Raw genomic sequence first — 111,759 nt, forward strand, 5'->3', positions numbered from 1 at the left:
GTCGTCGGGGAATCGGGTGCCGGCAAGTCGCTGACCGGCACGGCCGTCGTCGGCCTGCTCGACCCGCCCGGCCGGATCAGCGGCGGCGAGATCCGGCTCGATGGCCAGCGCATCGACAACCTGCCGCCGGAACAGATGCGCCGCCTGCGCGGGCGCCGGATCGGGGCGATCTTCCAGGATCCGCTGACCTCGCTGCATCCGCTGCTGACGGTCGGCGAACAATTGGTCGAGACCATCACGACACATTTGCCGGTTTCCGCCGCCGAGGCGCGGGCGCGGGCGCTGGCCCTGCTCAGGCAAGTCGGCATCCCCGCCGCAGAGACGCGGATCGACCAGTATCCGCACCAGTTCTCCGGTGGCATGCGCCAGCGCGTGGTGATCGCGCTCGCGCTCTGCGCCGAGCCGCAGCTGATCATCGCCGACGAGCCGACGACGGCGCTCGACGTCTCGATCCAGGCGCAAATCACGACGCTGCTGAAACGGCTCTGCCGCGAGCACGGCACCGCGATCATGCTGGTCACGCACGATATGGGCGTCATCGCCGAGACCGCCGACCGCGTCGCCGTGATGTATGCCGGGCGTGTCGTCGAGATCGGGCCGGTCGAGGAGGTGGCGCGACGGCCGCGCCATCCTTATACGGCCGGGCTGATGGCCTCGATCCCGAGCGTCCATGTCCGTCATGCCGAGCTGAACCAGATCGACGGCGCAATGCCGCGCCTCAATGCGATCCCGGCAGGCTGCGCCTTCAACCCGCGCTGCGGGCGGGTCCAGCCCTTCTGCCGCGAGCACAAGCCCGGCCTGCCGCAAGGCGCTCACGCCGCAGCCTGCCATTTCCCCCTGATGGAGGCCGCGCATGCGTCCGGATGAGGGCCTCGGCAAGGGTGTGGTCGCGACGGCCGAACCGATCCTGACCGTTTCCGCCGCCTCCTGCCGCTTCGACGTCTCGGCGCCGGCTCTGACCCGCCTGCTGTCGCGCCAGCCGCGCCGCATCCTCCGGGCGGTCGAGGATGTCTCCTTCACGGTCGAGCGTGGCACGACCTTCAGCATCGTCGGCGAGTCCGGCTGCGGGAAATCGACGCTGGCGCGCATGGTCGTCGGGCTGCAGCGACCGACGGAAGGGTCGCTGCGCTTCCACGACATCCGCCGGAGCGACGGCACGATCGGCCCGCCGCGCGTGCAGATGATCTTCCAGGACCCCTATGCCAGCCTCAATCCGCGCTGGCGCGTCGGAGACATCATCGCCGAACCCATCCGCGAGCTGAAGCTTCGCCCCGATGCTGCCTCGACGCAGGCGCGGGTCGGCGACCTGCTGGAAATCGTCGGCCTGTCGCGGGCCGATGCGCAGCGCTATCCGCACGCCTTCTCCGGCGGCCAGCGCCAGCGCATCTCGATCGCGCGCGCGCTCGCCACCGAGGCCGATTTCCTCGTCTGCGACGAGCCGACCTCGGCGCTCGACGTTTCCGTGCAGGCGCAGGTGCTGAACCTGATGGTCAGGCTGCAGAAGGAACTCGGGCTGACCTATCTCTTCATCAGCCACAACCTCTCGGTCGTCCGGCACATGTCGGACCAGCTCGCGATCATGTATCTCGGCCGCTTCGTCGAGACCGGCTCGGCCGAGGAGGTCTTTGCCCGAGCGAGGCACCCCTATACGCGGCTCCTCCTCGATACGATCCCCGATGTCGAGCGGCCGAACCGCGACCGCCAGCCGATGTCGGGCGAGGTGCCGAGCCCGATCGCGCCGCCGCCGGGTTGCGCCTTCCATCCGCGTTGCCCGAATGCGATCGAGACCTGCCGTGCCGAGGCGCCGGCGCTGCGGCCGATCGGCGGCGAGTTCGTCGCCTGCCATCTGGCCTGAGAGTCGTTGGGGACACTCAAGCCCTCATCCTGAGGAGCCGCAAAGCGGCGTCTCGAAGGATGCCTCCTGAAGCATCCTTCGAGACGCGATCTTCGATCGCTCCTCAGGATGAGGGCTCTTAGGGATTCAAAACGCTATCGGAGCGGCCCTCTCCGAAGACGGCTCCTATTCGTCGCATAGGAACTGTCTATTAGGCCGTCGGTCGCCGGCCGACTTATGGTCGAGGCAGACAGCCCGCGTCGTCATCCACGCGATAGCGACAGGCGACCGATCGCGCAGATTTGCAAAGCAGGATGCGCGGCGGGCGGGCTCGACGACCATAAAACAGGGGATCTGATCGATGGCACGTTTCGCAATTGCATCGCTTCTGGGCGGCGTCGCCTTGACGCTCATGGGGATGGCGGCGCAGCCGGCCCTTGCGGGCAAGGCCGACGACACGCTGAACGTCGCCTTCGCGCTCGAGCCCGAGGCGCTCGACACCTACAAGATCGCCGGGCGCGAGGGGCTGATCCTGGCCCGACACATCTATGACGGGCTGCTCTACAAGGATCTCGACACCGGCGAGATCAAGCCGGCGCTGGCCTCGGCCTGGCGGCTCATTGATCCGATGACGATGGAGTTCGACCTTCGCGAGGGCGTGACATTCCATAACGGCGCGAAGTTCAGCGCCGACGACGTCGTCTACACCCTCAACACCGTGCTCGACCCGAACTACGGCACGCGCTTCCGGATCTCGGTGGACTGGATCGAGAAGGTCGAGAAGGTCTCGGACTACAAGGTCCGGATCAAGCTGGCCAAGCCCTTCGCCGGCGCCATCGAGATGCTGGCCGACGCGCTGCCGATCTATCCCGCCGCCTATTTCAAGGAGGGTGGCTCGTCCGGCATGGCGGCGAAGCCCGTCGGCACCGGCCCCTACAAGCTCACCGAGATGACGCCGGGCATCCGCTATGCCTTCGAGCGCTTCGACGGCCATTATGCCGGCAGCCCCAAGGGCAAGCCTGCCATCGGCAAGATCGTAGTCCGCACCATCCCCGAGCTGAACACGCAGTTTGCCGAGCTGATGGCCGACAAGCTCGACTGGACCTGGCGCATTCCGCCCGATCAGGCAGCCCGGCTCGCCAGCCGCGTGCAGATCGTCAACGGGCCGATCATGCGCATTTCCTATGTCGGCATGACCGTGACGGGCAAGGGCAAGGAGCACCCGACCAAGAACGTGCTGGTGCGCCGCGCGATCAACCACGCGGTCAACCGCGAGGCCATCGTCAAGGCCTTCGCCGGCGGCGCCTCGCAGGTGCTGAACGCGGCCTGCAATCCCAAGCAGTTCGGCTGCGCGCAGGACGTCGTGAAATACACCTACGATCCCGCCAAGGCCAAGGCACTGCTCGCCGAGGCCGGTTTCGCGAACGGCATCGACATCGAGATGGTCTTCGCCGCGATGCCGCGCCCGGTTGCGGAAGCGGTGGCGTCGGACCTCGGCAAGGCCGGCATCCGCGTCACGCTGAACGAGCAGCAATACGCCGCCGGCGTGCAGAAATGGCGGGCGGGCGAACTGCCGGCGTTCTTCACCAACTGGGGCAGCTACGGCACCGGCGACGTCGCCTTCATCATCTCGAACTTCTTCGGCGGCGGCGCCGACGACATGGTGCAGGACAAGGAGGTCATCGATCTCGTCACCGCTGCCGACCAGGCGCAGGACCGGGCGCTGCGGCAGGATAACTATGCCAAGGCGCTGAAGAAGATCGCCGATCAGGCCTATTGGCTGCCGATGTACGACTTTAACATCAACTACGGCCTTTCGCAGTCGCTGGTGTTCAAGCCGCATCCGGACGAGTTCGCCCGCTGGTGGCTGTCGAGCTGGAAGTAGGCTTCGCACCTCGTCGAGCATCGTCATTCCGGACAAGCGGCGAAGCCGCGCCGATCCGGAATCCATCGTAGGGTTCACCGCTCTACGATGGATTCCGGGCCTCCGCTTCGCTCCGCCCGGAATGACGGAGCGGTTGGAACGCCACCGCGTTCGCAATCAGCCTCTGGACGAAAGACGCCATGCTGCCCTTCCTCACCCGCCGCCTGATCGTCGCAGCGCTCGTCGCGCTCGCGGTCTCCGGCATCGCCTTCGGCTTGATGTTCGTGGCGGGCGACCCCGCCGTCGTGCTCGCCGGCCAGGCGGGGCGCGCGCACGATGTCGAGCTGATCCGGCAGGCCTATGGGCTCGACCGGCCTTTCATCGTCCAGTTCGTTACCTGGCTGGGGCGGGCGCTGACCGGCGATTTCGGCACGAGCATCTATTTCAACCTGCCTGTCTCCGCGATCATCGGCGAGCGGCTGCCGGTGACGCTGGTGCTGGGCAGCGCGGCCTTCGTGCTGGCGATGCTGATCGCGGTGCCGCTCGGCATCCTCGCTTCGCTGAAGCCAGGCGGCTGGATCGATCGGTTCGCGCTGTTGCTGGCTGTGACCGGGCAGGCGATCCCGAGCTTCTGGCTCGGGCTGATCCTGATCGTCGTCTTCGGCGTCTGGTGGGGCATAGTCCCGATCTCGGGCACGGAAAGCTGGCAGGGCTTCATCCTGCCCGTCATCGTGCTGAGCTACTATGCGATGCCGGCGCTGATGCGGCTGACGCGAGCGGGCATGATCGAGGTGCTCGGCGCAGACTATATCCGCACCGCCCGCGCCAAGGGGGCGGCGCAGACGCGCATCCTGCTGGTCCATGCGCTGCGCAATGCCGTGCTGCCGTTGGTCTCGCTCGCCGCCGTGCAGTTCGGCCTGATGCTCTCGGGTTCGATCGTGATCGAGAGCGTCTTCGCGATCAACGGGCTCGGCCGCCTCGCCTGGGAATCGCTGCTGCGCAGCGACCTACCGGTGGTCCAGGCGATCATCCTGATCCTCTCGCTGGTCTATGTGACGCTGACCACCGCCGCCGACCTGATCAATGCCTGGCTCGACCCACGGCTGAGGAGCGCCTGATGACGGTGCTCGACCGAGATTCACCAGCCTTGCCCCATGTCCTGCAGCGCCGCCGGCTCTGGCGCCGGGTCCGGCGCGAGACCGGCATCCTCGTCGGCGGCGGCCTGCTCGTGCTGCTCTCCCTGGTCGCGCTGCTGGCGCCCTGGCTCGCTCCACACGACCCGATAGCGCAGGACCTGACGAAGCGCCTGCTGCCGCCATTCTGGCAGGCCGGGACCAATCCCGCGCATTGGCTCGGCACCGACCATCTCGGGCGCGACTATCTCTCCCGGCTGATCTACGGTGCCCGTGTCTCGCTCGGCATCGGGCTCGGCGTCACGCTCTGCGCCGGAGCGATCGGCACGATGCTCGGCCTGCTCGCCGGCTATTTCGGCGGCCGCACCGACATGGCGATCAGCTTCATCATCACGACGCGGCTGTCGCTGCCGATCGTGCTGGTCGCACTGGCCGCGGTCGCACTCGGCGGCGCCTCGCTTCAGACGCTCGCCATCGTGCTCAGCCTGCTGCTGTGGGATCGTTTCGCCGTCGTGGTCCGTGCGGCGACACAGGGGCTGGCCACCCGCGAATTCGTGCAGGCGACGCGCTCCTTCGGCGCCTCGCCTCTCTTCCTGATGCTGCGGAGCATCCTGCCGAACCTGCAGAACACGCTGATCGTGGTGGCGACGCTGGAAGTCGCCAATGTGATCCTGCTCGAGGCGGCCCTGTCCTTCCTCGGCCTCGGCGCCCGCCCGCCGACGCCGTCCTGGGGGCTGATGATCGCGGAAGGACGCGAGCAGATCCTGTTCGATGCCTGGCTGATTGCCCTGCCGGGCTCGGCGCTCTGCCTGCTGATCCTGGCGGTCAACCTGCTCGGCGACGGCGTGCGCGATGCGCTCGATGCCACGCGCGCCTGATCCCGATCCATCGGAGGACCAGCGGCACGCGCCCTGCATGCCGGATGCTGCGCCTGCGCGCGCGCCATCGCGGCGCGGCGGAGGCTGGCTTGCGATTCCGTTCCGCGGGGGCGACAAGGGGGCTCCGCGAGAGGAGGCCGGCGCGCAGCCGGGGAGAGGGTCCGTGACGGCGAAGCGCCCGAAACTGCATCACCTGAACTGGAACCTCCTGCACACGTTCCTGGTGATCGTCGAGGAGCGCAGCATCACGCGCGCGGCCGATCGCCTTTTGGTTCGCCAGCCTTCGGTCAGTGCCGCGCTCCAGCGGCTTGAGGAGACGCTCGGCGGCCAACTCGTGCAGCGCGACAGCCGTCGCTTCGTCCTGACCAAGCGCGGCGAGCTGCTCTACAAGGAATGCGTCGACATCTATCGCAGCGTCGCGCGGATCGGCGACAAGCTCTCCGAGGAGCATGACGAACTGACCGGGCTGGTGCGCATCCAGGTCGTCACCCATGTCGTCCTGCCGGCCTTCGACCGGGCGCTCGCCCGGCTGAACCGCAAGCACCCTTCGGTCACCGTCCGCATCGACGTCGCCAACAGCCATGACATCGTGCGCTCGGTGTCGCAGAAACTCAGCCCGTTCGGGATCTGCCTGTTGCCGAACCCGCTCGCCGGTCTCGCCTGCCGGCGCCTGCTGCGCGAGGAATTCGGCATCCTGTGCGGGCGCGACCATCCCCTGCATGGCCGCCGCGACGTGCCGCTGCATGATCTGGCGGAGGAGCCCTTCGTCGCACTGGCCTGCGGACAGGACGGGGCGCTGGAGCCGATGGTGGCGCTGCGCGAGGGGGCGGGCCTCGGCAATCGCACGGTCGGATCGAGCCCAAACCTGGAAGAAGTCGCTCGAATGATCGCGGCCGGCCTCGGCATCGGAATTCTGCCGCTGGCGTCGGTGCAGGACGCGTTGGATGCCGGCACGCTGTGGAACCTGTCCGGCGCCGGGCACGATATCGGCGCCGATCTCTATCTCGTCAGCAGCCCGACCATGGAGATGAGCGCTGCGGAGATCGCCTTCCAGCGCCTGCTCGAAGCCGAGATCGAGCTGGATGAGACGGGCTCCGCGCCCGCCTTCGAGGGTTATCTGTCCGACGCCGCCTATCCGGCCGCCTGACGCGAAACCGGAGCATGCCGGGATTGCCGGCACGCTCCGCTGCTGTGTGCGGCTCGCCGTCAGCCCGGCAGCATCTGCATGGGCGCCGGGAAGTAGCGGAAGCCGTCGCCGGCCTTGGCGAGATTGCCGAAGCCGGGCCAGGCGAAATGGTAGGACATCACCGGCGTCTTCTCCTCGGCCAGGATCGTCAGCAGTTTGACGCGCGACTGCACCGCCTGCTTCGGGTCACTGTCGTAGGCGAATTCGAGGCGGGGATTTTCGGTCAGCAGAACGGCATGGTGCGTGAGGTCGCCGAGGAAGGCGAAGGACTTGGCCCCGGAAGCGACCTTGAAGATGTGGTGGCCGACGGTGTGACCGGGTGCGGCGATCGCCTGCACGCCGGGCAGGAATTCCTGCTGGTCCTTGAAGAAGACGATGCGGTCGCGCACGGGCATCAGGTTCGCCCGCGCATGCTCGACGAAGGCCTTCAGCGGCGAGCCGAGCTTGCCTTCATCCGTCCAGAAGTCGAAATCGAGCTGGCTGATATGGATGCGGGCATTCGGGAAGAGCGCCTTGCCGTCGGCCGTGCAGATGCCGCCGATATGGTCGATATGGGCGTGGCTGCAGACGATGTCGTCGATGTCGCCGGGCTTGATGCCGGCCTCCTCCAGGCTCTTCATCAGGCGGCCGGTGGTCGGGCCAAACATCTTCGAGAAGCCCATGCCGGTGTCGAACATCACCAGCCTGTCGCCGAAATTCACGATCGGGATGTTCTGTTCGAGGACGACGTTGTCCTTGGGCAGGAAGCTGGTCTCGAGCAGGCTGTAGACCTTCTCCTTGGGCACTCCGAGGAAGCTGGAGCCGGGATCGCCCAGCGGCAGCGGCCCGTCCGAGACGACGGTGACCTCGGCCGAACCGAGCATGAAGCGGTAGAAATAGGCCGGTTGGGTCTTCAGCATCGGCGCCTTCGCCAGCGCCGGCGCGCCGAGCGGCAAGGCTGCCCCGGCCACAAGGGCCGCCGCCGAGCCCAGGAACCCGCGGCGGCTGGCGGATGGCAGTCGGAACTGGTCATTCGACATCGCATTTCCTCCTATGTGCTGTGGGATTCCGGCGTTGGCCGCCGGCATGTTGTCGGTTGGCGTGCGGAAGCCCGACCGGGTTGCGATCCGCCCGTTCAGGACGATGCACTGGCGCTAAAGCCCGGACCAATATCGGTTCGCTCTAGCGGCCATAACGCAAAGCTGCCGCTAGGACAGGGTAGGCGCGGCCTAGTCATTGCGGCAGCGCACGGCTATTGAGGCGAGTGACACTCCGCACGGTCATTGCGAGACGAAAACGGCGATGGATCTACGCCAGCTCCGCTATTTTGCGGCCATTGTCGAGCAGGGCTCCTTCTCGAAGGCGGCGACGAAACTGCGCGTGGCGCAGCCGGCCCTGAGCCAGCATCTGCGCCATATGGAGGACGAACTCGGCGTCCCGCTGCTGCATCGCGGCACGCGCGGCGTCTTGCCGACCGAGGCGGGCGAGCGGCTGCTGGCTCGGGCCCGGATCATCCTCGCGGAGTTCGCGGCCTTGCCCGAGCAGGTGCGAGGCGAGGCGGAACTGCCCGGCGGCGAAGTCCGCATTGGCCTGCCCGGCACGGTCAGCGAGCAGTTCAGCGTGCCGCTGATCCAGGCGGCGCGCGAGCGTTACCCGGCGATCCGCATCCGGATCGCCGAGGCGATGAGCGGCTTCGTGCTGGACTGGCTGCGGCGCGGTGAGGTCGACCTCGCCATGATCTACTCGACCTCCGATCCGAAGGGGCTGGGCATCCACCATGTCCTGACCGAGGAGCTCTGCCTGTTCGCGGCGACAGGAGCCGCCGGCCAGCCCGCGGTGCCGGGCGAGACGGTCGCGATGGCCGACGCCGCGGCGCTCGACCTGATCCTGCCCGGGCTAGGGCACGGCCTGCGCGACCAGATCGACGAGGCGGCCGGGCAGGCCGGGGCGACGATCCAGCCGGCGATCGAGATCGAATCCTACAGCCAGATCAAGCGGCTGGTGGAGCAGGGCTTCGGCTACAGCATCCTGCCGCGCATGGCCGTCGCGGCGCAGGAGAAGGCCGGGGTCTTCCAGACCTGGCCGATCGCCCGCCCCTCGCTCTACCGCAAGGTTTATCTGGCCTATTCGACGGAGCGCCCGATGCCGGCTGCAGCGCGTGCGATCGGCCAGCTCTCCTGGGAGATCCTGCGGGGGCTCGTCAGCGACGAGACCTGGACCGCGACGCTCGGCGAGGATGGCGGGCCGCCGCAGCTCTACGGTTAGGGGCTCGGGATGGCATCACTCAGCCCGCCTGCGCCGTTCCTTCCATCCGCAGGCGTCCGTCGACGCCTTCGGTCCAGGTCCGGATCGTGCCGTCATCCCGCCGACGAGCCTTCACACTGAAGGCCGCGCCCGCGATCAGCGGGCTGACGCCGCGATAGTCCAGCTTCAGCGTCGAACGCCTGGCCAGCGTCGCCGCGATGTTGAGCATCAGCGTCGCCTGGATCGGGCCATGGACGATCAGGCCTGGATAGCCTTCCTCCTGCGTCGCATAGGGCAGGTCGTAATGGATGCGGTGGCCATTGAAGGTCAGCGCCGAGTAGCGAAACAGCAGAACCGGCCCGGCCTCGATCTCCCACTCCAGATCCGCCGCCTGCGGCTCGCCCGGCGCAGGCGCGGTGGCTGGAGCGCTCGAAGCCTCGCGATAGACGATGTTGTGGCGCTCGCGAAGGCTGAGCCCGCGCGGGGTCGAGATCTCGTGGTCGACGGCGACGAAGCAGAGCTGGCCGGTGCGGCCGTCCTTTGCCGTGACGTCGCCGATGCGCGAGCGGCGCGTGACGAGATCGCCCTCGCGCAGCGGCGCCAGCGTCTCGATCGACCCGCCCGCCCACATCCGGCGCGGCAGCGGAACCGGCGGCAGGAAGTCCCCCTTGGCCGGATGGCCGTCCGCGCCGAGCGCGCTCATCGGGGCGATCGGCGGTGCGAGGCACCAGTGCAAAGCGAGCGGCGCATCGCCTCCAGGGCAGGGGGCGAGATGGGGGGAGAAGGTCGCGACATAGCTCGCGATCAGGCGTGGCGTGACGAGGTCGGAGGCTTCCTCGGTTCTGCCGATCCAGGCGCGGAGGTGGTCGATGTCCATTCGATATCCTTGCGACAGCTCACCGTCATTCTCGGGCGAAGCGTAGCGCAGACCCGAGAATCTCTTGCAGGAGATGCTCGGGGCAAGTCCGAGCATGACGCTCTTCATTCAATATGATCTCGGCATGCCCAGCACATGCTCGGCCAGATAGGACAGGATCAGGTTGGTCGAGATCGGCGCCACCTGATAGAGCCGCGTCTCGCGGAACTTGCGCTCGACATCGTATTCCTCGGCAAAGCCGAAGCCGCCATGGGTCTGGATACAGGTATTGGCCGCCTCGAAAGAAGCGTCGGCCGCCAGCATCTTGGCCATGTTGGCTTCCGCGCCCGGGTTCTCGCCGGCCTCGTAGAGTCGGATCGCCTCGCGCACCATCAATTCGGCCGCGCGCATATTGGCGTAGGCCTTGGCGATCGGGAACTGGATGCCCTGGTTCTGGCCGATCGGCCGGCCGAAGACATGGCGCTCCTTGGCGTAGGCCGATGCCTTCTCGATGAACCATTTCGCGTCGCCGACACATTCGGCCGCGATCAGGATGCGCTCGGCGTTCATGCCCGAGAGGATGTAGCGGAAGCCCTTGCCCTCCTCGCCAACGAGGTTCTCGGCTGGCACCTTCACATTGTCGAAGAAGACCTCGGTGGTGGCGTGGTTCATCATCGTGCGGATCGGCCGGATGGTCAGCCCGGCCTGCAACGCCTCGCGCATGTCGAGGATGAAGACCGAAAGCCCATCCGTGCGCTTGGCGACCTGGTTGCGCGGGGTGGTGCGAGCGAGCAACAGCATCAGGTCGGACTGCGCGGCGCGGCTCGTCCAGATCTTCTGGCCGTTCACGATGTAATGGTCGCCCTCGCGCCTTGCGGTGGTGCGCAGGCTCGTTGTGTCGGTGCCGCTGGTCGGTTCGGTGACACCGAAGGCCTGCAGGCGCAGTTCGCCCGAGGCGATGCGGGGAAGCCAGGCCTGCTTCTGCGCTTGCGAGCCGTGGCGCAGTACGGTGCCCATGACATACATCTGCGCGTGGCAGGCCGCGCCATTGCAGCCTTGGCGCTGGATTTCCTCCATGATGACGGCGGCTGCGGAGAGCGACAGGCCGGCGCCGCCATAGATTTCAGGGATCAGGGCCGAGAGGAAGCCGCTTTCGGTGAGGGCCGCGACGAACTCCGTCGGATAGGCCATCTCGCGGTCGAGTTTGCGCCAGTACGCGCCGGGGAAGCCGGCGCAGAGGCGTGCGACAGCGTCGCGGATGTCGGCATGGTCTGAAGCTTGCTGCATGGGTCTTGTCTGTCGCTCTATCGTTTCAGCGATCGGCACCGAACTCGGCCCTGATTGTCTCGTCGTGTTGGCCGAGCGCCGGTATGGGCCTCATCCGCACGCGCTCACCGTCGACGATGGCCGGCGGGGCAAGGACCTCGACCAGGCCGGAGGGCGTCTCGACAGCGAGCGCCGTCGCGGCCGGGTGCGTTATGAGATCGCCGACGCTGGAGACCGTGCCATAGGCGATCGCGTAGCGGTCGAGCGCGGCTGCGACCTCGGCGAAGGGCCGCGTCGCGAGCAGGGTCTGCACCTGGGCATCCACAGCCTCGCGCTGGCGCACCCGCAGCACATTGGTCGCGAAGCGCGGATCCTCGGCCAGCGCGGCGCTGCCGAGCACTTCGCGGGCCAGGATCTGCCATTCGCGCTCGCTCTGGATCGAGATCAGGAGACTGCCATCGGCCGTGGCGAAGACTCCGTAAGGCGCGATCGAGGGATGGGCGAGGCCGAGCCGCGGCGGCTCGATGCCGCCATAGCGGCGCGTCAGATAGGGCACGTTCATCAGGTCGCCGAGCGTGTCGAACAGCGAGAGCTGGATGGCCGAACCCAAGCCGGTCTTGGCCCGCCTGAGCAGCGCCTCCAGGATCGCGGCATAGGCGGCCTGGCCGGTCGCGATGTCGGCGATCGAGACGCCGATGCGGGACGGGCCCGAAGCTTCGGTGCCGGTGATCGCCGCAAGTCCCGATTCCGCCTGAACCAGCAGGTCATAGGCCTTGCGGGTGTGGTGAGGCGTGCCCGGGGCATAGCCCGAGACGTCGCAGGTGATCAGCCGGGGATAGCGCCCGCGCAGTTCGGCGGCGCCGAGGCCGAGCCGCGTCGTGGCGCCCGGCGCGAGATTCTGAATGAAGATGTCGGCCTTGCCCAGCATGGCCTCGACCATGGCGCGGTCGTCGGCCTGCTTGAGATCGACGCGGCAGGATTCCTTGCCCCGGTTCAGCCAGACGAAATAGGAGGACAGGCCCTTCGCATAGTCGTCATAGCCGCGCGCGAAATCGCCTTCCGCCCGTTCCAGCTTGATGACCCGCGCGCCGGCATCGGCCAGCTTGCAGGTCGCGGTCGGGACGGCCACGGCCTGCTCGAGCGCAACCACCAGAATTCCCTCGAGGGCGTCGGTCATCGTTCCTGCGTTCCGTCAGCAATCGTGGCAGAACGGGCGTCGAACAAGGAACGAAGTCAAATAGGGTTTTGCGATGAGGCCCATAGCGAAATCCTCGCTGCCCCCGCGATCTCCATAGATAATCGCTATGGCCCTCATCGTTTTATCCTACTTGTCCTGATCTGCCGCCCATGCACCCCTCTGCCGCCAGGCAGCGTGCCGCCCAAGAGCGCGCTCCAGAGGAATTTCAGGGAGAGGCATGATGGCAATGAAGGCATCCGCTGCGGTCGCGTTCGCATTGGGGGCGCTGTTGGCGCTGCCGGCGCAGGCGCAGGACAAGCCGAAGGAACTGGTCGTGGGCATCGCAACCTTCCTGTCCGGGCCGGCCTCCGTCTTTGGCGTGCCCGGCAGGAACGCGGCCGATCTGTTCTTCGAGGAAGTCAACGCCAAGGGTGGCATCCTTGGTGTTCCGGTGAAGCCTGTTTATGTCGACGAGGGCGCCGGCACCAACCAGCTCATCTCGGAATATCGCCGCGTCGTGCAGGACCAGGGTGCACAGGTGATGTTCGGCGCGATCTCGTCGGGCTCGTGCAACGCGCTCGCTCCCGTCGCCGAGGACCTCAAGGTCGTCAACGTGATGTGGGATTGCGGCACGCAGACGATCTTCGAGGAAGGCAAGTGGAAGTATTCGGTCCGCACCCAGGGCCATGCCGGCGCCGAGATGATGGCGACGCTGCTCTACCTCATGAAGACCAAGCCCGATTTCAAGACGATCGCGGTCGTCAACCAGGACTATGCCTGGGGCCGTGAATCCTGGGCGCTGCTGCAGGCTGGCCTCAAGGCGCTCAAGCCCGACGTCAAGATCGTCGCCGAGCTCTTCCCGAAATTCGGCGCGCCCGATTTCTCGACCGAAATCACGCGCCTCTCGGCGCTGCGGCCGGACGTGGTGATCTCGACCTCCTGGGGCGGCGATCTCGACACTTTCGTCCAGCAGGCGGCTGCTCGCGGGCTCCTGAAGCAGTCGACCTTCGTGCTGCCGCTGGCGGAAAGCTCGATGGAGCGGCTGGGCAACGTCATGCCCGAGGGCGTCATCGTCGGCTCGCGCGGCGACCATTATTTTTTGCACCCGAAGTACAAGAACACAGCCGAGATGCAGAGCTTCGTGAAGAAGTACAAGGACAAGACCGGGGTCTATCCGATCTATCCGACCTTCCACATGAACCAGGCCGTGACCGGCCTCGTGAAGGCCTATGAGAAGGCCGGTGCGGCGAATGGGGGCAAATGGCCGACCAAGGAGCAGGTCATCGCCGCCTTCGAGGGGCTGGAGTTCAAGTCGCTGACCGGTACGATCACGATCCGCTCCGATCATCAGGGGCTGGAAGACCAGATGCTCGGCACCACCAAGCGCGTGCCGGAATTCCCCTTCGCGGTCTACGACAAGATGGCGCTATATCCCGGCAAGCTGGTGACGACGCCGGTCGGCGAGAAGTCGCTCGACTGGTTCGCCAAGGTGAAGCCGGAGCTGGTCAACGACAAGTCGATCGAGACCTTCGACTATTCGAAGTAGTTTTGCCCTAACTGCATCCGCGACCGTCATCCCGGACAAGTCGCAGGTCCGGGATCCATCGAAGGGCGTCGAACTCTACGATGGATCCCGGATCTCCGCTTCGCTGCGTCCGGGATGACGCGGAGACGTTGATCGAAGTCTGAAGAACGAGCCGCAATGCCTCCAGAAATGCTCTTCCTCGCCGCGCTCGACGGCATCGCCTATGGCTCGCTGATCTTCCTGGTCGCGGTCGGGCTGTCGCTGATCTTCGGCGTGCTCGGCGTGCTCAACGTCGCGCATGGCTCGTTCTATGCGATCGGCGCCTATGTCGCGGCGAGCGCGGTGCTAGCGGCGGCGGGCATGGGGCTGCCGACCTGGCTCGCCTTCCCGCTGTTCCTGGTCTCCGCCATCCTCGTCGGCGTCGTGGTCGGCGGCGCGGTCGAGGCGCTGCTGCTGCGGCGGATCTACGGCAAGGAAGAGGTGCTCCAGCTCCTCGTCACCTTCGCCGTGTTCATGATCCTGGAGGATGCGCAGAAGGTGATCTTCGGCGTCCGGCCGCTCTTCGCCAATGCGCCGATGAACTGGCTCGGCACCATCGAGGTCTTCGGCATCTACTACACCAACTACCAGCTCATCCTGATCCCGCTGGTGGCGCTGGCGGTGCTCGTCGGCCTTCGGCTCTTCCTGCGGCGGACCTCGTTCGGGCGCGCCATCGTCGCGGTGACGCAGGATCGCGAGGCGGCGATGGCGATGGGCATCAACGCCACGCATGTCTACCTCTTCACCTTCATGATCGGCGCGTCGCTGGCGGCGCTGGGTGGGGCGCTGTCCTCAGCCACCACCTCGCTGACGCCGGGCATCGGCTCGGGGATGATCGTGCTGTCCTTCGCGGTGGCCGCGACGGCCGGGCTCGGACGGATCGAGGGGGCGGCGGTCGCGGCGCTGATGATAGGGCTCGGGCGCTCGGCGGCGGTCTATTTCGCGCCGGAGTTCGATGTCCTGATCCCGTACCTCATCATGGTCGTGGTGTTGCTGATCAAGCCCGAGGGCCTCTTCACCACGCTGCAGACGAGGAAGGTCTGATGTCGCGCCAGGTCGTCATCGGCGCGCTTCTGCTCGTCGCCCTCGTCGTCTTCCCGCTGGTCTCGCCCTGGTCGACGGTCATCCTGACCGTGGCCCTCTGCGAAGGGCTGGCGGCGCTCGGCATCCTCGTCCTGTTGCGCGCTGGGCAGGTCTCCTTCGGCCACGGGTTGTTCTTCGCCTTTTCGGCCTATGTCGTCGCCTTCATGGCGGCGGCGAGCCTCGGCCACGAGGTGCTGCTGCTGGTGCCGATCGCCACCGCCGCCTCGGGGCTGGTTGCGGCGCTGGTCGGGCTCTTCATCGTGCGCTACCGGGCGATCTTCTTCGGCATGCTCAACCTCGCCATCTCGATGGTGTTCTGGTCGCTGCTGGAGAAGCTGTTCTCGCTGACCGGCGGCGCCGACGGTAAGCGCGTGCCGCGCCCGACGCTCGCCGGGATGACGCTCGAGCGCGAGGCCTTCGAGTTCTGGATGTTCTACATCACGCTGGCGCTCGCCGTGGCCGCGGCCGTGGCGGTCGCGCGCTATCTCGTCTCGCCGGGCGGCAAGGCGCTGGAGGCGATCAAGTCGAACGAGACGCGGCTCGAATATCTGGGCGTCTCCAGCCGCAAGGTGCTCTACGGCGCCTATCTGCTCTCGGGGCTGCTGGCCGGCTTAGGCGGGGCGATCATCGCGCTGGTTTCCGGCCACGTCACGCCGGAGTTGGCCTATTGGGTGCGCTCGGGCGAATTTGTCTTCATCGCGATCCTCGGCGGCGTGGGCGGCGTCGCCGGGCCCTTCCTCGGCGCGCTGATGTTCCAGATCATCCGCGGTTATGCGGCGGTCTATGCGCCCGAGACCTGGCATGCCGTGCTCGGCGTGATGCTGCTCGTGATCATCTTCTTTGCTCCCAGCGGGCTCTACGGCCTGATCGCCGGAGACAAGCGGGCGGTCCCTGCGAAGGAGAGCGCGCGATGAGCGATTTCATCCTCGAAGCCCGCGATCTCGAACTGCGCTTTGGCGGCGTGCGGGCCGCCAATGGCGCCAGCCTGAAGGTGCGCGCCAATGAGCGCATCGCCATCATCGGGCCGAACGGCGCCGGCAAGACCACTTTCATCAACCTCTGCACCGGCTATCTGAAGCCGCAATCGGGCCGCGTGATCTTCGCCGGGCAGGATGTCACGGCCTTGTCGCCACGCGCGATCACGCGGCGCGGCATCGGTCGCTCCTTCCAGATCCCGCAGCTCTTCACCGACAATACGGTGATGGAGAACCTGCTGCTGGCGCTCAGCGCGCGCGAGGGGACATGGTCGCCCTTCCAACGGCTCGACCGGCATCCCAAGCGCGAGGAGATGATCGCTTTGCTCGACTCGGTCGGCCTGCGGGAAACGGCGGAGCGTCCGGTCAGGGAACTGCCGGAAGGCATGCGCAAGCTCATCGACATCGCGGTCGCGCTCGCGCTCGATCCGAAGCTGATCTTCATGGACGAGCCGACCTCGGGCGTCTCCAGTCATGAGAAGTTCCAGGTGATGGACACGCTGACGCGCGCGCTCGACGCCCGCGCCACCACCGCGATCTTCGTCGAGCACGACATGGATGTCGTCGCCCGCTATGCCGGGCGCGTCGCCGTCTGGTCGGGCGGACGCATCGCGCTAGAGGGCACGCCCGACGAGATCCTGAACCATCCGGAGGTCCGCGAGACCGTGATCGGGGTGGGGGTGTAGCCATGCTGGAGATCAAGGGACTTTCGGCCGAGATCGAGGGCGTGCAGGTGCTGCGCCGGGTCGATTTCGCGCTGGCCGAAGGCGCGACCGTCGCGCTGATCGGCCGCAACGGCGCCGGCAAGACCAGCCTGCTGCGCGCCATCATGGGCTTCATGAAGGTCACGGCGGGAGAGATCGTCTTCGACGGCCGGCCGATCCTGGCGATGCCGCCGCATGAGCGGCCGCGCCTCGGCATCGGCTATGCGCCCGAGGACCGGCGGCTGTTCTCGAGCTTCTCGATCGAGGAGAACATCCGCCTGCCGGCCGAGGTGATGAAGGTGCCGGCCGCCGAGATCGCCCGGCGGCTCGATGCCATCTACCGGGTGCTTCCCGAACTCGCCGATCTGCGCCACCGGGCGGCGGCGGGGCTGTCGGGCGGGCAGGGCAAGATGGCGGCGCTGGCGCGGGCGCTGATGGTGGGCCAGCGCATCATCCTGCTCGACGAGCCGTTCCAGGGGCTGGCGCCGGTTCTGGCCCAGCGCTACGCCACCGCCCTGCGCGCGCTGCGCGACAGCCATCCCGACATCGCCTTGCTCATCACCGAATCCAATCCCAGTCTGCTGCGCAGTTTCGCCGAGCGCGCCTATGCGATCGAGCGCGGCGAGGTCACGGAAGTGGCCGGCGGCCTGGCGGCGAGTTCGCTCGAAGCGGCAGGGCTGCATTGACGATCAGGCTATCCGCGCCGTCATTCCGGATAAGCGGCGAAGCCGCGCCGCTCCGGAATCCATCATAGAGCCATATCCTCGAAAGGGATCGGCCCTTCGATGGATCCCGGAGCTCCGCTTCGCTGCGTCCGGGATGACGGCGTGTTTCACATGCCAAGAGTGGCAACCGAGTACAGGAGACACACCATGACCCAGCACTTCATCAACGGCCGCCATGTCGCGGGCCGCAGCGGCGAGACCATGGCCGTGCTGGCGCCGGCGACCGGCGAGGAGTTCACCCGCATCGCCTGCGGCACGGCCGAGGACATCGACGATGCGGTGAAGGCGGCGCGCGCGGCTTACGAGGGCGCCTGGGGCAAGCTGACGGCGGCCGAGCGCGGCCGGCTGATCTCCAAGCTCGGCCTCAAGGTGCTCGACCATTTCGACGAGCTCGCCAAGATCGAGGCGCAGGACACCGGCAAGCCGATGGCGCAGGCCCGCGCCGATATCGACGCGACCGCCCGCTATTTCGAGTTCTATGGCGGCGCCGCCGATAAGGTGCACGGCCACATCATCCCGTTCCTGAACGGCTACAACGTCAACGTCATCCATGAGCCGCATGGCGTGACCGGCCATATCCTGCCGTGGAACTATCCGGCGCAGATGTTCGGGAGGTCGCTGACGGCGGCGCTCGCCATGGGCAATGCGGTCGTCCTGAAGCCCGCCGAGGAAGCCTGCCAGACGGCGCTGCGGCTGGCGGTGCTGGCTTCCGAGGTCGGCTTCCCCGACGGCGCGATCAACATCGTCACCGGCCGTGGCCATGAGGCGGGGGCTGCGCTCTCGGCCCATCACGGCGTCGACTTCATGTCCTTCACCGGCTCGCCCGAGGTCGGCAAGATGGTGCAGCATGCCTGCGCCGAACACCTGATCCCCTGCACGCTCGAACTCGGCGGCAAGTCGCCCCAGATCGTCTTCGACGACGCCGATTTCGACGCCGCCGTGCCGATCGTCTGCAAGGCCATCGTCCAGAACACCGGGCAGACCTGCTCGGCCGGCTCGCGCGTGCTGGTGCAGGAGCGCGTCTATGACGACTTCATCGGCGCCGTCGCCAAGGAGTTCACCAAGCTGCGCGCCGGCACGCCGGAGATGGATCTCGATTGCGGCCCGGTGATCAACGCCAAGCAGCGCGGCCGCGTGCAGAGCTTCATCGACAATGCCCGCGAGGCCGGCATTCCGGTGATCGCCGAGGGGCAGATCGCGCAGGGCGTGCCGAATGGCGGCTTCTACGTGACGCCGACGCTGTTCGGAAAGGTGCCGCGCGGCAACCGGCTGGAGCAGGAGGAGGTGTTCGGCCCGGTGCTCGCCGCCTTCCCGTTCACGGACGAGGCCGATGCGATCAAGCTGGCGAACTCGACGGAATACGGCCTCGTCGCGGCCGTCTGGACCAGGGATGGCGGGCGCCAGCAGCGCGTCGCCAAGAAGGTGCGGGCCGGGCAGGTCTTCATCAACGGCTATGGCGCCGGCGGCGGCATCGAACTGCCCTTCGGCGGCACCGGCAAATCCGGCCATGGCCGCGAGAAGGGCTTTTCCGCGCTGGAGGAGTTCGCGGTGACCAAGACGATCGTGCACAAGCACGGTTGATCTGATGACATTGCGGGTCGCGCCTGCGGCGCGCCCCACAATGTCGGACGTCACATCATGATGACATGGCGGATGGTGCGGCCTTCATGCAGGGCGTCGAAGCCCTCGTTGATGCCGTCGAGCCCGCTCTGGCTGGTCATCAGCTTGTCCACCGGCAGCTTGCCGCGCAGGTAGAGGTCGACGAAGCGCGGGATGTCGCGCACGGGGATGCAGGAGCCGACATAGGAGCCCTTTAGCGTCCGCTCCTCGCCGACCAGGCGCACGGGGGCGAGCGAGAGCGTGTGGGTCGGGTTGGCGAGGCCGGCCGTCGTGGTGGTGCCGCCGCGCCGCGTGATCTGGTAGGCGAGGTCGAGCGCCTTGACCGAGCCCGCCATTTCCAGGCCGTGATCGACGCCGCCCTTGGTCGCGGCGCGGATGGCCTCGACGACGTCGGAGGCGCCGGCATTGAAGGTGTCGGTCGCGCCGAGCTCGCGGGCGATGGCGAGCTTTTCATCCGACAGGTCGACGGCGATGACGCGCGAGGCGCCGCAGGCGGCCGCGCCGAGAAGCGCGCTCAGGCCGACGCCGCCGAGACCGACGACGGCGACCGTCTCGCCGGCCCTGACTTTAGCGGTGTTCACGGCGGCGCCGACGCCGGTCAGCACGGCGCAGCCGAAGAGCGCCGCGATCTCATGCGAGATGTCGGCTTCGAGCTTCACCAGCGAATGGCGCGAGATCACCGCATATTCGGCGAAGGCGGAAACGCCGACATGGTGATGGATCGCCTGGCCATTCCGCGCGAGGCGGCGCCCGCCGCCGAGCAGTTCGCCGACGCCGTTGGCGGCATTGCCGGGTTCGCAAAGGGCCGGCCGGCCCTCGCTGCAGGGTGAGCAGTGCCCGCAGGAGGGCACGAAGACCATGATGACGCGGTCTCCACGCTTCAGGTCGTGAACGCCCTCGCCGGGCTCGACCACTTCGCCCGCCGCCTCATGGCCCAGCACCATCGGCATGGGGCGGGGACGGTTGCCGTCGATCACTGACAGGTCGGAATGGCACAGGCCCGCAGCCCGGACCCTGACGAGAACCTCGCCCGGGCCGGGCGGGGCGAGGTCGACCTCCTCGATCGAGAGCGGTCGGCTCCTGGCATAGGGCGCGGAAACGGGGCTGGCGTTCAGGACTGCGGCGCGAATCTTCATGCAGGCATTTCCTCGGCAGGCTTCTTGGCTGGGCTTGTTGAGCGCCATCGGGCCGCAAAAGCCTCGGGCTGTCAAAGACCGAATCGTGATCCGCGCCATAACGCGGGCGCATCCTCGACACCGCCCGCGTTGCCATAGGATTTCCGTCTGTGCGGGATCGCCAAAACGAATTGGCGGCGAGCGCCCGGCCCCTCCAAAGATGGAAGTCTCCAGAAAAGACGAGGAAGCACCATGAGACTGAAGGGCAAGACGGCGCTGATCACCGGCGCGGCGCAGGGGTTCGGGCTCGGCATCGCCGAGACTTTCACGCGCGAGGGCGCGCGCGTCGCGGTGCTCGACATCAACGGGGACAAGGCCAAGGAGGCGGCCGCGTCGATCGGCCATGGCGCCATCGCCGTCGCCTGCGACGTCGCCAAGGCGAGCAGCGTCGACGAGGCGGCCAAAGCGGTGATCGCGACCTTCGGGAAGCTCGACATTGTCGTCAACAATGCCGGCATCAGCCACCGCAACCAGCCGATGCTCGATGTCGGCGAGGAGGAGTTCGACCGGGTCTTCGCCGTCAACGTCAAGTCGATTTACTTGATGGCGAAGGCAACCGTTCCGCATTTCCGCGAGCATGGCGGCGGTGTCATTCTCAATATCGGCTCGACGGCGGGCATCCGGCCGCGCCCCGGCCTGACCTGGTACAATGGCTCGAAGGGCGCGGCCAATCTGATGTCGCAGTCGATGGCGGTCGAGCTCGCGCCGGACCGGATCCGGGTCAACGCGATCGCTCCGGTTGCGGGCGAGACGCCGCTGCTGGCGACCTTCATGGGCGAGGACACGCCCGAGAAGCGCAAGGCCTTCACCGCGACGATTCCGTGGGGGCGGTTCTCGACGCCGCAGGACATCGCCAACGCCGCGCTCTTCCTGTGCTCGGACGAGTCGGAGATGGTGACCGGCAGCGTGCTCGCCGTCGATGGCGGGCGCTGCGTCTGACGGGTTGATCAGGCCGCCTTGTCCTTCATGCCGCCATCGGTCAGCCGGTACCAGGTGATGATGGCGGAGACGTAGAGCTCGTTCAGCGCGTGCAGCGGCAGCGGCTTGATCGGCACGACGGGGAAGGGCAGACGGCTCCTGTCGCCCGTGGCGATATACTCCGCCATCGCCTTGCCCATGGCGCTCTGCAAGCCGACGCCGCGCCCCATGCAGCCGATGTCGACGAGCAGGCCGGGCTCCGGCTCGTGCAGATGCGGCAGGAAATCGCGGGTGAGCGCGACGCGGCCGCACCAGCGAAATTCGAAGGGCACGCCTTTGGCCTGGGGATACATCTTACCGACGACGCGTTCGAGATGGGCCCAGTCGGAGACGTCGTTCGGCTCGCGGAACGGGCCGCGCCCGCCCATCAGCAGCCGGTTCTGATGATCCTTGCGGAAATAGAGCAGCAATTGCCTGGTGTCGGAGGTGACCTGTCCCTCGGGCAGGATCGTGCCGGCGATGTTGTCGGAGAGCGGCTGCGTTGCGACGATGAAGGAGTTCGGCCGGATCACGGTCTGGCGCAGCTTCGGGATCAGGTCGCCGGTATAGCCATTGGTCGCGACGACGACGCGCGGGGCGGTGACGCTCGCGCCCTGCGCGGTGCGGATGGTCCAGTTCGCGCCGTTGCGCTTGAGAGAGACGACCTTGCTCTGGCCGTGGATGCGCGCGCCGGCGGCGATGGCGGCCTTCGCCAGTCCGCGCGCATAGGACAGCGGCTGAACGCCGCCGGCCCGCCGGTCGATCCAGCCCCCGAGATAGCGGTCGGTGCCGAGCAAACTTGCGGCCGCATCCTTGTCGAGGAAGGCGGCATCGACGCCGCGCGCCTGCCATTCGGCCGCGCGTCGCTTCACGGTCTCGACCATGGCCGGGGTATGGGCTCCTTGGATCCAGCCGGCGCGCTTGTGGGGCACGTCCATGCTGTGCCGGGCGATCAGATCGAAGACCAGATCGGCGGTCGAGCCGACGAAGCGGGTGAGCGCCTCGCCCGCATCCGGGCCGAACTTCGCGACGATCTCGCTCGGGTCGTATTTGATGCCGGGGATGACCTGGCCGCCATTGCGGCCCGAGCCGCCCCAGCCGGGCTCGTGCGTTTCGAGCACGACGACGGAGATGCCGGCCTCGGCGAGATGAAGCGCGGTGGAGAGGCCGGCGAAGCCGGCGCCGATCACGCAGACATCGGCCGTGGCATCGGCCGCGAGCGGCGGCGTCGGGGCAGCTTCCGGCGCGGTCGCGTACCACAGCGAAGGGCTGAGCGGGTAGGGTTCGGCCATGGCGGCCTCCTTCAGTCGGATGCCTAGATCGGGCGCAGCACGCGGCGCAGGAAGTCCTGCGTGCGCGGATGGGTCGGCGCGCTCAGCACATCGCGGGCGGGTCCCTGCTCGACGATGACGCCGCCATCGAGGAACAGCACGCGGTCGGCGACCTCGCGGGCAAAGCCCATCTCATGGGTGACGACCAGCATGGTCATGCCGTCATCGGCCAGACTCTTCATCACCTGCAACACCTCGCCGACGAGTTCGGGGTCGAGTGCCGAGGTCGGCTCGTCGAAGAGGATGGCCTTGGGCTGCATGCAGAGCGCACGCGCGATGGCGACGCGCTGCATCTGCCCGCCCGACAGCTGGCCGGGATAGGCATCGATCTTGTTGCCGAGGCCGACACGGGCGAGCAGTTCGCGGCCACGCGCCATGGCCTGCGCCGGGGCCTCCTTCTTCACGAAGATCGGGCCCTCGACGACGTTCTCCAGCGCGGTGCGATGGGGGAACAGGTTGAAGCGCTGGAACACCATCGCCATCGCGGTGCGGATGCCGACGATCGAGGGCTTGTCGCGCTCGACGCGCTCGCCATCGATGGTGATCGAGCCGCCATCATAGGATTCGAGCCCGTTGATGCAGCGCAGGATCGTCGACTTGCCCGAGCCGGACGGGCCGATCAGGCAGACGACCTCGCCCTTCTCGACGCTTGCGGTGATGCCCTTGAGCACCGGGAACGAGCCGAAGCTCTTCGTCACGCCTTCGATCTCGATCATGGGGCGGCTCATCGGCGTGTTCCCGGTCATCGCCTGGTCCCCTTGCCGAACCGCGTTTCGAGCCAGCCGACGAAGCCCATCAGCGGCAGGCACATCGCCAGATAGAGTAGGGCGACGAGCGAATAGACGGTCATGTTCTTGAAGGTTGAGGAGGCGATCAGCGTGCCCTGCAGCGTCAGTTCGGCGACGGTAATGGTCGAGGCCTGCGAGGAATCCTTCAGCATCATCACCATGATGTTGCCGTAAGGCGGCAGGACCAGCCGGATCGCCTGGGGCAGGACGACGCGGCGCATCGTCAGGCCCCAGCCCATGCCGATGGATTGCGCCGCCTCGATCTGGCCGTGGTCGATCGCCTCGATGCCGGCGCGGAAGTTCTCGGACTGATAGGCCGAATAAGCGATGCCGAGGCCGATGATCGCCGCCTGCAGCGCGGTCAGCGCGATGCCGAACTCCGGCAGCACGAAATAGATGTAGAAGAGCTGCACCAGGATCGGGATGCCGCGCAGCGAGTTGACGACGATCTTGGCGATCCAGCCGAGCCAGCCAATGCCGGAGACCCGCATCAGCGCCCAGACGAGGCCGAGCACCGTCGAGAGCGCGAGCGAGCCCAGCGCCACGATCAGCGTGAACTTGATGCCCTGCATAAGCAGCGGCAGGAACTGGGTGGCGTCCCTCAGGAAGGTTTGCATGGGGTTCTGGAAGGTCGGAGGGATATTGGCGCGGCTTGCGAACCTCCGCGTGTCATCCCGGACAAGCCGCGTCAGCGGCGCCGATCCGGGATCCATTCCGGAATCGTTCCGGCATGGATCCCGGGTCTTCGCTTCGCTACGCCCGGGATGACGGCGTGGTTCAGGAGGCCCAAACGGAAAGGTTCAGGCGAGGCCCCACTTCGCCAGGATCTTGTCGACCGTGCCGTCGGCCTTGAGCTTGGCGAGGCCGGCATTGATCTTCTTCAGCAGTTCGCCGTCGCTCTTGCGCACGCCGATGCCGACCGAGCCCGAGATCACCGGCTTGTAGGACTTGACGATGCGGACCTTCGGGAACTGCCCCTGCGACAGGTTGTAGGCGATGATCGGCAGGTCGAAGACCGCTGCCTGGACGCGCGCGGCGTTCACGTCGGCGAGGATGTCCGGCAGGGTTTTGTAGAGCTTCACCTCGGAGAACAGGCCGGAGCTCTGCAGCTTGTCGACATAGGCGGTGCCGATCTGCACGCCGATCGTCTTGCCCTTCAGGTCTTCCAGCGTGACGTAGTCCTTGGTGTCGGTCGCCGGGACGATCAGGCCTTCGCCATAGGTGTAGATCGGGTCCGAGAAGTCGATGACCTCCTTGCGGACAGGGGTGATGTACATCGCGGCGGCAACGATATCGACCTTGTTGCCGGTCAGCGACGGGATCAGCGTCGAGAACTGCATGCCCTCGACCTCGACCTTGAAGTCGGAGACGCTGGCGATCGCCTTGATCAGGTCGACCATCACGCCCTCGATCGTGTTGGTCTTGGTGTCGAGGAAGGTGAACGGGCTGCCCGTCGGTGTCGAGCCGACCTTGAGCACGGACTGCGCCTGGGCGGGAAGAATTCCGGCAGCCACGGCGCTGCCCGCCAGCATGGACAGAAAAGTCCGACGTTCCATCGCATTGATCCCCTGCTTATCGCGCACGACTTGCGCGGCGGTCACGATTTTCATGAGCATGAAGATACGAGCATAGGACGATCTTGTCGGCAAGCAATTTCACGTGCATGAAATGGCGGCGACGAATGGAGCCTTCATGAGCAGCCCTGCCGCCAAGATGCCCTCTGCGGATACGACGTCCCGGCCCGAGGTTGATCAAGAGATCGGAGCGGGCCTGCGCCGCCTGAGGCGGGAGCGCAGCCTGTCGCTCGTCGATCTCGCCGCGCGCACCCAGCTTTCGATCGGCTTCCTCAGCCAGATCGAGCGGGGCAAGTCGTCGCCGACCTTGCGGGCGCTGGTCAGCATGGCGGACGCGCTGGGCGTCGGCCTGAAGGACCTGTTTCCGACGGCTGCGCCGGCCGAGGAGCAGACCGCGACGATCGTGCGCGGTGCGACGCGCAGCGAATTGCAGCTCTGGCGCTCAGGCATCCGCAAGCAATTGCTGACCCCGCATGGCGGCAGCTCGAAGCTGGGCCTCTATATCGTCGAGATGGAGTTTGGCGCGAGCAGCGGCGAGGATCTTTACACCCATGACGGCGAGGAGGCCGGACTGGTGATGATGGGCGCGATAACGCTCGTCGTCGAAAGCGAAAGCTGGCTCCTGAACGAAGGCGACAGCTTCCGTTTCGCGTCGTCGCGCCCGCATCGCTTCGCCAATTCCGGGCCGGGCGAGACCCGGGTGCTTTGGGCCAGTTGCCTGTAGCGAGGTTTCGTCGGCGCGGAGCCCGTTGAACGCATGTGCGATCCGCTTGTGTCGCGGCGCGATTTCACGCCATGTTCCGCACCAAGAGGAAACCGCAGATCATGCTCGTCCCACCTTCCTCTGCCCTACAGGCGAACCGATACTGCGGGTGATCGCCCCGGAAGAGCCAATGTCGCGACGAAGCAGGCCGCCAGCATCAGGCCTGATCCAAGCAGGCACGCATATAGCCCTCCCGCCTGATAGAGCAGGCCCGAGAGCAGCGTGCCGGTGAAGCGGCCGAGCGCGTTGGCGGCGTAGTAGAAGCCGACATCCTCGGCCGATTTCTCCGAACCGGCATAGGCCAGGATCAGGTAGGAGTGGATGGAGGAGTTCACGGCAAAGGCGAACCCGAACAGGCCTAGGCCCGCGACGAGCACGAGGTCGGCCCGCAAGCCCGTCCCGACGGCGAGCAACCCCGCGATGGCGAAGGGCACGAGCGCCAGCGCGAGCGACCAGATTCGCGCGGCCGGGACCTCGCTCGACAGCCCGTCTGCGCTGCGCCGGACGAAGGAGGGCGCAGCCGCCTGAACCAGCCCGTAGCCGACGGTCCAGAGCGCCAGAAACGTGCCAACCATCGTGAAGGTCCAGCCCGAGGCGTAGAGGAAGACGGGGACGCCGACGACGAACCAGACATCCCGCGCTCCAAACAACGCGACGCGCGCGAGCGCCAGCAGGTTCACGCCGCGGTTCTTGGCGAAGAGTTCGCGGGCGCTCTTGCTGGCCCTGGCCTTGCCCATCATCGCCGGCAGTGAGGTGACGACGCCGAGCAGCACCAGACCGAGCATCGCGGCCATCGTCCAGAGCGCGCCCCTGAATCCCAGCGTCTCCAGAAGTAGCCCCCCGAGAAAGAAGCCGATGCCCTTCATCGCGTTCTTCGAACCGGTGAACCAGGCGACCCAGCGGAACAGCCGGCCTTCCGCGTCCTCCGCCCTCGCGGCCGCCTCGGCCACCTTGATCGCGGATTTCGAGGCGGTCTTGGTCAGATCCTTGGCGATGCCGCAGACGCCTTGAGCCATCACGACCCAGGCGACCGAAGCTGCTGCCGTCCAGTCCGGCGACAGGCCCGAGAGCAGCAGGAAGCCGAGGATCTGCGCGGAGAGCCCCACCGCCAGCATCCGCGTGATGCCGTAGCGCGCGACGAGCCAGCCGCCGATCAGGTTGGCGGCGATGCCGGCCGCCTCATAGAGCAGGAACAGGAAGGCGAGCGTGAAAGGCGAATAGCCGAGCCGGAAGAAGTGCAGCAGCACGAGCATGCGCAGCGCGCCGTCGGTCAGGGTGAAGCCCCAATAGGCCGCGGTGACGACGGCGTAGTTGCGCGAGCCTTCGGTCACAGGATCAGATCCCGACCCGCTCGAGATGGCAGGCGAGATCGACCATGCGGCAGGCATAGCCCATCTCGTTGTCGTACCAGGCATAGACCTTCAGCATCGTGCCGTCGGTCACCAGCGTCGACAGCCCGTCAACGATCGCGGAACGCGTGTCTCGCTGGTAGTCGATCGAGACCAGCGGCCTCGGTTCGAAGCCGAGGATGCCGGCGAGCGGCCCCTTGGCCGCTTTCTCGAACAGCGCGTTGACCTCGGCGGCGGTCGTCGGTCGCTCCAGTTCGAAGACGCAATCCGTCAGCGAGGCGTTGAGCACCGGCGCGCGCACGGCATGGCCATCGAGCTTGCCCTTGAGCTCCGGGTAGATCAGCGCGATCGCTGTAGCGCTGCCCGTCGTCGTCGGCTGCAGCGACAACATTGCCGAGCGCGCCCGGCGCAGGTCCTTATGGGGCGCGTCGACCACCACGTTGGTATTGGTCGGATCATGGATCGTGGTGATCTGGCCATGCCGGATCCGCAGGTTCTCATGCACGACCTTCACCACGGGGGCCAGGCAGTTGGTCGTGCAGGAGGCCGCGGTGACGATCGGGTGCCTGGCTGGGTCGTAGAGATGCTCGTTGATGCCGACGACTACGTTCAGGACGGACGCGTCCTTCACCGGTGCCGCCACGATGACGCGTTTGGCGCCGCGCTTCAGATGGCCCTCGATCGTAGCCGGCGTCAGGAACTTGCCGGTGCATTCGATCACGACGTCGACACCGAGATCACCCCATGGAACGTCGCCCGGCGCAGCCTCGGCGGAGAATCCCATCCGCCGATCGTCGATCCGGATGGCGTCCTCGCCTTCAGAGCCGATATCGGCGCGCCAGCGCCCCTGCATGCTGTCGAACGCGACCAGATGGGCGGTCGCGGCAGCCCCGCCCTTGATCTCGTTGAGATGCACGACATCGAGCCGGTTGCCGGCACGCGGATCGTCGCCCTGCCTATCGGCAACGCCGAGCGCCGCCCTCAGCGCCAGGCGCCCGATGCGCCCCATGCCGTTGATTCCGACCCGCATGATCCCTGCTCCTTCCGACGATGCCGGACGGTGCATCACCTGGATGAAGATGATATGTCAATATGTCGGTTGACGACGACATGTTGCTTATGCAGCATTGATGTCACATCGGCCGACATAACGAGATAGGGACATGGAAGCGGCTCCTCTCAAGGTTCTCTTCGTCTGCAAGGGCAACCATGCTCGCTCGATCATGGCGGAATCCATCATGCGCCGTCTCGCCGGCGGCACGTTCACGGTCTTCAGTGCCGGCTCCCAGCCTCGGCCCGAGATCAACCCCTTCGTCGTGCGGTTGCTTCAGTCGCTGAACCACGATCTGACGGGCCTGGAGCCCAAGAGTTGGGATGAATTTGCCCAGGCCGGCGCGCCGGAGTTGGATTTCGTGTTCACCCTGTCGGAGACCGCCGCGAACGCGGCGCCGCCCGACTGGCCCGGCAATCCGATGACGGCGCTCTGGACCTTGCCCGATCCCGCCGCCTTCGAAGGCAATGACGTCCAGAAGGCGCTTGCCTTCGCCGACGCCTACCGCATGCTCAACAACCGCATTTCGATCTTTGCGAGTCTGCCGCTGGCCACCTTGCAGGGCATGGCCCTGCAGCATCGACTCGATGCGATCGGAAAGGATATGGGGCGCGGTGAGCCGCGGCGCAGTGATCTCGGGCCAAGGGAAGACGTGGCGTGACGCAAAGGCCAGATGCTTCGAGGCTCGATTCCTCCGATGCGGTTTCGCTGCTCGGTGCGCTGGCGCAGCCGACGCGGTTGGAAATCTTTCGGCTTCTGATGCGCTACCGGCCTCATGGTCTCGCAGCCGGCGACATCGGCCGACTGCTCGCCGTGGCGCACAACACGCTCTCTTCCCATCTCGGCGCGCTCGAGCAGGTCGGGCTTCTGGCGTCGCGACGCGAGGGTCGCCACATCATCTTCGCTGCTCAGGCTCCTCGGGCCGACGCGCTTCTGGGATTCCTGTCCGATTCCTGCTGCGCGGAGGGGCCGGTCGGCTGCAGCGGCGAGGCTGCGGCGATTCCGGCGCGCCGGGACTACGCTGCCAGCGATCGACCCTTGCGGGTGCTCGTCGTCTGCACCGGCAACTCGGCGCGTTCGATCATGGCCGAGTCCGTTCTCAATCGCGAAGGCCTCGGGCGAATCCAGGCTTTCTCTGCGGGGAGCCGCCCGCAGGAAGCGCCGCATCCGCTCGCGCTCGGTCTTCTCGTCGATCTCGGCTACGATGTCTCGGGCATGCGTTCGAAGTCGTGGGAGGAGTTCCTCGGCTCAGGCGCACCCGAGTTCGATCTCGTCATAACGGTTTGCGACGAAGCCGGTGACCAGCCCTGTCCAGCGTTTCCCGGCGTTCCGATGCGGGTGCATTGGGGGGTGGAGGATCCCGCTGCGGTCTCCGGCCCGCAGGCGGCGAGGCGGGCCGCCTTCCTGCAGAGCTACCGCGAGCTGACGGCGCGCGTCACCGCTTTCGTCAACCTGCCCTTCGAGCAGATGTCCCTGAGCGAGCTCCAGCCCGTACTGGCGGCGATCGGCCGGATGGACGGCGCCACGGAGAAGTCTTTCGGGCAGGCGGCCTGAAGCGCTCGGGGCATTCCTCAACGTCGTGTGAGCGCGGCGCTTCTATCAAACGCCGTGCTGTTCGGCCTGTGATGTCCTGAAAGGGGCACAGACCGTCGGCCTATGGCTGGGGCTTTCGCCCTCCAGGAATGCAGAAGAGCGCGAGCAGTGCGAGGATTCCGAGCCCACTGGTGAGCCAGACGGCGTTGACGCCGTAGCGGTCCAGCGCGAAGCCGAAGATCAGCGGAGCAGCGGCCTGAAGCGCTCGCCCGGGGCCGCCGATGAGGCCCTGCGTCAGGCCGTAGCCCACCGGCCCGAACAATGCGAGCGGCAGCGTGCCTTTCGCGATGGTCAGCACGCCGTTCCCCGCTCCGTGCAGAAAGGCGAAGGCGTAGGCTCCCGGCGCCCCCAGCCAGAGCAGGACGGCCGCCCCGATCGGGTGCGTCAATGTCGCCAGCCGCGTCGATACGAGCGGGTGGAGCCGCCGCAGCAGGGTGAATTCCAGAATGCGCGCGGCGACCTGGGCCGGGCCGATCAAGGCGCCGGCGCCCACCGCGACGGCGGTGGTCGCTCCTGCCGCTTCGAGCAGTCTGGGAAGATGCGCCGCCATCGCCGTGCTGGTGAACCAGGTGACGGCGAAGACGAAGGCGAGGAGCACCATCGTGAGCCGGGCGCGAGAGGGTACCTCGCGCCCGGCATCTGCCTTCGTTGCCGAAGTGACTGGCACGGCCAGGTTTCCGGCCGGAAGCCAGGCGTTGAGCGGCAGGGCCAGAAACAGGTGAAGGCCTGCCCATCCGAAACAGGCGACGCGCCAGCCATAGCGGGCTTCCATCAGCGCCGAGAGCGGCCAGCCGATGGTGCTGGCGAAACCGGCGATCAGCGTGATGCCGGTAATCGGGGATCGTGCCTGGCGCCCATAGATGCAGGCCAGGGTCGCGAAGGCGGCCTCGTAGAGGCCGATGCCCATGCCGAACCCGACGATGAGCCAACCGAGCCAGATCAGGAACGGCCCCTGCGCCAGGCCCATGCAGGCCAGTCCGCTGGCGAAGATCAGGTTGGAGGCGATGAGTATGCCTCGGCCGCCATGGCGGTCGATCATCATACCGGCCCAGGGGCCGACGATCGCCGAGACGACCATGGCCGCCGAGAACGCAGCGAAGATCATCACCGGGCTGATGCCGAGAGCCTCCGCCATCGGCGTCGCCAGCACGGCGGGAAGGTAATAGGTGGAAGCCCAGGACACGGTCTGCGCCGTGCCGAGGGCCATCACGATCGCGGTCGTCGGCCGGCCAGGCAAGCTCATGCGCAGCAGCGCGCCGTTGCTGGTTCGAGCGGCTCGATCTTGGCGTCACAGCCACAGCCCGGCAGGCCGGCTTCCCTGGCCTCGGCATCGTCGGCGCAGCAGGCGCCCGTCGCGGCGGGAGGCGGGCCGCCGCAGCAACTCGATGCCGCTTTCGCTCCGCCGGGAGTCGCGTTGCAGACGCCGGTCTCCGGCAGGACGAGCTCGACGCGTCGAGCGGCTTCGTGATCTCCGGCGATCTCGGCGACGATGGAGCGAACCTGTTCGTGCCCCGTCGCGAGCAGGAAGGTCGGGGCTCGCCCATAGGACTTCATCCCGGCGATGTAGAAGCCGGGTTCGGGATGGGCGAGCTCGGCCGCGCCATGCGGGCGGACGGTGCCACAGGAATGCTCGTTCGGGTCGATCAGCGGGGCCAGAGCCGGGGTGCATTCGAGCGCCGGATCGAGTTGGATGCGCAGCTCGCGCAGAAGGTCGAGCTCGGGCCGAAAGCCGGTGGCGACGACGAGTTCATCCGCCGCTACGGAGCGACCATCGTCCCCGATCAGGCGCAGGCCGCTCTCACGTGTCTCGATCCGATCAAGCCTGAACGCCGTCTCGACGGTGATCCGCCCAGTCTGGACGAGGCGCGCGATCCGCATGCCCAGTTCGCCTCGCGCCGAGAGCTGGTCGGCGGCTCTCCCGCCGAACGCCTTGGCGATATCCGGCCCGCGATAGAGCCATGTGATCGTCGTGCCGGGTACTTCGTCCTGCAGTTCGGTCAAGGCAGTCAGCGTGCCGATAGCAGAGTGCCCGCCACCCAGGACGGCGACGTGGCGGCCGGCATAGCGCATGCGGTCATGGCCAAGCACGTGGGGCATGCCGTAGCTGATCCGTCCGGCCGCCTCCGGCTCGCCGATGGCCGGCAATCCGCCCGCGCCGGCCGGATTAGGGGAGAACCACGTTCCGGAGGTGTCGATGACGGCATCGGCAAAGACCGTCCGGTCGCCGGCGCCGTTGCGGTAGCGCACGGCAAACGGCGCCTGTTCGCGGCCGGCCGACTTCACCTTGTCGAAGCCCAGACGCGAGATGGCCACGACACCGGCGTTGAGGTGCAGGGCGTCGTGCAGGGGCGTCCGCTCTGAAAGCGGGACGAGATACTGATCAAGCAGATCCCCGCCGGTCGGATAGGCATTCGGCGACGGGCGGTTCCAGCCCGTGGCGATGAGCAGCCGTTCCGCCGCGGAATCGACGTTGAAGGCCCAGGGCGAGAACATCGGCACATGCGACCACTGCTTCACGGCATGAGCGACCGTGGGGCCCCGTTCGAAAATGACGGGCTTCATTCCGCGCTCCACGACATGGGCCGCTGCCGCGAGGCCGACGGGGCCTGCCCCGATGATCGCGATCGTCCTTGTCATGCCTACCTCCCGTAGATCCGGAACTATCGAAATATTGGGCAAAATCAGGCGGCGTCCGTGGCTTTGTCCTGGCATCGCTCGTCGGCGCAACACTCGTCGACGAGGAAGCCGACGAGCGCATGCATGACGGCGTAGTTCGCCCGGCAGATCAGCGTGCGGCTTTGCCGCTCCTGCGTGACCAGGCCTGCATGGATCAGTGTCTTCAGGTGAAAGGAAAGGGTCGAGCCGGCGATCTGGAGTCGCTGCTGGCACTCGCCGACCGAAAGGCCGGCATGCCCGGCCTTGACCAGAGCGCGATAGAGCGACAGCCGGGTCGGATTACCCAGCGCCTCGAGCCTTGATGCCGCATCGACCACGTCCATCGGGGCATGGTGGACATGATCGAACGGAGCGTCAATCCATATTTCCAGTTTAATAGAATTATGGATCCTTCCGCAACGAGAGGGCCTTGCAAAACGATCGGCGGCCTTTCGCCGATCATTGCTCGATCTCACAGCGCGACGATCGGGGCGGACCTCTGCCGGTTCGGCGAATCGTCTGCCGCGTGATCGTTGCGTCAGGAAGACGGCGACGGGATCCTGATGGGGCTTCTGGTAGCGGCGCCCGCATGGTGCAAGGCGCCTGCGCGAGGCGCCTCAAACACATCGGTGCTCGCTTTGCTCTCGACGACAGCGGGACTGAAACGTTGTCGCCCCGGCGACCACTTCTTGATCTCCACGCTCTCGCCGAGGCGCAGCATTTCGAAATCCGAGACCAGGATTTCGAGTTCGACGCTCCAGCGTCCCGCGACGGGCAGGCGGAGGTCCGTCACCCGCCAGATGCCATCCTCGCCCCTGATCGCCGGCCGTTCGATCGCCTGGATGCCGGCGGTCGGGTTGGACAGCCCGACGCGCAGTTCCTTTGCGCCGAGCGAACCGAACTCGCCGTTCATCAGCATGATCTCGACCATCACGGGCCCGGTGCGCCCCGGCGTCAGCGTGACGTCGGCCATCGCCTTGAGCGTGTGGATGTGGATGGAGGCGACGTAGCCATACGGGGCGTCGAGGTGGCGCGCGAAGGCGACGAGGTCGATGGCGCGGTGGATCACCGGCAGATTGGCGCCAGTCGCGGGCAATGCACCTGCGCTCGGGAAGCCGGTGCTCGGGACACAGCAGGACATCTGGTCGTGCTGCGCGGTGCCGTGATCGGGGTGGCCGCCCGGCAGCATGTCGCCCGACGCGCAGAGCGTCATCGCCAGCGAGCGGTCGAGGCTCATGGCGGCGGCATGGGCACCGGACACCATTCCCGCAAACACGGCCTGGAGCACGAGCAGATAGGCCGCGACAATCGCGACCCAGCGGCTTGATCGGGCTCTCTGGCGGAATGCGAACAAGACAGGCTCTCCTGCTCCATCGACAGCATCCACGATCGTTCGATCAAACGAAATTCATTGACGTGTCCGCAAGAGAGCGGGACAGCCGGGCGCTGCGGATTCCGGAACCGCTGCTCCAGAGCGCTTCAAGAAAGCACGGCGCGTCTGAGGCCCCTCAGGCTGTTGCCGAGGAACCATTTGTCAGCGTTCAGGAGATCATCGGCGCGCAATGGCCGTTCGATCGCCTCGCCGCTTTCGATCAGGGTTCGGCGCAGGATGCCTGGCAGGACGCCGTCCGTCAGGGGCGGCGTGAGCAAGACGCCGTTCCGCTCGACGAAGATGTTGCTGCGCGTGGCCTCAGTGACGAAGCCGGCCCGATTCTGCAGGATCGCTTCATTCCCCCCTTGCGCCGTGGCCCTGGCGGAAGCGGCGTCGTAGAGACGGCGGCGTGTCGTCTTGTGCCGGAGGAAGGGATCGGCCGCGTCGACCGGCTCTGATGCGAAGACGGCTTTCAGTGGCTGCTCAGGTTCGGCGGTCAGCAGGGGGGCGGCGATATCGAGCACGCCGCCGCGGCTCAGTTCGAGACGGATGCGACGCTCGCCCTGCATATCCAGCGTTGCTGCGAACGCGTCGAGCCTTGCTTCCGCCTCGCATCTGTCGAAGCGGAAGCCGAGCAGGGCGGCCGAATGCGCGAGACGGTCGAGGTGGAGCGGCAGGCGAAGGAAACTCGTCTGCGGCGACCAGCGGAAGGTTTCGATCAGCCCGTAATCCTCTGCGAGATCGGTCAGGACGCGGGCCTTCAGCAGGCATTCCTCGTATTCGGACGCCGCTATGGAATCCGCGACGATGCCGCCGCCGACGCCATAGCGCGCCCTGCCATCGGCGAAGAGCGTCGCGGTGCGGATGGCGACGTTGAAGCGGAGGTCGCCATTCGGCGCGATCGAGCCGATCGAGCCGGTATAGGCATCGCGGGGCTCGTCTTCGAGTTCGCGGACGATCTCCATGGCGCGCAGCTTCGGCGCGCCGGTGATCGAGCCGCAGGGAAAGATCGCCTGAATGAGGTCCGTAAGCGGCAGCCCCGGGTGCAGCCTGGAGGTGACGGTCGATGTCAGCGTGTGCAGCGTGGGATAGGTCTCGACCTCGAACAGCGCGGGCACCTCGACCGAGCCCAGTCTGCTGATCCGGCCGAGATCGTTGCGCAGCAGGTCGACGATCATCAGATTCTCGGCGCGCTGCTTGGGGTCGGCCTGCAGTTCCGCCTTCGCGGCGAGATCGTCCTCGGGCTCCTTGCGCCGCGCGGCCGTTCCTTTCATCGGCCGGGTCGTGGCGCGTCCGGAGGATACGTCCAGGAAGAGCTCCGGCGAGACGGAGAGGATCGTCGCATCATCGAAGGCGACGATGCCACCATGCGAGACCGGCTGGCTCGCACGCAACGCCGCGTAGAGAGCGAGCGGGCCGCCGGCATAGTGGAAGTCGATCGGAAAGGTCAGGTTGATCTGGTAGGTGTCCCCGGCGTGAAGATAGTCCAGCACACGTCCGACCTTGGCTGCGTGCGCCGGAGCGCCCAGTGCCGCGCAGACGTCATCAAGGGGTGGAGGCGGTGCGAGCGAGCCGAACTCCTCATCCAGCAGGCCCGCCGGGATGGCGGTTGGCGCAGGGAACAGCCCGAACCAGAGCAGGGGCAGCGCCCTGCGCTTCGGCAGCAGGGGGGCGAGCCGTTGCTCCAGGACATAGCCCAGCTCGTAGCTCAGAAAGCCGGCGGCATGCAGCCCTCGCCTCAGGCCGTCCTCGATCCGGCGCAACGCCTCGGAAACCTGGTCGGCCTGATCGCAGCGGACGATCTCGACCGGATCGCGATAGAGCCGCGCCGGCACGTCCTCGGCGAGGCGATCCTCCAGCAATACGAATGGTCTTGGGAACATCTGCCTTTACACGCTGACCGCAGTTTCACTGGGCGGGTCGGCAGCCGCACCGTCGGTTCGTGCGTCCTGACCATGACGGCCTTGCTCTACGGCGGCATGCAGGCACAAGGCAAATGTCACGTCTGCGTCTTCGGGGTGTCAGTGCGAGGCCGCGATCGTCGTCGAGCCAGCGCAGGTGAGAACGCGCCCGGCGCTGACGAGCGAAGCGTACCCTCCGAATCCGATCGGAGGCTGACACTTCCCCTCGACGCGGATCGTCAGGGAGCGATGGTAGCGGGAGATGGACTCATGCCGCCCCAAGCCTCAAAGCCGTGGCCGGAGGACGACGCTTACAAACCTGCGGGCCCGTGGCTCTAAACTCGCCCTTAACCTTGATCGGTCATTTCGTCGAACTAGTGGTGGCTTCGCGGGGGCTGTACTTGCCGCGACCCGAGGGTGGTAAACTATGCGGCTGATCGTCGGCACAATCATCGTCTTCGTCTGCGTCTTCGGCAGCTACGCGGCGATGGGTGGCCACCTCGAGGTCCTTTGGCAGCCGTTCGAGTTTGTCATCATCCTCGGTGCAGCGATCGGCGCCTTCATCATCGGCAATCCCGCGCCGGTGCTCAAGGCCGTGCCCGGCATGTTCGGCACGATCTTGAAGGGCCCCAAGTACAAGCAGGACTGCTATGTCGAACTGCTGGGGATGCAGTATTCATTGTATAAGCTCGCGAAGCAGAAGGGCATGCTCGCGCTCGAACCGCACATCGAAAATCCGAGCGAGTCGACGCTGTTCAACGCCTTCCCGACGTTCGCGGCGAACCATCACGCGGTCGAGTTCGTCTGCGACTATATGCGCATGCTGACGCTGGGCGCCAACAACGTCCACGAGATCGACGCTCTCATGGACGAGGAACTGGAGACGCACCACCAGGAGCAGGAGCGTATCGTTTCGGCCATGCAGTCGCTCGCCGACGGAACACCGGCGCTCGGCATCGTCGCCGCCGTGCTCGGCGTGATCAAGACGATGGGGGCGATCAAGGAGCCGCCGGAGGTGCTGGGCCATCTGATCGGCGGCGCTCTCGTTGGCACCTTCTTCGGCGTCTTCGTCGCCTATGGCTTCTTCGCGCCCATGGCGGCGTCGCTCAAGAGCACCTTCGAGGCGGAAGCCAAATACTTCCTGTCCCTCAAGGCGGGTCTCCTCGCCCATATCAGCGGCCAGCCGCCGGTGATGGCGGTCGAATTCGCCCGCAAGGCTCTGATGAGCGACGTCCGCCCGACCTTCAGCGAAGTGGAAGCGGCAACCGCCGCTCTGCCCGCCTAGATCTGACCCGATCTCCAGCAGGAACGCGATGGACAAGTCCACCCAGCCAATCATCATCAAGAAGGTCAAGAAGGCCGCTCATGCGCACCATGGCGGGGCCTGGAAGATCGCCTATGCGGACTTCGTGACCGCCATGATGGCGTTCTTTCTGCTGATGTGGCTGATCAGCATGACGACGCAGGAGCAGAAGAACGGCCTGGCGGAATACTTCGCGCCGGGGGCTACAAATCCTACGAGCAGTGGCTCAGGCGGCATCCTGATGGGCACCGCGCTGGACAAGTCAGGCAACAAGTCGTCGGTGCCCCGCGACGCGGCGACGGGCACCACCGGGCAGGACGATGGGCGCCCGAGTTGGTGGGGCCGCGCCAGCGACCGCGACGTCAACCGCCCGGCCGCCAGCGTGCAGGCCAATCACAGCGCCGCGGCCAGCCTCCGGCAGGCGCTCCAGAACATGCCCGAAATAGCCGAGCTGTCGCGCAACATCGTGATCGAGCCGACGAAGGAGGGGGTGGACGTTTCCCTCGTGGATGATGACGGCCGCTCCATGTTCCCCGAGGGCTCGGTCGACCCCTATCAGCGCACCCGTCTCGCGCTGGAGGCGCTCGCGCCCACCCTGCGCCGGTTGCCCAACCGCCTGCGTGTCACCGGCCACACGGCCGCCGCGCGCCCAGGCTCGGTGGGGGCCGTCGAACCCTGGCGCCTCACCACCGGGCGCTCGCTCGCCGTGCGCGAGATCCTGTCGGCCGCCGGGCTCCCCAGCGACCAGTTCTTCTCCGTGGTGGGACGCGCCGACACCGAGCCGGTCTTCCCCGACAACCCCTACCTGCCGCCGAACCGACGAGTGACGATCACGCTGCTCAATGCGGAGCCGCCGCTGCCCCCGAACCTCTTTCGCTGACGACAAGGCGCCTCTGCCGCCTCGGAGTCCTTTTGAGATTGAGCTCATTGGCTGAGACGACAGAAGGGCCTGACCATTGCGACGTTGATCATGGCCTCGGAGAGGTCGATGTGCTGCCCGAAGTCACGGACCGGGCGCCGCGAGCAGTTGCCGACGCGAGGCTCCGTTCTACGAGTTCTGGCCTCGGACTTGCTGGCCGTCACGCGAGGGCACTGGGAAGGCCAACAGATGGCATGACTGTCAACGGCCGCCAACGAATGCCAATGAACCAGAAACAAAAGAAACCAGCCCTTTTGGAGCCGGTGCGGTCGTCACTGAATGTCGATGAAAGGAAGTTTGGTAGCGGGAGAGGGACTTGAACCCCCGACACGCGGATTATGATTCCGCTGCTCTAACCAGCTGAGCTACCCCGCCCCACAGATCGGTCCGCCGTTGAACGGCGATCCGTCGGAGGCCGCGATATAGGGGGCGGGGCAGGGGCTCGTCAAGCCTTTGCGGCGGCGGGCGCGGCGGAAGAGAGCTTGCGCAGCCGCACCACCTTGAAATAGCCGGAGCCGACATGGACGGTCTCGTAGCGGCCCGTCTTCGCCGCCCACCCGGTCAGGCGGCTGACCTTGAAGTCGGAACTCCAGCCAACAGCGCGCGCAAGCGGGGCCAACGCCGTCCAGACGGCCGCAAACGGGCCGCCATCGTCGACAAGGCGGCTCGAGATGACGATCTCGCCGCCGGGCTTGAGCACCCGGTCCATCTCGGCGAGCGCCAGCTCGGCATCGGGGACGAGCGTGATGACGAACTGCGCGGTGACGGCGTCGAAGCGCTCCTCCGCGAAGCCGAGCCGGCAGGCATCCATTACCATCAGGCCGCGGACATGGGTCAGCTTCTGGCTCGCCACCTTGCGGTTGGCGACCTTGAGCATGTCGAGCGAGAGGTCCGCACCGAGCACGCGCGAATCAGGGCTGAAATAGGCCAGCGTCAGGCCGGTGCCGACGCCGATCTCGAGAATGTCGGGGCCACAGGCACAGGCTGCCTCGACCGCCTCGCGCTGGGGACCGGCCAGCAGGCGCTGATAGATCTTGTCGTAGATGCGCGCCCAGATGGCGTAGACGCGCTTCTGGCTTTCGAGATGGTCGGGCACCGGCATGCAGCGACTCGCGGGGATCGGAGGAGGGAAAGCGCCGGCGGGCCGGCTTCAGGACAAAGCGAGGGCGACGCCCGGCTGCGACGCGGGCAGCGAGAGCTGCGGCCGCAGGATGGTGCCGCCGCCGAGTACGCGCGCGCCCGGGCCAGCATCGGCATAGATGACGCAAGCCTGGCCGGGTGAGACGCCTTCCTCGTCGCTGGCGAGCTCGACCTTGAGACCGGCCTCGTCGCGGATCAGCCTGGCCTCGCGGGGTGCCCGCGTCGAGCGCACGCGCACGGCGACCTCGAGCCCTTCTGGCGGCAGCGCATCCAGCGACGTCTCGCCAAGCCAGTTCAGATCGCGCAGCCTGACCTCGCGGACATGGAGGGCCTCGCGCGGGCCGACGATGACGCGGGCGGCGTCGGCATCGAGCCGCAGCACATAGAGCGGCTCAGGCGTGCTGAGGCCCAGGCCCTTGCGCTGACCGACGGTGTAGCGCAGCACGCCGTCATGGCGGCCGAGCACGCGGCCGTCGAGATGGACGATGTCGCCCGGCCGCGCGGCGCCCGGCTTCAGCCGTTCGATGACGTCGGCATAGCGGCCATTGGGAACGAAGCAGATGTCCTGGCTGTCGGGCTTGTCGGCGATGCCGAGGCCGAGTTCGGCCGCGAGCGCGCGGGTCTGTGCCTTGTCGATGCCGCCGAGCGGGAAGCGCAGCAGATCGAGTTGCTCCTGCGTCGTCGCATAAAGGAAATAGCTCTGGTCGCGGCTCTGGTCGGCGGCGCGGAACAGGCCGCGATGGCCGTTCGGCAATTCGCTACCGACGACGTAGTGGCCGGTTGCCAGCGCATCGGCGCCGAGTTCGCGGGCGAGCCCCAGCAGGTCGTGGAACTTGACCGTACGGTTGCACTCGACGCAGGGGATCGGCGTCTCGCCGGCGAGGTAGCTCTCGGCGAAACGCTCGATCACCGCGTCACGGAAGCGGCTCTCATAGTCCAGAACATAATGCGGGATGCCGATCTGCTCGGCGACGCGGCGGGCGTCGTGGATGTCCTGGCCGGCGCAGCAGGAACCGGCCCGGTGGACGGCCGCGCCATGGTCATAGAGCTGGAGTGTCACGCCGATGACCTCGTAGCCCTCGCGCTGCAGCAGCGCCGCGACCACCGAGGAATCGACGCCGCCCGACATCGCCGCGACGACGCGCGTGGCCGCAGGCGGCTTGGCGATGTCGAGGGAGTTGCGGGGCGTGGTCATGGAAGGGTGCGGATTCCGGCGTGAAGCGGATTGTGGCCGGCTCTATACCGGCTTTGGGGCGCCGCTGCCAGCGGCGATGGGCAAAACCTGCCGCCCGGCTGGGGCAGGGCTGCCGATCTTGCCGCCGTGTCCACACCGGGCTTTGAGCTAAGGCATTGAAATTGCTGATCTGAGCTATGGCTTGGCATTTGCTGGACAGCCGTCTGGGCGCCCTGTGCCCATGGTCCGGATGAACCGATGTCGATTCAGCCTCTGTCGAATTCCTCGCCAGCCGTCGAGCCCGCGAGCCAGCGCCGGCGCGCGCCTGAGCGCGATGCCGGAGGCGAGAGGGAGAGCTTCGTCCTGCCGCGGAAGGAGGCTGCCTCCGAGGCTGCAGCGCCCGTTCGGGAGCGCTCGCGAGAGACGGGCCGGGATACGCGTGACACGCGCCGCGCCGCCGATGAGCCGGCGACGCGGACCGAGAAGTCACCCGATGCGGCCGCCGAGCCCCCGACCGAACAGGCCGCTTCCGACATCGACGCCGAGGCGCAGGCCAGCGAGACGGCCAAGCCTGCCGGCAAGCCTGCGCCAAACACTGCCGGAACGGCTGCCGAGCCCGCGCCGGTCGCGCAGCAGGCAGCCCCCAATCCCGATATCGGTGCGCTGGTGAGCATCGCGGTCGCCGAGCAGGCCGAGAGCCAGCCGGCGAAGAAGGGCGCTGCGCCCACGGGGGAAGCGCTCGAAGAGAAAAAGGCCGAGGGCGATGCCGGCGCCGCCGTTGCTGAGCCGAAAGTCGATGGCGTTGCCCTCGTCGTCACGCCCTTAGTCCAGACCGTCGCTTCCGCTCAGCCGGTTCCGGTTCCGACGCTGCCAGTCGAGCCGGCCGCCCCTGCTGCCGATGCGGCCGGGGAGGGCGGTGCTTCGTCCAGCAAGGCGAAAGCCGCCACCGCGGCGGCGACGCCGTCGTTGATCTCGACACTCGAAGCCATGCCGGGAGCGGCTTCGGACGCGGCCGGGCCTGTCGCTGCGGCGACAGGGGGCATTCCGCCGGCAGCACCGAAGCCCGGCTCGTCCGCCTGGGTGTCCGAGCCACTGTCGCCGTCTGTCGACGGCGGCCAGATGGCCACGCCCGAGGCAACGCAGGCCGGTGCCGAGAAGGCGGAGGCGATCCAGGCCCAGACACAGACCACGGCACCCGCTCAGGCCTCGACTCCGGCAGAATTCAAGCCCGTCGAGGCTCTCCAGCAGGCGTTGAACCCGATCGACCTCTCGGCCATGGGGCAGCAGGGCGGTGCGAGGTTGGAACCGCTGCGTGTCCTGACGACGCCCGAACAGATCGCCGCGCAGGCCTCTGTCAATACGCCGAGTCATCAGGCGTCCGAAGGCCAGCCGACGCCTCTGCACGTACTGCCGATCGAGATTGGTCTGCGTGCGCTTGCGGGCGCGCGCCAGTTCGACATCCGGCTCGACCCGGGCGAACTGGGTCGGGTCGACGTCAACCTGTCGATCTCCGATACGGGCGAAGTCAGCGCCAAGATGGTCGTGGATCGCGTCGAGACGCTGCATCTGCTGCAGCGGGATGCGCGCACGCTTGAACGCGCCTTCGAGCAGGCCGGGTTGAAACCCTCCGATGCCGGTGTCGACATCACCCTGCGCGACCCGTCCGACCAGTCGGGCTTCCGCCAGAACCGGCAGCAGGACGAGGCGCCGCAGCGCGGGCGTGTGTTCCCCAACGGTTCCGAGATCGCCGACGACCAGCCCATTTCCACGCAATCTGCGCCCGTGCGCCGCTTCGTGCGGCTCGGCGGCGTGGATATGAGCGTCTGAACAAAGGAGGAGCGCTATGGCCGTCTCCAACACCAGCAGCAGCACGTCGACGACGAGCAGCACGAGTTCGAGCTCCGTCACGGGCGGAACGTCGATCGCCAATAATTTCGACCAGTTCCTGACGCTGTTGACGACGCAGCTCAAGAACCAGTCGCCACTCGATCCGCTCGACACCAACCAGTTCACGGCCCAGCTCGTCCAGTTCGCCGGCGTCGAGCAGCAGCTCAAGACGAATGAGACGCTGTCCTCGCTGCTCAGCCTGAACGCCGCGGGCACGGCGACGAACGCGGTCGGCTTCATCGGCTCGACCATCACCGCTGATGGCGCGACGACACGGCTGGAGAAAGACAAAGCCGAGTGGCAGGTCAATGTGCCGCGCGGCGGCGAGGCGACGATCACGATCAAGAACGCCAATGGCAGCGTGGTGCAGACGCTGACGAAGTCGCTGGTCGCCGGCGACCAGACCTTCACCTGGGATGGCACGACCTCCACCGCGCAGAAGGCGGCTCCTGGCGAGTACAGCATCACGATCGACGCCAAGGACACGGCGGGGGTGGCGATGACGGCGACAACGAAGATCAGCGGCGTGGTCGACGGCGTCGACTTCACGGGCTCGATCCCGACACTCAAGATCGGCACGATCAGCGTGCCGATCGACCAGGTAAAGAGCGTCGTGCGGAAGAACTGAGCGCGAATCGAAGATGCGGAAAGCCAGCGCCTTCGCCTTAGGCAATTCTTAAAGTGGCAGGCCTATGCTCGGCACAAGTAGCTCTGTTGAGTTGTGTGAGTGTACCATGACCGAGCCTTTGCGACCGCGGGTGAAATACGTGATCGGACCGGACGGAAGTCCGCTGACGATCGCTGACTTGCCACCGATGAACACGCGCCGCTGGGTGATCCGGCGCAAGGCCGAGGTCGTCGCCGCCGTTCGCGGCGGCCTGCTCAGCCTGGAAGAGGCCTGCCAGCGCTATACGCTGACAGTCGATGAATTCCTGAGCTGGCAGATGTCGATCGACCAGCACGGCCTTGCCGGCCTGCGTACGACCCGGATCCAGCACTACCGTCAATAGTCGCGCGTCCCTCGCGCTGCTTTCCAGGCGTCGGACCCGCAAGGGCCGGCGCCTTTGTCGTTTCTGTTGTCTCAGGTGGAAACGCCGAACTCTCCGGACGACGAAAAAGGCCCGCCGAAGCGAGCCCAACCGTACCGGCCGATCCCTCAGGGCCGGCCGTGAACAGGGCGTCAGGTGCCCTTGCCGCGGGCTGGCTTTGGCGGGTGCCTCACCCGGCAGGCGCCACGCCGGGAGGCTCAATCCAGGGCCGGAGCGCGTTCCACCATCTCGAGGAAGATCGCCGCGCAGGCCAGCCATAATATTGCAGCCCAGATCAGCATGCGATCCTCCCCGCCACGTTTTTCGTTGACGCCCTGTCGTTGCGTCAGGCGCAATCCCGCTTCGCGCCCGACGCATTATGACTGAATTGTTGCGCCGAATAAGCCATTGTTTTCAATGTTGCGCTGCGAATTTTGTTTGCAGATGCGAAGGCCGCCCGCGGTCGCCGGGCCGCAGCGGTGATGTCGCGGCAAAGACACTGGCGATGACGCCCGGCGAAAGCCTCGCGTGCAGTTTCTTAACGCCGACCCGGCAAAAATTAACCGGGCGCTAACCATGCACCGGGAAAAACTTGCCTAGTGACCCGTCCCCAGGCGCGGCCATGACGGCTTTTGTGAAACGGATAGCGGCGTGAGCGGCATCGTCCAACAGTTCCAGCGATTCGGCGCGGCCCGCCTGGCGGCTATGCTCGCGGTCACGCTCGCGCTCGTCGGCTTCTTCGGCTTCGTCATGCTGAGGATGTCGCAGCCGGCGATGAGCGTGCTGTTCTCCGACCTCTCGCAGCAGGATGTCAGCGCGATCCTGAAGGAACTCGACACGCGCAACGTCAAATACGAGCTGCGCGGCGATGGCCAGACCGTGCTCGTCGCGAAGGCCGACGTGCCGCGCCTGCGGCTCGACCTTGCCAGCAAGGGCATTCCGGCCGGCGGCGGCGTTGGCTACGAGATCTTCGACAAGGGCGACGCCTTCTCCTCGACCAGCTTCGTGCAGAACATCAACCATTTGCGCGCGCTGGAGGGCGAGCTGTCGCGGACAATTCGATCGATCAGCCGTGTCCAGGCGGCGCGGGTCCACCTCGTCATTCCGGAGAAGCGCCTGTTCGAGCGCGATCGCGAGCCGCCTCGCGCCTCGATCGCACTGAAGCTCGCGGGCGAGCTCGATGCGGCGCAGGTGCGGGCCGTGCGCCACCTCGTCTCCTCGGCGGTGGACGGACTGAAGCCCGAGCGGGTCTCGATCGTCGACGAGCGCGGCCGGCTGCTGGCCGACGGCGCCCAGACCGACAACGGCCTCGCCGGCCTCGGCATCGAGGAGCGGCAGGTCGGGATCGAGAAGCGCCTGAAGCTCCAGATCGAGGACATCGTCGCCAGCATCGTCGGCCATGGTCGGGCGCGCGTGCAGGTCTCGGCCGCGCTGGACAGCAACCGGATCGAGAGCCGCTCGGAAACCTTCGATCCCGAGAGCCGGGTGGTGCGCTCCAGCCAGAACCGCACCGAAGCCTCGACGACGTCGGAGAATGGCGGCCCCGTCACCGTGGGCAACGAACTTCCCGGCGCCCAGGGTGGCCAGGGCGGCACGCCGACCCCCAAGGACGCCTCGCAGAAGAACGAGGAAGTGGTCAATTACGAGATCTCGCGCACAACCCGCACCGAGGTGCTTGAGGGCGGCCGGGTCAAGAAGCTCTCGGTCGCGGTGCTCGTCGACGGCACCTATACCCGTGCGCCCAATGGCGAAGTGTCCTATCAGCCCCGCAGCAATGAGGACCTCGAGCGCATCGGCCAGCTGGTCCGGACGGCGGTCGGCTTCGACGACGGGCGCGGCGACAAGATCGAGGTCGTCAATCTGCGCTTCGCCGAGGCGCCGCCTTCGGTGACCGATCTGGTCGAGCAGAGCCTGATGCAGCAACTGCTCTCCTTCACCAAGGAGGACCTCGTCCGCTTCGCGGAGCTTGCCGTCATCTCGCTGCTGACCCTGATCGTGCTCATGGTCGTCGTGCGGCCGCTGCTCAAGCAGGTACTGGCGCCCGAGGCCGGCGTTGGCAGGGCGCTGCCGGCTTTCATGCGCACTGGCGTTACGGTGACCACGACCGAGACGACCGGTGACCCGGCCGGATCGCGGGCGCTCGCCACGGTGTCGGAGGGCATGCCGCTGGAGGTCGATGCGCCCTCCGAGCGGATGCTTGCCGTCGCCCAGATCAAGGGCCAGCTCAAGGCCCAGTCGGTCGAGAAGATCGGCCAGATGGTCGCGCAGAACCCGGCCGACAGCGTCGCCGTACTGCGCACCTGGATCCACGAGAAGGCTGCGGCATGATGGGTCCCTCGAGCCATGGCTGAAGCACGCTCCATCGCAACCCGGAACTCCGGCGGGCGCGATCCGATCGAGGGTGGCGGCGGCGGCGTCACCGACATCGCCGAGATGACCGGACCGCAGCGGGCAGCCGTCATCCTGCTCGTGCTGGGTGAAGACCATGGCCGGGCGATCTGGTCGGAGTTCGACGACGAAGAGATCCGCATCATCACCCGCGCCATGGCCGAGCTGGGCACGGTCGACTCCGACGATGTCGAGCGGCTGATGCTCGATTTCGTCGGGAAGCTGTCGAGCGCCGGCGCGGTGACGGGCTCTTTCGATCGGACGATCTCGCTGCTCGAGAAGATCCTGCCCGGCGACCAGGTCGCGATGATCATGGAAGAAATCCGTGGTCCCGCCGGCCGCAACATGTGGCAGAAGCTCGGCAACATCGACGCCGTCGTGCTCGCCAACTTCCTCAAGAACGAGTATCCGCAGACGATCGCGGTCATCCTCTCGAAGATCAGACCCGAGCATTCGGCGAACGTGCTCCGCAACCTGCCCAACGACCTTTCGATCGAGGTGGTCGGCCGGATGCTGCGGCTGGAATCGGTCCAGAAGGAAGCGCTCGACCACATCGAAAACACGCTGCGGACCGAATTCGTCGCGACCCTGACCCAGACGCGCCGTCGCGACCCGCACGAGATGATGGCCGAGATATTCAACGGCTTCGACCGCCAGACCGAGATCCGCTTCCTGTCGGCGCTGGACGCCTCGAACCAGGACTCTGCCGCGCGCATCCGCGCGCTGATGTTCACCTTCGAGGATCTGGCCAAGCTCGATCCCGCCGGGCTGCAGACACTGATGCGGCAGGTCGACAAGGACACGCTGGCGCGCGCGCTCAAGGGCGCCAGCGAGACCATGCGGAACTTCTTCTTCAGCGCGATGTCGCAGCGCGCGGTCAAGAACATGCAGGACGACATGCAGGGGCTCGGGCCGCTCCGTCTCAAGGAAGTCGACGAGGCGCAGACCAAGCTGGTTACCTTGACCAAGGACCTGGCCGACAAGGGCGAGATCGTCTTGTCCAAGGGCAATTCCGAAGACGAATTGGTCTATTGACGATGAGCAGCGCCACAAAATTCACGTTCGGCACCGATTTCCGCGAAGGCGGACGGCGTGCCGCGGGCGAGGCGGATATCGCCGCCGCGAGGGCGGAGGGCGTCGTTGCCGGCCGCGAGCAGGGCCGTCGCGAGGCCGAAAGCCAGCTCAACGGCCTCGTAGCGCAGCTCGCGCGCGCGGCCGAGCGCCTCGTCGCGCAGGAGGCTGCCCGTGCCGCCGAGGTCGAAGCCCAGGCGGCTTACGTCGCCATCGTCGCGGCGAAGGCGCTGGCCGGCGCGGCGCTGTCCGAGCGGCCGCTGGCGGCCTTGGAGAATGGATTGCGGGAATGCCTGTCCCATGCACGCCTCGCGCCGCATCTCGTCATGCGGGTGAACGACGGTGCGGTGGAGGTGGCCGAGGCGCTGGTCAAGCGCCTGGCGCAGGAGACGGGCTTCGCCGGTCGCCTCGTCGTGCTGGGCGAGCCCGACATCGCGCCGGGCGACGGGCGCATCGAGTGGGCCGATGGCGGCTTCGTGATCGAATCGGAACGGCTGGCTCGGCTGGTGGATCAGGCGGTCGCGCACGCCTTCCCCGGCTTCCACGCTCCGCACGGTAAGGACGACAGATGAGCCCGGACAACGACCTCAACCTGCCGCCGCTGAACCCGGCCGACCTGTCCTTCGACCACAACGACATGTCGGTGGCGCGCTCGGGACCGATACCGGTCAAGACCGCCGAGGATCTCGAGCAGGTCTTCGACGTGCCGGTGAATGTTTCGGCCGTGCTCGGTTCCTCGAAGATCGCGATCGGCGACCTGCTCCAGATCGTGCCCGGGGCTGTGCTGGAACTCGACCGGCGCGTCGGCGAGGCGATCGACATCTTCGTCAATGAGCGCCTGGTGGCGCGCGGGGAGGTCGTCGTGGTCGAGGACAGGCTCGGCGTCACGATGACCGAAATCATCAAGGCTGACCGGGGATGACCCGCGGCCTTCTCACGACTTCAAGCGGAAAGGCCTGAGCCATGCGCCTCATCATTGCCGGCGGTCTCAAGGGACAGCTCATCGCGGCCGCCAAGATCGCGATCGCACACGGCGCCAATGTGACCCATACCGAGGGGCTCGAGCAGACACTGGCCGTGCTGCGTTCCAAGGGCGCCGACCTGCTGATGGTCGAGGTCGCGCTGCCGGTGGCGCAGTTCGTCGCCGCATTGGAGGCCGAGCGCATCCGCACGCCGATCGTGGCCTGCGGCACCTCGACCGATGCGCGCGCGGCCGTCGCCGCGATCCAGGCCGGTGCGCGCGAATATGTTCCGCTGCCGCCTGACCCGGAACTGATCGCGGCCGTGCTGGAAGCGGTCGCCGCCGACCAGTCCAGCCTGATCTGGAAGGATCCGGCGATGGAGCGCGTCGTGCAACTCGCCGGCCAGATCGCCCGCTCGGACGCGCCCGTTCTCGTGACCGGCGAAAGTGGCACCGGCAAGGAGGTGATCGCGCGTCACCTGCACCAGAAATCCCTGCGCAAGGACAAGCCGTTCGTCGCCGTGAACTGCGCCGCCATTCCCGACAACCTGCTCGAATCCGAACTCTTCGGCCATGAGAAGGGCGCTTTCACCGGGGCGATCGCGCGGCGCATCGGCAAGTTCGAGGAGGCCAATGGCGGCACGCTGCTGCTCGACGAAATCTCGGAGATGGATGTCCGCCTCCAGGCCAAGCTGCTGCGGGCCTTGCAGGAACGGATGATCGACCGTGTCGGCGGCACGCAGCCGGTGAAGGTCGATCTGCGGATCATCGCGACCTCGAACCGCAATCTCGGCGATGCCGTGCGCGAGGGCTCGTTCCGGGAGGACCTGTTCTACCGGCTGAACGTCGTGCATTTGCGCCTGCCGGCGCTGCGCGAACGGCCGGGCGACATTCTGGCACTGACCGATCACTTCGCCCGCAAATATGCAGAGCTCAACGGCATGCCGCTGAGGCCCGTCGCTGCGGATGCCCGCAAGCTGCTGCTATCCAACGCCTGGCGCGGCAATGTCCGCGAGCTAGAGAACACGATCCACCGCGCGGTGCTGCTGGCCAAGGGCGCCGAGATCGGGGCGGAAGCGGTGATGACGCCGGAAGGCGAGACGCTCGGCCCCGCGGCCGGGCGTGACACGGCGGCACGCGCGGCGCAGACGGCCGAAGCGGTGACGCGCTCCCTCGTCGGCCATACGGTCGCCGATGTCGAGCGTGAGCTGATCCTCGACACGCTCGATCATTGCCTCGGCAACCGCACCCATGCGGCCAAGATCCTCGGGATTTCGATCCGCACGCTGCGCAACAAGCTGAGCGAATACACCTCCGCCGGGATCGTGGTGGCGGAGCCGGGTCAGGCACGCGTCAACACGCTCTGACCCGGGACTACCTCAGTAGTAATAGCGCCGACGATAATAGCGCGGACGGTAGTAGTAACGCGGCCGGTAGTAGACGCGCGGGCGATAGTAGTAACGCGGGCGGGCGTAATAGCGCGGCCGGCGGTAATAATAATATTGGCTGAACTCGGCGTCGCTTTTGTCGAGTGCGTCCTTGATCTCGGCGGTCACGGCCTCGTCGTCGCGGGCGGGGGCTGGATCGGGCACTGGGGCGGCTTTGGGCTGCGCGGCTTCCACAGCTGCGACGCCGCCAATGCTGGCGGCAGCCATGCCGCCGATCAGTGTCATGATGAATGAGCGTCTATCCACGACATCCTCCGAAGCTGTTATTCTCCGCATCTTCTATTGCCTTCATACGGCGAAAACACGGGTGAGGGATAATGCATTTAGATGATGCTTTGTTCCCTGCGAAAGATTTTCGCGCACATCGCTAGGAGGCGAAACGGCCTATCGCGACGAGCCAAGCAAGGCAGCTGACCTTCTCCTAACCTGTGGGTTCGTCGACCGCGTTCAGGGGACGCGCGACGCTTTCCAGCGGCTTGCGCTCGGCCCTGACGGCGTAGCAGGCTGCGATCAGTGCTGCGGCCAGCATCAGGACGGCGCCGAAGAGATAGCCGCCGAAGACGCTGCCGCGCGAGCCGGTGTCGATCAGGATGCCGAAGAGCCAGGGGCCGGCGACGCCGCCCGCGCCCGTCCCGACAGCGTAGAAGGCCGCGATCGCCAGCGCGCGCATCTCGACCGGGAATGTCTCGCTCACCGTAAGATAGGCTGAACTCGCCGCCGCCGAGGCGAAGAAGAAGACCACGCTCCAGCACAGGGTGAGCTGTTGAGCTGTGAGGACGTCGCGCCAGAACAGATAGCCCGTTCCCGTCAGCAGCAACCCCGACAGCGCATAGGTCGCGGCGATCATGGTGCGGCGCCCGACCGTATCGAAGAGGCGGCCGAGGATCAGCGGGCCGAGGAAGTTGCCGGCGGCGAAGGGCAGGATGAACCAGCCGATGGCCTGGGACGGGATCTGATAGAAGTCCGTCAGGATCAGCGCATAGGTGAAGAAGATCGCATTGTAGAAGAAGGCCTGCGACACCATCAAGGCGAGGCCGACGAGCGCACGCTGCCGGTGCAAAACGAAGAGTGCGTTGAAGACTTCGCCCAGCGGCGTCGCCCTGCGAGGGCGCAGATGCGTCAGGGGCAGTTTCTCTTCGGCGCGCCAGGTCACGCCGGCGCGCGCCTCGATCGAGGCGACGATGGCCGCGGCTTCGTCGGCGCGGCCATGGCTGATCAGCCAGCGCGGGCTTTCGGGGATGAACTGCCTGAGGATCAGGATGACGAGACCGAGCGCGGAGCCGATGAAGAAGGCCAGCCGCCAGCCGATCTCGGGATCGATCACGGCGGGGTTCAGCAGTACGATGGCGCCGAGCGCTCCGAGCGCGGCGCCGACCCAGAACGAGCCGTTGATGACGAGGTCGACCCAGCCGCGCACGCGGGCCGGGACCAGCTCCTGAATCGTGGAGTTGATGGCGGTGTATTCGCCGCCGATGCCCATGCCGGTGAAGAACCGGAAGATGACGAAGCTCCAGAAATTCCAGGAGAACGCGGTGGCCGCCGTCGCGGCGAGATAGACCAGGACGGTGATGGTGAAGAGCTTCTTGCGGCCGAGCCGGTCGGTGAGCCAGCCGAAGAACAGCGCACCGAGGACCGCACCGGCGATATAGGCGGCCCCAGCCATGCCGACCTCGGTGTTGGTGAAGCGCAGCGCGGGGCTTTCCTTCAGCGCGCCGGAGACGGAGCCCGCGAGCGTGACTTCGAGCCCGTCGAGAATCCAGGTGATGCCGAGGGCGACGACGACGAGCGTATGGAAGCGGCACCAGGGCAGCCGGTCGAGCCGTGCCGGGACATCCGTCGCAATTGCGGCGGGGCCGGCTGTCGCAGTGGTCTGGGCCGTTGCTGTCATGCCGGGGGCTCCTCTTTGCTGCCGCATGGCCCGGCAAGAAAGCGGAGGCGGCATGGGCTGCCTCCGCTTGCCGGATCAGCGGACGATCACGCGCCGGCGCACCACCACGGGGCGGCGGTAATAGGGGCGCGGCCGGCGGCGCACGATGACACGCTCGCGGACGACCGGCGGACGATAGGGGCCGCGACGGCGCACGACGCGCTCGCGCACCACGACCTGGTTGAAATCGGCATCGGCCCGGTCGAGGCCGGCCTTGGTGGCTGCATCGAGGTCGCCGGGCTTAGCTGCGGCCTGTGGCTCGGCCGCGTGGGAGAGGGCGATGCCACCGAGGCTCGCAGCGGCAAAGCCACCGAAAAGGCTCATCACGAATGAACGTCTATCCAAAGTCATTCTCCAGTATTTCCGGCTCTTTGAACCGATTATGTCGCCACGTGCCGAGTGGGGCGGCCGAATGGGGCCGTAAAGCGGCAGTTCAATAACGGTCCGTTCAGGAAAGGGTTCCCGGGGCGAATTTTTCGGCCGTCTTAACCACTCGTTCACCATGAGCCCGGCAAGAATTGCCGGGTTGCGCGCGTTTCGGCGCGGGGAGTGGGCTGGTCGATGAGCGACGTGACGGTTGGAACGGGCAGCGGCTTCGGCATGAGCCGGGGGGCGATGGGGAAGCTCCTCAACCGCCCCGACCTCTTCCTTGCGATCGGCGTCATGGGCATCCTCGTGGTGCTCATCTTCCCGCTGCCGGGCGTGCTGCTCGACATGCTGCTGGCGCTCTCGATCATTCTGTCCGTGCTCGTGCTGATGACGGCACTGTTCATCGAAGAACCGCTCGAATTCTCGGCCTTTCCGACCGTCCTTCTCATCGTGACGATGCTGCGGCTCGCCCTCAATCTGGCTTCGACGCGCCTGATCCTGGCGCATGGACATGAGGGCAGTGCGGCCGCCGGCCATGTCATCGAGGCCTTCGGCAATTTCGTGATGGGCGGCAATTTCGTGATCGGGGTGATCGTCTTCACCATCCTGATCATCGTGAACTTCGTCGTCATCACCAAGGGCTCGGGGCGTATCGCGGAAGTCGCGGCGCGCTTCGCGCTCGACGCCATGCCCGGCAAGCAGATGGCGATCGACGCCGATCTCGGCGCGGGCCTGATCGACCAGGAGGTCGCCAAGGTCCGGCGCAAGGCGCTGGAGGACGAGGCGAACTTCTTCGGCTCGATGGATGGCGCCTCGAAGTTCGTGCGCGGCGACGCGATCGCGGGCCTGCTGATCACCTTCATCAACGTGCTCGGCGGCATCATCATCGGTGTCGCGCAGCAGGGCATGAGCTTCGGTGCTGCCGCCCACAACTACACCCAGCTCACTGTCGGCGACGGTCTCGTCAGCCAGATCCCGGCGCTGATCGTCTCGACGGCTGCTGGCCTGCTGGTTTCGAAATCCGGCGTGCGCGGCGCCGCCGACAAGGCGCTGGGCAAGCAGCTCTCGGGCTATCCTAAGGCACTCGGCATGTCGGCGGCGGTGATGCTGCTGATCGCGGTGCTGCCCGGCATCCCGATGATGCCGTTTCTTGTGCTGGCTGGCGGCTCGGCCTGGCTCGCGCGGCATTTCGGCCGCCTCGCCAAGGCCAAGGAAGCCGAGGTCGCTGATGCCGCGCTGGCCGCCTCGCCGCTGCAGGCCGACGGCACGCCGAAGGAGGAGACGCTCAACGACCTGCTCAAGCTCGACGAGCTCAAGATCGAGATCGGCTACGGCTTGCTGCCTCTGGTGAATTCGGCCGGCGGGCAGGACCGCCTGACCGACCAGGTGCGTGCGCTGCGCCGGCAGCTTGCCGCCGAACTCGGCTTCGTCATGCCGGCGGTCCGTATCGTCGATAACGTCCAGCTCGAGGCAAACCACTACTACATCAAGATCAAGGAGATCGATGCGGGCCACGGCATCGTCTATGCCGGCCAGTACATGGCGATGGACCCGATGGGCGGCAGCGTCAATCTGCCGGGCCACAACGTGCTGGAGCCGACCTTCGGCCTGCCCGCGACCTGGATCGACGGCGCCCTGCAGGACGAGGCGCAATTGCGCGGTTTCACGGTCGTCGACGCCTCGACGGTGATCTCGACGCATCTGACTGAGGTGCTGAAGTCGCACATGCCGGAGCTGCTCTCGCATGGCGAGGTCCAGAAACTGCTGCGCGAACTGCCCAAGGACCATGCCGACCTCATCAAGGAGATCGTGCCGAGCCAGATCTCGACCACCGGAATCCAGCGCGTGCTGCAGCTCCTCCTGTCCGAGCGCGTCTCGATCCGCGACCTCGCCACGATCGTCGAGGGCATCGCGGAAGCGGCCGGCGGTCTGAAGAACCCGCGCGACATCGCAGAGCATGTCCGCATGCGGCTCGCCCGCCAGATCTGCGCGCAGTTCTCGAACCATCAGGGCCTGCTGCCGATCATCACGCTCTCGCCGGCCTGGGAAAGCGTCTTCGCTGAATCGATCATCGGCCAGGGTGACGATCGCCACCTCGCGATGCAGCCGTCGCGGCTGCAGGAGTTCGTGCATCAGGTGCGCGAGAAGTTCGAGGACGCCGCCCGCATCGGCGAGATGCCGGCGCTCGTCACCTCCGGCATGGCGCGGCCCTTCGTGCGCCAGATCATCGAGCGCTTCCGGCGCGAGACCCCGGTGCTCTCGCAGGCCGAGATCCATCCGCGGGTGCGCCTCAAGACGGTCGGGACCGTCTGAGCCGGTTCAGCGCCTGACGACCACGACGAGATAGCGGACGGGCTCGCCGCTCGTATTGGCGAAGGCGCAATCGCTGGGGGGGCCTAGTTCGAGGCAATCGCCGGGGCTGAGCCGCATCGCCTGCTCACCTTCGGTGAAATCAAGCGTGCCGGACTGAATCCAGATTTGCTGGCGAATGAAGGCGTAGGCGCTCGCCGGATAGGCGATGCGCGCGCCCGGTGGCAATTCTGCCTCGACGAGTTCAAGGCCCGCCTGGCCGGCAGGCGACACTGCCCGGCGCGTGAAGCCGGTTTCGGGATCGCGCCAAAGCGGCTGCTCGTCGCGGCGCCTCAGGCGTTCGCCCGCTGTCTCGATCCGCGCCAGCAGGCTCGACAGCGTCAGCCCGAAGGCCCCCGAGAGCTTGCCGAGCAGGATCGCGGTCGGGCTCGCCTCGCCACGTTCGATCTTGCTGATCATGGCGCGCGACACGCCGGAGCGCTCGGCCAGATCCGTGAGGCTCCAGCCCCGCGTCTCCCGCTCGAGCCGCACCCGGTCGGCCAATCTTGACGTCATATCGTCTACTATCATATCAATATATCTTCTATAGTGGATGATCTCAAATGCAACCGATTTTCATTCGCCCGGCGGTGGAAGCCGACCTCCCGGCTATGCTCGCGATCTACAACGACGTGATCGCGAACACGACCGCGGTTTACACCGAGATGGTCGCGACCCTGGAGGATCGGCTCGATTGGTTCCGCGCCCGCACCGCGCAAGGCTATCCGGTGCTCGTCGCGGATGATGGCGGCGCGGCCGTCGGCTATGCGAGCTTCGGCGACTTCCGGGCCTGGCCGGGCTATCGCCACACCATCGAGCATAGCGTCCATATCCGGTCGGACCGGCAGGGCAGGGGCCTCGGCAAGGCGCTCGTCTCGGCGCTGTTCCCGCTGGCCGCAGCGCTCGACAAGCATGTGATCATCGCTGGCATCGACGCCGACAATGCGGCGTCGCTGGCGATGCATGAGCGCCTCGGCTTCACGCAGGCGGGGCGTTTCAGCGAGGTCGGCCGGAAATTCGGCCGCTGGCTCGATCTGGTCTTCCTGCAGCGTTTCCTGTGAAGGGCGCGGAGGCGGCGATGGGGCCTGTGCGCAAGGACGCGCTTTCGCGCGAAGCCCTGCTGTTTGCGGTGCTTTGCCTGGTCTGGGGCCTGACCTTTCTGCCGGTGCGGATCGCGACCGAGCATGTTCCGCCGATCTTCCTGGCGGCGTCGCGCTTCGTCTTCGCGGGCGTGCTGCTGCTCGCCTGGGCGGGGCGAGACGCGTTGCGCGTGCCGTGCGAGGCCGTGCCGCGCCTTGTCGGCACGTCGCTGCTCGTGAACACTGGCAGCTACTCGCTGCTGTTCTGGGGGCTGTCGCATGCGCCGTCTGGCCTCTCCGCCATCGTCAACATGGCGACGATCCCGATCTGGACGCTGCTCGCCAGCCGCGTCATCGAGGGGCAGGCGATCACGGGCCGGCGCCTGTTTGCCATCGCGCTCGGCACGGTCGGCCTGAGCTTCCTCTTCGCCGGGCGGATGGCCGGGGGGCTGGGCGCGGCGGATCCGCTCGAGGGATGGGGGCTCGGCGCGGTCGCGCTGGGCACTCTGTCCTACTGCGTCGGAGCAGTGCTGACCCGCCCGGTCGCGGGCAATATCCCGACGCTGGCGCTGGCCGGGTGGCAGAGCGTGATCGGGACCGTAGGCCTCATCGCTGTCGCGTTGACCCTGGAGACGGTGGAAATGCGCCATGTCGCGGCGCTGTTCGGGTGGCCGGTCGGACCTGCGCTCGGCTTCCTGGTCGTGGTCGGCTCGCTCGTCGGCTTCACGATCTATCTGCGGCTGCTGCGCGATTGGGGGGCGTTCCGCGCTGGGCTCTACGCCTTCGTCAGTCCGGTGATCGCGGTCGGGGCCGGTGTGGGTGTGCTGGGCGAGCCGTTCGGTCCGAGCGAGGCCGTCGGGGCGCTGCTGATGTTCGCTGCCGCGGCGATCGCGCTCAGACGCTGAGGGCTCGCGGTCGGGGCGACATCACCTTTAGAGCCGGGGTCTATGGCGGCGGCGCGATGCGGGTGTGGCGCTTGAGCTGGTCGCGCTCGAAGGCGAGCACCACCGGCAGCGAGATCACGAGCGGGATGATCAGGTAGAACATCCGCCAGACCAGCAGCGCGGCGAAGACGGCCGGCGCCGGGATGCCCGGCATCACCGCCAGGAAGACCGCTTCCATCACGCCGACGCCGCCGGGGACCTGGCTCAGCAACCCGGCCGAGAAAGAGAGAAGGAAAGCGCCGAGCACGATCAGGAAGCCTGGATTGCCCTGCTCGGGCAGGGCGAAATAGATGATGCCGGCGGCGCCCGCCAGCTCCAGCGGCGCGGCCAGATATTGTCGGGCGACAATCGGCAGCCGCGGATAGATGACCTCGAACTTGCCGATGCGCAGCGGCCTGAACTTGAGCCAGGAGCCGATGGTGTAGAGCGCGACGAAGCCGAGCATGCCGGCTCCGATCAGCCGCGCGGTGCTGTCGCCGATCGTGAACCATTTCGAGAGGCGGCCGAGCGGGCGCAGGATCTCTGGCTCGTAGATCAGCACCAGTCCCATCAGCAGGATCGTGCCGAAGGCGAAGGTGAAGGAGCAGAGCGCCACCAGCACCGCGACCTCGCCGGCCGTCAGCCCCTTCGCCGTATAGGCGCGATAGCGCACCATCCCGCCCGAAAACACCGAGGCGCCGATATTGTGCGACAGCGCATAGGTCACGAAGGAGCAGAGCGAGATGTAGAACCAGGAGATGCCCTTTTCCTTGCCGAGATGGACCAGGGCGATGCGGTCGTACCAGGCGAGCGCCGCATAGGCGACGAGGGTCGCCAACGCGGCGTGGAAGAAGGCCTCTGTAGGGATCACGGCGATCTTCTGCCCGATGCGGCTCGCGACGATGCGCAGATTCTCCCAGAGACTGCCTCGTTCGAGCAGGGCCTCGATGGCGGCGTCCGTGCCGGCTTCGGCCTTGAGCTTGTCCCAGAGCAGATCGACCGACCAGACGACCGCGACGAGTCCGATGATCGGCCAGAGATAGTCGAGATAGCGTTTCATGAAACCCGCGGGCTGCGAGGAGGCGTGAGGCAAGGCAGGGCCCGCGAACTTCGGATGAGGAGCGCCGGCCTTAGCCTGTGTGCCAGCGGGGCGGGGCGAGAGCAAGCGGCGTCGCCGCCGCCTGCCTGCCGTGACGGCGCTATTTTCCGTTCTTCGTAAGCCATTCGCGCATCATCGCGATTTCCTTCTCCTGGTCGGCAATGATGCTCGTCGCCAGCTTCTTCAGTTCGGGGTCCTTGCCATGGGCGAGGACGACCTTGGCCATGTCGATCGCGCCCTGGTGATGCGGGATCATGCCGCGCACGAAATCGGCGTCGGCATCGCCGGTGAAGGCGATGTCCATGTCCTTGTGCATGCGGGTGTTGGCGGCCTTGTAGGCCATGGTCGCTGCGTTGTCGCGGGATGTCGCGGCCGCGGCGCCATGGCTGGAATGACCCTGATGCTGCTGGGCGAGGGCGGCGGCGCCGAAGCTGAGCGTGCCTAGGATGGCGGCGGCGAGGCCGGTCGAGAGAAGGCGATTCATCGGAAGTCCTTGGGTTGCGAGGTGGTGCCATGCCGGCCGTCCGGGCCGGGCGAGCCTGCTCGTCGAGGGCGATCAGTTGCGAATGCTGCTTCGATCCGGGCCGTATCGCGGCGGTCGCTCGGCTGGCTCCGGCGTGGCCTCGGCGATCGCCAGAACCTGCACCGGCGACAGAAGCTTCCAGCGCGTCGTCAGGCTCTTGTCGGCGAGCGCCGGCACCGAGCCGAGGTGCAACAGCGCCATGCGGCCCAGCCTGCATGCGCGCGATGTCAAAGGATGGTTCTGCCGCGTCATGCCCTGATCTTTCCGCCGGGATCATGTCATGATCGCGGCGTGCGTTTCACGATCTGCGTGATTCCCGACCGCCAGCTGCTTCCTGAAGATGACGCGATGACATCGACCCTGACCATCAGCCTCACCGGCACGACGGACCTGCCGCCCGGCAAGATCGCCGCGATCGTGACCTCGCTCGAGATGACCGCGCCGCCGCCGGTCCGGCTCGACCCGCCCGGCGTCGAGGCTTTCGCGCTCGAGCGCATCGGCGCGCCCGAGATCGGCCGCTACCTTGCGCTCTATCGCCGGATCGGCGAGCGCTGGATGTGGTTCAGCCGGCTGGTCAAGCCTGCCGGCGAGGTCGAGGCGATCCTGGCCGACCCGAACGTCGAGACCTTTCTGGTCCGGCACGAGGGCGCCGATGTCGGCCTGCTGGAGCTGGATTTCCGGGTCGCGGGTGAAGCCGAACTCGCGTTCTTCGGCCTCGACGAGAGCGTGCTCGGCCAAGGGGCGGGGCGCTGGCTGATGAATCGGGCTCTGGAACTCGCCTGGGCCAAGCCGATCTCGCGCTTCTGGGTCCATACCTGCACGCTCGATCACCAGGGCGCGCCGGAATTCTACCAGCGCTCCGGCTTCGTCGTGTTCAAGCGCGGCATCGAAGTCGATGATGATCCGCGGCTGGCGGGGAAGATGCGGCGCGACTGCGTCCCGCACCATCCGGTCGTCGAGTAAGGGCGCCCCGTCACTGCGAGGTAAGCCCGCCAAAGCTCGCCCCTTCTTGCCAGTCCTGATGTTGCTCGACATCGTGCTCGAATTGGGAGGAGGCGAGCATGACACAGACCGACGCGGAACTCGCCGCCATCAGGGCGCTGCTGGCGGCCGGGCAGCGGCCAGTTGACCTTCCCGGCCGCCGGAAGCGGCTGGATGATCTGACCGCGCGTTACGACATGCCGGCGGATGTCGTCGTCGAGCCGGTCGATGCGAATGGGGTGGAGGCGGAATGGACCACCACGCTCGCCGCCGACCCGGAGCGGGTCATCATGTTCCTCCACGGCGGCGGCTATGTTTCCGGATCGATCAAGAGCCACCGGCATATGATTGCGCAAGCCGGGCGCGAGGCAGGCACGCGCACGCTGGCGCTGGGTTACCGCCTGGCGCCCGAACATCCGTTTCCGGCGGCGCTGGAGGACGCGCTGACCGGCTACCGGTTCCTGCTGTCGCAAGGGTTCCCGCCGGAGAACATCGTCGTGGCCGGGGAGAGCGCCGGCGGCGGGCTGGCGATCGCGACGCTGGTCTCGTTGCGCGAAGCGGGCACGGCCTTGCCCGCCTGCGCATGGTGCAGCTCGCCATGGACGGATTTGGAGATGTCGGGCGCGACGATCCAGACCAAAGCAGCCGTCGACCCGTTGATCCAGGGGCCCTATCTGCACGAACTGGCGGCGGCGTATCTGCAAGGCAGCGATCCGCGCCTGCCGATGGTTTCGCCGATCCATGCCGATCTGCGTGGATTGCCACCCTTGCTGATCCAGGTCGGCTCAGACGAGACCCTATTGGATGATGCGATCCGGCTGGCGGGCGTCGCAGCGGCGGCGGATGTGCGGACGACGCTCCAGGTCTGGCCGCATATGATCCATGCCTGGCACCTGTTCTACTCACAGCTTGCCGATGGTCGCCGGGCGCTGGCGGAGATGGGCGCCTTCGTGCGCGCGACGCTTGGTTGACGCTTTGCCGAGGATTAGCCTGCGCAGGTAGCCCGTTGACCCGGTGGCGCGCTGCGGCAGGCAGCGAGCGCAATCAAGTTGGTGTCAGGCATGGGAAAGATCGCGAGCCGGCGACGGTGGTGGATCGTTCTGACAGGCGCGCTCGTCGGCTACCTGCTGCTCGCCTATCTGATACTGCCGCTGCTGTGGCGTCACCACGAGCACGAACCGGGCCTCGCCTCACTGCCGATGGTGACACGCACTGCGAGCGGTATCCCTGGCGATGCCCTCAATGTCGGGTTCGTCGGCAGCAAGGATGATGCCCTCCGCGCCATGCATGCGGCGGGCTGGTATCCGGCCGATCCGATTACCTTGCGGACGAGCATCGAGATCATCGGCAGTGTGGTGCTCGACCGGCCCTATCGCGAGGCGCCCGTCAGTCCACTGTACTACGAGGGGAAGAAGGAGCAGCTAGCGTTCGAAAAGCCCGAAGGGACCAGCGCGAACCGCCGGCACCACGTGCGCTTCTGGATGGTCCTCGAGAAGGGGAACGGCGACCGGCCGGTCTGGCTCGGCGCGGTGACTTTTGACCGGGGCGTCGGCCTCAGCCACGACACCGGCCAGGTCACGCACCACATTGCGCCCGATATCGACGCAGAGCGCGACATGCTGATGCGCGACCTCGGCAAGGCCGGCATGGTCCAGAACTTCTTCCAGATTTCCGGGGTGGGCCCGACCCTGTTCGGTCGCAATGGCGAAGGTGATCCCTACTATACCGATGGCGAGATCCATATCGCCACCTTGGCGATCGATGGCATCAGGCGAGGCGAGCCGCCCGTGACCATTCCCGCGCCCCCGTGGATCACGCTGAAGGATCAGGTCTGGCACGGCGTCGGCGATGCACTCGCGAATTGATCCCGGCCGTCGGGATGAGAACCGATCTCAGTTCGAGCGCGTGTGGGCCTCCGATCGAAGGATCCGAGGTCTGATCGCTACCCGTTGTGGATGTGGAAAGGCCAAAGCGCCTTGCGAAAACACGCCGCGGAGATAGCCGCGCTTGTCGGGTCTTTCCGCCTTGGCCGATACCGGTCGGCTGTGCCTATTCTCCGAGATGTCCGGCTGCGATGACGAGTTCCATCGAAGCGCCATCCCTGTTCCAGGCGTAGCTCAAACGCCCGAGCTGGCGCGCCGTCGCCTGGACGAGTTTCGTTCCGAAGCCGTCAGATGTCGGCGCTTGCGTCGCAGGGCCGCCGCTCTCCTGCCAATGAATGACAAATTCCGCATTCCGGCGAGAGCAGGAGATCAGGACGATCCCGTCGGGTGTGGAAAGGCTGCCGTATTTCGCTGCGTTCGTCGCGAATTCATGAAGAAGCAGCGACAACGGCGTGATGAGTTCGGCGGGTACGGCGACGTCTGGACCCCGGATTTCGAACCGGCGCCGGTCGGCCGCTCGATAGGGAGCGAGAATCGTTTCGATCAGCGTGTGAAGGGCCGTGGTGCTGGGCTCGCCTTCTCCGGACAGCTTCATGGTGAGGGAGTGAGCTCGCGCCAAAGTGCCGAGACGTTCGGAAACCACCGACGCCCATTGGGAGGAGCCCGGCATGGAATGCGCACTCAAGTGAACGATGCCGCTCGCAATGGCGAACAGGTTTTTGATCCGATGGTTCATCTCGTGCATGAGCAGCAGTTGCTGTTCTTCGGCACGGCGACGGTCCGATATGTCGCGGGCGATTTTAGATGCGCCGATGATGCGCCCGCTCTGATCCCGGATGGGAGAAATCGTCAGGGAAATGTCCACCAGGCTGCCGTCCTTGCGGCGGCGAACGGTTTCGTAGTGATTGATCCGCTCTCCGGTGCGGATACGCTCGAGGATGCCGGGCTCTTCGTGCTGGCGGTCCTCAGGGATAACCAGCGCGATGGATTGGCCGACAGCTTCGGCTTTTTGATATCCGAACAGCCGCTCTGCTCCCGGATTCCAATCGGTGATGGTGCCGTTCAGGTCCTTGGCTACGATCGCGTCGTCCGACGATTCGACCAGCGCGATCAGGCGGCGCGCCGACGCATCACCAAGATGCCGGTCGACCGCGAAGCCGAGTTGCCGCGAGATGATCTGCGCGACAAGTCGCTCGTTTTCGGTGAAGAAGCGCGGCGTATCGTAATAGACCATGAACTTGCCGAGCAGCTCAGCGGTGTCGGCGAGCGGAATGAATGCCAGCGCTCGGATATTTTCGGCAAGGACAGTCTCGACAAGGGCGGGGTCTTCTCCGGATGACAGAATGTCCGAAACGAAGATCGGATCGGCATCGCGCTGCCAGGGTTTCCACGGCGAGTGCCCCTCGACAGCGCCTCTATAGCGGTCAGATAGGCCGCGCCACGCCACGAAACGCATGACACCGTCAGTATCAAACCGCAGGATCGAGGCCCGCGAACTTGAAAGCCCGTCGCAAATCGCGTCGAGACCCGCTTCATAAATCTCTTGGAGCGTCTGGGCGCGAAAAAGACGGTCGGTGAAGCGATACAGAACTGTTGCTTCGCGGGTCTCGTCCGACGAGCGTGCCATGGTCACGTGCGGCGTCGCCGTCGATTGTGTCGGCGAGAAGAGCTTCGTCATTATGGCACCTCACTGCATCCGCCATGCAGTCCTCACTCCAGTATCAGCCAAAGACCAAGGCCGCCCTTCTGTCAAACTTGTCCGCCATCAGCCCCCTTGAGACCACTTAGGGGTTTTCGGGAAGGACCGCGCCAGCGAACTCCAGGCCGGAGAAAGCACCGACAGAGCAGATCGTGAAGGATATCCGCCGAGCGACGCGAACGGACGAAGGCCGAGATGCTCTTCGCTCATCTGAAGCGCATCCTCAAACTCGATCGCCTGCGCCTGCGAGGACCGTACGGCGCCCGCGACGAGTTCCTGCTCGCAGCAACCGCCCAGAACCTCAGGAAAATGGCGAAGGAGCACCGCCCCTGGCGGCATGAGGGCGAACGCCCTTTCAGCGATCCGTTAAGCCTCAATCGGCAGCCGACACAGCGCCGACTTCTTCAACACAATCGACCCATAGCCGACCTAGAGCCAGGGTCGGCACAGCATTTGAAATGGCGCCGCTGCGGTGGCGAACCAGTCCGCCGGCTTCGCGTTCCCCAACGAAATGTTCCCGCGATCGTGATTCACGGAAATCAGGCGGCCGCCGTTGTAGGGGATCAGGAGAATTGCCCCTGCGTCCTGCGAAGCGGGCTTATCGAGAGGGGTTGCGAGTAGGGCATATTCGGACCTCGTTCCCCAAAGGCGTTTGCTATCAGGCAAGGCGGTCTGGACGAAGCTGACAGGATAGGGAGTTCGTGCCCCGTTGAGGTCGATGCGTTCGACGCGGAAGCCCTTGCTTAAGTGTGCGGCTATCGCGTCGGCGGTCTCTGCAGATGATACTCCATGCCGCCTATAGTGGCGCGGCGTCCAACATTCGCAACCGACCCGACCCAGACATTCGTCTTGTCCGGCTTCTGTGCATTCGGGCTCAACAAGAAAGCCCGCCGGAACGACCGGCGGGCTTTGATCGCGTTTCGCGGATCACGCGGATCAGGCGCGTGGGCGCAGGCCGATCGAATCCATCATCGCCTGATCGCGGGCGGCTTCGGCGGCGCGCTCGGTGGCCCGCTCGCGGTCGTCGAGGATCTCGACCTTCTTCATGTCCTCGAAGGCTTCCTGAAGCTCGGCCTTGGCCTCGTCGAGCTGGCCTTTCAGGTTGTCGGCGGACTGGCGGAGATTATCGCGGCGGCCCAGCGCCGCCTTGGCATAGGTCGGATAGGCGAAATGGGCGGGGTCGGAGATGCCGGCCCGCGTTTCCTCGCTCTGGATCTCACGGTCCAGATCAGTGGCCATGCGGTGAAAATCCGCGATCATCATCTCGATCTGGCTTACCCGGCGGCGCTTTTCGTCCACCTGGAAGCGTTTGAGACGCAAAAGGGTCTCTCGCGACTTCATGTCGTTTCCAACTCCTGATTACGCATTGGCCGAGCGCCGACCCCTCGGCGCGCGACCGGAACTCCATACCGCGAGACAAAAAGCACAATGACGCAAGGAGGTTGACCGTTCCTTACCAAAGAGCGCCGCTTTCGATGCATGGTGCGTCGGCGCAGGTGCTGCTGACGCGCGCGGACACGGCGGGGTACTAGCTTGGCGATCTCGACGGATTCGCAAGTCATCCTGCGCCAGCTCCCGGACCTGTTCCCTTGCCAGCCTTTCCGCGCCTTCCGGAACATGGACTGCTCATCTGCGGCCTCGTCGTCACGCGCATCATCGGCTGGGGCTCGACCTTCTATGCCCTGTCCGTGCTGGCGCGCGACATCCAGCGCGATCTTGGGCTCGACGTCACCGTGGTGTTCGGCGGCATCACGGTCCTCCTCGTCACGGGAGCGGCGCTCGCCCCCGCCGTCGGCCGCCATCTCGACCGCGAGGGCACGCGCGGAGCGATGTGCATCGGCGCCGTGATCTGTGCGCTGGGGCTGGCGCTGCTGGGCTTGGCGCAGGGGCCGGTCAGCTATCTCGCGAGCTGGCTCGTCATCGGCATCGGCCATGCCTTCTCGCTCGCGAATGTCGGCAGCGTCACCGTCGCCCATCTGATGGGGCCGCGCACCCGCCGGGTGATTGGGTTGATGATGCTCGCGACGGGGTTGTCCTCGGCGGTGTTCTGGCCGCTGGCGGCGGCGCTGAGCGGGGCTTTTGGCTGGCGGGCGACCTGGTTCGCTTTCGCTGCGATGCAGATCGCCATCGTGCTGCCGATCTATCTCGCGGTTCCGCGCCGGCGGTTTTCCGCCACGGCCGCGGCTGCGACGCCGTCTCCGGCTGAGGCCGATCAGGGGCGCGTGCCGCCGCAGCACCGCGGCTCCGCCTTCTGCCTGGTCGCCATCGCCTTCTCGGCGAGCGGGCTCGTCTCTTGGGGGCTGCCGCTGCACCTGATCGACCTCCTGCGCAATGCCGGGATCGGCGAAGCGGAGGCGGTCGGGATCGCTGCGCTGAGCGGCCCGGCGACGCTGCTGGCGCGCCTCGTCGATGCGACGCTGGGAGAGCGGCTGCGGGTCGAGTGGACCGCGCTCGCCGGTCTCGTGCTGGGCCCGTTTTCGTGCTTCCTGCTCGTACTGGCGCCGGGCGCGCCGGCCGCTGCGATCGGCTTCGTCCTGTGTTTCAGCGCGGCGATGGGCGTGATCTCGGTCGCGCGCGCCACGCTGCCGCTGGCGCTGTTTGGGCGCGGCGGCCTCGGCGCGATGCTCGGTCGGCTGACGGTGCCGCAGAATCTCGCCTTCGCCGCGGCGCCCTTGCTCTTCGCAATGATGATCGAACGGCTCGGGCGGGATCTGGCGCTGATCGGCTCTGCGGCAATTCAGGTCGTCGCGCTCCTGGCCATGGCGGCGCTGGTGCGCCTGCTGGCGAAGCCGTGATGATCAACTGTTCATGATCGCGGCGAGCTTGGCGTAGCAGTCCGGCAGGCTGGTCGCGTCGTCCTTGGCCTGTTTCAGGAAGCCTTCCAGCGCGGGGTTGAGCCGGATCGCCTCGTCGACCTCGGCCGAGGCGCCCTGGCGGTAGGCTCCGAGCCGAATCAGCTCCTCCATGTCGGCATAGGTCGCGAGCGTCGCGCGCGCCTTCTGGACGACGGGGTAGAAGGCCGGGTCGCAGGAGCGCGGCATCGTGCGCGAGACCGATTTCAGGACGTTGATCGCGGGATAGCGGCCACGCTCGGCGATCGAGCGTTCCATCACGATATGGCCGTCGAGGATGCCGCGCACCGCGTCGGCGACCGGCTCGTCATGGTCGCCGCCGTCGACGAGCACGGTAAACAGCCCGGTGATCGCGCCGTCGCCAACGCCCGGGCCGGCGCGCTCGAGTAGGCGCGGCAATTCGGCGAAGACCGTCGGCGTGTAGCCCTTGGTGGTCGGCGGCTCGCCGGCGGCGAGACCGATCTCGCGCATCGCCATGGCGAAGCGCGTGACCGAATCCATCAGGCACATCACCTGCTTGCCCTGGTCGCGGAAATACTCCGCGATGGTGAGCGTCGTCATGGCGGCCTGCTTGCGCATCAGCGCCGGTTCGTCGGAGGTCGCGACGACGACGACGGAGCGGGCGAGACCTTGGGGCCCGAGATCGTCCTGAAGAAACTCCTGGACCTCGCGCCCGCGCTCGCCGACGAGTCCGATGACGTTGACGTCGGCGCGGGCATAGCGTGCCAGCATCGAGAGCAGCACCGATTTGCCGACGCCGGAACCGGCGAAGATGCCCATGCGCTGGCCGAGGCAGCAGGTCAGGAAGGCGTTCAGCGCGCGCACGCCAAGATCGAGCGGCCGGCCGACACGGCGGCGCGAATGGGCCGGCGGCGGGTCGTTGCGAAAGGTGAAGAGCGCTTCGCCCTGCGGCAAGGGCGGGCCGCCATCGACCGGCCTGCCGAGCGCATCGACGACGCGTCCGAGCCACGCCGGAGTCGGCCTGATGCCGGGCGGTGCCTTGTCGACATAGGCCGGACAGCCGCGGCGCACGCCGTCGAGCCCGCCATAGGGCATCACCAGCGCCTTTTCGCCGGAAAAGCCGATGACCTCGCAGGGTACACGGCTGCCGGGCGCGATCTCGATCTCGATGCGGCCGCCCAGGCTCATCGCGCCGATCGGTCCCGCGACCTCGACGAGGAGGCCGCGCACAGCGATCACGCGGCCATAGACCGTCACGGCGTCGAGGCCGGCGATCGTCGAGGCGAGGCCGGAAAGGCGATCATGGCCGTGCGCGGCGCTGTTCATATGTTACGTCCGTCAACCCGTCAGCGCTATCGTCTCACTGATTTGCGTCGCGGCGGCAAGGCTGGCCGAAGTCGGGAGCGCAAAGCAGGCGTCGACATTCAGCCGAGACAGGCGGCGACGCCGGCAGGTCTGCGAACGGCCGGCGGAACGACGCCGCATCGGGAAACGTGGTGAAAAAAGCTCGTTTCGAAGTTCGTAATCAATCCTAACAGATTGGGCTCGTTTACCGTTCATTAAGTCGGGTGATTAACACTGTCTTTCGAGGCTGCGTCGCGACGCGGGGGCAATTGGGCCCCGTTCCACGAGGCGGTCTCCGCGAAAGGGCATTTCGCGGGCGATTGGCGAAACGATCCGTGTCAAATTCGACTCACCTCGACAAGGATCTTCACTTTCTCCCAGGAAGCGCTTGCGCACGGGAATCACGGTTTGTTAACCATTGTGCCCGTAGCGTGTCGCGTGAAGTTTCATCGGGCAAGCGCCTTCTCGCTCAGGACCGTGCGGGTCCGGGCGAATCACTAGGTCGGCTTGCCTGCGGGCGAAATTGGGGACGTGGACATGCGGGTTCTGCTGATCGAGGACGATAGCGCGACCGCCCAGTCGATCGAGCTGATGCTCAAATCCGAGAGCTTCAACGTCTATACGACGGATCTCGGTGAGGAAGGCGTCGATCTCGGCAAGCTCTACGATTACGACATCATCCTCCTCGACCTGAACCTGCCAGACATGTCCGGCTACGAGGTGCTGCGCTCCTTGCGCGTCGCCAAGGTCAAGACACCGATCCTGATCCTGTCGGGCCTCGCCGGCATCGAGGACAAGGTCAAGGGTCTCGGCTTCGGCGCCGACGACTACCTGACCAAGCCGTTCCACAAGGACGAACTCGTCGCCCGCATCCACGCGATCGTGCGCCGCTCGAAGGGCCATGCCCAGTCGGTCATCACGACGGGCGACCTCGTCGTCAATCTCGACACCAAGACCGTGGAAGTCGACGCCGCCCGCGTCCACCTCACCGGCAAGGAATACCAGATGCTGGAGCTGCTCTCGCTCCGCAAGGGCACGACCCTGACCAAGGAAATGTTCCTGAACCACCTCTATGGCGGCATGGACGAGCCCGAACTCAAGATCATCGACGTCTTCATCTGCAAGCTGCGCAAGAAGCTGGCGAATGCGTCGGACGGCAAGAACTACATCGAGACGGTCTGGGGCCGCGGCTATGTGCTGCGCGAGCCGTCCGATGTTGAGGAGCGTATCCCGGCTTGATGTCCCGGCGGGGCGGTCGTCACAAGGCGGTCACGTTCCGGTGCCATACAGATCGCGGCCTGATCGTCGGATGTACACGACAGGTCGACGGGGACCCCGCCGAGAGGCGGGGTTTTTGTTTGTGAAGAGCGTCGCGGCCGGCGCTGGCCGCTGCGCACTTTGCCCGTCATTGCTTCGCTGCGCTCGCGATGACGGCAACGGAAACGATCCGGTCTGATCGGAAACGCGTTCTAGAAGCGGGCGCCGCCCTGCGCGAGGCGAGGTTCCACGGGCAGGGACATGCTCGCTGGCTGGGCCTTGGCCGAATGCCGGTCGCGATAGAGGCCGCGGTGCTTCGCGTCGGGGACGATCGTGGTGGAAATCCCGATCACGGTCTCGGCCGCTCCCAGCACGACGGCGCCCTCGGGTGCGAGTCGTGGTGCGAGCAGGCCCAGCACCTTGGCCTTGGTCGGAACGTCGAAATAGATCAGCACGTTGCGGCAGAAAATCACGTCGAACTGGCCGAGATGGCCGTTGGCTTCGAGCAGGTTGTGCTGTTTCAGCTCGATCATCGCCCGCAGCCGCTCCGAAACCTGCCACTTGTCGCCATTCTGCTGGAAATGCTTGAGGAGCATCTGGATCGGCAGGCCGCGCTGGATTTCGAACTGGCTGTAGAGGCCGGAGCGCGCGCGCTCCAGCACTTCCGCCGAAATGTCGGAGCCGATGATCTGGACTTTCCAGCCGGCAAGGCGGGGCGCCATCTCATCCAGGATCATCGCCAGCGAATAGGCTTCCTGGCCGCTCGAGACAGCCGCGCACCAGATGCGTAGCGACCGCGTCGCGGCGTTGGCAGCCAGCTTCTCCGGCAGGATCACGTTGCGGAACAGGTCGAACGGGGTGTGGTCGCGGAAGAACAGCGTCTCGTTCGTCGTCATCGCCTCGACGACGGCGTGTTCCAGCGCGGCGTTGTTGCCCTGGCGCAATTGTTCGACCAGTGTCTCAATGCCGGCGATGCCGCGCCGGCGGCAGAGGATGCCGAGCCGACTCTCCGCCAGATAGCGCTTCTCGGGGCTGAGCGAGAGGCCCGAGCGGAGATGCAGCAGCAGGCGCAGGAAGTTGAAATCCGTGTCCGTCATGAGAGCTGACCGGCGCGTACGAGGCCGCGGATCGCGCCGCCGATGTCGTCCAGCGGGATAACGGCGCTGGCATGCTGCGCCCGGACGACCGAGCCGGGCATGCCCCAGATCGTGCTGCTGTATTCGTCCTGGGCGATCACGGCCGCACCGGACCGACGCAGCGCGCCTGCGCCCTCCGTGCCGTCCGCGCCCATGCCGGTCAGCACGACGCCGAGCGCGGCGGGGCCGAGATGGCGGGCCGCGTCGCTGAACAGCACATCCACCGCGGGCCGGCAGAAGCGTACCGGCGGAGCGTCGCTGATGCTCGCCGTGATGTGACCGAGCCGGCGATCGATGCCGAGATGGCGGCCGCCGGGGGCGATGTAGATCGTGCCGCGGGCAAGCCGCTCGCCGTCGAAGGGTTCGCGTGCGGGAATGCCGATATAACCGGCGATCTGCTCGGCGAAGGAGGCGGTGAAGAGCGGGGGCATGTGCTGGACGACGATCGTCGTCAGATCCTGCAGAGCGTCGCCGATATCGAAAAGCACCCTTGCTACGGCGCGCGGGCCGCCGGTGGAGGCGCCGACGACGAGGTAGCGCGGCACGACCGAGACGAACTGGCGCAGACTCGTCGGGCCAGCCGGCGTGAAATCGACATCGATCTCTGGTGGCAGTGCCCCCGGCCGCAGCCGAGTCTGCGCGATATTGCCGAGCTTGAGCAGGAACTCGCTGCGGAAGTCGAGGGACAGCGTCATTCCGCTGCGGCTGTCGGGCTTGGAGACGACGTCCATGGCGCCCTTGGTCATGCATTCGAGGGCGATGCGCGTGTTGCGCTCGCTCAGCGTCGTCGCCAGCAGGATGCCGGTATGGGGGCTTTCCTTGAGGATCTGGGGCAAGGCCGTTGCGCCGTCGACGCCCGGCATGTCGAGGTCGAGCACCATCACATCGGGCTTGAAGCGCCCTGCATGGGCCACCGCGGTCTCGCCGTCGCCGGCGACGGCCACGAGATGAAACTGTCCGCTTTCACCGAGCCAGCGGGCGAAAAGGCCGCGCACGACGACCGAATCGTCGGCGATCACGACCGTCTTGTGCCTCTGTCCACCTGTCGGTGAGGGGCTGCTCATGCGTCACACATTCCGCTGCTCTGCCTGCTTGACCCCAGCCCTGCGACCGGCAGCGGCTGACAAACCTCACTCTGAGGCGGTTTGGCATTGGGGGCTGCCGCGGCTGTGTTCAAAGCAGTCCGACCTGGTGGAATTTGGAGGCGACGATCTCCTTGTCGAACGGCTTCATGATGTATTCGTCGGCGCCGGCATGCATGGCCCGCGCGATATGGGCGATGTCGTTTTCCGTCGTGCAGAAAACGACCTTGGGGCGCTTGCCGCCGGGCATCTGGCGCAACGTGCGCAGGAAGTCGTAGCCGTCCATGATCGGCATGTTCCAGTCGAGCAACACGGCGTCGGGCATCTCCCCCTTGCAGGAATCGATCGCGCGTGCGCCGTCCTCGGCTTCCGTGATGCGGAACTGAAGACCTTCGAGGATGCGCCGGGCAACCTTGCGGATCACGGCCGAGTCATCGACGACGAGGCAATACTTCATGGTCAATCTCCAGATCGGTGCGGCGGCGCGTCAGGCTGCGGCATCCAGCTCAAGTGCGAGGATGGCGTCGACGTCGAGAACCACCAGCAGGCGGTCCTCGAGGCGGTGCACGCCGGTGGAGAGGGCCGCCCAGTTGCGGTCCAGATGGACGGGGCTCGGTTCGAAGGTCGATTGATCCAGCCGCATGACCTCTCCGACGGCGTCGACGATCAGCGCATAGGCTTCGCCCCCATGGTCGATGCCGACGGCAACCAGCTCCGTTTTGCCCTCACGATCTTGCCTGAGGGTTACCGGCCGGCCGAGGCGTTTGCGCAGGCAGATCGCGGTGACGATGCGCCCGCGCAGATTGAGCAGGCCGATGATCTCGCATGGTGCGCGCGGGACGAGGGTGATGCGGTTGGTGATGAACACGTCATGCACGCGCCCGATCGGCAGGCCGAGAATCTGGTCACCGATCATCACGGTGACGTAGTCGAGGGATTCGAACGTGCCGACAGTCGTGTCGACCGCCGCGCCGCTATCCGGCTGATGACGCGTCTGCGCCCGGTGAAGCGTGGCTGCGTGCTGAAGCATCATGCGGCCTCCCTGATGCCGGGGCGACGCTCCGCCAACTCGCCGAGCAGGGAACGCCGGTCGAATTTGGCGACGACTTCGTCGATCCGCGCCTGGCCGGCACGCATGTGGAGATCGGGCGTCACCAGCGCCGTCATGCCGATGAGGCGGAAGCCGTCGCCATCGTGACCACTGCGGAGCGCCGCGACGAAGGCGAAGGCGCCGTCGATGTCGCCGTCAATGTCAATGAGGACCGTGTCGATCGCGCCATCGGCGAGTTGCTGACGCGCGGCTTCGAAGCTGGTGGCGATGGCGATGCGGTGTCCCGATGCCTTCAGCACCGGCGTCAGCATGTCCCGCAGGAAGGCTGAGGGTTCGACGAGCAGGATCTGCGCCGCCGACGAGGAATCGAGGCGGTCGGCAGCGGCATGGCGCCAGCCGCGTTCGTGCATCGGCAGGTAATGGGCGAGGTCGATGATGTCCGTGGCGCGGCCTCGGATCATCGCAGAGCCGACGATGCCCCGATCCTGGGCGGTCGCCATCTCGATGTCGAGTACCTCATCGACGATGTCAACGATCGCATCGACGGCCAGCGCGACCGTCATCTCGCCCTCGGAGACGATCACCAGCGGTTGCAGTCCCTCGCTGCGTAGCTTCGTCTCGCCGACGGGAACGACCGGGACCAGCCGGTTGCGGTAGTGCAGGAGCGTGCGGCCGCTGCCGTTCTCGAACTGCGCGGCTTCGACCTCCTCGAGGCGCGTGACGAGGGAGAGAGGAACCGCCCTGACGCCCTCCGAACCCGTCTTGAACACCAGCACGGTGGTCTTCTCGTTGGCGGGCGCCGCAGCCGCGGCCTGCGGCTCCGCGTGAAAGGCATCGCCTGCTCCAGCGGCGCCGACCATGCCGGCGATGCCATTGGGATCGACGATCAGCACGACGGCGCCGTCGCCCAGGATGGTGTTTCCGGAGAAGATCGGGATGTGCCGGAGCTTGCTCGACATCGGTTTGACGACGATTTCCTCGGTATGGAAGACGCCGTCCACCAGGATGCCGAACTGCCTCTCGCCGATTTGCGTGACGACGATGAAGCCGTCTTCGGGAGCGTTCTCCGCCGTGCCCATCAGGCCGGACAGGGCGATGATCGGCAGCAGCCGCCCACGCAGCCGCAGGATAGGCGCGCCGTTGATCTCCTCGATGCGGTGATCGGCGCCGGCCTTTACGCGGACCAGCTCGCGGACGACGATCTGCGGGATGGCGAAGCGCTGATCGCCGCAGACGACAATCAGGGCCGCCACGATGGCGAGGGTCAGCGGGATCTTGATCGTGATCGTGGTGCCGAGGCCGGGCTTGCTGACGATGTCGATCAGGCCGCCGATCGCATCGACATTGACCTTGACCACGTCCATGCCGACGCCTCGTCCCGAGATCGCGGTGACGCTCTCGGTGGTCGAGAAGCCGGGATGGAAGATGAAGCGGCTGACCTGCACGTCGGTCATGCGCTCGATCTCGGCCTCGCTGGCGAGCCCCTGCTGGAGGGCCTTGCGTCGGATGCGCTCGATGTCGAGGCCGCGCCCGTCATCGGCCACCGCGATCGTCACCGAGCCGCCCTCGTGATAGGCGGCGACGCGGATCGTGCCCTGCTCGGCCTTGCCGGCCGCTAGGCGTTCGGCCGGTGTCTCGATCGCATGATCGGCGCAATTGCGGACCATGTGCGTCAACGGATCCTTGATCAGGTCGAGGATCTGCCGGTCGAGTTCGGTATCGGCGCCTTCCGTGACCAACTCGATCCGCTTGCCGAGTTCGGCGCCGAGGTCGCGCACGATGCGCGGCAGCTTCGACCAGGCATTGCCGATGGGCTGCATCCGCGTCTTCATGACGCCGTCCTGCAGTTCGGCCGTGATCAGCGAAAGGCGCTGCAACGGCGCCTTCAGGCCGGTGTCGTCCTGCTTGCGCGAGATTTCGAGGAGCTGGTTGCGCGTCAGCACGAGCTCCGAGACCATCGTCATCAGATGCTCGATGGTGTCGACATTGACGCGCAGTGTGGCCGGGCCGGTCGGCCGGCTCTCGCGGATAGCGGCGTCGTCGCCGTGCTCGGCGTCGGCATGCTCGATGCGCCCGTCGCGGCCGCGCTGCGGCCCGGGTGCGTTGCGGAAGACGAGATCGAGCCCATCCTCTGCCGGCCTTTCCGGCGCCGCACCGCCATGGCGGGCGAGGTAGGCTGCCACGGGATCGGCGGCGTCCTCGCCCGGCGGGCACTTCTGCTCCAGCTCGACCTTGGCGTACTCCGCCAGGATGTGGAGCTCCCGGATCAGGTTTTCGTCATTGCCGGGCGGCTCCTCGCCCTTCTCGGCGAGTTCGGACAGGATGTCCTTGACCCGGTCGATCGTCTCGAGAATGGCGGTGACGGCGATCGCACTGACGCTGGCGCCGTCGCGGAACTGCCCGATCACGGATTCCGCGGCATGGGTCAGGGCCTCCAGCCGCGGCAGGCCGATGAAGCCGCAGGTGCCTTTGACGGTGTGGACCAGCCGGAAGATGTTGCGCAGGATGTCGCGGTTGTTCGGCTCCTGCTCGAAGCGCACGAGTTCCCGATCGACCGTATCGAGATTCTCGCCGGTCTCGGTTAGGAACTCTTGCAGCAAGTCGTCCATGCAGGGGACCACCACTCAACGCGACAACACACTGCACCGAACTAAGCAGCAGAAGGGTTTATGATCGGTTGAGATTGTCGCGACAGCCGCCGTTATTCGGCGGAATGCCGCTTCAAACCGCTTTGCTCGCCGTGATCGTGACGGTATCGCCCTCGATTGCGAAGGTAATGGCCATGTCGGCGGCGCGGGCGACCATCCCGGTATAGAGTGGCTGGACCGCGTGGGCATCGATCGTCCCGGTCTCGGAGCGGCCGGCGATCAGGTCCTCAACATGGGCCGGGATACGCGCATGCGAGCCCGTCGCGCTGATCGTGAAGCTGCCCTGCTCGCCCTCGACCGTGGTGCGCGAGACGAGCTTGCCGCCGCGCGGCACGGCCTGGGCGGCGAGGACCAGCAGGTTGAGCAAGAGCTTGACCTGGTTCTTCGGCAACAGGGCGCGGGGCGCTTCCCAGTCGAGCGAGAGCTTCTCGTCGTTGAGGAAGCCGTTGGCGACGTTGCCGGCGTCGCCAAGATCGATCATCGCGCCGGCCGAGCCGGCCGCGCCGAAGGCGAGCCGGGCGAACTGCAGTCGGGCCGATGCGTTGCGCGCGCTCTTCTTGATGAGTTCGAGCGCGAAGTCGCGCATCGAGGGGTCATCTTCTTCCAGCACCTCCAACGCGTTGACAATGGCCCCGACCGGGCTGATCACGTCATGGCAGACGCGGCTGCAAAGGAGCGCGGCCAGATCGAGCGGCTCGAGCGAGATGGCGGTCATGGGTATGTCCTGGGGTCATTGCTGCGTGGCGCTCGCGGCGAACTGAGCGCCGTTCTCATCAGATATGGTGGCATCTTGGTTTTCATGTGGTTAAGCCCCATTTCACGGCCGGGCGAAGCGAAGGACAGGCAAAGGTGACGACGGCCGAGCAGCAGGTGTGCCAGAACGATCTGCCGATCCGCGATCCGCGCCTTGCCGATTGCAACGATCTGGCACGGCGGCTGGCGGAAGCGGCACGGCTGAGCGGCGCTGTCCTGCTGGCGATGCGCACGGCGCGCGACGTGAAGCTCAAGCCCGACGGCTCACCGGTCTGCTCGGCAGACATGGCCGCCGACCACACCGCCAAGCGCGAACTGGCGCGCCTCCTGCCGGGCATCCCCGTCATCAGCGAGGAAAGCGCGGCGGACGTGGCGCCCGCGCCCGTGTTTATCCTGCTCGATCCGCTCGACGGTACGCGCGAATTCCTCGCCGGCGGCGACAGCTACTGCGTCGCCATCGCCGTGATCTGCGGCGACAGGCCGGTAGCGGGTGCGATCGCGGCGCCGGCCAGCGGCCGGCTGTGGTTCGCGGGTGAGGAGGCCTTCTCTCAAGCGATGGCGCCGGATGGCGCGATGATCGGCGAGGCTCACCGGATCGCAGTGCGTCCGCTGCCGGGGAAGGGGCCGCAGACGCTGATCAGCCGCTTCCATTGCGATCGGCTGAGCGAGGAGGTGGCCGCGGCGATGGGCTCCGCCAGCACGCTGCCGATCTCGTCGGCGGTCAAGTTCGGCCTGATCGCATCGGGCGAGGCCGACCTGCATGTGCGCGGCGGCCAGACGATGGAATGGGACATCGCAGCCGGCGACGCCATCCTTTCCGCGGCTGGAGGGATCGTCCTGACGCTCGAAGGGGCGCTGCCGCGTTACGGCCGCACGGACCGCGATTTCCGCAATCCGCCGTTCATCGCGGCGTCGAGCGAGGCCCTGGCCAGGCGCGCGGTCACGGCTGCAGCGAAGATCTGAGCGGGCCGCTCACCTCGCCGCGCTCAGCGGGCGATGCCCTGCGAGACGCCGCTCCAGTTGCTTTCCGCCGTTTTCAGCCGGCTCGCGTCCTCGACGAAGCTGCGGCGGTTCTCGGGCGTGCGGAACAGGAACAGCCGCGAACCGATGATGGCGAACTGGCGCGGATCGGTGTCGACGGCGCGCCCTTCTGCGACGGCCGAGGCGTCGAAGCCGGCGAAGGCGGGTTCGTAGACGCCGGGCGCATCGCGGAAGGCCTCGCGATTGGCGGCGGAGACGAAGCGCCAGACCGCGCCCTGATGGACGAGTTCGTAGTCGGGATGTCCGGCCCTGGCACGCTTCTCGACCTGATAGGCGACCGGGTCGTAGCCGCGCAGCGCGAGGCCGGAATGGATGTCGCGCTGCATGCTCTCGCTCAGCGACGGCAGCTCAGGCAATCCGGCGGGCAGGCCCGGCGCATCGGCAAAGGCGGGACCATGGACCACCACCCCCAGCACGCCAAGCGCACGTAGGGCCATGGAAATCCGACGCCGCCTTGTTCCAGCCTTCATCACGGGCAAATCCTGATTCCACGCTGCCGGCGGAATCCGAGCCCGCTCTGCAATCTTCACGGGTTGGATACACTTTCGAGGGTATCAAACTGGTTACGGAACTGGTTCGCATTTGCGCGGCATCGCGTCCGGGGTTCGGATTTGTCCGGATCGCTCGGTCACGGCGCACTCACCCACCGTTCCGGCGAGATCTTCGCGGGCTGAGGCACGCCCGGGGATCGCGACGTCGGAGCGGACCGTCGGCGCATGCTGGCGCCCCACCCGGAGACCTATTTCATGACTCAAACCCGCCGCGGCCTCATCAAAGGTGGTCTCGCGCTCGGCGCCGCCGGATTGTCTGTTCCGGCCGGGCCGGTGCTCGCCCAGCAATCCTATGGGCAGAGCCGGTCTTTCTCGCAGAACGAGCTCGTCACCTCCGGCCATCAGTTCTTCGGCAATGTCTCGCGCGGCCTCGCGCTGGCGGTCGAGGAAGCGGTCCGGCGCTGGGGCGAGCCGAACGGTTATGTGCTCGGTCAGGAAGCGGCCGGCGCCTTCGTCGGGGGCTTGCGTTATGGCGAAGGCACCCTCTTCACCCGCAATGCCGGCGATCGCAAGGTGTTCTGGCAGGGGCCGTCGGTCGGCTTCGACTTCGGCGGCGAAGGTGCTCGTACGATGATGCTGGTTTACGGCCTTCCGGCTGTCGAGGCGCTCTACCAGCGCTTCGCCGGCGTCGACGGCTCGGCCTATTTCGTCGGCGGCTTCGGCTTCACTGCGCTGACGGCGGAAGGCGTGACCGTGGTGCCGATCCGCACCGGCGTCGGCTGGCGGCTGGGCGTCAATCTCGGTTATCTGAAGTTCACGCCGCAGGCGACCTGGAACCCGTTCTGAACGCCTTCGCGGAATGAGGGCTTGAAATCCCCGTATCGCGAATAATTTTCCCCAACGAGAGCCCAAGCAGGCGGGCGCACCAGAACAGGTTTTCCCTTTCCGCCGTGATGTCCTAACCTGTCGTCCCCCCGGATGTGGAGCCGCACGTCTTGATTGAAGCTGTCATGCTCGTCACGCTCGGCTTCCTGTCCGCCAGCCTGCTCGCGCTGGCGGCAGTGCCGGCGCTGGCGCGCCGCGCCGACAGGTTGGCGCGCAAACGTGCGGAGGCGGCGTTTCCGCTGTCGCTCGCCGAGATCGCCGCCGACCGCGATCATCTGCGCGCCGAACTCGCCTTGCGGGCCCGCACGCTGGAGCAGGAGGCGGAGCGGGGCTTCGCGGCCAAGGCCGCCGCCATGCAGGAGCTCGGCCGGCGCGACATGAGGATCGGCGAGCTCGAAGGCGTGCTCCGCGAGCGCGACGGGCGCATCGTCGGGCTGGAGGGCGACCTCGAGATGACGAGCGGCGAACTGGCCGATACGCGCGCGGCGCTGGCGCGTGAAACCGCGGCTTTGGCCGAGACGGCTGCGACGCTGGACAAGCGGATCGCCGATCTCGCCAGCGTCGAGAATACGCTCGCGGAGACCAGGACCGCACTGACCGGCACCAGTTCGGATCTCTCGGAGCGGGACGGCGAATTGGCCCGCGAACGCGAGACGCTCGGCCGCACCCAGGCTGTTCTGAGCGAACGCGAGAACGAGCTTGCGCAACTCCGTCAGGACCATGACCAGCTCCGGGTGGCGCTGGTCGAGGACCGCACGAGGATCATGGTGCTCGAAGGCAAGGAACGCGATCTCGCCGACAGGCTGGCGTCGAAGGAGCATGCTTTCGAGGGCAGCCAGGCTGCGCTCAAGGCGATGACGGTCGATCGCGACAGCGAGCGGCTGCGGGCCGATGCGCTGGCGGCGCGGGCCGCGCAGGCCGAGGCCGGGCTCGCCGCCGCCGATGCGCTGGCCGTGGCGGCAGGAACCGAGGCGGCGCGGATCCAGGCGCTTCTGGCACGGGAAGCGCAGATGCTCGGGGAGACCAACGAAGCGAGGCAGGCGATGGAGCAGGAACTGATCCAGGCGAAGGCTGCGCTCGAAGCCGAGCGGCAGCGCGTGTCGCAGGAGGTCGCGGATCTGCGCGAGGACCTGCGGACCCGCGAGGCGCAGTTGGAGGCGGTGCATGCCGAGGTCCAGACCCTGCACGGCGCGCTGGAGGAATCGCGCGCCGAGCGGGCCAGGCTGAAGCGCGAGGCGACGCAGGCCGGCAAGGGGGGCACCGCGACGTCCGATCCGGTAGCCCATGCCGCGCTGCGCAAGGAAATCATGGCTGTCGCCGAGCGGCTGATGGCGCTGCCGCCGAAGCAGGAAGCGGCCGAGTAAAGCCGCCCGCATGCGAAACGGCATTCCACTTTTCGGGCCGATGCTCTAGGAAAGCGCGCGCTCATGCGCCTTCGCATGATCGGCGCATCGCTTCCGATTCCTGCCCGAGATGGTTCCCGCTCCGTGACAGAACCCCGCTTCGATCTTCTCTGCATCGGCGAACCGCTCGGCGAGTTCAATGCGACCCGTGCCGAGACCGGCGCCTTCCAGTTCGGCCATGGCGGCGACACCTCGAACTGCGCCATCGCGGCTTCGAGGCAGGGCGCGAAGGCGGCCTATCTGGGTGCGTTGGGCGACGACATGGCGGGCCGCTCGATCCGCGATCTCTGGCGCCGCGAGGGCGTTGACGACGCCCATGTCTCGACGCATCCGAGCGCGCCGACCGGGCTCTATTTCGTCGATCACGGGCCATCAGGCCATGTCTTCTCCTATCTGCGCGCCGGTTCCGCTGCGAGCCTCGTCGGCCCGCGCGACATCCCGCGCGACCTGATCGCCTCGGCGCGGATCGTCCAGGCCTCCGGCATCAGCCAGGCGATCTCGGCCTCGGCCTGCGATGCAGTGTTCGAGGCTTTCGCGATCGCGCGCGAAGCTGGCGTGATGACGGCTTACGACACCAATCTGCGGCTCAAGCTCTGGCCGCTGACGCGGGCGAAGGCGATCATCAACGCCGCCTGCGGCATGGCCGACATCGTGCTGCCGGGCTATGACGACGCGACCCAGCTCACCGGCCTCAGCGATGCCGACGCTATAGCCGATTTCTATCTGCGGCTTGGCGCGAAGATCGTGGCGCTGACGCTCGGCCATGAGGGCTCGCTGGTGGCGACGCCGGAGCGCCGCGAGCGGCTGGTGCCGATCAAGGTCGAGGCGATCGACGCCACCGGCGCGGGCGACTGCTATGATGGCGCGTTCCTCGCCGAATATATCCGCACCGGCGATGCCTTTGCGGCCGGCGCCTACGCCAATGTCGCCGCGGCCCTGTCCACGCAAGGCTTCGGCGCCGTTGCGCCGCTGCCGCGCCGGGCCGATGTCGAGGCGCGCATGGCTATCGAGGCGAAGAAGGCAGGCTGATGGGCGTTCCGGTGCTCGACCAGGCGGGCAAGCTGCTCGCCCGCTATGACGTGCTGATCAGCGATGTCTGGGGCGTGGTGCATGATGGCGTCTGGGCGCTGCCGCCGGCCTGCGCGGCGCTGACGCGCTATCGCGAGCAGGGCGGGGCGGTGGTGCTGCTCTCCAACGCGCCGGCCCCTTCCGAACAGGTTGTCGAACTGCTCGACAAGAAGAAGGTGCCGCGCAGCGCCTGGGACAGGCTCGTGACCTCGGGCGACGTGACGCGTGCGCTGATCGCCGAGAGCCATCACCGCAAGGTCTTCCATATCGGCTGGCACAGCGACCGCTCGGTGTTCGACCGAGCAGAGATCGAACTGGTCGGCGAGGACGAGGCCGATCTCGTCGTCGCGACCGAGCTCAACGATTATCGCACCGAGACGCCGGAGCAGTACCGCCCGCTGCTGGAGCGTTTCGCGGCGCGGGGCGTGCCCTTCATCTGCGGCAATCCCGATCTCGTCGTCCATGTCGGGCATGACCTTTTGCCCTGCGCCGGGTCGCTGGCTGCGATCTATGAGGAACTCGGCGGCAGCGTCGCCTGGGCCGGAAAGCCCTATCGGCCGGCCTACGACCTCGCGCTGGAAGCTGCGCGAAGCGCGCGCGGCGGGCATCCGGTCGATCCAGCGAGGGTGCTTGTGATCGGCGACGCCGTCCGCACCGATCTCGCAGGCGCGCGGCTGATGGGCTTCGACAGTCTGTTCATCGCCGGCGGAATCCATCGCGACGAGACGATCCGCGACGGCGCGGTCGATCCGGCGGGGCTGGAGGCCGTGCTGGCGGGGCTGACGGTCAAGCCGGTCGCGGCGATGGGGGCGTTGGGGTAGCCGTCCTTGGCCACTCTCGGGCGGCAGCACTGGCAGCCGTTAATTGTCGCTCTGATAGTACTTCTGCAATTGCAGCGCGCGGGGGCCGTCCGTCGCGAGGCGTCGCATGATGCTCCTGAGCTGCGAGAACTCCTCCGCAGTTAGGGTTTCGAACAGCGCGTCATTCACGGGCCGTTGGAAAGCAGCCAGTTGCCGGAGCTTGTCCCAGCCTGCCTGGGTCGCGAAGAGCTGAACCCTGCGGCCATCCGTCGGGTGCGCCCTCTTCTCGACGAGTTCGTCGAGAACGAGCTTGTTGACCTCGCTCGTGACAAACGCACCCGTCAGATGGAGTCTCCGCGCCACCTGGTTGACGCCGATCGGCTCTTCGGCCCGCGCGATGACGATCAGGCTGAGATATTGGGTCGGCGTCAGGCCGACATAGGTGGCGAAACCCGAGCGGGCGGTATCGAGCACGCTGCCGAATGCGAAGAAGTCGTACAGCATAGCGCGGAATTCCTTGTCCTCGGCACCGGCAAGCAATTCGGGTCGTGTCACGGTCAGGAAGTTCTCTTCGTCAGCCACCGACGCCTCCGCTCACTCTCCAATCCAAGCACGATTCGCCTCTCATGAATGCGGGAAATTCAGCTTGACTAGATTTGCTAGATAGCTTTGTATAAAAGCTATCTAGCAAGCATATACCTCTATGGGAGGTGGTGCGCAATGAGTGGGCGTCTGTTCAGGCATGCTCTGGGCGAGTTCGCCACCGGTGTGGCGATCATCACCGCCCGAACACGGAGCCGAGAGCTTATCGGCATGACGATGAGCTCGTTCAATTCCGTGTCCCTCGATCCGCCGCTGGTGCTGTTCAGCGTCGATCGCAAGGCCAACAGCCTGCAGGGAATGCTCGAAGCCACCGGCTTTGCCGTCAACGTTCTGGCGCGCGAGCAAGAGTACCTCTCAGACCAGTTCGCGCGGGCACTGTGCGACAAATGGAGCGAGGTCCGGACCAGCGTCGGGCATGCCGAGGCTCCGCTGATCGCCGGGGCGCTCGCCCATTTCGAGTGCGAAACCTATGCCCATCATGACGGCGGCGATCACGTGATCTTCGTCGCGCGCGTGCTGCGCCACGCCGTCCATTCGAGCGACGCGGCGCCGCTCATCTTCTTTCGTGGCCGCTATCGCGATCTCAAGAGCGAGGTCGAGAGGGAGCCGGCCTGGCCGTTGCCGATGCATTACTGAGGGTTCGTTCCAGCCGGGGAGGACACGACATGACTCGATCAGGGCAAGATTATCTGACCAGCCTCCAGGACGATCGCTGCATCTATATCGATGGCCGACGAGTCGAAGATGTCACCACCGACATGGCCTTCCGCAACGTCGCGGGCTCAATGGCCAGTTTGTTCGATTTCGCGCATTCGCAGGACGCGCGCGAACTGATGACCTTCGAGACCGAGGATGGCGCGCGCGCCAACCGGATATGGCAACTGCCGTGTTGTCTCGATGATCTCCAAACCCGCCGCAAGGCCCTGGAGGCCTGGGCTTCGCTCCATGCCGGCTTCATGGGGCGGGCGCCGGACCATGTCGCATCGTGCATTTCAGGAATGTATATGGGGCTCGATGTCTTTCAGGCTTACGATCCCAGATCGGCATCCGCGCTGTCGGAATATTATCACTACGCCCGCGACCGCGATCTCTATCTCAGCTACGTGATCATCAATCCGCAAGCCGATCGTTCGAAGAGCGCCGGCCAGCAGCAGGATCCCTGTCTCGTAGCCGGAATCGTGGATAGGGATGCCGCCGGGATCACCGTGCGTGGCGGCAAGATGCTCGCTACCGGCGGTGTCATCGCGGACGAGTTATTCGTCAGTTGCATCCAGCCGCTTGGCCCTGGCGAGGAGCGCTATGCGCTGTCTTTTGCCATCCCGATGAACACGAAGGGGCTGACCCTGCTGTCGCGAAAGTCCTATGAGCGGTCGGCCGGCTCTGGCTTCGACAGCCCCTTGGCGAGCCGTTTCGACGAGAACGACTCGGTGGTGTATTTCGACGACGTCCGGGTTCCGATGGAGCGCGTCTTCGTCGATAGCGATGTCGCGATGTGCCAAAAGCAGTTTCACGCGACGCCCTGCCACGTCTATCAGAACTATCAGGCGATGGTGCGGCTCAACGTCAAGCTCAAATTCCTGGTCGGATTGGCTTTTCGGACGACGGAGATCAACGGCGTCACGCAATTCCCGCAGGTTCGAGAGATGCTCGGTCAACTCGCGGCGGAGGTCGCCATGGTCGACGCGCTGGTCGTCGCCATGGAGGTGAAGGGCAACATGGCGGCGGGGTACTTCATTCCCGACCACCACACGCTTTATGCGGCGCAGGTCCTGACGCAACAGCTTTATCCCAAAGTTCTCGGTGCGCTTCGGGAGCTCGCAGGGGGCGGCATGATCATGTTGCCATCCTCTGCGGAGGATTTCGAGGACCCCGACATCGCCGGTCTGATCGACAAGACCCAGCAATCGGCAAAGGCCAATGCGCGTGACCGGGTGAAGTTCTATAAGCTCGCCTGGGACGCTGTGGGCTCCGAATTCGGATCGCGGCACCATCAATACGAGATGTTCTACGCGGGCGCGACATTCGTCACAAAAGGCCACTCGTTCCGGACCTATGATTGGGACGGTGCAGGCCGCGCAGTCCAGACCATGCTGGATTCCCAGAATACGCCTGCGGACAGAGCGCGCAGCCACGCCGCATAAGCGCGTCGGAGCTGGCGCATGGCCTCGACGCTGCGCGCCGCGTCAGCACAAGCGGTCTCAGGCTGGCGCCTTGCCGGCCTGACCAGCGGCACCTCGCCCCACCCGCAACCGTTTCCCGATATCCTCGAACAGCCCGCGCAACGGCCGGAACACGAAGCGCACGGTCGAGCGGCCGGGCGCAACCTGAACCGCCCTGAACAGCACATTGGCGCGCAGGAGTTCGGCAGGCTCTCCATCGACCTCGACCTGCCACCAGCGGTGCCAAACATCGTTCAGCACGACATAGCCGCCCTGGGGTGCATCGACCTTCAGCGTGACCTCGGTGGTGCCGTAGTCTGCGATGCGCACGGAGCCCGCCTGGGGCTGGGGGATCGCAGGGGGAACTGCCGGCGAAGGCGGCACGGCGCGGTCGAGCAGCACTGCGCGACGCGGGTCGAATCCGTCCGGCCACTTTCCCGTCTCCAGGATCGCGTCGAAATCGACCTTCTCGGCCTTCGGCACCAGCAGCACGCGCGGCAGAGCGCGGGGGTTCTCGTAGACATAGGCGTCGGGCGTGCGCGCGATCCGGACGAGGTCGCCGGGCTTGAGCCTCTTGTCGATATGCTCGGCGGGGACGCCCGTCGCGATGAAGCGCAGGCCGAGCATGTCGGCGAGCAGCGAGCGATAGCCCGGCATCAGGGGCGAGAAGGTGCGCTGGTCGGGCAGGGCGACATGGTCGCCGGCGCCGGTCGCCCGGCTGTAGAGCCCGAGCCGCAGGGGATTGTAGCCCAGCGTGTTGTCGAGCCGGTGAACAAGGCTGGCATTGGGCCAGTGGAAGTCGATGCCGGCGAGTTCGATGCGGTCGCGCCGGTCGGGACCGGCGGTGCGGGCGGTCTCGCGCTTGAGCAGCGCGATGGTCTCGTTGGCGCTGTCGGCGCGCAGCACGTCGAAATCCTGCGAGGGAAGGGCGGTGGACTCGCTCGGGCCATTGTTGACGGAGAGATCGACGACGAGCGTCGCGGCGATGACGATGGCGGCCGCGAGGCCTGACCCACGTAGCGCCAGCCCACGCGCGGCGACGAGCGCGCCGAGGCTGAGCACGGCGCAGAGCAGGGCGGTGACCAGCGGCACGACGGCCAGCGCCAGACGCCCGACCGTCCAGGCGAGCCAGACCGCAAGGGCAAGAGCGCCTGTGAAGAGCACGATCTCGACGGCGCGTTGCCAAAGGCGGGCGCGAGGGGCCGTGTCGGTCATCACGAGATGAGCGAGATAGCCACCGAGCAGGGCGACGAGCGCGCCGAGGATGAAGAGCGCATCGGCCGGTCGCCGGTAGAAGGATACGCCGGGCAGCTCGAACAGCAGGCGGAAGCCCGGTGTGTAGCGCCCGAGCGCGTAGACCAGCACGATCAGCGCGGCGAGGCTGAGCGCGACGATCTCGCGCCGCAGCAGCGCGCCTCTGATGATGCCGACGGTCAGCACCAGCCCCATCGGAATCAGCCCGAGATAGAGCTGGATCATATTGCGGGCGAGATAGAGGTCCTGCGGGCCAAAACGGGCCTCGAAGGCCGGGCTCGGCGCGCCCCAGAAATTCTCCAGCGGGCCGGCTGCGCCGTAGAGATTGGCGAAGAGGCCGGTCAGCAGGGCGGCGGGGTGCAGCGAGCCCTTGCCGGCGCCGACCAGGTCGATCGCCGGGCGGTTCGATTCCTCGGCGAGGAAGGCGGTGAGCAGGATCGGCACCGTGGCGACGAGAACCGCGCCCAGTGCGCCTGCGAGCAGCGGCAGGAAGCTTGTGCGCAGGGCCTGCCAGGGGCGGCGCGCCATGGCGATCGCGGCGAGCACGAGCCCGGCCAGGACATAGACGCCGAGCAGCGCGACCTGATCGCGGCCGAGCACCATGCAGCCGGCGACGACGCCGGCGGCGAAGCCATAGGCGAGCGAACCGCGCTCGAGCGCGCGCGCGATGAGCGCCAGCGTGATGGCGAAGTAGCCGAGGCTGAGCACCTGCCCGACATGCTGGATGCGCCAGGCCGCGGCTGCCCCGAAGGCGAAGGCCAGCGCGGCCACGACCGCGCCGGCCGGATGCCAGTCGCGGTCCCGGAAGATCACGACGAAGGCGAGCGCGCCCGCGAGCAGCGTGCCGAGTACGGCGCCATCGCCGAGCCGGAAGCCGGGCACGGGCTCCAGCGCCGCGATCAAGGCGAAGGGCGGCGAGAAGATCAGGGACTGCGGATCGGCGATCTGTGGGGAGCCGGAGAAGACATAAGGCACCCAGAACGGCGAGCGGCCGCTGTGCCAGGCCTCGGCCAGGAACTGGAGCTGCGGCTGGAAATGCGCCTTGGCGTCCCAGGGGATCGTGACGATGCCGGACAGCCAGGGCCACGATAGCGCGATCCAGGCCAGAACCACGATGGCCACCACGCTGGCGAGCGGCCAGCGCGGCGACGATCCGGATTCTGGGCCGATGGCTCGCGACATCAGGCTGCGGTGCCCGAAGTCGTCATGGCGATCAAGCCCTCCGGGTCAGCCGACCCGTTCAATCCTTGGGGGCGGCGCGCGCCATCAGCGCGTCCATGTCGATGAAATGGCCGGCGCGGTCCCGCTTCGAGGCGAGGTAGCGGACATTATGGACGTTCGGCCGCCCGAGCACGCGCTGGGTCGCCGCGACCTCCAGGCCCGCTGCCTTGATCGCGCCGACCTTAAGCGGGTTGTTCGTCAGCGCGGTCACACTGTTCACGCCGAGCTGCTTCAGCATCGTCGCGGCGAAATCGAAATGGCGTTGGTCGAGATCGAAGCCGAGCACCTCGTCGGCGTCATAGGTGTCCCAGCCCTGGCTCTGCAGCTTGTAGGCGCGCATCTTGTTGGAGATGCCGTTGCCGCGGCCTTCCTGGTCGAGATAGAGCAGGATTCCGCCCTCGTTCTCGGCCATCCACTGCACGGTCTCACGCAGCTGGTCGCCGCAATCACATTTCAGCGAGCCGAAAAGGTCACCGGTCAGGCAGGCCGAATGCAGCCGCACCGGGACGGCGCCCGAGAGATCGGGATTGCCGACGATGATCGCGACCTGGTCGCGCAGGCCCTCGCCGCCGCGGAAGACGACGAACTCCGTCTCAGGCGCGCCTTCCAGCGGCACCGGGGCCCGGCCGACGATCGTCAGCGTTGCGGCCTGGGCGGCGCGATAGCCGTTGACGGCGTCGATCTCGACCTCGACCAGCGGCTCGCCGGCGACGAGATCGGCCGAGACCGGGACGATGATGGCGGCCGGCAGGACGAGCGAGAGCCGCGCCAGCTCGAGAGCGGCTTCATCGGCGTCGGAGGCCGGCGCGACGGGGGCGTCGACCTTGCCGTCGATCTTGAGGGCCAGCATCTCGATGCGTGCGAGATCGAGCGTCGGCATCGCCAGGATGCCGGTCTCGGCGCGGTTTTTTCCGCTGAGGCGGCGCAGCCGGGCCGCGCTCAAGGCGAGATGGGCCTTGCCGCCGGCGAGATCGTCGAGCCGGCCGACCAGATCGCCCTCCGCCAGTTCGGCCGAGAGCGTGAGCGCCAGGCGCTCGCCGGCACGCAGCAACACCGGGCGACCGGCGCGAAATTCGGAAATGGCCCGATCAACCGCTACGAGGCTCGTCTCGAGCGGGCGTCCGAACAGCGTACGCGACTGAGGCATCGGATTGTCCGTCAGATAGGGCTTGGCCCAGGAAGGCTTCGGCCCGGCGGGAGGTTAGGCATATACGCGCGCAACGTCGATATAGATCCACGCTGCATCATTTTCCATCAAACGTGCTTGAGGCGAGGGCAGTTCCATCGCGCAAAGATTCGACCGCCCCGCCACCGAGCCATCCTAATCCGTGGACAGGCCGTATAGGCTTGGCACCTTGAACACGGGATGAATGTGGGCATCGATGCAGCAGGGCGGCAGTCTCGCGAGCGGGAGAGGGGAATGACGCAGGATCATGACAAGGCGACGATGGCGCCGGGACATGTCGCCTACAGCGCAGCCGCCCGGCACATGCACTGGATGACTGCGGGCGCGGTCCTCGTGATGGTGCCGCTGGGGCTCGCCATGACCTATCGCGGCAATACGCTGGACATCTGGGACGGGCTGACCGACGCGCTCTACAGCTCGCACAAGGTTCTCGGCTTGCTCGTGCTCTGGCTGGTCGTCGGCCGGCTGGCCTATCGCCTGATCAAGGGCGCGCCGCCGGACGAGCCGACGCTGCTGTGGTGGCACAAGGCGGCGTCGCATCTGGTGCACTGGCTGCTCTATGGCCTGTTGATCGTCGTGCCGCTGCTCGGTTGGCTCGGCGTTTCACTTTACCCGTCGCTGAAAGTGTTCGGGCTCGTCGACCTGCCGGCGCTCGCGAGCCCGAACGAGGAACTCGCGAAGACGGTTCTCGGCGTTCACGGCAAGCTCGCCATCGCGATAGGGTTCCTCGCCTGCGGCCATATAGCAGCGGCACTCTACCATCACCTCATCCGCAAGGACGGCGTGCTGCGCCGGATGCTGCCAGGGCTGAGGTAGGCGCCGGATCGCCGTCAGACCGGCCGCGCCCAGAGATCGAGATGGCCGATCATCGCGGTAGCGCCTCCGGCCTTCGCGGCGAGCCAATCAGCGACGACCGCCGGATCGACCTGCCCGGTCTCCAGCACCGCATCGGCGATGCCCTTCGCCAGGGTCTGCGCCAGCTCGCCCTGCTTCTCATCGATCCGCCACGCGCTGTCGCCGGTCGAGACCGCGAAGCCGGATTTGCGGAAGGCTTCCGCCATGATCTCGGTGGCGTCAGGGCCGGCGGCCGGGCCGAAGCCCTTGTCGCCGCGCTGATGGTGCTTGAACGCGGCCAGCATCGACGCATCCGCCGGATGGGGCGGCTGCCAGGTCTCGCGCCCGTCGTAGGTCAGCACGGTGTAGAGCGGCAGGCGCTGGCTCGTCAGCGCTGCGACGAAGCGCTCGATCCAGCGCTTCGAGGCGAGGTCGAACAAGGCTGCGGCCGTGACCAGATCGGGTTGCCAGCCGAGGATCCATTCGAGATCCTTGTTCAGATCGGCCTGGCGGGTATCGACCGTGATGTTGTGCTCGCCCTTGGACAGCACCAGTTCCTCGCCCTGTTCGCGGGCCTCGTCGGCCCAGGCGGCCAGCGTCGCGCGCGTGGCTGCGAGCAGGCCGGCGTCGAGATCGACCAGCGTCCAATGCTGCCGCGCCGGCAGGGCGGCATAGCTGCCGCGCAGATTCGAGCCCGCGCCGCAGCCGAGATCGACGACAGTGAGCGAGGCCTTGGGGGCGAAATGCGCGCCGACCGCGGCCAGGACCTGCGGGTTGCGGGCCGCATGATCGGCCGGCTCCCGCAGGGCCAGCCATTCTGGAGAAAAACCGCCCATCAGCCTACCTTTCGCCCGTTCCCGGGCAGACAAACATCGGCGACGATCGCCGCAGTATCGCGCCAGCGCGGCAGGTTGGCCGCTGCCGCCCAAGCCGCATCTGCGAGCGCCCTGCGATGGGTGGGCGCATCCATCAGGCCCGCCAGGGCGCTGGCAAGCGCACCGGCATCGCCGGGAGGAACTTTCAGCGCGGCAGCGTCCGGCGCCGTTTCGGCCGCGGCGCCGCCCGTCGTGCAGACGATCGGCAGCCCGCGCGCCAGCGCCTCGGTCAGCACCATGCCGTAACCCTCGAACAGCGAGGGCATGACGAAGAGATCGGCGCCATGATAGGCGGCTGCGAGCGTCGTGTCGTCCACGGACCCCGCAAGCAAGATGCGGTCCTCCAGCCCGGCGGCGGCGATCTGGGCTGTCAGAGCGCGCATGGTTTCGGGGGCGCGATCAGCTGCCCCGACGATGGTGAGATGCCAGTCCCGGTCGCGCAGCGTCGCGAGCGCCTCGACCAGCACATGATAGCCCTTGCGCGGGACGATGGAGCCGACGGCGAGCAGGCGCAAGGGCTCGGCCGGCGGTGCCCCCGTTGCGCGCGGAGCCGGATCGACGCCGGGTACTGCAACGGTGACGCGTGCGGCGTCGACGCCGAAATCGGCGGCGAGCAGCCGCTTCATCGCCGGGCTCGTCGTCACGATGGCGCGAGCATGACGCAGGGCTGCAGTTTCGCGCGCCAGCAGCATCTGTGCCGTTTCCGGCGGGAGCCCGGTTTCCAGGCCGAGCGGATGATGGACGAGCGCGACGACGCGCCCGGCGAGCCCGGCGGCGATGCCCTCGGGAAAGGCGCCGTAGGCCAGTCCGTCGATCAGCAGTGTGTCGTCCCAGTGCTGGGACAGGATCGCCTGGCCGGTCCGACCGAGATCGGCCTCCGTTGGAAACGGAAAGGAACCTGGTAAGGCGATGTGCCTGGCCTCGACACCCATCTCGCGCCACTCCGCCAGCAGCCTGCGGTCGAAGGCATAGCCGCCGGTCGGCAGGTCGATGTCGCCGGGGATGGCGAAGGCGATGGCGCTCACGTGAGCGCGCCCTCGAAGCTCGCGCGGGCGAGATCGGTCTCGTGCAGGGTCACGCGGATCCGGGCAAGGCCCGCCCCGTCCTCCCCGAGCGCGCCTGATTTCGCCGCATCGGCCATGGCGTCGAAGATGTATTTGCAAAGAAATTCGGTGGTGGTCAGCACGCCCTCGAACTGCGGCAGGGTGTCGAGATTCTGGTAGTTGAGTGGCTTCAGCGTCTTGTTGAGGACGTCGAGCGCGGCGCCGATATCGACCACGACATTCTGCTTCGTCAGCCTCTCGCGGAAGAAGGCGACATCGACCACGAAGGTCGCGCCATGCATGTTCTGGGCGGGGCCGAAGAAGGGATCGGGCAGGGAATGGCCGATCATGATGCGGTCGCGGACTTCGACGGAGAACATGGCAAGGCTCCTGCTGGCGGGCTGTGCCCCGCCGGACGATGTCTTGGCCAAACCGGCTGCGCCAGGTCAATAGCGCAGGGCGGCCGTCAGGCCGGGCCAGGAGGGCCTCAGGATCGCGGGAAGCCGCGTCGCGGCTTCGGCGAAGGGGATTTCCTCGCTGATCAGGGCATCGAGCCTGTCATCGTCGAGCAGTGCCATAGCGGCTGCGGCGCGGCGGGCATGATCCCAGCGCGGACGGCGCGAGGGGGCGATGGCGCCGACCTGCGTCGAGACGAGTTGCAAGCGCCTGGCATGGAAGGCGCCGCCGAGGGGGGCCGGCACCGCGCCCTCACCATACCAGCTCAGCTCGACGATGCGGGCCTCAAAGCCGGCCGCGGTGACGGCGGTGGCGAGGCCGGCCGCCGTCGCGCTGGCGTGGAAGACCAGATCGGCTTCCGTCGGCGCATCGGCGGGCAGGGCGAAGCGGAAGCCGAGTGCTTGCGCCATGGCAGCCCGGTCCGGCTGCGTGTCGACCAGCGTCACCTGCGCGGCCGGCAGCCTCGCCGCGAGCCAGGCGACGAGCAGCCCGAGCACGCCGCCGCCGACCACGACGATGCGGTCGGCCGGGCCGGAGCCTGCGTCCCAATGGGCGTTGAGCGCGGTTTCCATATTGGCGGCAAGGATCGCGCGCCGGGCCGGCACGGTGGCGGGGACGCGAGTCAATCTGTCGGCCGGGGCGATGAAGCGGTCCTGATGGGGATGCAGGCAGAAGACGGTCGTCCCGAGTATGGCTTCAGGCCCGGCATCTACGACGCCGACCGTGCAGTAGCCGTATTTGACCGGGAAGGGGAAAGCCCCCTGCTGGAAGGGGGCCCGCATGCGGTCGAATTCGCCGACCGGGACGCGACCTTCGAAGACGAGGCGCTCCGTGCCGCGGCTGATTCCGCTCCAGAGCGTGCGGACGAGACAGTCCTGCCCGGCCGGCTCGGGCAGGGGCTCGGTGTTCAGGGCGCATTCACGCGGGGCTACATACCAAAGTGCCGTCGCCTGCGCGTTTTGGCCTGAAGACCTTGCGCTCGACGAAAATGCCGGCTTTAGCTCCTGCGCCGTGTCGTCTCGCGTCATGTCGCCGTCTCCCGCTCTGCCTAGTCCGCCTTGTCCAGATCGCGCCTTGCCCAGATCGATCGCATGACAGAGACAGCCATGAACCAGCGTCCCGCTCCGACCACGTTCCAGCCGGCGGCGCAAGGGCTCGCGGATTCGGTACCGGGCCTGACGCCCGCCGGGCTGCAATCTGAGGCGGTGCTGGCGATGCGCCGGCGCCTCGTTCTCGCGCTCAACCTCGCGACGCTGGCGGCTCTGCTCTACGGCCTGTCACGGGTGCTGGGCGCAGGCGGTTGGACGGCGGCGGATGTCGCGATCTTCATCGCCTTCCTGTTCGGTGCTCCCTGGACCGTGCTCGGCTTCTGGAACGCCGTGATCGGGCTCTGGTTGCTGCATGGGGTGAAGGACGGCATGGCCCGCGTCGCGCCTTTCGCCGCAGCCGGCGATGCGCCGACGCCGATCGCGATCCGCAGCGCGATCCTGATGACGTTGCGCAACGAGGACCCCGCGCGTGCCTTCCAGCGGCTGCGCGTGGTCAAGCGCAGCCTCGATGCCACCGGCGAGGGCGGTTGGTTCGATTACTTCATCCTGTCCGACAGCGATGACCCGGCCGTCGCCGCCGCCGAGGAGCGGTTCGCCGCGCAATGGCGGGCCGAAGCGGGCGGAGAGGGGCGGATCATCTATCGCCGCCGCAGCGACAATGCGGGCTTCAAGGCCGGCAATGTGCGGGATTTCTGCGAGCGCTGGGGCGCGGATTACGAGCTGATGCTGCCGCTCGACGCCGACAGCGTGATGTCGGGCGAGGCGATCGTGAAGCTGACGCGGATGATGCAGGCCTATCCGCGGCTCGGCATCCTGCAGAGCCTGGTTGTGGGCATGCCGAGCCGATCGGCCTTCGCCCGCGTCTTCCAGTTCGGGATGCGCCAGGGCATGCGGCCTTACACGATGGGCTCGGCCTGGTGGATCGGCGATTGCGGCCCGTTCTGGGGACACAATGCGATGGTCCGGATCGCGCCGTTCCGTGACGGCTGCCATCTGCCGGTGCTGCCCGGCGGGCCGCCGCTCGGTGGGGCGGTGATGAGCCATGACCAGGTCGAGGCGACGCTGATGCGCCGGGCCGGTTACGAGGTGCGCGTGCTGCCGCAGGAAATGGGAAGCTGGGAGGAAAACCCGCCGACCATGCTCGATTTCGCCAAGCGCGACCTGCGCTGGTGCCTCGGCAACCTGCAATATCTCAAGCTGCTCGATATTCCGGGCCTGCGTCCGATGAGCCGCTTCCAACTCGTCTGGGCGATCCTGATGTTTCTCGGCCTGCCGGCCTGGACCCTGATGATCGCGCTGCTGCCGCTCAAGGTCATCGAGGATCGCGGCATCGAGGCCTATCCGGCGGGGCTGGCGGCCGGGCTCTATCTGCTCTTCCTCGGGATGTATCTCTCGCCGAAGCTGGCCGGCTTCGCCGACATCCTGCTGACCAGGGGCGGCGCCGCACGCTATGGCGGGCACCTGCGCTTCGTCGCCTCGGTCGCGATCGAGGTCGTCTTTGCCTTCCTGCAGGGCGCGGTCTCGAGCTTCCGGACCACGCTGTTCATGATCGGGCTGATGTTCGGGCGCTCGCGCATCGGCTGGAACGGGCAGGCGCGCGACGCCCGTGCCCTGTCCTTCGCCACGGCCTTCGCGGGACTGTGGCCGCATCTCCTGTTCGCGGCCTATCTGTTCGGGACGCTTCTGATGTTGTCGCCGACGGTCCTGCTCTGGTCGTTGCCGCTGGCGGCGGGCTATCTGCTCGCCATTCCCTTCGCGATGGTGACCGCGCTGCCAGCTCTCGGGGCGTGGTTCGCGCGGCGCGGCCTCTGTGGCATCCCCGAGGACTTCGATCCGCCAGCCGAACTCGTGGCGATCCGCAGAGCCGCAACCCACGGGCGGGGCGCATGAACGCGGCGTTCTATCCCAAGGGCACCGCTAAGGCGTTGTCGCGTTCGCTGCGGATCTATCATGGCGATGCTGCCCGCAACGCCGCGATGGATGCGCTCTATGGCCGCTTCCTTCGCCCCGGCGAGCTTGCCTTCGACATCGGCGCCCATGTCGGCGACCGGGTCTCGTCCTTCCGCCGCCTCGGCGCGCGCGTCGTCGCGCTCGAACCGCAGCCGGGGCCGGCGCGGGTCTTGCGGCTGATCCATGGCCGCGATCCGCAGGTGACGTTGATCCAGGCCGCCTGCGGCGACCATGACGGCACGGTCACGCTCAGGATCAACAGCGCGAATCCGACGGTCTCGACCGCGTCGAGCGCCTTCATCGGCGCCGCTCGCGACGCGGGGGGCTGGGAGGGTCAGGTCTGGGACCACGAGATCGCCGTCCGCTGCACCACGCTCGACTCGCTGATCGCGCGGCATGGCCTGCCGGCCCTGCTCAAGATCGATGTCGAGGGGTTCGAGGCGCATGTGCTGGCAGGATTGACCCGGCGCGTGCCGGTGATCTCCTTCGAGTTCACGACGATCCAGCGCGACGTCGCCGAAGCCTGCCTCGCTTTGCTCGAAACACTCGGCCCCTATCGCTTCAATGTCGCGCTCGGCGAAAGCCAGCGCCTGGAACTCGACGAGCCCGCCAGCGCGGAGGCGATGGGCGGATATCTCCGTGCGCTGCCCCATGCCGCCAATTCAGGCGATGTCTACGCCATCCTCGAAAGCTGAGTTTTCATGACGACCATCGCGACCCGCCTCCGCATCGCCCTGCTGGCTCTCGCCTGCGCCGCCTCGCCCGCCTTCGCGGTGGGCGATGTCGCGGTCGAGGTCCGCAACGAATCCGAGCCCGTGCTCTGCGCCGAGAAGGACAATGTCACGATCAAGGCGATCTCGCCCGAGGTCCGCCGTTTCCAGATCGAGGCGGCCCATCCGGCCTATATCGCCGGCCTGCTGCGCGACAATTGGGATGCGGACTGGACCGCCTGCGACATGACGGGCGATCCTGCCTTCAAGGCGCCGGTGCCGCCGCGCCGCGTGACCTTCTACGAGAGCATCGAATACTGGCTCGTCGGCTATACCTTCCCGACCTTCTGGCGCCCGGCCGACACGACCTTCAAGGTTGGGGACCGCGTCGAGAAAGGGCTTCATCTCGTCCAGCTCTGGAAGCTCGGCAAGACCGGCTCCTACGAGATGCTCGTGGTCTATCCGCAGGACGGCTACTGGCGCGTGCGGCCGCTGCCGCCGCAGCAGCTCTCGGCCACGGCCTACGGCTCCTCCTTCCTGTTCGGGCCGATCGAGCAGGATGCCGGCCGCCCGGTGGTGAACATCAAGGAAATCGCGTTCGACCCCGCGACGCTGTCCTTCAGGATGGATTTCAAGGACGGTTCGGCTGGCACGCTCAAGCTGGATTCCGTCGACGAGAACCGCATGGTGCTCGACGCTGTGCTCGACAAGCCGGTGACCGGCGGCAAGGGCTTCGTCGCGCTGCGCTCGATGTATGTCACCGAGTTCAACAACGACGTCGCCCGCATCGCCATCCGCGAGCCGGGCGCCAAGGGCTGGCGTGAGGAGCTGCTGATGCCCTTCTCCGGCGGCAAGGCGACCGATATCTGGATGGGGCGCACCACCCATTCGCGCCACAATACCTCCTCGCCCGACATGGTCTTCCGGAATTTCTCCAAGGATCCGAACCCGCCGGCGAAGAAGCCGTAGCGGCTCGGCCGGAACGCAATCGGCCTCCGACGCGTTGGCTCATCACACCTTCGACCATGACGCGGGCCGCGCATCGCGCTAGCCTCCTGCGTCCGCATCAGCTTCGAGACCGTCATGCCGCGCTTCGCCGCCAATCTTTCGATGATGTTCAACGAATGGGCGTTCCTCGACCGCTTCAAGGCGGCGTCGGATGCCGGGTTCGCGGCGGTGGAGTTCCTCTTTCCCTATGAGCATCCGGCCGAGCAGGTCGGGCTCGCCCTGACCGGCGGGGAGCTCGAACAGGCGCTTTTCAATCTTCCGCCCGGGGACTTCGCCAAGGGCGAGCGCGGGATCGCCGCGCTGGCAGGCCGCGAGTCCGAATTCAAGGCCGGCATCGAGACCGCTCTCGCCTATGCCCATGAGACCGGCGTCAAGCGCCTGCACATGATGGCGGGCCTTGCGGACCCGAACGATCCCGTCGCGCAGGAAACCTATCGGGCGTCGCTGGCCTATGCGGCGGATGCGCTGGCGCCGCATGGCATCGACCTGCTGCTGGAGCCGATCAACGGCAAGGACATGCCGGGCTACTTCCTGAATGATTTCGACCGGGCGGCGGCCTATGTGCGCGAGTCCGGCCGCTCCAATGTCCGGCTCCAGTTCGACATGTATCACTGCGAGCTGATCCATGGCGACGTCGCTGGCAAGCTCAGGGCGCTCTATTCTCTGGTCGGCCATGTCCAGATCGCCAGCGCCAATGGCCGCCACGAGCCCGACAGTGCCGGTCCCGATTATCCGAGCCTTTTCGCGCTGCTCGACGAACTCGGCTATGACGGCTTCGTCGGCTGCGAATACCGGCCGCGCGCCGGCACGCTGGAAGGGCTCGGCTGGTTCTCGGAGTACCGCAAGCCCGACCACCACAGGCCCGACCCGCTGGACGCGGCATGATGAGCGACTTCTCCTACCCGGTGCTGGTGGCCGATATCGGCGGTACCAATTGCCGTCTTTCATTGGTCGAGGAGGCCGGAGCATCGCATCGGCCGCTGGCGAAGATCGGCACCGGCAGCCACCCGACGCCGGAAGCTGCCTTGGAATCCGTGCTGGTGACGCTGACGCAGCGGCCACGGGCCGCCGTGCTCGCCGTCGCCGGGCCGCTCGAAGGACGCAGCGCGCAACTGACCAATGCCAACTGGCATTTCGACGGGCCGCAGCTCGGGCGGGCGCTCGGTCTGGAACAGGGGCTGCTCGTCAACGATTTCGAGGCCCAGGCAGCCTCGCTCGCCGTACTCGGCGAAAGCGATGTCTCGACACTGGTCAAGGGCGATCCCGAGCCGGACGGGGTGCGGCTCGTGCTGGGGCCAGGCACGGGCTTCGGCGCCGCCGCGCTGATCAAGCGAGGCGCGCGCGGCGTGCTGGTGCCGACCGAGAGCGGCCATATCGGCATCGGGCCGGAAGATCCGACGGAGGAGAAGATCTGGCCGGCGCTGACGGTGGGGCTACCCCGCGTGACGGTCGAGGGCCTTCTCAGCGGGGACGGGCTGGTGCGCTTCCACCGTGCGGTCGCTAGCGAATCCGGCATGCTGGAGGCCGATGTCAGCGCCGCCGATGTGACGACGCTGGCGCTTGATGGCGATCCGGCGGCGCTGATGGCGGTGATCTGCTTCTGGCGGCTGCTGGCCCGGGTAGCGGGCGATCTCGCGCTCGCCTTCAAGGCGACGGGCGGGGTCTACATTTCCGGCGGCATCGTGCCGCGTCTGCTGCCGCTGGCGGACCGGGCCACGATCCAGGCGGTGTTCAGCGGCAAGCCGCCGATGGAGGATCTGGCCGCGCGCTTCTCGCTCCACGTGGTCACGGCCCATGACGGCGCTGAACAAGGGCTGGCCGCGATCGCGGCTGCACCCAAACGCTTCGGCCTCGACGATCCCGCGCGGTTGTGGTTCGCCTGAGTGCCGGATCGAGTTGAGCGCAAGGCCTATTTGAGGCGCTTTCCCTTCAGAGACTGGCCGACGACGCCACCCGTCGCGCGGCGCTCGGCGCGCTTGGCCTTGATCGTGTCGACGTGCTCGGGCTGCGGATGATAGCCGCGCTCCATGATCTCGAGCGAGTATTCCTCATAGGTCAGGCCGAGTGCCTCGGCCTTTTCCTCGCGGCGCAGCGCGATGTCGCGCGGCTTCTTCCAGGCCCTCCGATGGGCAAAGCGCCAATCGAAATAGCGGCCGATGCTGCCGTTTCCGGTATTGGAGCGGCGCTTGCGCTCCTTCAGCGGGGGACCGCCATTATGGCCGATCCCTATAGGGCGTCGCTGAGGCATGGTTCTCGGACTCACGGATGTTTCTGCATCACGATACGGAGCGGGTTGGCGCTGGCAAGGGAGCGAGGAAGCGACATGCCATGCCTGCGGGCGTGACATAGTGGCCTTGCCGGTCTATCCCGCCTGCTTCCCCCTCACGGACACACCATGGCCCCCTTGCTCCATCTGCGCGACGTCGCGCTCACCTTCGGCGGACAACCGCTGCTGGAAGCGGCCGAGATCGCGGTCTCTGCCGGCGAGCGCGTCTGCCTCGTCGGCCGCAACGGCTCGGGCAAGTCGACCCTGCTCAAGATCGTCGCGGGCCTTGTTGAGGCCGACAGCGCCGACCGTTTCGTCCAGCCGGGCGCGACGATCCGCTATCTGCCGCAGGAGCCGGACTTCACCGGCTACAAGACCTCGCTCGCCTATGTCGAGGCGGGGCTTGGCCCGGGCGACGATCATTATCGCGCGCAATACCTGATCGATGAACTCGGCCTCACCGGGGAGGAAGACCCCGCGACGATGTCGGGCGGCGAGGCGCGCCGTGCGGCGCTGGCGCGCGTGCTGGCGCCCGAGCCCGACATCCTTCTGCTCGACGAGCCGACCAACCATCTCGACCTGCCGGTCATCGAATGGCTGGAGGAGGAGTTGAAGTCGCTGCGCTCGGCGATGGTGCTGATCAGCCACGACCGGCGTTTCCTCACCAACCTGTCGCGCGCCACGATCTGGCTCGATCGCGGCCTGACGCGGCGTATGGACAAGGGCTTCGGCGAGTTCGAGGCCTGGCGCGACGAGGTCCTCGCCCAGGAGGAACTCGAGCGCCACAAGCTCGACCGCAAGATCGCCCGCGAGGAGGACTGGCTGCGCTATGGCGTCAGTGCACGCCGCACCCGCAACCAGCGGCGCCTCGGCGAACTGCACGGCCTGCGCGAGCAGCGCCGGACCGCGCGCTTCGCCGTCGGCAGTGTCAAGCTGGAGGCCAGCGAGGCGCAGACCTCGGGCAAGCTGGTGATCGAGGCGGTCAACGTCGCCAAGGCCTTTGGCTCGAACGTCGTGGTCAAGGACCTGTCGCTGCGTGTCGCGCGCGGCGACCGCATCGGCATCGTCGGCCCCAACGGCGCGGGCAAGACGACGCTGATCAATCTGCTGACCGGCGCGCGCGAACCCGATTCCGGCACGGTGAAGCTCGGCGTCTCCCTTGAAATGGTGACGCTCGACCAGCGCCGCGAAAGTCTCGACCCGGCGACTCCGCTGGGCGACGCCCTGACCGGTGGCGGCTCGGACCAGGTCATGGTCGGCGACACGCCGCGCCACGTCATCGCCTATATGAAGGACTTCCTTTTCCAGCCGCTGCAGCGGCGCACGCCGGTCGGCGCGCTCTCGGGCGGGGAGCGCGGCCGGTTGATGCTGGCGCGCGCGCTGGCCAAACCTTCCAACATGCTGGTTCTGGACGAGCCGACCAACGATCTCGACCTCGAGACGCTCGACCTGCTGCAGGAACTGCTCGCTGATTATCAGGGCACGGTGCTGCTGGTCAGCCATGACCGCGACTTCATCGACCGCGTCGTCTCGGCGACATTGATCTCGGATGGCGACGGCGTCTGGACCGAATATGCCGGCGGCTACACCGACATGCTGGCGCAGCGCGGACGCGGCGTCGGCGCGAAGGTGAGGGCGCCGATCGGTAAGCAGCAGGCCGTTGCGGCGGTTTCCGCGCCGGCGCCGGCTGCCGCCGCGCCAGCCTCGAAGCGCAAACTCTCCTTCAACGAGAAGCATGCGCTGGAGACGCTGCCGAAGAAGATCGAGGTGCTCCAGGCCGAGGCCGTCAAGCTCAACACGGCGATGGCGGGGGATCTCTACACGCGCGATCCGAAGCTTTTCGCCAAGGCGACGGCGCGGCTCGAGGAGGTCACCCGCGAGATCGCGGATCTCGAGGAACGCTGGCTGGAACTGGAGATGCTTCGCGAGGAAATCGGGGCGTAGGCGCAAGCGCGCCATACGCTTTCCGTCTCGGCGCAGCCGCGAAAACGCATTTGTTGCCGCGATCGATCCGAACCAAAGATCGCAGCACAGAAGACCACAAGGATACAGCATGAGACTCAAGGGCAAGACGGCGCTGATCACCGGCGCGGCGCAAGGCTTCGGCTTCGGCATCGCCGAGACCTTCGTGAAGGAGGGCGCGCGCGTCGCGGTGCTCGACCTGAACGGTGACAAGGCCAAGGAAGCGGCCAAGGCGATCGGCCGCAAGGCCTTCGCGGTGACCTGCGACGTTGCCAAAGCCAAGAGCGTCGACAAGGCCGTGGCACGCGTCATCGCGAAGTTCGGCCGGCTCGACATCGTCGTCAACAATGCCGGCACGACCCATCGCAACATGCCGATGACGGAGGTTCCCGAGGACGTCTTCGACCGGGTCTTCGCGGTGAACGTCAAGTCGATCTACCTGATGACGCTGGCGACGGTGCCGCATTTCCGCGAGCATGGCGGCGGCGTGATCCTCAACATCGGCTCGACGGCCGGCATCCGTCCGCGGCCGGGCCTGACCTGGTACAACGGCTCCAAGGGGGCGGTGAACCTGCTGTCGCAATCCATGGCAGTGGAGCTCGCGCCGGATCGCATCCGCGTCAACGCCATCGCACCCGTCGCCGGCGAGACGCCGCTGCTCGCCACTTTCATGGGCGAGGACACGCCGGAGAAGCGCGCGCAGTTCCGCGCCTCGATCCCGTGGGGCCGGCTCTCGACGCCGCAGGACATGGCGAATGCCGCGCTCTATCTCTGCTCGGACGATGCCGACATGGTGACGGGCACGGTGCTGGCCGTCGATGGCGGGCGCTGCATCTGAGCGCGCCTGCCAATCCGCCATCGCGGCCATCTGACGCGGTGTTCTGCGCTTCCGGTGCTCACGGACCGATGTCCGCTCCGGTTCTCGAATACCGCGCCAGCCGACTCGCGCTGACGAATTCTCAGGGGGGTCTCAGGTGGCGTCTGTCTGACAATCACACCGGCTTGGCGTGCAGGGCGATTTCCTGGCGACGGATCACCGTGCCGTCGAGCTCGAAGCCGCGTTGCTCGAAGGAGATGTGCGGCGCTTTCGCATCGCCCTCGATCCGGAACAGGTGCCAGGTCGCCATCTCGCCATGGCCGAGCGGGCCGATCGAGGCCGAGGGCACGCCGACGATCGGCACGTCGCGCCCCGCGCCCGGGCGCCAGGCGACCGAGAATTTGTGATTGTGGCCGTGCAGCACGAGATCGGCGCCCTTGCGCGCCAGCATCGCCTCGAACGCCGCCGCATCGACCAGTTCGCGCGAACGCCGGGCGCCGCCGACATAGGGCGGATGGTGGATCAGCACGACGCGAATCAGGCCCTCATTGCGGGCGCGGTCCAGCAGCGCTTCGGCCGCTGTGATCTGCTCTCGTCCGACGCGGCCGGTCGCCATCAGCGGCAGGGTCGGGATGCCGGTGTTGAGGCCGATCAGCGCGACATTGCCGCGCCGGCGATACCAGGGATAGCCGATGCCGCCATCGTCGCTGGCGACCCAGGGTGCGAGATGGCCGGCGAGGGCCTTCAGCGAGGAGCGGGCATAGGCGTCGTGATTGCCCGGCACGAAGCTGACGGCCTCGCGGGCGCCCAGCGTGTCGAGGAAGGCGACGGCTGTCTTGAACTCGTCGGGCAGGCCGATATGGGCGACGTCGCCGGTGCAGGCGACATGGTCCGGCTGCTGCGCGCGGATGTCCGCGACGATCAGTGCCAGAATCTCCATGTCATGGGCATGACGACGCTTGCGGCGCCAGTTGACATAGCCGGTCGCACGCTTGCCGATGAGCTGATGCAGCGAGAAGCCCGCGAGCGGGCCGAGATGCGGGTCGGACAGATGCGCGAGCTTGAACACAGCCCAAGCGCTTGCCCTCGCGAGCACCCCGCCGTCAAGCGCGCAGATGCGTCGACTTCGACGCAGCCTGCGCTCCAGCCCGGCTCAGTTGGCCGCGCCGGTCAGCTCGGAAACGATGCGCGAATCGGTCAAGGTCAGAGCGGGCTTCCAGACGTAAGCCGGCTTGGCCTTCAGGCGAGCGATGATGAAAGAGAGCAGCATGACAAAATACCCCAGCGATGAGGCGGTGGTATCTGCCTCCTTTGTGGTGCGTTTGTGACGTAACGGAACGCCAATCGAGGGTCTGTTATGCGCTTTTTGCATAGACAATTCAGGATTTCTTTGAATTTGGCCGGGGCATGACCCCGAAGGACGGATCGCTGGTGCCGGAGGCCGAGCCCAGGCGGGCGGGCCGGCTGCGACGTGCCTCGCGTTGGGTCGCGCATCTTTACACTCGCCTGTCGCAAGGCATGACGCTCGGGGTCCGCGGCGTGGTCCTGGACGACCGGGCACGGGTCCTTCTGGTGCGCCATACCTACACGCCGGGCTGGTATCTGCCAGGCGGCGGAGTCGAGGTCGGAGAGACGCTGGAGCAGGCGCTTGCCCGCGAACTGCGCGAGGAGGGCGCGGTCCGGCTGACCGGACCTGCCGTGCTGTACGGGATGTTCTTCAACCCGGCCCTGGCGCGGCGCGACCATGTCGCCGTCTATGTCGTGCGCGACTTCATCGTCGAGGGGCTGCGGGCTCCGGACATGGAGATCGCGGAGGCGCGCTTCTTTCCGCTCGACGCGCTGCCCACGGGCACGACGCCGGCGACGCGGCGGAGACTGGCGGAGATCGGCGGTGAAGTGATGCCGAATGGAGACTGGTAGTGGAAGCGTCGCTACAGGACGTTTGGGGGATCGGTGGCCTGGTGCTGGGCTCGGCTCTGGCACTGCTTAGAAGACCCTGGTGGTTCGTGCCCTTCGTCGTGAGCATCCTGACCGTGTGCTTCATGCCGGGGAAAGAGTGGGCATTGGTGGCCGAGGAGCCTGCCTAGCCGTTCGTCGGCATCGGATTCTATAGCCTTCCGGCGCTGTTCGGGTGGTTGTTCGGACGGATGCTCTTGGGAATAGCGGGCAAGTGACGCCGCCTCTCGGCTCCCGACAGCTTCGTCCGGCTGCCGCATAGACGCGCGCGTTCCGTCCTGCTACAGCGCCTCCACCATGACGAACGGGCACCTCATTTCCCTGCTGCGACGACCGGCGCGCTGAACGCGCTTCCCGGCATGGCCGCGCCTTGCGCGGACCCTGCGTTCACCACGTCCAGTCTTCTGCCCGCCCGCAGGTTTGCCGCCGTCATGACTTCACTTCCGCTGACCATTCGCCATGAGCTTCCCGTTGACGCGCCCGCGATCGAGCGGCTGCATGAACGGGCCTTCGGGCCGGGGCGTTTCGCACGCACGGCGTTCCGCCTGCGCGAGGGCGTGCCGCCCGACCCGGCGCTGACCTTCGCGGCTCATGTCGGCACCTTCCTGGTCGGCTCGATCCGGGTGACGCCGGTCAACGCCGGCGGCCACACTGCGCTGATGCTGGGGCCGCTGACGGTCGATCCCGCCTTCGAGGGGAGGGGCATCGGCGCTGCCCTGATGAACCGCTCGATCGAGGCGTCGCGCGCGGCTGGCTACGACCTGATCCTGCTGGTGGGCGATGCGCCCTACTATGCGCGCTTCGGCTTCAAGATCATCGCGCCCGGGCATCTCGTGCTGCCGGGGCCGGCCGATCCGGCGCGGTTCCTCGCGCTGGAACTGGTCGAGGGCGTGCTCGCGCAGCGGCGTGGGGCGGTGACGGTGTTCAAGCCGGGCGCGTGAGGTGCTGAAGCGTCATTCTCGGGCTTGACCCGAGAATCTTATGACCAGAAGGCGCTGGCTTCCGAGATGGTCGGGTCAAGCCCGACCATGACGATGGGTCGGCCATCACGCTGCATCGGGCCGCCGGTTGAATTTGCGGCCGCTCTCGCCGAGCCAGCCGGCGACCAGCGCGCCGAAGAGCAAAGCAAGGCCGAGCAATCCGACGAAGAGCGGCGAAATCTGCACGCCGCGCACGATGCCGGAATCGCTGATGCGCAGGCCGATCCAGTCCGAGCCGGCAAACTGGCTGCCCGAGCGGACCGGGACGATGCGCGGCACCGTGACGCCGGAGCCACTTTCCTGCCCAATCCGGCGCGAGGAGCCGCCGGTCGCTTCGGCCAGCGCCTGAAGCGCCGCCGGGTTGCTGACGACCTCCATCAGTTCGCGCGGGTTCTCCGGGCCGACGCTGGCGAAGGCGATGAGGTTGTCGCCGGAGATGCGGTGCAGGCCGAATTCGCCGCTCGGAATCCGGGCGGTGAACAGGCCGGGCCGGCCGGGCTCGAGCGGGACGGAGCGCGATTGGCCGTCGGGGCTGGTGACGATGACGGGGGCAGGGTTGTCGCCCAACGTCTGGCGCTCGACCTCGATGACGCCGCCGCGCGCGACGGCGCGCAACGCCTCCTCCTCGAGATCGGGCTCCTTCATCAGCCAATGGCCGAGCCGGCGCAGCAGGTCGAGATGCGGGCCGCCATCGCGGAAGCCGCGAGCCCAGAGCCAGGCATGGTCGGAGAGGAAGAGCGCAACGCGACCCTTCTGTTCGCGCGCCAGCATCAGCAGCGGGCGCTCGCCCGGGCCCGTCATCACCGGCGAGCCTGTGCGGGCGCGGGCGCCGACCATACGCAGCCATTCGCCCCATTGCGGCGGCTCGACCTCCGAGCCCGGCAGGTCGCGCGTGACGGGGTGGCGCTTGCCGGGCTCGCTGACGCGGGCGCGATAGGCCTCGTCGATCACGGAACCGTCGGGCGCCGCCGGCAGGATCTGGTTGAGTGGTGTGCGCGAGAGCGATTGGGCGCCGGCATATTCGGGACCGGCCGCGATCAAGAGCGCACCGCCCTCGCGGACATAGCGGACGATGTTGTCGAAATAGACCAGCGGCAGGATCGACTGGTTGGCGTAACGGTCGAAGATGATCAGGTCGAATTCCTTGATCTTGACCTGAAACAGCTCGCGCGTCGGGAAGGCGATCAGCGAGAGTTCATTGATCGGCGTGCCATCCTGCTTCTCGGGCGGGCGCAGGATGGTGAAATGGACGAGGTCGATATTGGCGTCGGCCTTGAGCAGGTTGCGCCAGGTGCGCTCGCCCGGATGCGGCTCGCCCGAGACCAGCAGCACGCGCAGCTTGTCCCTGACGCCGTCGATCGTGATGACGGCGCGGTTGTTGGCGAGCGTAAGCTCGCTGTCGAGCGGGGCGGCCTCGATCTCGATGACATTGGGGCCGCCGCGGTCGATCCTGACCGGGACCGAGACGATCTCGCCGACGGTGACCTCGCGGCGCGCGACGATCTCGCCGTCGCGGCGGATGGTCAGGCCGGCGCGGCCGGGTCCGCCCTTCTCCAGCACGCGCAGGCGCACGTTCTGGTCCTTGCCGACGATGCCGAAGCGGGGCGAGTCGACCAGCACGATGCGGCGGTCGACTTCGGCGTTGCGGCCGGTCGTCAGCACATGCAACGGAGCGCGCAGGCCGAGCGCCTCGGCGTTCGGCGGAGCGTCATGGGCCAGGCCGTCGCTGATGACGATGGCTCCGGCGACACGTTCGGACGGTACGTCGGCGAGGCTCGCCGCCAGCGCCTCGAACAGACGGGTGCCGTCGCCAGAGCCTTGCGCATCGCGCACCTCGACGATGCGCGACTCGACATTACTGAGCCCGCGAAGCTGGCGCTCGACCTCGGCCTGGGCGGCCTCGGTCTGCGCGCCACGGTCGGCCAGCCTGTTGGAAGCCGAGCGGTCGACGATGACGGAGACGACGTCCTTGACCGGCTCGCGATCCTCGAAGACGAGGGAGGGGTCGGCCAGCGTCACCGTCAGCACGCCAAGGGCCAGCGCGCGCAGGATGGCGCTCCTGCCTGCCAGCACGATCGCTGCGCCGGCTGCGAGCGCCGCCAGGATGGCGAGGCCGATCAGCAGCGGCAGCGGGACGAGGGGGGCGAAGGAGAGGCTCCACATATCCTACTGTCCCAAGCGTTCGAGCAGGGCCGGGACATGGACCTGATCGGCCTTGTAGTTGCCGGTGAGCGCGTACATGACGAGGTTGACGCCGGCCCGCAGCGCCATTTCGCGCTGGCGCGGATCGGAACCCGAAAGCGGCACGAGCGGCTCGCCGCGCCGGTTCACGGCCCAGGCCGAGGCGAGATCGTTCGAGGTGATGACGATGGGCGAGACATTGTCGCCGGCGCGGGCCGGGCGACGGCCATCGGCGCCGGCGGGCGGCAGGATCTCGACCCAGGTCGTGCCGGAATCGTAGCGGCCCGAGAAGCCGTCGAGGATATAGAAGGTCTTGGTCAGGACGTGGTCGCGCGGCAGCGGCTCGAGCTCGGGGATGTCGAGCGTCTGCAGCATGCGGCGCAACTGGTCGCCCTCGGGCGTGGTGCCGCCGCCGGGCCGGGCGCTCATGGCGTCGCGGGTGTCGAAGATCACGAGCCCGCCGCCCTTCATATAGGCCTCCAGCTTGCGCAGCGTCTCGGCGCTGGGGATCGGCCGTCCGGCGACGATCGGCCAGTAGAGCACCGGAAAGAAGGCGAGTTCGTCGCGCTCGGCATTGACGCCGACGGCCTCGCCCGGCTCCAGCGCGGTCCGGGCCCCGAGCACCAGGTTCAGCCCGGCGAGTCCGGCCTTGGACATGTCGTCGACCGTCCTGTCGCCGGTCAGTACATAGGCGAGCCGGGTCACGGCGCCGGCGGCGAAGAGTTCGCGCGGAATCGGCGGGCGCTGGTCGACAGGGGCTGCGGCTACCGCCGGAGGGGCCGGGATTTGCGCCTGTGCCTGGGCTCGGACGGGTTCTGGCAGCAGCGTCGTTCCACCAAGAGCCAGCCCCACCAGTATCGCGGCCGGGGCGGCGCGGCGGGCCTTGCGGGCAACCGAAAGCCTGCCGCCGAGCCAGAGCGTCGCCAGCGTGTCGGCCACCAGCAGCAGAAGCGCCAGCACCAGAAGCTGCGGGCGGATGTCGAGGGCGACGGGCTTGTCGACTGGCAGGATCGGTGCGCCCAGCGCCGCGAGGTCGATCGCGCGGAGAGTGTCCGTGGAGTTCAGGGCATTGACGGCGAGCGAGCCTTCGGCCGGGCCGTAGATGCCGGGCGGGTGCGCAAGCGTGGCGCGGCTGGTGAGGCTGCGGGGGACGGGCTGGGCGGTTGCGGGCGGGCTGCGGAAGACACCATGGCCGTCGAGGACGCGGGTCGGCGACAGGGTCTCCACGCGGGCATCCTCTCCCTGGGGTTCGGCCGGGCCGGTGCCGGCAAGTCCGACGATCTTGCGGAGCATTTCGACGAAGAGGCCCGACAGCGGCAGGTTCGACCAGGTCGTGTCGGCGGTGACATGCATCATCGCGATCATGCCGTCGCCGCGGCGCTCGCCGGTGACGACCGGAGTGCCGTCTTCCAGCGCCGCCCAGGTCTTGCGCGAGAGGTCGGCCTCGGGCTCGGCCAGAATCTGCCGGGAGACGCGCACGTCGTCGTTGATGGCCACGCCGAAGAACGGGCTCTCTCGGGTGAAGGGCGCGAGCTTGCGCGGCGTTTCCCAAGAGAGGCCGCCGCCGAGCGTGCGACCGCCACGACGTAGGCGGACCGGGGTAAGGTCGTCGGTGGCGGCGGCCAGGCGCGCGCCGGCAAAACGCAGCAGCACGCCGCCGCGCTGGATGAAGGCGTTGATCTTGCCGGCTGTGTCGGGGTCGAGCGCGCCGATATCGGCGAGAACCAGGACCGAGAGGTTCTGCGCCAGCAATTCGCCGACCGGGTCGGTCGACCCCGGACGCGGCTCGCGGATCTCGGCGAAGGGCGAGAGCGCGCGCGAGACGTAGTAGGTCGGCGAGAGCAGCGGCTGGGCGGTATCGGTAGTGGCGCCGGAGACGATGCCGACGCGGCGGCGCTTGGCGCGGTCGTCGAGCAGGGCGACGGCCGCGGCGCTTCGCTCGGCGACGATCTCCAGCCGCGAGACGGCGTTGCGAACCTCGATCGGCAGGGTCAGTCGCGCGGTCGTCTGCAGGTCCGCGCCGTTGAAGACGAAAGGCGCATCTCCGAGCGGCAGGCCCTTGAGGTCGAGGGCGCGGACCTGGCCGCTGGCGGCTGCCGCCGTCGTCGGACGCAGCACCTTGACGGCGAGCGCGCCGGCGAGATTCTCGGGCGCGGCGAGTGCGAGCTGGTCGATTGGGCCGGCATGGATCGAGAGGCGGCTGGCGTCCGCCACCTGCTTCAGTCTGGCGAGGAAGGCGGAATCATCCGTCACGGACAGGCCGTCGGCGACCCAGACGACCTCCGTATCCGGCGCGGCACGCAGAAAGGCCTCGATGCGGGGCAGATGGGCGCCACGGTCCGGCGCATGCGGCTGCAATGCGAAGGCGCGCAGCCGGTCGAGCGCGGCGCGGGGTTCGGACAGCACAATCTCGGCCGGATTCTCCGCGAGGCCGACGAGTGCGACCGGCCGGCCTTCGCGGGCGGCGGCGGCGACACGCGATTCTGCGACCAGGAGCCGCTCGGGCCAGTCGGTCGCAGCGCCGAAGCCGCTGTCGATGAGCAGCAGCATCGGGCCGCGCAACGGGCCGGCTTCGCGCGGGGGATTCCAGACCGGGCCGGCGACGGCTAGGATCGCCAGGGCCGCGATCAGCATGCGCAACGCCAGCAGCCACCAGGGCGTGTGGGCCGGCATTTCGCGCTTGGCGACGAGATCGGTCATGATCTTCAGCGGTGGAAAATCGATCCGTCGCGGGCGCGGTGGCGTCACCCGCAGGATCAGCCAGAGCGCCGGCAGCAGGGCGAGCGCGGCGAGGGCCAGCGGCGCGGAGAAGGCGAGGGGGAGCGAGCTCAGCATGGGCTATCTCCCGGTTCCGCGGGCGGCGGCGACAAGGCTGGCGATGCGCAGCACACCCTCGCTCGCAGGCCGGTCGGTGCGGTGGAGCGTCAGCGTCCAGCCGGCCTTGCGGCAGGCCTCCCTGATGGCGTCGCGATGGGCTTCCAGTCGCTGGCGATACTCTTCCCCCCAGGAGCCGGCATCGCCGACGCGAAGGGAGAGACCGTCCTCGAGATCGAAGAGTTCGGCCTGGCCGGTGAAGGGAAAGGTCTCCTCGATCGGGTCGGCGATCAGCAGGACATGGCCGCGCGCACCCGATGACGACAGTGTCGCGATGCGCTTGGTCAGCGAGGCGGCAGGCGAGAGCCCATCGGTGATGATGATCGCATCGGCGAGGCGCGGCAGCGGCGCGTCCGGCGGCAGGTCAGACTCCGCGCCCTTCGCATCGACGAGGATCGCCTGCGCGAGCATCTCGACGATGCGGCGCGAGGCCAGGGCGCGGGTCAGGCCGAGATGGCCGACGCGCTCGCCGCCCTCGACCAGCGTTTCGGCCAGGGCGAAGCCAGCGACCAGCGCCCGGTCGACCTTCGAGGTCACGGCGAGCGAGGAGGCGAAGCCCATCGAGGCCGAGCGGTCGATCCAGAGCCAGATCGCATGCGAGGCCTCCCATTCGCGTTCGCGCACGAAGAGATGCCCGTCGCGGGCCGAGCGGCGCCAGTCGATACGCGAGGAGGACTCGCCGGTGACGAGCGGGCGATACTGCCAGAAGGTCTCGCCCGGCCCGGCACGCCTGCGGCCATGAATGCCGTGAACGCTGGCCGAAACCCGGCGCGCCTCGAGGATCAGCCGAGGCAGGCGCGCCGCGAGATCGAGCGAGGCGGTGACAACCGGCTTGGCCGGCTGGCGTTCGGCAGGCCCGAGAACGCGCGTGCGCAGCATCGGCCCTGGCCCCCTATCCCAGCCGTTCGACGAGCTTGCCGATGATGCCCTCGACGGTCTCGCCGTCGGCACGGGCGGCAAATGTCAGCGCGACGCGGTGCTTCAGCACGGGGATCGCGAGCGCTACCACATCGTCCACGGACGGGGCGAGACGGCCTTCCACCAACGCGCGGGCGCGGCAGGCCAGTGTCAGCGACTGGCTGGCGCGCGGGCCGGGGCCCCAGGCGAGCTTGCCGGTGATCGAGGTGTCGCTGCCGTCGCCGGGGCGGGCGGAGCGGACGAGATCGAGAATGGCGTCGACGACGTTTTCGCCGACGGGAAGACGGCGCACCAGCCGCTGCGTTGACATCAGCGTCTCGGCGGTCATCGCCTGGACCGGCTTGTGCTCGGAGGCGCCGGTGGTCTCGGTCAGGATGCGGCGCTCGGCCTCGCGGTCGGGATAGTCGACGTCGATCTCGAGCAGGAAGCGGTCGAGCTGGGCCTCGGGCAGGGGGTAGGTGCCCTCCTGCTCGATCGGGTTCTGGGTCGCCAGGACGTGGAAAGGAGCCGGCAGGTCGTAGCGCTCGCCGCCGACCGTGACATGGTGCTCCTGCATCGCCTGCAGCAGGGCGGACTGGGTGCGGGGGCTCGCGCGGTTGATCTCGTCGGCCATCAGAAGCTGGGCGAAGACCGGGCCCTTGATGAAGCGGAAATGGCGCTTGCCGTCGGCGCTCTCGTCGAGCACCTCGGAGCCAAGGATATCGGATGGCATCAGGTCCGGCGTGAACTGGACGCGCCGGGCGCTCAAGCCGAGGACGGTGCCCATGGCTTCTACGAGTTTCGTCTTGGCGAGACCGGGCACGCCGACCAGCAGGCCGTGGCCGCCCGCCAGCAATGTGATCAGGGAGAGGTCGACGACCTTCTGCTGGCCGAAGATGACCTGTCCGATCTCGGTGCGGGCCGCGCCGATCGCGCCCAGCGCCGCTTCCGCGGCCTCGACGATTCCGGTATCGAGGCTGATCGGCGGGTTGGCTTCCGCCGCACGCACTTGCGCCACCATGTCGATCTCCTTCACCCTCGGGGGCTGCGCCGCGCAGCGTCCTGGGACCTTCGGTCTTGCAACCTTGCAACGGCCTGAGCCGTTGAGTGTGGACGGCGCGCCATGCCGGCTCAAGGGCGGAATGGCGCGGTGCACAGAACTCCGCTTCACGATTATGTGGAGTTCAAGGCAGAGACGACGATGCAACCAATATGCCGCATGCGGCGCGGACGGGCTTTTCGATGATCGAAACGGGCAATGCGATGGAACGTCTGGTCGCGGCGCTACGTGGCGGCAAGACGCGCGGGTTGCCGCCCGTGGAGCGCTGGAATCCCGATTTCTGCGGCGATATCGATATGAGGATCGCCGCCGACGGGACCTGGTTCTATCTGGGAACGCCGATCGGACGGCCCGCTCTGGTCAAGCTTTTCTCCTCCGTCTTGCGGCGCGACGGCGACGATTACGTTCTCGTGACCCCGGTCGAAAAACTCGGGATCGTCGTGGAGGACGCGCCGTTCCAGGCCGTCGAAATGGCGGTCGATGGCGAGGGAGAGGCCCGCTCCATCGCGTTCCGGACCCATGTCGACGATCTCGTGGAGGTCGGTCCGGAGCATGCGATTCGCTTCCAGCGCGAGGTTGGGGACGGGCTCAAGCCTTATGTTCATGTCCGCAGGGGCCTCTGGGCGCGCGTCACCCGCGCCCTGACCTATGACCTGCTGGCGCTGGGCGAGGTGCGCGACGTCGAGGGCATCCCCATGTTCGGTGTCGCTGCGGGCGGCCATTTCTACCCGGCCGTGCCGGCGAGCGAGATCGAAGGGCTGTAATGCGGGCGCTGAATCTGACGGCCGACGAATTCATCGATCTGGCGAAGCAGAGGCTGCGGCCGGAGCCGCCGTCGTTCGGGGATGTGATCCACCGCCCGCGCGGCGACCACGAGATGCAGCCGCAGCCGATCGCGCCGCCGGACGAGAAGGCGGCGGTCCCGGCCGCTGTGCTGATCGGGGTCGTGCCGCGCCCGGACGGGCCGACCGTGTTGCTGACGCAGCGCGCGGCGGCTTTGCGCAGCCATTCGGCGCAGGTGGCGTTTCCCGGCGGACGCGTCGATGCAGTCGACGGCTCGCCGGTGGTGACGGCGTTGCGCGAGACGGAGGAGGAGATCGGCCTGCCGCGCGAGCGCGTCCGGACGCTGGGCTTCCTCGACGCCTATCTGACCGGGACCGGCTATCGCATCGTGCCGGTGGTGGCGCTGGTCGAGCCGCCGTTCTCGCTGACCCTCAACACCAATGAGGTCGACGAAGCCTTCGAAACGCCGCTCGCCTTCCTGCTCGACCCGGCGAACCATCTGCGCGAGGGCCGCGAATGGCAGGGGCATTATCGCACCTACTATGCGATGCCGTTCGGGGATCGCTATATCTGGGGAGCAACTGCCGGCATGATCCGCAATCTCTATGAGCGGCTCGTCGGCTGAACCGACAGGACGGCCAGGCCCATGCTCCGCGCGATCATCGAAGAGGTGCTTCTCTTCGTCCTGCCCTTCTGCGTGTTTGCGGGGTATCTCGTCGTCAACCGCCGCAACCCGCTCGATGTCGAGCATTGGAGCCGGCATGTCTTCTGGCTGGCGATCGTCGGTCTCTCGCTTGCCATCGGGCTCGTCGCCTATAGCGGGTGGACTGCGCCGCGCAGCAAGGGAGTCTACGAGCCGCCGCATATGGAGGACGGCAAGCTGGTGCCCGGCCGCTTCAAATGACATTGCCGCAGGAGCGGATCGCCGCCTTCCTGGAGCTGCCGGCGCTCGCCGCCGTGCTGGACGCGCTGAACGGGGAGGGCGAGGAAACCCGCGTTGTCGGCGGCGCGGTGCGCGATCTCCTGCTGGGCGAGCCGGTCGGCGATGTCGATCTCGCCACGACCGCCCTGCCGCAGGAAACCATCCGGCGCGGGAAGCGCGCAGGCTTCAAGGCGGTTCCGACAGGCGTCGAGCACGGCACGGTGACGCTGGTTCGCGACGGCATCGGCTTCGAGGTGACGACACTGCGCGAGGACGTCGAGACGGACGGGCGCCGGGCAAAGGTCGTGTTCGGGCGCGATTTCGTCGCGGATGCGCTGCGGCGCGACTTCACCGTCAACGCGCTCTCGCTGGATCGCGAGGGCGCGATCCACGATTATTGCGGTGGGCTCGATGATCTGGCCGGGCGGCGCATTCGCTTCATCGGCGATGCCCTGACGCGCATCCGCGAGGACTATCTGCGCATCCTGCGTTTTTTCCGCTTCCATGCCCGCTATGGCGGGGGGGCACCCGATGCGGAGGGGCTGGCGGCCTGCATCGCCGGGCGCGCCGGGTTGGCGGGGCTGTCGCGCGAGCGCGTGCGGGCCGAACTGATGAAGCTCCTGGTCGCGCCGGGCGCGGTCGAGGTCGTCGACACGATGGCGGGCGCGGGATTGCTGATGCCTGTGATCGGCGGCGTGCCGCATCTGTCGCGCTTCGCGGCGATTGCCTCGGGCCGTGACGCGGGATCGGTCTATCCGGCGTTTCGGCTTGCGGCGCTCGCGGTCGGCGTGCGCGAGGACGGGCTCAGGCTGCGGGAGCATCTGCGCCTGTCGAATGACGAATTCGACCGGATCGAACGCATCGCCGGCGCGCTGGAGGCGCTCTCGGGGCGCGCTTCGGAGCCGACGGTCGCGGAACTGCGCCATCTCGCCCACCGTATCGGCCAGGATGCTGTGGCCGCAGGGCTGGTGTTGCTCGCCGCAACCACCGAGGAGGCAGCGCAATTGCGGGCGCAGGGCATGATCGCCGAGTTGGGCCGCACGCCGCCTTTCCTGCCGAGTGGGCGGGACGTCATCGCGCTCGGCGTGCCGGCCGGGCCGCAGGTCGGACGGGTGCTGGATGCGGCGCGGTGGGACTGGATCGAAGCGGATGCGCCGGCGGAGCGCGCCGCGCAGGCGGGCTTCGTCGAGCGTG

104 protein-coding genes, 1 tRNA gene and 1 pseudogene (2 of these 106 only partly in view) are annotated in these 111,759 nt (G+C 67.1%); 57 read left to right on the forward strand and 49 right to left on the reverse strand.

Features of this window, described 5'->3' with window-relative positions; genetic code table 11:
• The 6 genes from AC1RMY_RS04245 to AC1RMY_RS04270 all read left to right on the forward strand — a co-directional run.
• A protein-coding gene (locus AC1RMY_RS04245) for an ABC transporter ATP-binding protein (RefSeq protein WP_492862700.1) crosses the window boundary here: on the forward strand, window positions 1-867 show its 3' portion. It extends 123 nt beyond the left edge of the window; the window shows 867 of its 990 coding nt (coding positions 124-990); the start codon falls outside the window, past its left edge; it ends in the stop codon at window positions 865-867.
• Window positions 854-1,855, forward strand: coding sequence for an ABC transporter ATP-binding protein (locus AC1RMY_RS04250; RefSeq protein WP_492862701.1), 1,002 nt, complete (start codon window positions 854-856; stop codon window positions 1,853-1,855). Before AC1RMY_RS04245 ends, AC1RMY_RS04250 begins: the two co-directional genes overlap by 14 nt.
• 340 nt (window positions 1,856-2,195) lie before the next feature.
• Window positions 2,196-3,719: an ABC transporter substrate-binding protein gene (locus tag AC1RMY_RS04255; protein WP_492862702.1), complete on the forward strand. Its 1,524-nt coding sequence runs from the start codon at window positions 2,196-2,198 to the stop codon at window positions 3,717-3,719.
• A 179-nt stretch (window positions 3,720-3,898) separates the two neighbouring features.
• Window positions 3,899-4,816 (forward strand): ABC transporter permease, encoded by a 918-nt coding sequence (locus tag AC1RMY_RS04260; protein ID WP_492862703.1) that lies wholly within the window; start codon window positions 3,899-3,901, stop codon window positions 4,814-4,816.
• On the forward strand, window positions 4,816-5,709 hold the full coding sequence (locus AC1RMY_RS04265) for an ABC transporter permease (RefSeq protein ID WP_492862704.1): 894 nt from the start codon (window positions 4,816-4,818) through the stop codon (window positions 5,707-5,709). Before AC1RMY_RS04260 ends, AC1RMY_RS04265 begins: the two co-directional genes overlap by 1 nt.
• 163 nt (window positions 5,710-5,872) lie before the next feature.
• The gene (locus AC1RMY_RS04270) at window positions 5,873-6,856 is read left to right on the forward strand and encodes a LysR family transcriptional regulator (RefSeq protein WP_492862705.1); all 984 of its coding nucleotides are present in this window, start codon (window positions 5,873-5,875) and stop codon (window positions 6,854-6,856) included.
• A 59-nt stretch (window positions 6,857-6,915) separates the two neighbouring features.
• On the opposite strand, the gene AC1RMY_RS04275 is transcribed toward AC1RMY_RS04270, so the two are convergent.
• The gene (locus tag AC1RMY_RS04275; RefSeq protein ID WP_492862706.1) at window positions 6,916-7,914 is read right to left on the reverse strand and encodes an MBL fold metallo-hydrolase; all 999 of its coding nucleotides are present in this window, start codon (window positions 7,912-7,914) and stop codon (window positions 6,916-6,918) included.
• Window positions 7,915-8,176: 262 nt separating this feature from the next.
• Between AC1RMY_RS04275 and AC1RMY_RS04280 the strand changes: the two genes are divergently transcribed.
• Window positions 8,177-9,139: a LysR family transcriptional regulator gene (locus AC1RMY_RS04280; RefSeq protein WP_492862707.1), complete on the forward strand. Its 963-nt coding sequence runs from the start codon at window positions 8,177-8,179 to the stop codon at window positions 9,137-9,139.
• Between the two features lie 19 nt (window positions 9,140-9,158).
• Here the strand turns inward: AC1RMY_RS04280 and AC1RMY_RS04285 are convergent, their stop codons facing one another.
• The 3 genes from AC1RMY_RS04285 to AC1RMY_RS04295 form a co-directional block, all read right to left on the reverse strand.
• On the reverse strand, window positions 9,159-9,995 hold the full coding sequence (locus AC1RMY_RS04285) for an HTD2 family dehydratase (RefSeq protein ID WP_492862708.1): 837 nt from the start codon (window positions 9,993-9,995) through the stop codon (window positions 9,159-9,161).
• Window positions 9,996-10,103: 108 nt separating this feature from the next.
• A complete protein-coding gene (locus tag AC1RMY_RS04290; protein WP_492862709.1) occupies window positions 10,104-11,261 on the reverse strand; it encodes an acyl-CoA dehydrogenase family protein in 1,158 nt (385 codons plus the stop codon).
• A gap of 25 nt (window positions 11,262-11,286) precedes the next feature.
• Window positions 11,287-12,417 carry a CaiB/BaiF CoA transferase family protein gene (locus AC1RMY_RS04295; RefSeq protein ID WP_492862710.1) on the reverse strand — a complete coding sequence of 377 codons (1,131 nt, stop codon included), beginning with the start codon at window positions 12,415-12,417 and terminating at the stop codon, window positions 11,287-11,289.
• Window positions 12,418-12,658: 241 nt separating this feature from the next.
• On the opposite strand from AC1RMY_RS04295, the gene AC1RMY_RS04300 reads away from it, so the two are divergent.
• The 6 genes from AC1RMY_RS04300 (at window position 12,659) to AC1RMY_RS04325 (ending at window position 19,048) form a co-directional block, all read left to right on the forward strand.
• Entirely contained in the window at window positions 12,659-13,963 is a 1,305-nt protein-coding gene (locus AC1RMY_RS04300; RefSeq protein ID WP_492862711.1) for an ABC transporter substrate-binding protein, read from the forward strand.
• 156 nt (window positions 13,964-14,119) lie between these two features.
• A complete protein-coding gene (locus AC1RMY_RS04305) occupies window positions 14,120-15,025 on the forward strand; it encodes a branched-chain amino acid ABC transporter permease (protein ID WP_492862712.1) in 906 nt (301 codons plus the stop codon).
• Window positions 15,025-15,978: a branched-chain amino acid ABC transporter permease gene (locus AC1RMY_RS04310; RefSeq protein ID WP_492862714.1), complete on the forward strand. Its 954-nt coding sequence runs from the start codon at window positions 15,025-15,027 to the stop codon at window positions 15,976-15,978. The genes AC1RMY_RS04305 and AC1RMY_RS04310 overlap by 1 nt, the downstream gene beginning before the upstream one ends.
• The gene (locus tag AC1RMY_RS04315) at window positions 15,975-16,724 is read left to right on the forward strand and encodes an ABC transporter ATP-binding protein (RefSeq protein WP_492862715.1); all 750 of its coding nucleotides are present in this window, start codon (window positions 15,975-15,977) and stop codon (window positions 16,722-16,724) included. The genes AC1RMY_RS04310 and AC1RMY_RS04315 overlap by 4 nt, the downstream gene beginning before the upstream one ends.
• Window positions 16,725-16,726: 2 nt before the next feature.
• Window positions 16,727-17,428, forward strand: a complete 702-nt coding sequence (locus AC1RMY_RS04320; RefSeq protein WP_492862716.1) for an ABC transporter ATP-binding protein — start codon at window positions 16,727-16,729, stop codon at window positions 17,426-17,428.
• A 186-nt stretch (window positions 17,429-17,614) separates the two neighbouring features.
• Window positions 17,615-19,048 (forward strand): aldehyde dehydrogenase family protein, encoded by a 1,434-nt coding sequence (locus tag AC1RMY_RS04325; protein ID WP_492862717.1) that lies wholly within the window; start codon window positions 17,615-17,617, stop codon window positions 19,046-19,048.
• A 50-nt stretch (window positions 19,049-19,098) separates the two neighbouring features.
• On the opposite strand, the gene AC1RMY_RS04330 is transcribed toward AC1RMY_RS04325, so the two are convergent.
• A complete protein-coding gene (locus AC1RMY_RS04330) occupies window positions 19,099-20,223 on the reverse strand; it encodes a zinc-dependent alcohol dehydrogenase family protein (RefSeq protein WP_492862718.1) in 1,125 nt (374 codons plus the stop codon).
• 231 nt (window positions 20,224-20,454) lie between these two features.
• Between AC1RMY_RS04330 and AC1RMY_RS04335 the strand changes: the two genes are divergently transcribed.
• On the forward strand, window positions 20,455-21,201 hold the full coding sequence (locus AC1RMY_RS04335; RefSeq protein ID WP_492862719.1) for a glucose 1-dehydrogenase: 747 nt from the start codon (window positions 20,455-20,457) through the stop codon (window positions 21,199-21,201).
• A gap of 8 nt (window positions 21,202-21,209) precedes the next feature.
• Here AC1RMY_RS04335 and AC1RMY_RS04340 read toward each other — a convergent pair whose 3' ends face one another.
• The 4 genes from AC1RMY_RS04340 to AC1RMY_RS04355 all read right to left on the reverse strand — a co-directional run bounded on the left by AC1RMY_RS04340 (window position 21,210) and on the right by AC1RMY_RS04355 (window position 24,894).
• Complete coding sequence (locus tag AC1RMY_RS04340; RefSeq protein ID WP_492862720.1) at window positions 21,210-22,511, reverse strand: NAD(P)/FAD-dependent oxidoreductase; 1,302 nt, start codon at window positions 22,509-22,511, stop codon at window positions 21,210-21,212.
• 23 nt (window positions 22,512-22,534) lie between these two features.
• Window positions 22,535-23,266 (reverse strand): amino acid ABC transporter ATP-binding protein, encoded by a 732-nt coding sequence (locus AC1RMY_RS04345; RefSeq protein ID WP_492863556.1) that lies wholly within the window; start codon window positions 23,264-23,266, stop codon window positions 22,535-22,537.
• A gap of 26 nt (window positions 23,267-23,292) precedes the next feature.
• The gene (locus tag AC1RMY_RS04350; RefSeq protein WP_492863557.1) at window positions 23,293-23,955 is read right to left on the reverse strand and encodes an amino acid ABC transporter permease; all 663 of its coding nucleotides are present in this window, start codon (window positions 23,953-23,955) and stop codon (window positions 23,293-23,295) included.
• Between the two features lie 183 nt (window positions 23,956-24,138).
• Window positions 24,139-24,894, reverse strand: a complete 756-nt coding sequence (locus tag AC1RMY_RS04355) for an ABC transporter substrate-binding protein (RefSeq protein ID WP_492862721.1) — start codon at window positions 24,892-24,894, stop codon at window positions 24,139-24,141.
• A 136-nt stretch (window positions 24,895-25,030) separates the two neighbouring features.
• Here AC1RMY_RS04355 and AC1RMY_RS04360 point away from each other — a divergent pair, with 136 nt between their 5' ends.
• Window positions 25,031-25,636: a helix-turn-helix domain-containing protein gene (locus AC1RMY_RS04360; protein ID WP_492862722.1), complete on the forward strand. Its 606-nt coding sequence runs from the start codon at window positions 25,031-25,033 to the stop codon at window positions 25,634-25,636.
• Between the two features lie 125 nt (window positions 25,637-25,761).
• Here the strand turns inward: AC1RMY_RS04360 and arsJ are convergent, their stop codons facing one another.
• Both arsJ and AC1RMY_RS04370 read right to left on the reverse strand, forming a co-directional pair.
• Complete coding sequence (gene arsJ, locus AC1RMY_RS04365) at window positions 25,762-27,006, reverse strand: organoarsenical effux MFS transporter ArsJ (RefSeq protein ID WP_492862723.1); 1,245 nt, start codon at window positions 27,004-27,006, stop codon at window positions 25,762-25,764.
• Between the two features lie 4 nt (window positions 27,007-27,010).
• The gene (locus AC1RMY_RS04370) at window positions 27,011-28,054 is read right to left on the reverse strand and encodes an ArsJ-associated glyceraldehyde-3-phosphate dehydrogenase (protein WP_492862724.1); all 1,044 of its coding nucleotides are present in this window, start codon (window positions 28,052-28,054) and stop codon (window positions 27,011-27,013) included.
• 133 nt (window positions 28,055-28,187) lie between these two features.
• Between AC1RMY_RS04370 and AC1RMY_RS04375 the strand changes: the two genes are divergently transcribed.
• The gene (locus tag AC1RMY_RS04375; RefSeq protein WP_492862725.1) at window positions 28,188-28,736 is read left to right on the forward strand and encodes an arsenate reductase ArsC; all 549 of its coding nucleotides are present in this window, start codon (window positions 28,188-28,190) and stop codon (window positions 28,734-28,736) included.
• A complete protein-coding gene (locus AC1RMY_RS04380) occupies window positions 28,733-29,629 on the forward strand; it encodes an arsenate reductase/protein-tyrosine-phosphatase family protein (protein WP_492862726.1) in 897 nt (298 codons plus the stop codon). The genes AC1RMY_RS04375 and AC1RMY_RS04380 overlap by 4 nt, the downstream gene beginning before the upstream one ends.
• A 100-nt stretch (window positions 29,630-29,729) precedes the next feature.
• Here the strand turns inward: AC1RMY_RS04380 and AC1RMY_RS04385 are convergent, their stop codons facing one another.
• From AC1RMY_RS04385 to AC1RMY_RS04405, 5 genes are all read right to left on the reverse strand, one after another.
• Window positions 29,730-30,911 (reverse strand): MFS transporter, encoded by a 1,182-nt coding sequence (locus tag AC1RMY_RS04385; protein WP_492862727.1) that lies wholly within the window; start codon window positions 30,909-30,911, stop codon window positions 29,730-29,732.
• On the reverse strand, window positions 30,908-32,305 hold the full coding sequence (locus AC1RMY_RS04390; protein WP_492862728.1) for an NAD(P)/FAD-dependent oxidoreductase: 1,398 nt from the start codon (window positions 32,303-32,305) through the stop codon (window positions 30,908-30,910). Before AC1RMY_RS04390 ends, AC1RMY_RS04385 begins: the two co-directional genes overlap by 4 nt.
• Before the next feature lie 44 nt (window positions 32,306-32,349).
• The gene (locus tag AC1RMY_RS04395; RefSeq protein ID WP_492862729.1) at window positions 32,350-32,667 is read right to left on the reverse strand and encodes an ArsR/SmtB family transcription factor; all 318 of its coding nucleotides are present in this window, start codon (window positions 32,665-32,667) and stop codon (window positions 32,350-32,352) included.
• 194 nt (window positions 32,668-32,861) lie between these two features.
• Window positions 32,862-33,677 (reverse strand): hypothetical protein, encoded by an 816-nt coding sequence (locus tag AC1RMY_RS04400; protein WP_492862730.1) that lies wholly within the window; start codon window positions 33,675-33,677, stop codon window positions 32,862-32,864.
• A gap of 125 nt (window positions 33,678-33,802) precedes the next feature.
• Entirely contained in the window at window positions 33,803-35,578 is a 1,776-nt protein-coding gene (locus tag AC1RMY_RS04405) for an aminodeoxychorismate synthase component I (RefSeq protein ID WP_492862731.1), read from the reverse strand.
• Window positions 35,579-36,023: 445 nt separating this feature from the next.
• On the opposite strand from AC1RMY_RS04405, the gene motA reads away from it, so the two are divergent.
• Both motA and AC1RMY_RS04415 read left to right on the forward strand, forming a co-directional pair.
• Window positions 36,024-36,881, forward strand: coding sequence for a flagellar motor stator protein MotA (gene motA / locus AC1RMY_RS04410; protein WP_492862732.1), 858 nt, complete (start codon window positions 36,024-36,026; stop codon window positions 36,879-36,881).
• Window positions 36,882-36,909: 28 nt separating this feature from the next.
• Window positions 36,910-37,779, forward strand: coding sequence for a flagellar motor protein MotB (locus tag AC1RMY_RS04415; RefSeq protein WP_492862733.1), 870 nt, complete (start codon window positions 36,910-36,912; stop codon window positions 37,777-37,779).
• 337 nt (window positions 37,780-38,116) lie between these two features.
• Here the strand turns inward: AC1RMY_RS04415 and AC1RMY_RS04420 are convergent.
• The 3 genes from AC1RMY_RS04420 to mnmA all read right to left on the reverse strand — a co-directional run bounded on the left by AC1RMY_RS04420 (window position 38,117) and on the right by mnmA (window position 40,153).
• A tRNA-Met gene (locus tag AC1RMY_RS04420) sits at window positions 38,117-38,193 on the reverse strand.
• Window positions 38,194-38,263: 70 nt separating this feature from the next.
• The gene (locus AC1RMY_RS04425) at window positions 38,264-38,920 is read right to left on the reverse strand and encodes a class I SAM-dependent methyltransferase (protein ID WP_492862734.1); all 657 of its coding nucleotides are present in this window, start codon (window positions 38,918-38,920) and stop codon (window positions 38,264-38,266) included.
• Window positions 38,921-38,968: 48 nt separating this feature from the next.
• Window positions 38,969-40,153 (reverse strand): tRNA 2-thiouridine(34) synthase MnmA, encoded by a 1,185-nt coding sequence (gene mnmA / locus AC1RMY_RS04430; protein WP_492862735.1) that lies wholly within the window; start codon window positions 40,151-40,153, stop codon window positions 38,969-38,971.
• Between the two features lie 237 nt (window positions 40,154-40,390).
• On the opposite strand from mnmA, the gene AC1RMY_RS04435 reads away from it, so the two are divergent.
• From AC1RMY_RS04435 to flbD, 8 genes are all read left to right on the forward strand, one after another.
• On the forward strand, window positions 40,391-41,959 hold the full coding sequence (locus tag AC1RMY_RS04435; protein WP_492862736.1) for a flagellar hook-length control protein FliK: 1,569 nt from the start codon (window positions 40,391-40,393) through the stop codon (window positions 41,957-41,959).
• A gap of 16 nt (window positions 41,960-41,975) precedes the next feature.
• Window positions 41,976-42,647 carry a flagellar hook assembly protein FlgD gene (locus AC1RMY_RS04440; RefSeq protein WP_492862737.1) on the forward strand — a complete coding sequence of 224 codons (672 nt, stop codon included), beginning with the start codon at window positions 41,976-41,978 and terminating at the stop codon, window positions 42,645-42,647.
• 106 nt (window positions 42,648-42,753) lie between these two features.
• Window positions 42,754-43,029 carry a CtrA inhibitor SciP gene (gene sciP, locus AC1RMY_RS04445; protein WP_038359348.1) on the forward strand — a complete coding sequence of 92 codons (276 nt, stop codon included), beginning with the start codon at window positions 42,754-42,756 and terminating at the stop codon, window positions 43,027-43,029.
• 723 nt (window positions 43,030-43,752) lie between these two features.
• The gene (gene fliF / locus AC1RMY_RS04450) at window positions 43,753-45,375 is read left to right on the forward strand and encodes a flagellar basal-body MS-ring/collar protein FliF (RefSeq protein WP_492863558.1); all 1,623 of its coding nucleotides are present in this window, start codon (window positions 43,753-43,755) and stop codon (window positions 45,373-45,375) included.
• Between the two features lie 15 nt (window positions 45,376-45,390).
• Entirely contained in the window at window positions 45,391-46,470 is a 1,080-nt protein-coding gene (gene fliG, locus AC1RMY_RS04455; RefSeq protein ID WP_492862738.1) for a flagellar motor switch protein FliG, read from the forward strand.
• Window positions 46,471-46,472: 2 nt separating this feature from the next.
• On the forward strand, window positions 46,473-47,078 hold the full coding sequence (locus AC1RMY_RS04460) for a FliH/SctL family protein (protein ID WP_492862739.1): 606 nt from the start codon (window positions 46,473-46,475) through the stop codon (window positions 47,076-47,078).
• On the forward strand, window positions 47,075-47,428 hold the full coding sequence (gene fliN / locus AC1RMY_RS04465) for a flagellar motor switch protein FliN (RefSeq protein ID WP_492862740.1): 354 nt from the start codon (window positions 47,075-47,077) through the stop codon (window positions 47,426-47,428). The genes AC1RMY_RS04460 and fliN overlap by 4 nt, the downstream gene beginning before the upstream one ends.
• Before the next feature lie 41 nt (window positions 47,429-47,469).
• Window positions 47,470-48,834 (forward strand): sigma-54-dependent transcriptional regulator FlbD, encoded by a 1,365-nt coding sequence (flbD, locus tag AC1RMY_RS04470; protein ID WP_492862741.1) that lies wholly within the window; start codon window positions 47,470-47,472, stop codon window positions 48,832-48,834.
• Between the two features lie 12 nt (window positions 48,835-48,846).
• On the opposite strand, the gene AC1RMY_RS04475 is transcribed toward flbD, so the two are convergent.
• From AC1RMY_RS04475 to AC1RMY_RS04485, 3 genes are all read right to left on the reverse strand, one after another.
• Window positions 48,847-49,161, reverse strand: a complete 315-nt coding sequence (locus AC1RMY_RS04475) for a hypothetical protein (RefSeq protein ID WP_492862742.1) — start codon at window positions 49,159-49,161, stop codon at window positions 48,847-48,849.
• A gap of 175 nt (window positions 49,162-49,336) precedes the next feature.
• Complete coding sequence (locus AC1RMY_RS04480) at window positions 49,337-50,803, reverse strand: MFS transporter (RefSeq protein WP_492862743.1); 1,467 nt, start codon at window positions 50,801-50,803, stop codon at window positions 49,337-49,339.
• Window positions 50,804-50,878: 75 nt separating this feature from the next.
• Entirely contained in the window at window positions 50,879-51,169 is a 291-nt protein-coding gene (locus AC1RMY_RS04485) for a hypothetical protein (protein ID WP_492862744.1), read from the reverse strand.
• Window positions 51,170-51,442: 273 nt separating this feature from the next.
• On the opposite strand from AC1RMY_RS04485, the gene flhA reads away from it, so the two are divergent.
• The gene (flhA, locus tag AC1RMY_RS04490; protein ID WP_492863559.1) at window positions 51,443-53,524 is read left to right on the forward strand and encodes a flagellar biosynthesis protein FlhA; all 2,082 of its coding nucleotides are present in this window, start codon (window positions 51,443-51,445) and stop codon (window positions 53,522-53,524) included.
• A gap of 6 nt (window positions 53,525-53,530) precedes the next feature.
• Here flhA and AC1RMY_RS04495 read toward each other — a convergent pair whose 3' ends face one another.
• Window positions 53,531-54,076 (reverse strand): helix-turn-helix domain-containing protein, encoded by a 546-nt coding sequence (locus tag AC1RMY_RS04495; protein ID WP_492862745.1) that lies wholly within the window; start codon window positions 54,074-54,076, stop codon window positions 53,531-53,533.
• 47 nt (window positions 54,077-54,123) lie between these two features.
• Between AC1RMY_RS04495 and AC1RMY_RS04500 the strand changes: the two genes are divergently transcribed.
• On the forward strand, window positions 54,124-54,621 hold the full coding sequence (locus tag AC1RMY_RS04500) for a GNAT family N-acetyltransferase (protein ID WP_492862746.1): 498 nt from the start codon (window positions 54,124-54,126) through the stop codon (window positions 54,619-54,621).
• Between the two features lie 17 nt (window positions 54,622-54,638).
• Window positions 54,639-55,544 carry a DMT family transporter gene (locus AC1RMY_RS04505; protein WP_492862747.1) on the forward strand — a complete coding sequence of 302 codons (906 nt, stop codon included), beginning with the start codon at window positions 54,639-54,641 and terminating at the stop codon, window positions 55,542-55,544.
• 40 nt (window positions 55,545-55,584) lie between these two features.
• Here the strand turns inward: AC1RMY_RS04505 and AC1RMY_RS04510 are convergent, their stop codons facing one another.
• The 3 genes from AC1RMY_RS04510 to AC1RMY_RS04520 all read right to left on the reverse strand — a co-directional run bounded on the left by AC1RMY_RS04510 (window position 55,585) and on the right by AC1RMY_RS04520 (window position 57,436).
• Window positions 55,585-56,622 (reverse strand): lysylphosphatidylglycerol synthase transmembrane domain-containing protein, encoded by a 1,038-nt coding sequence (locus tag AC1RMY_RS04510; protein ID WP_492862748.1) that lies wholly within the window; start codon window positions 56,620-56,622, stop codon window positions 55,585-55,587.
• Between the two features lie 139 nt (window positions 56,623-56,761).
• Window positions 56,762-57,145, reverse strand: a complete 384-nt coding sequence (gene copM / locus AC1RMY_RS04515; RefSeq protein ID WP_492862749.1) for a CopM family metallochaperone — start codon at window positions 57,143-57,145, stop codon at window positions 56,762-56,764.
• 72 nt (window positions 57,146-57,217) lie between these two features.
• Complete coding sequence (locus tag AC1RMY_RS04520) at window positions 57,218-57,436, reverse strand: hypothetical protein (protein WP_492862750.1); 219 nt, start codon at window positions 57,434-57,436, stop codon at window positions 57,218-57,220.
• A gap of 96 nt (window positions 57,437-57,532) precedes the next feature.
• Between AC1RMY_RS04520 and AC1RMY_RS04525 the strand changes: the two genes are divergently transcribed.
• From AC1RMY_RS04525 to AC1RMY_RS04535, 3 genes are all read left to right on the forward strand, one after another.
• The gene (locus AC1RMY_RS04525) at window positions 57,533-58,147 is read left to right on the forward strand and encodes a GNAT family N-acetyltransferase (RefSeq protein WP_492862751.1); all 615 of its coding nucleotides are present in this window, start codon (window positions 57,533-57,535) and stop codon (window positions 58,145-58,147) included.
• A 98-nt stretch (window positions 58,148-58,245) separates the two neighbouring features.
• Window positions 58,246-59,136, forward strand: a complete 891-nt coding sequence (locus AC1RMY_RS04530; RefSeq protein WP_492862752.1) for an alpha/beta hydrolase — start codon at window positions 58,246-58,248, stop codon at window positions 59,134-59,136.
• 90 nt (window positions 59,137-59,226) lie between these two features.
• Complete coding sequence (locus AC1RMY_RS04535; RefSeq protein ID WP_492862753.1) at window positions 59,227-60,030, forward strand: LssY C-terminal domain-containing protein; 804 nt, start codon at window positions 59,227-59,229, stop codon at window positions 60,028-60,030.
• 184 nt (window positions 60,031-60,214) lie between these two features.
• Here AC1RMY_RS04535 and AC1RMY_RS04540 read toward each other — a convergent pair whose 3' ends face one another.
• Window positions 60,215-61,726 carry a PAS domain S-box protein gene (locus tag AC1RMY_RS04540; protein WP_492862754.1) on the reverse strand — a complete coding sequence of 504 codons (1,512 nt, stop codon included), beginning with the start codon at window positions 61,724-61,726 and terminating at the stop codon, window positions 60,215-60,217.
• Between the two features lie 192 nt (window positions 61,727-61,918).
• Here AC1RMY_RS04540 and AC1RMY_RS04545 point away from each other — a divergent pair.
• Window positions 61,919-62,065: pseudogene (locus AC1RMY_RS04545) on the forward strand (transposase); the annotation flags it as partial.
• A gap of 618 nt (window positions 62,066-62,683) precedes the next feature.
• Here the strand turns inward: AC1RMY_RS04545 and fliJ are convergent.
• Window positions 62,684-63,088, reverse strand: a complete 405-nt coding sequence (gene fliJ, locus AC1RMY_RS04550) for a flagellar export protein FliJ (RefSeq protein ID WP_492862755.1) — start codon at window positions 63,086-63,088, stop codon at window positions 62,684-62,686.
• 248 nt (window positions 63,089-63,336) lie between these two features.
• Between fliJ and AC1RMY_RS04555 the strand changes: the two genes are divergently transcribed.
• Window positions 63,337-64,542, forward strand: coding sequence for an MFS transporter (locus AC1RMY_RS04555; RefSeq protein ID WP_492862756.1), 1,206 nt, complete (start codon window positions 63,337-63,339; stop codon window positions 64,540-64,542).
• Between the two features lie 3 nt (window positions 64,543-64,545).
• Here AC1RMY_RS04555 and fliI read toward each other — a convergent pair whose 3' ends face one another.
• A complete protein-coding gene (gene fliI, locus AC1RMY_RS04560) occupies window positions 64,546-65,886 on the reverse strand; it encodes a flagellar protein export ATPase FliI (RefSeq protein ID WP_492862757.1) in 1,341 nt (446 codons plus the stop codon).
• A 555-nt stretch (window positions 65,887-66,441) separates the two neighbouring features.
• Here fliI and ctrA point away from each other — a divergent pair.
• Entirely contained in the window at window positions 66,442-67,143 is a 702-nt protein-coding gene (gene ctrA, locus AC1RMY_RS04565; RefSeq protein ID WP_038359314.1) for a response regulator transcription factor CtrA, read from the forward strand.
• A 230-nt stretch (window positions 67,144-67,373) separates the two neighbouring features.
• On the opposite strand, the gene AC1RMY_RS04570 is transcribed toward ctrA, so the two are convergent.
• The 6 genes from AC1RMY_RS04570 to chpT all read right to left on the reverse strand — a co-directional run bounded on the left by AC1RMY_RS04570 (window position 67,374) and on the right by chpT (window position 73,793).
• On the reverse strand, window positions 67,374-68,258 hold the full coding sequence (locus tag AC1RMY_RS04570) for a CheR family methyltransferase (RefSeq protein WP_492862758.1): 885 nt from the start codon (window positions 68,256-68,258) through the stop codon (window positions 67,374-67,376).
• Window positions 68,255-69,361, reverse strand: a complete 1,107-nt coding sequence (gene cheB, locus AC1RMY_RS04575; protein WP_492862759.1) for a chemotaxis-specific protein-glutamate methyltransferase CheB — start codon at window positions 69,359-69,361, stop codon at window positions 68,255-68,257. The genes AC1RMY_RS04570 and cheB overlap by 4 nt, the downstream gene beginning before the upstream one ends.
• 109 nt (window positions 69,362-69,470) lie before the next feature.
• A complete protein-coding gene (locus tag AC1RMY_RS04580) occupies window positions 69,471-69,836 on the reverse strand; it encodes a response regulator (protein WP_327529288.1) in 366 nt (121 codons plus the stop codon).
• 30 nt (window positions 69,837-69,866) lie between these two features.
• A complete protein-coding gene (locus AC1RMY_RS04585; RefSeq protein ID WP_492862760.1) occupies window positions 69,867-70,409 on the reverse strand; it encodes a chemotaxis protein CheW in 543 nt (180 codons plus the stop codon).
• On the reverse strand, window positions 70,409-73,039 hold the full coding sequence (locus AC1RMY_RS04590; RefSeq protein ID WP_492862761.1) for a hybrid sensor histidine kinase/response regulator: 2,631 nt from the start codon (window positions 73,037-73,039) through the stop codon (window positions 70,409-70,411). The genes AC1RMY_RS04585 and AC1RMY_RS04590 overlap by 1 nt, the downstream gene beginning before the upstream one ends.
• Window positions 73,040-73,151: 112 nt before the next feature.
• Window positions 73,152-73,793 (reverse strand): histidine phosphotransferase ChpT, encoded by a 642-nt coding sequence (chpT, locus tag AC1RMY_RS04595; protein ID WP_492862762.1) that lies wholly within the window; start codon window positions 73,791-73,793, stop codon window positions 73,152-73,154.
• Window positions 73,794-73,927: 134 nt separating this feature from the next.
• Between chpT and AC1RMY_RS04600 the strand changes: the two genes are divergently transcribed.
• On the forward strand, window positions 73,928-74,794 hold the full coding sequence (locus AC1RMY_RS04600) for a 3'(2'),5'-bisphosphate nucleotidase CysQ family protein (RefSeq protein ID WP_492862763.1): 867 nt from the start codon (window positions 73,928-73,930) through the stop codon (window positions 74,792-74,794).
• A 23-nt stretch (window positions 74,795-74,817) separates the two neighbouring features.
• On the opposite strand, the gene AC1RMY_RS04605 is transcribed toward AC1RMY_RS04600, so the two are convergent.
• Window positions 74,818-75,309, reverse strand: a complete 492-nt coding sequence (locus AC1RMY_RS04605) for a YHS domain-containing (seleno)protein (RefSeq protein ID WP_492862765.1) — start codon at window positions 75,307-75,309, stop codon at window positions 74,818-74,820.
• 309 nt (window positions 75,310-75,618) lie between these two features.
• Between AC1RMY_RS04605 and AC1RMY_RS04610 the strand changes: the two genes are divergently transcribed.
• The 4 genes from AC1RMY_RS04610 to AC1RMY_RS04625 all read left to right on the forward strand — a co-directional run bounded on the left by AC1RMY_RS04610 (window position 75,619) and on the right by AC1RMY_RS04625 (window position 79,540).
• Complete coding sequence (locus tag AC1RMY_RS04610; protein WP_492862766.1) at window positions 75,619-76,209, forward strand: DUF1134 domain-containing protein; 591 nt, start codon at window positions 75,619-75,621, stop codon at window positions 76,207-76,209.
• A 149-nt stretch (window positions 76,210-76,358) separates the two neighbouring features.
• Window positions 76,359-77,612 (forward strand): hypothetical protein, encoded by a 1,254-nt coding sequence (locus AC1RMY_RS04615; RefSeq protein WP_492862767.1) that lies wholly within the window; start codon window positions 76,359-76,361, stop codon window positions 77,610-77,612.
• Between the two features lie 123 nt (window positions 77,613-77,735).
• Window positions 77,736-78,680: a sugar kinase gene (locus tag AC1RMY_RS04620; protein ID WP_492862768.1), complete on the forward strand. Its 945-nt coding sequence runs from the start codon at window positions 77,736-77,738 to the stop codon at window positions 78,678-78,680.
• Entirely contained in the window at window positions 78,680-79,540 is an 861-nt protein-coding gene (locus tag AC1RMY_RS04625; RefSeq protein WP_492862769.1) for a TIGR01459 family HAD-type hydrolase, read from the forward strand. The genes AC1RMY_RS04620 and AC1RMY_RS04625 overlap by 1 nt, the downstream gene beginning before the upstream one ends.
• Before the next feature lie 39 nt (window positions 79,541-79,579).
• Here the strand turns inward: AC1RMY_RS04625 and AC1RMY_RS04630 are convergent, their stop codons facing one another.
• A complete protein-coding gene (locus AC1RMY_RS04630; protein ID WP_492862770.1) occupies window positions 79,580-80,101 on the reverse strand; it encodes a MarR family winged helix-turn-helix transcriptional regulator in 522 nt (173 codons plus the stop codon).
• Between the two features lie 138 nt (window positions 80,102-80,239).
• Between AC1RMY_RS04630 and AC1RMY_RS04635 the strand changes: the two genes are divergently transcribed.
• Both AC1RMY_RS04635 and AC1RMY_RS04640 read left to right on the forward strand, forming a co-directional pair.
• Entirely contained in the window at window positions 80,240-80,758 is a 519-nt protein-coding gene (locus AC1RMY_RS04635; RefSeq protein WP_492862771.1) for a flavin reductase family protein, read from the forward strand.
• 29 nt (window positions 80,759-80,787) lie between these two features.
• Window positions 80,788-82,263, forward strand: coding sequence for a 4-hydroxyphenylacetate 3-hydroxylase family protein (locus AC1RMY_RS04640; RefSeq protein WP_492862772.1), 1,476 nt, complete (start codon window positions 80,788-80,790; stop codon window positions 82,261-82,263).
• 57 nt (window positions 82,264-82,320) lie between these two features.
• On the opposite strand, the gene AC1RMY_RS04645 is transcribed toward AC1RMY_RS04640, so the two are convergent.
• Both AC1RMY_RS04645 and ribA read right to left on the reverse strand, forming a co-directional pair.
• Window positions 82,321-84,717 (reverse strand): hypothetical protein, encoded by a 2,397-nt coding sequence (locus AC1RMY_RS04645; RefSeq protein ID WP_492862773.1) that lies wholly within the window; start codon window positions 84,715-84,717, stop codon window positions 82,321-82,323.
• A gap of 58 nt (window positions 84,718-84,775) precedes the next feature.
• Window positions 84,776-85,903: a GTP cyclohydrolase II RibA gene (ribA, locus tag AC1RMY_RS04650; RefSeq protein ID WP_492862774.1), complete on the reverse strand. Its 1,128-nt coding sequence runs from the start codon at window positions 85,901-85,903 to the stop codon at window positions 84,776-84,778.
• Between the two features lie 273 nt (window positions 85,904-86,176).
• On the opposite strand from ribA, the gene AC1RMY_RS04655 reads away from it, so the two are divergent.
• Window positions 86,177-86,758, forward strand: coding sequence for a cytochrome b (locus tag AC1RMY_RS04655; RefSeq protein WP_492862775.1), 582 nt, complete (start codon window positions 86,177-86,179; stop codon window positions 86,756-86,758).
• Between the two features lie 14 nt (window positions 86,759-86,772).
• On the opposite strand, the gene AC1RMY_RS04660 is transcribed toward AC1RMY_RS04655, so the two are convergent.
• From AC1RMY_RS04660 to AC1RMY_RS04675, 4 genes are all read right to left on the reverse strand, one after another.
• On the reverse strand, window positions 86,773-87,612 hold the full coding sequence (locus AC1RMY_RS04660; protein ID WP_492862776.1) for an SAM-dependent methyltransferase: 840 nt from the start codon (window positions 87,610-87,612) through the stop codon (window positions 86,773-86,775).
• Window positions 87,612-88,676: a glycosyltransferase family 4 protein gene (locus AC1RMY_RS04665; protein WP_492862777.1), complete on the reverse strand. Its 1,065-nt coding sequence runs from the start codon at window positions 88,674-88,676 to the stop codon at window positions 87,612-87,614. Before AC1RMY_RS04665 ends, AC1RMY_RS04660 begins: the two co-directional genes overlap by 1 nt.
• Window positions 88,673-89,074, reverse strand: a complete 402-nt coding sequence (locus tag AC1RMY_RS04670) for a 6-pyruvoyl trahydropterin synthase family protein (RefSeq protein WP_492862778.1) — start codon at window positions 89,072-89,074, stop codon at window positions 88,673-88,675. Before AC1RMY_RS04670 ends, AC1RMY_RS04665 begins: the two co-directional genes overlap by 4 nt.
• A gap of 66 nt (window positions 89,075-89,140) precedes the next feature.
• Window positions 89,141-90,178 (reverse strand): zinc-dependent alcohol dehydrogenase, encoded by a 1,038-nt coding sequence (locus AC1RMY_RS04675; protein WP_492862779.1) that lies wholly within the window; start codon window positions 90,176-90,178, stop codon window positions 89,141-89,143.
• Between the two features lie 78 nt (window positions 90,179-90,256).
• Between AC1RMY_RS04675 and mdoH the strand changes: the two genes are divergently transcribed.
• The 5 genes from mdoH to AC1RMY_RS04700 all read left to right on the forward strand — a co-directional run bounded on the left by mdoH (window position 90,257) and on the right by AC1RMY_RS04700 (window position 95,750).
• Window positions 90,257-92,089: a glucans biosynthesis glucosyltransferase MdoH gene (mdoH, locus tag AC1RMY_RS04680; protein WP_492862780.1), complete on the forward strand. Its 1,833-nt coding sequence runs from the start codon at window positions 90,257-90,259 to the stop codon at window positions 92,087-92,089.
• Window positions 92,086-92,844: an FkbM family methyltransferase gene (locus AC1RMY_RS04685; RefSeq protein WP_492862781.1), complete on the forward strand. Its 759-nt coding sequence runs from the start codon at window positions 92,086-92,088 to the stop codon at window positions 92,842-92,844. The genes mdoH and AC1RMY_RS04685 overlap by 4 nt, the downstream gene beginning before the upstream one ends.
• 6 nt (window positions 92,845-92,850) lie before the next feature.
• Window positions 92,851-93,828 carry a hypothetical protein gene (locus AC1RMY_RS04690; protein ID WP_492862782.1) on the forward strand — a complete coding sequence of 326 codons (978 nt, stop codon included), beginning with the start codon at window positions 92,851-92,853 and terminating at the stop codon, window positions 93,826-93,828.
• A gap of 114 nt (window positions 93,829-93,942) precedes the next feature.
• A complete protein-coding gene (gene otnI / locus AC1RMY_RS04695) occupies window positions 93,943-94,752 on the forward strand; it encodes a 2-oxo-tetronate isomerase (protein ID WP_492862783.1) in 810 nt (269 codons plus the stop codon).
• Window positions 94,752-95,750: a glucokinase gene (locus AC1RMY_RS04700; protein ID WP_492862784.1), complete on the forward strand. Its 999-nt coding sequence runs from the start codon at window positions 94,752-94,754 to the stop codon at window positions 95,748-95,750. The genes otnI and AC1RMY_RS04700 overlap by 1 nt, the downstream gene beginning before the upstream one ends.
• Window positions 95,751-95,776: 26 nt before the next feature.
• Here AC1RMY_RS04700 and AC1RMY_RS04705 read toward each other — a convergent pair whose 3' ends face one another.
• Window positions 95,777-96,115 (reverse strand): hypothetical protein, encoded by a 339-nt coding sequence (locus AC1RMY_RS04705; RefSeq protein ID WP_492862785.1) that lies wholly within the window; start codon window positions 96,113-96,115, stop codon window positions 95,777-95,779.
• A gap of 147 nt (window positions 96,116-96,262) precedes the next feature.
• On the opposite strand from AC1RMY_RS04705, the gene AC1RMY_RS04710 reads away from it, so the two are divergent.
• Window positions 96,263-98,077: an ABC-F family ATP-binding cassette domain-containing protein gene (locus AC1RMY_RS04710; RefSeq protein ID WP_492862786.1), complete on the forward strand. Its 1,815-nt coding sequence runs from the start codon at window positions 96,263-96,265 to the stop codon at window positions 98,075-98,077.
• A 109-nt stretch (window positions 98,078-98,186) separates the two neighbouring features.
• The gene (locus AC1RMY_RS04715; protein ID WP_492862787.1) at window positions 98,187-98,933 is read left to right on the forward strand and encodes an SDR family oxidoreductase; all 747 of its coding nucleotides are present in this window, start codon (window positions 98,187-98,189) and stop codon (window positions 98,931-98,933) included.
• Window positions 98,934-99,087: 154 nt separating this feature from the next.
• On the opposite strand, the gene AC1RMY_RS04720 is transcribed toward AC1RMY_RS04715, so the two are convergent.
• Window positions 99,088-99,981 (reverse strand): metallophosphoesterase family protein, encoded by an 894-nt coding sequence (locus AC1RMY_RS04720; protein ID WP_492862788.1) that lies wholly within the window; start codon window positions 99,979-99,981, stop codon window positions 99,088-99,090.
• Window positions 99,982-100,319: 338 nt separating this feature from the next.
• Here AC1RMY_RS04720 and AC1RMY_RS04725 point away from each other — a divergent pair, with 338 nt between their 5' ends.
• Together AC1RMY_RS04725 and AC1RMY_RS04730 are read left to right on the forward strand one after the other, a co-directional pair.
• Window positions 100,320-100,832, forward strand: coding sequence for an NUDIX domain-containing protein (locus AC1RMY_RS04725; RefSeq protein ID WP_492862789.1), 513 nt, complete (start codon window positions 100,320-100,322; stop codon window positions 100,830-100,832).
• A 467-nt stretch (window positions 100,833-101,299) separates the two neighbouring features.
• A complete protein-coding gene (locus AC1RMY_RS04730) occupies window positions 101,300-101,809 on the forward strand; it encodes a GNAT family N-acetyltransferase (protein WP_492862790.1) in 510 nt (169 codons plus the stop codon).
• Window positions 101,810-101,914: 105 nt separating this feature from the next.
• Here the strand turns inward: AC1RMY_RS04730 and AC1RMY_RS04735 are convergent, their stop codons facing one another.
• The 4 genes from AC1RMY_RS04735 to AC1RMY_RS04750 are packed head-to-tail and all read right to left on the reverse strand — an operon-like array spanning window position 101,915 to window position 108,821.
• Entirely contained in the window at window positions 101,915-104,011 is a 2,097-nt protein-coding gene (locus AC1RMY_RS04735; RefSeq protein WP_492862791.1) for a hypothetical protein, read from the reverse strand.
• Between the two features lie 3 nt (window positions 104,012-104,014).
• Window positions 104,015-106,861 (reverse strand): DUF4159 domain-containing protein, encoded by a 2,847-nt coding sequence (locus tag AC1RMY_RS04740; protein WP_492863560.1) that lies wholly within the window; start codon window positions 106,859-106,861, stop codon window positions 104,015-104,017.
• 6 nt (window positions 106,862-106,867) lie between these two features.
• Window positions 106,868-107,782 (reverse strand): DUF58 domain-containing protein, encoded by a 915-nt coding sequence (locus AC1RMY_RS04745; RefSeq protein WP_492862792.1) that lies wholly within the window; start codon window positions 107,780-107,782, stop codon window positions 106,868-106,870.
• A 13-nt stretch (window positions 107,783-107,795) separates the two neighbouring features.
• Window positions 107,796-108,821, reverse strand: coding sequence for an AAA family ATPase (locus AC1RMY_RS04750; RefSeq protein WP_492862793.1), 1,026 nt, complete (start codon window positions 108,819-108,821; stop codon window positions 107,796-107,798).
• Window positions 108,822-109,012: 191 nt separating this feature from the next.
• On the opposite strand from AC1RMY_RS04750, the gene AC1RMY_RS04755 reads away from it, so the two are divergent.
• The 4 genes in view from AC1RMY_RS04755 to AC1RMY_RS04770 are tightly spaced (at most 21 nt apart) and all read left to right on the forward strand, a layout consistent with a single transcriptional unit that may run on beyond the window.
• Window positions 109,013-109,624 (forward strand): DUF1285 domain-containing protein, encoded by a 612-nt coding sequence (locus AC1RMY_RS04755; RefSeq protein WP_492862794.1) that lies wholly within the window; start codon window positions 109,013-109,015, stop codon window positions 109,622-109,624.
• Complete coding sequence (locus AC1RMY_RS04760) at window positions 109,624-110,268, forward strand: CoA pyrophosphatase (protein ID WP_492862795.1); 645 nt, start codon at window positions 109,624-109,626, stop codon at window positions 110,266-110,268. The genes AC1RMY_RS04755 and AC1RMY_RS04760 overlap by 1 nt, the downstream gene beginning before the upstream one ends.
• A gap of 21 nt (window positions 110,269-110,289) precedes the next feature.
• Window positions 110,290-110,547 carry a DUF6111 family protein gene (locus tag AC1RMY_RS04765; RefSeq protein WP_492862796.1) on the forward strand — a complete coding sequence of 86 codons (258 nt, stop codon included), beginning with the start codon at window positions 110,290-110,292 and terminating at the stop codon, window positions 110,545-110,547.
• A protein-coding gene (locus AC1RMY_RS04770; protein ID WP_492862797.1) for a CCA tRNA nucleotidyltransferase crosses the window boundary here: on the forward strand, window positions 110,544-111,759 show its 5' portion. The gene runs 17 nt beyond the window's last position; only the first 1,216 of its 1,233 coding nucleotides appear in the window; the start codon lies at window positions 110,544-110,546; its stop codon lies beyond the right edge, outside the window. The genes AC1RMY_RS04765 and AC1RMY_RS04770 overlap by 4 nt, the downstream gene beginning before the upstream one ends.

It is taken from the genome of Allobosea sp. GW822-FHT03F07, from assembly GCF_058801345.1.

Coding starts and splice junctions, on each gene's coding strand:
- AC1RMY_RS04645 (WP_492862773.1), bottom strand. CDS start 84,717: ATGTCGCGAGCCATCGGCCCAGAATCCGGATCGTCGCCGCGCTGGCCG.
- AC1RMY_RS04300 (WP_492862711.1), top strand. CDS start 12,659: ATGGCAATGAAGGCATCCGCTGCGGTCGCGTTCGCATTGGGGGCGCTG.
- AC1RMY_RS04700 (WP_492862784.1), top strand. CDS start 94,752: ATGAGCGACTTCTCCTACCCGGTGCTGGTGGCCGATATCGGCGGTACC.
- AC1RMY_RS04360 (WP_492862722.1), top strand. CDS start 25,031: ATGAGCAGCCCTGCCGCCAAGATGCCCTCTGCGGATACGACGTCCCGG.
- AC1RMY_RS04295 (WP_492862710.1), bottom strand. CDS start 12,417: ATGACCGACGCCCTCGAGGGAATTCTGGTGGTTGCGCTCGAGCAGGCC.
- AC1RMY_RS04285 (WP_492862708.1), bottom strand. CDS start 9,995: ATGGACATCGACCACCTCCGCGCCTGGATCGGCAGAACCGAGGAAGCC.
- AC1RMY_RS04385 (WP_492862727.1), bottom strand. CDS start 30,911: ATGAGCTTGCCTGGCCGGCCGACGACCGCGATCGTGATGGCCCTCGGC.
- mdoH (WP_492862780.1), top strand. CDS start 90,257: ATGAACCAGCGTCCCGCTCCGACCACGTTCCAGCCGGCGGCGCAAGGG.
- AC1RMY_RS04520 (WP_492862750.1), bottom strand. CDS start 57,436: ATGACGCGGCAGAACCATCCTTTGACATCGCGCGCATGCAGGCTGGGC.
- mnmA (WP_492862735.1), bottom strand. CDS start 40,153: ATGACCACGCCCCGCAACTCCCTCGACATCGCCAAGCCGCCTGCGGCC.
- AC1RMY_RS04750 (WP_492862793.1), bottom strand. CDS start 108,821: ATGGTGGCGCAAGTGCGTGCGGCGGAAGCCAACCCGCCGATCAGCCTC.
- copM (WP_492862749.1), bottom strand. CDS start 57,145: ATGAATCGCCTTCTCTCGACCGGCCTCGCCGCCGCCATCCTAGGCACG.
- AC1RMY_RS04675 (WP_492862779.1), bottom strand. CDS start 90,178: ATGACGCGAGACGACACGGCGCAGGAGCTAAAGCCGGCATTTTCGTCG.
- AC1RMY_RS04435 (WP_492862736.1), top strand. CDS start 40,391: ATGTCGATTCAGCCTCTGTCGAATTCCTCGCCAGCCGTCGAGCCCGCG.
- AC1RMY_RS04755 (WP_492862794.1), top strand. CDS start 109,013: ATGCCGCATGCGGCGCGGACGGGCTTTTCGATGATCGAAACGGGCAAT.
- AC1RMY_RS04310 (WP_492862714.1), top strand. CDS start 15,025: ATGTCGCGCCAGGTCGTCATCGGCGCGCTTCTGCTCGTCGCCCTCGTC.
- fliF (WP_492863558.1), top strand. CDS start 43,753: ATGCTCGCGGTCACGCTCGCGCTCGTCGGCTTCTTCGGCTTCGTCATG.
- fliI (WP_492862757.1), bottom strand. CDS start 65,886: ATGAACAGCGCCGCGCACGGCCATGATCGCCTTTCCGGCCTCGCCTCG.
- AC1RMY_RS04480 (WP_492862743.1), bottom strand. CDS start 50,803: ATGACAGCAACGGCCCAGACCACTGCGACAGCCGGCCCCGCCGCAATT.
- AC1RMY_RS04375 (WP_492862725.1), top strand. CDS start 28,188: ATGGAAGCGGCTCCTCTCAAGGTTCTCTTCGTCTGCAAGGGCAACCAT.
- AC1RMY_RS04250 (WP_492862701.1), top strand. CDS start 854: ATGCGTCCGGATGAGGGCCTCGGCAAGGGTGTGGTCGCGACGGCCGAA.
- fliN (WP_492862740.1), top strand. CDS start 47,075: ATGAGCCCGGACAACGACCTCAACCTGCCGCCGCTGAACCCGGCCGAC.
- chpT (WP_492862762.1), bottom strand. CDS start 73,793: ATGACCGCCATCTCGCTCGAGCCGCTCGATCTGGCCGCGCTCCTTTGC.
- cheB (WP_492862759.1), bottom strand. CDS start 69,361: ATGAGCAGCCCCTCACCGACAGGTGGACAGAGGCACAAGACGGTCGTG.
- AC1RMY_RS04655 (WP_492862775.1), top strand. CDS start 86,177: ATGACGCAGGATCATGACAAGGCGACGATGGCGCCGGGACATGTCGCC.
- AC1RMY_RS04685 (WP_492862781.1), top strand. CDS start 92,086: ATGAACGCGGCGTTCTATCCCAAGGGCACCGCTAAGGCGTTGTCGCGT.
- otnI (WP_492862783.1), top strand. CDS start 93,943: ATGCCGCGCTTCGCCGCCAATCTTTCGATGATGTTCAACGAATGGGCG.
- AC1RMY_RS04670 (WP_492862778.1), bottom strand. CDS start 89,074: ATGTTCTCCGTCGAAGTCCGCGACCGCATCATGATCGGCCATTCCCTG.
- AC1RMY_RS04315 (WP_492862715.1), top strand. CDS start 15,975: ATGAGCGATTTCATCCTCGAAGCCCGCGATCTCGAACTGCGCTTTGGC.
- AC1RMY_RS04635 (WP_492862771.1), top strand. CDS start 80,240: ATGAGTGGGCGTCTGTTCAGGCATGCTCTGGGCGAGTTCGCCACCGGT.
- AC1RMY_RS04405 (WP_492862731.1), bottom strand. CDS start 35,578: ATGTTCCCAAGACCATTCGTATTGCTGGAGGATCGCCTCGCCGAGGAC.
- AC1RMY_RS04585 (WP_492862760.1), bottom strand. CDS start 70,409: ATGCTTCAGCACGCAGCCACGCTTCACCGGGCGCAGACGCGTCATCAG.
- AC1RMY_RS04580 (WP_327529288.1), bottom strand. CDS start 69,836: ATGAAGTATTGCCTCGTCGTCGATGACTCGGCCGTGATCCGCAAGGTT.
- AC1RMY_RS04765 (WP_492862796.1), top strand. CDS start 110,290: ATGCTCCGCGCGATCATCGAAGAGGTGCTTCTCTTCGTCCTGCCCTTC.
- AC1RMY_RS04275 (WP_492862706.1), bottom strand. CDS start 7,914: ATGTCGAATGACCAGTTCCGACTGCCATCCGCCAGCCGCCGCGGGTTC.
- AC1RMY_RS04730 (WP_492862790.1), top strand. CDS start 101,300: ATGACTTCACTTCCGCTGACCATTCGCCATGAGCTTCCCGTTGACGCG.
- AC1RMY_RS04320 (WP_492862716.1), top strand. CDS start 16,727: ATGCTGGAGATCAAGGGACTTTCGGCCGAGATCGAGGGCGTGCAGGTG.
- AC1RMY_RS04570 (WP_492862758.1), bottom strand. CDS start 68,258: ATGACGGACACGGATTTCAACTTCCTGCGCCTGCTGCTGCATCTCCGC.
- AC1RMY_RS04340 (WP_492862720.1), bottom strand. CDS start 22,511: ATGGCCGAACCCTACCCGCTCAGCCCTTCGCTGTGGTACGCGACCGCG.
- AC1RMY_RS04505 (WP_492862747.1), top strand. CDS start 54,639: ATGGGGCCTGTGCGCAAGGACGCGCTTTCGCGCGAAGCCCTGCTGTTT.
- AC1RMY_RS04345 (WP_492863556.1), bottom strand. CDS start 23,266: ATGATCGAGATCGAAGGCGTGACGAAGAGCTTCGGCTCGTTCCCGGTG.
- AC1RMY_RS04415 (WP_492862733.1), top strand. CDS start 36,910: ATGGACAAGTCCACCCAGCCAATCATCATCAAGAAGGTCAAGAAGGCC.
- AC1RMY_RS04625 (WP_492862769.1), top strand. CDS start 78,680: ATGGGCGTTCCGGTGCTCGACCAGGCGGGCAAGCTGCTCGCCCGCTAT.
- AC1RMY_RS04540 (WP_492862754.1), bottom strand. CDS start 61,726: ATGACGAAGCTCTTCTCGCCGACACAATCGACGGCGACGCCGCACGTG.
- AC1RMY_RS04735 (WP_492862791.1), bottom strand. CDS start 104,011: ATGTGGAGCCTCTCCTTCGCCCCCCTCGTCCCGCTGCCGCTGCTGATC.
- AC1RMY_RS04425 (WP_492862734.1), bottom strand. CDS start 38,920: ATGCCGGTGCCCGACCATCTCGAAAGCCAGAAGCGCGTCTACGCCATC.
- AC1RMY_RS04640 (WP_492862772.1), top strand. CDS start 80,788: ATGACTCGATCAGGGCAAGATTATCTGACCAGCCTCCAGGACGATCGC.
- AC1RMY_RS04495 (WP_492862745.1), bottom strand. CDS start 54,076: ATGACGTCAAGATTGGCCGACCGGGTGCGGCTCGAGCGGGAGACGCGG.
- AC1RMY_RS04335 (WP_492862719.1), top strand. CDS start 20,455: ATGAGACTGAAGGGCAAGACGGCGCTGATCACCGGCGCGGCGCAGGGG.
- AC1RMY_RS04605 (WP_492862765.1), bottom strand. CDS start 75,309: ATGGCCCTACGTGCGCTTGGCGTGCTGGGGGTGGTGGTCCATGGTCCC.
- AC1RMY_RS04325 (WP_492862717.1), top strand. CDS start 17,615: ATGACCCAGCACTTCATCAACGGCCGCCATGTCGCGGGCCGCAGCGGC.
- AC1RMY_RS04395 (WP_492862729.1), bottom strand. CDS start 32,667: ATGGACGTGGTCGATGCGGCATCAAGGCTCGAGGCGCTGGGTAATCCG.
- AC1RMY_RS04530 (WP_492862752.1), top strand. CDS start 58,246: ATGACACAGACCGACGCGGAACTCGCCGCCATCAGGGCGCTGCTGGCG.
- fliG (WP_492862738.1), top strand. CDS start 45,391: ATGGCTGAAGCACGCTCCATCGCAACCCGGAACTCCGGCGGGCGCGAT.
- AC1RMY_RS04725 (WP_492862789.1), top strand. CDS start 100,320: ATGACCCCGAAGGACGGATCGCTGGTGCCGGAGGCCGAGCCCAGGCGG.
- ctrA (WP_038359314.1), top strand. CDS start 66,442: ATGCGGGTTCTGCTGATCGAGGACGATAGCGCGACCGCCCAGTCGATC.
- AC1RMY_RS04255 (WP_492862702.1), top strand. CDS start 2,196: ATGGCACGTTTCGCAATTGCATCGCTTCTGGGCGGCGTCGCCTTGACG.
- AC1RMY_RS04370 (WP_492862724.1), bottom strand. CDS start 28,054: ATGCGGGTCGGAATCAACGGCATGGGGCGCATCGGGCGCCTGGCGCTG.
- AC1RMY_RS04760 (WP_492862795.1), top strand. CDS start 109,624: ATGCGGGCGCTGAATCTGACGGCCGACGAATTCATCGATCTGGCGAAG.
- AC1RMY_RS04265 (WP_492862704.1), top strand. CDS start 4,816: ATGACGGTGCTCGACCGAGATTCACCAGCCTTGCCCCATGTCCTGCAG.
- AC1RMY_RS04610 (WP_492862766.1), top strand. CDS start 75,619: ATGACTCAAACCCGCCGCGGCCTCATCAAAGGTGGTCTCGCGCTCGGC.
- AC1RMY_RS04290 (WP_492862709.1), bottom strand. CDS start 11,261: ATGCAGCAAGCTTCAGACCATGCCGACATCCGCGACGCTGTCGCACGC.
- AC1RMY_RS04590 (WP_492862761.1), bottom strand. CDS start 73,039: ATGGACGACTTGCTGCAAGAGTTCCTAACCGAGACCGGCGAGAATCTC.
- AC1RMY_RS04260 (WP_492862703.1), top strand. CDS start 3,899: ATGCTGCCCTTCCTCACCCGCCGCCTGATCGTCGCAGCGCTCGTCGCG.
- AC1RMY_RS04705 (WP_492862785.1), bottom strand. CDS start 96,115: ATGCCTCAGCGACGCCCTATAGGGATCGGCCATAATGGCGGTCCCCCG.
- AC1RMY_RS04660 (WP_492862776.1), bottom strand. CDS start 87,612: ATGGGCGGTTTTTCTCCAGAATGGCTGGCCCTGCGGGAGCCGGCCGAT.
- AC1RMY_RS04440 (WP_492862737.1), top strand. CDS start 41,976: ATGGCCGTCTCCAACACCAGCAGCAGCACGTCGACGACGAGCAGCACG.
- AC1RMY_RS04355 (WP_492862721.1), bottom strand. CDS start 24,894: ATGGAACGTCGGACTTTTCTGTCCATGCTGGCGGGCAGCGCCGTGGCT.
- AC1RMY_RS04745 (WP_492862792.1), bottom strand. CDS start 107,782: ATGCTGCGCACGCGCGTTCTCGGGCCTGCCGAACGCCAGCCGGCCAAG.
- AC1RMY_RS04535 (WP_492862753.1), top strand. CDS start 59,227: ATGGGAAAGATCGCGAGCCGGCGACGGTGGTGGATCGTTCTGACAGGC.
- AC1RMY_RS04525 (WP_492862751.1), top strand. CDS start 57,533: ATGACATCGACCCTGACCATCAGCCTCACCGGCACGACGGACCTGCCG.
- flhA (WP_492863559.1), top strand. CDS start 51,443: ATGAGCCGGGGGGCGATGGGGAAGCTCCTCAACCGCCCCGACCTCTTC.
- ribA (WP_492862774.1), bottom strand. CDS start 85,903: ATGCCTCAGTCGCGTACGCTGTTCGGACGCCCGCTCGAGACGAGCCTC.
- AC1RMY_RS04305 (WP_492862712.1), top strand. CDS start 14,120: ATGCCTCCAGAAATGCTCTTCCTCGCCGCGCTCGACGGCATCGCCTAT.
- AC1RMY_RS04390 (WP_492862728.1), bottom strand. CDS start 32,305: ATGACAAGGACGATCGCGATCATCGGGGCAGGCCCCGTCGGCCTCGCG.
- fliJ (WP_492862755.1), bottom strand. CDS start 63,088: ATGAAGTCGCGAGAGACCCTTTTGCGTCTCAAACGCTTCCAGGTGGAC.
- motA (WP_492862732.1), top strand. CDS start 36,024: ATGCGGCTGATCGTCGGCACAATCATCGTCTTCGTCTGCGTCTTCGGC.
- AC1RMY_RS04330 (WP_492862718.1), bottom strand. CDS start 20,223: ATGAAGATTCGCGCCGCAGTCCTGAACGCCAGCCCCGTTTCCGCGCCC.
- AC1RMY_RS04715 (WP_492862787.1), top strand. CDS start 98,187: ATGAGACTCAAGGGCAAGACGGCGCTGATCACCGGCGCGGCGCAAGGC.
- AC1RMY_RS04710 (WP_492862786.1), top strand. CDS start 96,263: ATGGCCCCCTTGCTCCATCTGCGCGACGTCGCGCTCACCTTCGGCGGA.
- AC1RMY_RS04500 (WP_492862746.1), top strand. CDS start 54,124: ATGCAACCGATTTTCATTCGCCCGGCGGTGGAAGCCGACCTCCCGGCT.
- flbD (WP_492862741.1), top strand. CDS start 47,470: ATGCGCCTCATCATTGCCGGCGGTCTCAAGGGACAGCTCATCGCGGCC.
- AC1RMY_RS04510 (WP_492862748.1), bottom strand. CDS start 56,622: ATGAAACGCTATCTCGACTATCTCTGGCCGATCATCGGACTCGTCGCG.
- AC1RMY_RS04460 (WP_492862739.1), top strand. CDS start 46,473: ATGAGCAGCGCCACAAAATTCACGTTCGGCACCGATTTCCGCGAAGGC.
- AC1RMY_RS04690 (WP_492862782.1), top strand. CDS start 92,851: ATGACGACCATCGCGACCCGCCTCCGCATCGCCCTGCTGGCTCTCGCC.
- AC1RMY_RS04350 (WP_492863557.1), bottom strand. CDS start 23,955: ATGCAAACCTTCCTGAGGGACGCCACCCAGTTCCTGCCGCTGCTTATG.
- sciP (WP_038359348.1), top strand. CDS start 42,754: ATGACCGAGCCTTTGCGACCGCGGGTGAAATACGTGATCGGACCGGAC.
- AC1RMY_RS04280 (WP_492862707.1), top strand. CDS start 8,177: ATGGATCTACGCCAGCTCCGCTATTTTGCGGCCATTGTCGAGCAGGGC.